This window comes from Meiothermus sp. Pnk-1 (genome assembly GCF_003226535.1).
In the GTDB taxonomy this organism is placed as follows: Bacteria; Deinococcota; Deinococci; order Deinococcales; family Thermaceae; genus Allomeiothermus.
This window is the reverse complement of sequence record NZ_QKOB01000004.1, coordinates 165952-248745: the sequence shown is the minus strand read 5'-3', so window position 1 is coordinate 248745 and position 82794 is coordinate 165952. Positions and strand designations below refer to the sequence as shown.

Sequence of the window (82794 nt, the reverse complement as noted above, 5' to 3'; positions counted from 1 at the left end):
AGCAGGCCCACCTCGACCACACCGACTATCCCCGCTTCAAGCGGGAAGGTATTGAGGTCATCGGCTCAGGTCAGATCGAAGGCGCCAACAAGCACGTCATCGGCCAAAGACTCAAGATCACCGGGGCCCACTGGAGCGAATCCGGAGCGAGCGCTAAGGCCCTGGTCCGCTCGCGGTTCTTCTCCCACAGCCCCGTCACACCTTTCCACGCCGTCCGACACGGCGCTTTCCCTACTGCAGCCTAGTTGCCTAAATCCAGGACACACCCTCTTCGGTCGGGTTGATGGGTCATAAGCTTCCTCTCCGACAAAGGCTAATGCCTTGGTGTTAAGCCTTTGTAAACCCGGTAGTTTCAGCCGACGCTCAAGGCAACTTCAGGCGGGGGGGCTAAAGTTGAACCTCCTTCGACCCGCCGGCTCGAGCTTTAACTCTGCCTCTCGTCGTCCGGAATTGCCAGCAGTATCAGGGCCGAAAGGCCGAATTTCAGGAGGTCCAGCCATGCAGCACAGCAGCCAGCACCACACCCACGGCACCACCGGCATGAGCCCCGCCATGCAGGCTTGCACCGAGGCCTGCGGGGAGTGCCACGACGTATGCCTCACCACCGTTCAACACTGCCTGCAGCACGGCGGCCAGCACGTCGAGCCCGTCCACATGACCATTATGATGGACTGTGTACAGATTTGCGAGACGGCCAAGGACTTCATGCTGCGGGGCTCGCGGCTCCACGCCCAGGTCTGCCGGGCCTGTGCCGAGGTCTGCGAGGCGTGCGCCCAGAGTTGCGAGGCCATCGATGACCCCGACGGCACGATGAGGGCCTGTGCCGACGCCTGCCGCCGCTGCGCCCAGGAGTGCCGCCGCATGGCCCAGGCCGCCTGATGCCCGCCCCCTCGAGCCCCCGGCCACGGCCGGGGGTTGCCCTTTGCACAGGCTTAACACTCCACGCGCAGGCTAAAGCAGGAGGCGTTATGAACCGACGCGAACTGTTGAAGTACGGAGCCCTGGGCCTGGCGAGCAGCTACGGGCTCTCGAGGCTCCCCGCCTTTGCTCAAAGCCCCTTTCCCCAGCCCCGCACGCTCGAGGTGCTCCGGGCCGATGGCGTGGTGGAGGCCCAGATCACCGCCCGGCAGAGCAACCTGACCCTGAGCGGCAAGCCCGCCCGGCTGATGACCTACGGCGGCTTCCCCGGCCCTACCCTGCGGGTGCGCGAGGGCGAGACGGTGCGGCTGAACTTCACCAACAACCTTCCCGAGGCCACCAACCTGCACCTGCACGGCTTGCACGTGCCCGCCAGCGTGGACGACCCACTGGCCCTGGTCCAGCCCGGCGAGAGCCGCCTTTATGAGTTCACGATCCCCAAGGGCTCGGCGGGGACTTACTGGTACCACCCCCACGTCCACGGCCGGGTGGCCCCACAGCTCTACGCGGGGCTGGCGGGCCTGCTGGTGGTGGAGGGGCCGCTCGACGCCCTGCCCGAGTTGAAGGGGGCCGAGGAACACTTCTTGGTGCTCAAGGACTGGGCTTTCTCCGGCGACCGGATCCCGGCCTGGACACAAATGGACTGGATGAACGGCCGGGAGGGCAACCTGCTCACCGTCAACGCCGCCGTGCGCCCGACCCTGCGTGCTCAGAAAGCCACCCTGCGCCTGCGGCTCCTGAACGCCAGCAACGCCCGCTACTACCGGCTGGCGTTGGAAAACCATCCCCTCTACCTCATCGCCACCGACGGCGGCTTCCTCGAGAAGCCCGTCGAGCTCACCGAGCTCCTGCTGGCCCCCGGCGAGCGGGCCGAGGTGCTCGTGCGCCTGAGTCGGCCCGGCAACTACCGGCTGCAGGCCCTCCCCTACGACCGCGGCGCGATGATGATGCACGGCGGCATGAACGGCATGATGGGCGACCAGGGCATGGGCCAGGGGATGGGCCAAGGGATGGGGATGATGGACCACGGCGGCATGGGGGGCATGGGCGACACGGGGATGATGGGCTCCATGATGGGCATGGGAGCCACCCGCCTCGAGACCCTGCTCACCGTCGTGGCCCCGGCCAGCCCCAAACCCCTGCCCCTGCCCGCCTCGCTGGCCCCCGTCGAACGGCTCGACCCCAGCAAGGCCGTGGCCACCCGCCGCTTCGAGCTGGGCGAGCGCATGATGCAGGCCGAGTTCTTCATCAACAACCAGATGTTCGACCCGAACCGGGTCGATGTGCAGGCCCAGCTGGGTACCCTCGAGGTCTGGGAGCTGGTCAACAAGACCGACATGGACCACCCCTTCCACCTGCACACCTACCCCTTCCAGGTGATTTCGCGGGGCGGCAAGCCGGTGCCCTACCGGGCCTGGAAGGATACTGTGAACCTCAAGAAAAACGATGTGGTACGCATTGGCATTCCCTTTCGCAACTTTACCGGCACCACCGTTTATCACTGCCACATCGCCGAGCACGAGGATCGCGGCATGATGGGGATCTTGCAGGTGCAGGGGTGAGGAGGTAAATATGCCGAACTATGCGATGAAAACCGTTTTGTTTTGTCAGGTGACTTGATCGAGGTCAGGGCTCGAGCTGTGGAGGCGCTGAAAGCCCAAGGTTTTGGCATTCTGAGCGAGATTAAAGACCCTGAAGGAGAAGCTAGGCCTGGAGTACGAACCCTACCTGATCCTGGGGCCTGCAACCCCAACCTGGCCCGGCAGGCCCTAGATACAGACCGTGACATCGGGCTGTTGCTGCCCTGCAACGTGGTGCTACACCAGCTCGAGAGTGAGGTGGGCGAGGGCAGCACCTTCTGGTTCACCCTCCCCGCTTCGCCTTGGTAAGGCGGCTTCTACTCGAGGCAGCCTTCCGAGTTTAATTTTGGTCCATGAGCATCACCCGGCTCCTTCCGGTGGTGGCGGCTGTGGGCCTCAGCACAGCCCTGGCCCAGGCCAATCCCCTCGAGCACCCCATGGCGATCGAGACCCTGCGGCGGGGCAGCTACCCCGGTTCGGCCATCGTCCTCGAGCAGCGCCTGGCTCCCGGCCCCAACTACCAGCGCTACATCGCCTCTTACCGCTCAGAGGGGCTCAAGATTTACGGGCTGCTCACCATCCCGAGCGGCAAGAAGCCCCAGGGGGGCTGGCCGGGCATCGTCTTCGTGCATGGCTACATCCCCCCCGAGCAGTACCGCACCACCGAGCGCTACGTGGCCTACGTCGACGGCTTCGCCCGGCAGGGCTATGTGGTGTTCAAGATCGACCTGCGCGGCCACGGCAACTCCGAGGGCGAGCCCAGCGGGGCCTACTGGTCGCCGGGTTACACCATCGACGTGCTCAACGCCTACGCCTCGCTGCGTCGCTTTGGGGAAGTCAACCCCGAGCGCATCGGCATGTGGGGGCATTCGATGGGGGGCTACCTGACCCTGCGGGCCATGGTGATCGACCGGCGCATCCGGGCCGGGGTGATCTGGGCGGGGGTAGTGGCTCCCTACAGCGACATTCTGGGCGGCTGGCGGCGGCCCAGTCGTCCGGGTACCATTCCCTCGCAAGCCCGTCGCCGACGCGAGGAGTTCATCCGCCAGTACGGCACCCCCGAGAACAACCCGGCTTTCTGGAACGCCATCTCGGCCAACAGCTACCTAAGCCAGGGGGTCTCGCCCATCCAGCTCCATCACGGGCTAGCCGACAACGTGGTTCCGGTGAGCTTTTCCCAGCGGCTCTCGGCTCAGCTCAAAGCAGCCGGGCAAACCCATGAGCTCTACCTCTACCCCGGCAACGACCACAACCTGAGCCAGAGCTTCGCCACAGCCATGCGCAAGTCGGTAGCCTTCTTCGATCGCTACCTCAAGTGAGGTTTTACGCCAGCTTAACAATACCGCCGTAGGGTATGGCTGGAGGTCGAGATGATGGGGTGGCCTTACGGTTACGGAATGATGGGCGGCTGGGGTTGGCTCGGGATGCTGCTCGAGCTGATCGTATTAGTGCTGCTGGTCTACTTGCTGGTGCGGGCGCTCTCCCGCCCGTCCCCGAGTGAGGGGCGGGACCGCGCGCTGGAGATTCTGCGGGAGCGCTACGCCAGAGGGGAACTCGACAAGGAAAGCTTTGAGCGGATGAAGCGCGACCTGAGCGAGTGAGGAGGCACGCCGTGAAACGCGGGCTGTTGTGGTTGGGAATCACAGGTCTGGCCGCGGTAGGGATAGCCCTCACCCAGGGCATGTGGGGCAATCCGGGCTATGGGTACGGCCCTGGAATGATGATGGGCGGGGGGATGGGAATGGGCATGATGGGCATTTACCCTGCCCAGGCCCAGCCCATCCCCCCAGCCGAAGCCAGGGCCCGGCTCGAGGCCTTCGCCAAACGCTTTAGCCCCGAGGCTAGGCTCAAAGACTTCATGAGCTTCAGCGAGAACTACTACGCCCAGGTAGTCGATGTCAGGGGCAACGGTCTGGTGGAGATCCTGGCCGACCGCTATACCGGCAACATCTACCTCGAGCCCGGCCCCAACATGATGTGGAACACCCGCTTGGGCATGGGTTACGGCATGATGGGCATGATGCAGAGCCAGCCTCCAACCACCGCACACTACGACAAGGCTGCCGCGCAGAAGCTGGCCGAGCAGTTCCTCAAGGGCTACTTGCCGGGAGCCAAGGTCATGGAGGGTCAGGCCTTCGGTGGCTACTACACCTTTGACTTTGGCCGCAAGGAGATCGAGGGCATGCTCTCGGTGAACGCCTACACCGGCGAGGTCTGGATCCACGCCTGGCACGGGATTTTCCTGGGAGAGTAGCGAAGGTGCGTACCGATCTGAAGCCGGCAGAGGGTAGGATTGTCTCTCGAGGAGCAACCATGGAAGCCACCGAACCTTCGCTGGGCCAGTACGTCGCCAGCCTCAAGGCCAGCAAAGACCTCGTGCGCGACCGCGAGGCCTTTCTCGAGCGCTGCCAGCGCAAATACCAGACCCCGAGCCTCGCGGGTTTTCCCATGGTGGGCCTGGGCGGAAGTTGCGGAAAGCCCGCCTTCTTGCTGCCTCTCGTCATCCGCTTTGACCAGGATACCGTGCTGGCTCTGGAGGCCGTGGCCGAGCGCTTCGGCATGTACGTGGAGTACGGAGCCTACCCCCACCTCAAGCTACCCGACGAAACCGAAATTGCCGCCGTACAGGACTGGACCAACGCCACGCTGGTGTTTCTGCGGCCTTCTTACGAGCACAAGGAAGAATTGCTCGTCGCGATTGCCGAGGCCCTGAAGCCCTAAGGCTCGTCCTTGCCTCCCTCACCAGCAAGGAAAGTCGGTGGGGGTTGATCTCCTGCATAATCCGGACTATCCTGGTTCTATACCCCACCCCAGGTGGGGTGGGTATGAGATGAGGTTATGAACACCCCCGCAAAACTCCCGGTGAGGTCTAGCCATGTCAAAAAGGATAAAACGCGGCGATCAGCACGAATCGGTGCTCGAGCTCACCCTCAAAAACTGCCACGATGCCTCCGAACAGGCTGGCCTGGAAGACTATCTGGCCCGGCTGCCCGGCGTCAGCAGCGTCCACCTCGACCGCACCCGCGCCCTAGCGCACGTAAGCTACGACCCCGGACGAACCAGCACCGAGACCTTGCGCGAACGGCTCGAGCAAGACGGCTATAGCTGCACCTGCCAGGACTGCGAGGCTTCGGCCTGCCAGCCCGGCCATCCCAGGGTCGGTACGGATGACAAGCCTCACCATTCCCATCACGACCACGCAGCCCACCAGGCCGTAACGCGGCCTCATGCCCACGGTACCGCTCCAGCCAAAGCCCACGACGCACACGCCGGGCACGGGGCCGCGATGGTGAACGACATGCTGCGGCGCTTCGTGGTGTCGCTGCTGCTGACCCTGCCCGTCGTGATCTTTTCGCCCATCGGCGGGGCGCTGGGTTTCCCCGACATGCCACCCTTCGGTCTTTCGATGGGGCTGTGGGGTTTCCTGCTGGCAACGCCGGTGGTGTGGTGGGGCGGCTGGCCCTTCATCAGTGCGGCCTGGCGAGCTTTGCTGCGCGGCGAGGCCAATATGATGACCCTCATCGCCACGGGCATCTTGGTCTCCTACACCTACTCGCTGGGGGCCACCTTCCTCTTCGAGGGCGACGTGTTCTACGAGGCGGCGGCGATGCTCACCACCCTCAGCCTGCTGGGCCACTGGCTCGAGATGCGCGCGCGCTTCGCCACTGGCCGGGCGGTGGAAGCCCTGCTGAAGCTGGCCCCCGCGACGGCCCGGGTCCGACGAGGGGATCAAGAGATAGAGATCCCACTCGAGCAGGTAGCGGTAGGCGACGAGGTTGTGGTCAGGCCCGGCGAGCGGGTGCCGGTGGACGGGGTGGTGGTCTCGGGCCAGAGCTACGTCGACGAGAGCATGATCACCGGCGAGCCCATCCCCGTGGTCAAGGCTCCAGGCTCCAAGGTGATCGGGGGAACCGTCAACCAAACCGGGGCCTTCACCTTTGAGGCCACAGCAGTAGGGGCCGACACCGCTCTAGCCCGCATCGTGCAGATGGTACAGAACGCCCAGACCTCCAAGGCCCCAGCCCAGCGTCTGGCCGACCTGGCCGGGAAGTACCTGGTCTTCGTCGCGCTGGGCTCGGGCGTGCTAACTTTCCTCTTCTGGTACTTCCTGGGAGGGCAGGGGCTTACCTTCGCCCTCACCGCCGCAGTATCGGCCATCGTGATCGCCTGTCCGGACGCGCTGGCCCTGGCGACCCCCACGGCCATCACCGTGGGGGTGGGGCTGGCGGCCCGGGAGGGCGTGCTGTTCAAGAACGCGAGCGCGCTCGAGGCCACCGCCGCCCTCGACACGGTGGTCTTCGACAAGACCGGCACCCTCACCGAGGGCAAGCCCGCGCTGACCGACCTCGAGCCCATCGCCCCCTTCACCCCCGAAGAGTTGCTGGCCCTCGCCGCCTCCGCCGACCAGCCCTCGCAGCACCCCCTGGCCCGCGCCATCGTGCGGGCGGCCGAGGAGCGTGGCGTGGGCGTGCAACCCCCCGACGCCTTCGATTCTGTCCCCGGGCACGGTGTGGTGGCCCAGGTTAAGGGGCGCAGGGTGCTCATCGGCAACCGGAGGCTCATGGACCGGGAAGGCGTGGAGGTGGGCGGGCTGGAGGAACGGGTGTCCCGGCTGGCCGCCGAGGGCAAGACCGCCATGTACGTAGCGGTGGACGGCCAGCCCGCAGGGGTGGTCGCGGTGGCCGACGTGGTGCGCGAGTCCGCCCGCAAAGCGGTGCAGGCATTGCACCGCATGGGCATCCAGACCGTGATGCTCACGGGCGACAACCGCCGCACCGCCGAGGCCGTGGCCCGCCAGCTGGGCATGGACACGGTAATCGCCGAGGTCTTACCCGAGGACAAGGCGGCTAAGGTGAGCGAACTCCAGGCCCAGGGGCGTAAGGTGGCGATGGTCGGGGACGGCGTGAACGACGCCCCCGCCCTGGCCGAAGCCGAGGTGGGCATCGCCATCGGGGCGGGGACCGACGTGGCCGTGGAGACCGCCGACGTGGTGCTGGTAAGGAACGACCCCGCCGATGTGGCCAAGGCCATTCAACTGGCCCGCAAGGTGCGCGGCAAAATCAAGCAGAACCTCTTCTGGGCGGCCATCTATAACGTGCTGGCCATCCCCATCGCGGCGGGGGCGCTCTACAACGGCTACGGTATCCTGCTGCGGCCGGAGTGGGCAGCCCTGCTGATGAGCGCCTCCACGGTGATCGTGACGGTGAATGCCCTGCTGCTGGGGGCGGGGTCGTGGCGGCGCTTTACACGGGCTTAACACAAGCCCTCCACCATCTGGCATGGAGGTGATAGAGATGATGCGAACGATCGTGGTACTCACACTCGCGCTCGGCCTGGCCCTGGCCCAAACCGACCACTCGCAGCACGGTGGCATGCCCATGAAAAGTATGGGAGCGCTCGAGAAGCTCTCAGGCAAGGACTTTGACATCGCCTACATGTCGATGATGATCGAGCACCACAAAGGCGCAGTGGAGATGGCCCAGGCCGTGCTCAAGGTGTCAAAGGACGCCCGCGTCCGCAAGGCGGCCCAGGAGATCATCGCCGTGCAGAGCAAGGAGATCGGCCAGCTCACCGCCTGGCTCAAGGCCTGGTACGGCGCGGCCCCCAGCGCCGGCTACATGCAGATGATGCGTGACGACATGAAGCCCATGATGGAGGCTTCCATGATGGGGATGCAGGCCATGCCGGGGCACGCGATGCCGGTGGATCGGGATTTTTTAGAGGGCATGATCCCCCACCACCAAGACGCCCTCGACATGTCCAAGCTGGCCCTGAAAAAGGCTGCCAAAGCGGAACTCAGGCGCTTTGCCCAGGGCGTGATCGACGTACAGGCCAGGGAGATCGCGCAGTATCGGGAGTGGCTGCGATCCCTTTGAGGGCGCGGCATCGGGGCACAGGCCCACATCCTAACCCCACCCCCCCTCGGGTGGGGTTGACTTCATTCGGCAGGAGGTCTAAGCTGGAGCCGTACCCCTCCCCTGGGGGGGTGGAGGTGAAAGATGAGCATCGAACTCAAGGTCGAAGGCATGAGCTGCGGGCACTGCAAGATGAGCGTCGAGAAAGCCCTCAAGGGGGTGCCGGGGGTGGAGCGGGTGGAGGTCTTCCTCCAGGAGGGAAAGGCCATCGTCGAGGGTAATGCCCCCGTGGAAGCGCTCATCGCCGCGGTGCAGGAAGAGGGCTACGGCGCCTCGGTCCGGCAGTGAGCCGAGGCCCAAGGGAGCGAACGTGAACCCTATCGCCGAACACCCCCTGCACCTCGAGCCCAAGGTGCGACAGGAGGCGCGCAACCGGCTCCTCTCGGCCAAGGGGCACCTGGAGGGCATCTTGAAGATGCTCGAGGGCGAGCCCTACTGCGTGGACGTGCTCAAGCAGATCAAGGCCGTGCAGGGGGCTTTGGACAAGGTAGGCGAGCTGGTCTTGAAGAGCCACCTCGAGCGCCACGTGGCCAGCGCGGCCCAGCGCGGCGATGCCGATAAGCTCGTGGCCGAGCTGATGGAGGTGCTGAAGTACCGCTGATGAGGGCGTACGCCGAGTACGTCATACGTCGTACGCAAGATGCAAATCGTACGGCGTACGACCAAAGGACAAAGCAAATGGCCAAGGAACTGCAGATCGGCGTCCAGGGTATGACCTGCGCGGCCTGCGTGAACCGGGTCGAGCGCGGGCTCAGGAAGCTCGAAGGGGTCGAGGGAGCCTCGGTCAACCTGGCAACCGAGAGCGCCCGTGTCGCCTACGACCCTGAAAAGACCACTCCGCAAGCCCTGGTGGAGAAGATCCAGGAGGTGGGCTACACCCCGGTGGTGGCCGAGGTCGAATTGGGCGTCACCGGCATGACCTGCGCGGCCTGCGTAGGGCGGGTGGAGCGGGCTTTGAAGAAGCTGGACGGGGTACTGGGGGCCAGCGTCAACCTGGCCACCGAGCGGGCCAGTGTCAGGTACCTTCCGGCCTCGACCAGCATCGCCCAGCTCAAGCGGGCCATCCGCGAGGCCGGGTATGGCGTGCTCGAGCTGGGGGTGGGCCAAGACCGCGCCGACATTGAGCGCGAAGCCCGTGCCCGGGAGCTGGCCAGCCTGCGCCGCTCGGTGCTCCTCTCGGCGGCATTCGCCCTCCCGCTGCTCCTTGTGGCCATGCTGCCCATGCTGTTTCCGGCGGTCGAAGCCTGGCTAATGCGCACCTTCGGGCATGGTGTCATGAGCACCCTGAACTGGGTGATGCTGGCCCTGGCCACCCCCATCCAGTTCGGCCCCGGCCGGCGTTTCTACCGCCACGGCTGGGCCGCCTTGCGCTCGGGATCCCCCGACATGAACAGCCTGGTGATGATCGGCACCAGCGCGGCCTACTTTTACAGCCTGGGCGTGGTGCTCTTCCCCGGCCTCTTCCCCCCAGAGGCCCGGCACGTCTACTTCGAGGCGGCGGGGGTGGTGATCACGTTGATCCTCCTGGGCAAGTACCTCGAGGCCATCGCCAAGGGCCGCACCTCCGAGGCCATGCGCAGGCTGCTCTCCTTGCAGGCCAAAAGCGCACGGGTGGTGGAGGGCGGGCTCGAGCGGGAAATCCCCGTGGACGAGGTGCTGCCGGGCGACCTCATCGCGGTCAGGCCCGGGGAGCGGGTGCCGGTGGACGGGGTGGTGGTCTCGGGGCAAAGCTACGTGGACGAGAGCATGATCACCGGCGAGCCCGTCCCCGTGCTCAAGTCCGAGGGGGCCAAGGTCGTTGGGGGAACCGTCAACCAAAACGGAGCCTTCACCTTCCGGGCCACCGCGGTGGGCGCGGATACTGTGCTCGCGCAGATCATCCGGCTGGTCGAGACGGCCCAGGCCTCCAAGCCGCCCATCCAGGGCCTGGCCGACCGGGTGGTGGCGGTGTTCACGCCCATCGTGCTAGGGATCGCCCTGCTCACCGCCCTCACCTGGCTGTTTCTCGGTGGGGAAAACGCCCTCACCTTTGCCCTGGTCAACACGGTGGCGGTGCTGATCATCGCCTGCCCCTGCGCCATGGGCCTGGCCACCCCGGTGAGCCTCATGGTGGGCACCGGCAAGGCTGCCGAGATGGGGGTGCTCTTCCGCAAGGGGGAGGCCCTGCAGGCCCTGGCGGAGGCCCAGGTGATCGCCCTCGACAAGACCGGCACCCTCACCAAAGGCAAACCCGAGCTGACGGACTTTATCCTGCCGAACGCCGAACGCCAAACGCCAAACACCTTAGAGGAAGAAACCCTACGGCTCATCGCCTCCCTCGAGCAAAAATCCGAGCACCCGGTGGCCCAGGCCATCGTCAAGGCCGCGCAGGGGCGGGGCTTAGAGCTGAGCGAGCCCGTAGACTTTGAGGCCCTCCCCGGCTTCGGGGTGAGCGGCCAGGTCGGAGTCTACCGGGTAGACGTAGGTGCGGATCGCTACATGGCGCGGCTGGGGCTGGACGTATCGGCCTTCGGCGCCGAGGCGGCCCGGCTGGCCGATGAGGGCAAGACGCCCCTCTACGCCGCGGTCAATGGGAAGCTGGCGGCCCTGCTGGCCGTGGCCGACCCCATCAAGGAGGGAACCCTCGAGGCCATCGCCCTCCTGCACCGCCAGGGCTTCAAGGTGGCGATGATCACCGGCGACCACCGGCGCACCGCAGAGGCCATCGCTAAGCAGCTAGGAATAGACGAGGTGCTGGCCGAAGTCCTGCCCGAGGGCAAGGCCGACGCGGTGAAGCGACTTCAGGACGAGGGCCACCAGGTGGCCTTCGTGGGCGACGGTATCAACGACGCGCCCGCGCTGGCCCAGGCCGACGTGGGGCTGGCCATCGGCACCGGCACCGACGTGGCCCTCGAGACCGCCGACGTGATCTTGATGTCGGGCGACCTGCGCGGGGTGCCCAACGCCATCGCGCTCTCGCGGGCCACCCTCAAGAACATCCGGCTCAACCTCTTCTGGGCCTTCGCCTACAACGCCGTGCTAATCCCGGTAGCCGCAGGCGTGCTCTATCCCCTCACGGGCTGGCTGCTCTCGCCGGTGCTGGCCGGGGCAGCGATGGGCCTCTCCTCGGTGTTTGTGCTCTCCAACGCGCTCAGGTTGCGTAGGTTTCGGCCCCCGCTTTCGAGCCGGTAGGGCCTCGCTCGAGGCCCAGGGTCAGGGTACCTGAACGACCACCTCGCCCTCGAAGGTCACTTTGTAGCTGCCGCAGCCGGTGAACTCGACCTTGAGCATCGAGACTTTTCCGTTGGGGTTGGTATAGGTGTAGACGGCCCCGCCAGAGGTGAAGGGAACCTTGACACCTTCGGGGGTCTTGGCCTTGCAGGAGGCGTCGTAGACCAGGGGCGGGTCGGTGTACCAGTTCCAGCGGTAGGTGGTGCTGTTGTGGGCCAGGGTCAGGGTGCCGGGCTTGGATTTATCGATGGTGAAGGTGCCGCCCGCCTTGGGGTTAGCCTGGCTGTTAGGGGCGTAGGTCTCGCTCACCGCATATTCGGCGCTTTGGGTGTCGGTGCTGCTGCCGTCGCTGAGCTTCTGGCTGGCCGAGTAGCCCTTGTCCACCCGGTAGAGCGCTTTGTTTTGCGCGCCGAGGGTGTAGGCGCCGTTGAGGGTGCGCTCGCGGGATTTGCTGCCGAGGGTGATGGTTTCCTTGAAGTTCTCGAAGCTCAGCTTGAACCCGCTGTCCTTGAGGGTATCATTGGTGTCCTGGAGCCGCAGCCCCCCCTGGAAGCTATAGCTGAACCCGTTGCCGGTATCGGTGTAGGAGCAATCCTTGACCGTGATGGAAAAGTCGGCAGGGATGAGGTCCAGGTCTTGGTCTGTCCACCCCCCCACATCAATCCTGCACCCCGCACTTATCGCTTGGGCCAAGTTCATGCCGCTGGCCTCGAGCGCCGCCCCCGCCACCGGCGGGATCCCTAGAGCCTGGGCCTGCTGGGCCATGAGGCCGGTCGGCCCTCCCACCAAGGCCCCGCTCAAGGCCAGGTCGCTGAGGGCCAGCTCAGAAGTGGCCTTGGCCTCATCCTTGTTCATGGGCTGGCTGTTCTGCGGGGTGTTCGTACAGGCGGCCAGCAGAGCGATCAGGGAAAGGATCAACCCAGCGCTTCGCTTCATACGTTTCCTCCGGTGGTGCTTCTTAGCACGCACTTTCGCCGCTCAGTTTAAGGCCACGGACCCGCAAGGCTACAGAAGAGAAAGCTAAACCTGGCCTTAATCCCTACCCGCATAGAATGGGCTTGTGAAGCTGGCCGGCCGTTATCGTCTGGAGGCGCCGCTTGGCCAAGGGGGCATGGCCGAGGTGTGGCGGGCCTACGACGAGCGGGTGGGGCGGGCGGTGGCGGTGAAAATCCTTCACGCCTACGTCCACCCCAACGAGCGGGCCCGCTTCTTCCAGGAGGCCAAGGCCCTCTCGCGGCTCTCCCACCGGGGGGTGGTGCAGGTCTACGACCTGGGCGAAGAGGAGGGCAAGACCTACTTCGTGATGGAACTCGTCGAGGGGGGCAGCTTCGACCGGCTGGGCCCCTTCGAGGACGGCCCGGAGGGCCTGCGGCTGCTGGAGGCAGCCCTGGAGGTGCTGGATGCCCTCGAGCACCTCCATCGCCGGGGGGTTCTCCACCGCGACCTCACCCCACGCAACATCCTGCTCACCGCCGAGGGCCACCCCAAGGTGATGGACTTCGGCCTGGCCTATCTGCTCCAGGAAAGCCGCCACCTCACCCGCACCGGCTACACCCTGGGCACCCCGCAGTACATGGCCCCCGAGCAGGCCAAGGGCCTGCCGCTAGGCCCCCAGGCCGATCTGTATAGCTTCGGCGCGGTGCTCTACCGCACCCTCACCGGCAAACCGCCCTTCGAGGGGGAGAACGATCAGTCGGTGCTCTACCAACACGTCTACGAAGCGCCCAAGCCGCCGGAAACCCTCAACCCGGCGATCCCCGCCGGGGCCTCGCGGATGGTGCTCCACCTGCTCGCCAAGAACGCCCAGGCCCGTCCCGCCCGGGCGGCCCAGGCTCGAGGGGGGCTAGCCGAGAGCCTGCGCGGCTACCGCGAGGGCCTCTCCGCCACCCCCCGGGCCGGCGCTGCCCGCAGCGGGGTCTACCCCAGCGGACCGGCCCAGCCGCAAAGCCTGGAAGTCGCCGGGCGCTTCGACCTGGGCGGGGAGGTGGCCTGGCCCTCGGAGATGGTGGCCTGGGAAGGGCGGTTGTGGGTGGGGGCGGGGCGGGGGGTGGCCCAGCTCAACCTGTTCGAAGAACGCCTCCACCGCCTGCCCCTGGGCGACGAGGTGACCGCCCCCCCTACCCTAGGCGGGGGTAAGCTGTACGCCGCCGCTTGGGATGGGAAGCTCGGGGTTTTCTCGCTCACCGGACGGCCCCTCTGGAGCTACCAAAGCCGGGCCGAGATCACCGCGGCCCCGCTGGTGCTGGGCCCTTGGGTCTACCTGGCCGGGCGGGATGGCTTCTTGTATGCCCTCGACGAGAACGGCAACCTGCGCTGGGCCATGCAGGCCGAGGGGCATCTCTCGGCCCCCCCCACCCTCTACCGCGGCCTCTTGTTCGCCGCCAGCGAGGACGGCTGGCTGTACGCCCTGGACCCGCGGAGCGGCCACCTGCGCTACAAGGTCGAGACCGGTCCGGTTCACGCCGCGATGCCCGCCCAGGGCGGGGTGCTGCTGATTCCGACCTGGGCCGGGGAAATCCACGCCTTCGACCCGCTGGGGCGGGAAGTGCTGTGGAGCTACGACACCGAAGGGGAGGTGTGGGGCTCGCCGGCCATGGATACCGAGCGGGCTTACGTGGCGGGTTGGGGGGGAGTACTGTACGCGCTGGACCTGAAAACCGGGGACGAGGTGTGGAGCCTCGAGGTCGGCAAGGCCACCGCCGGGCTTTCCCTGGCCCAAGGGCATGTTTACTGCGCGACCGAAGAGGGCCGGGTGATGGCCATCGAAGCCGCCACAGGCCAGGTCGCCTTTGAGGCCAGCGGCCTAGGGCCGATCCAGGCCCCGCCCCTGCCCTACCGGGGCCAGCTTTTCGTGGCGACGCTGGCCGGGCAGCTATACCGGTTCGCGGAAACGTGACCTCCGCGCACTTGGCTTGAATCCCTCCCCAGGTGGCGCTTAGACTAGCCTGCGGTATGGAACGCACCTACATCATGGTCAAGCCCGACGGCGTACGCCGGGGTCTTACCGGCGAGATCATCAGCCGGATCGAGCGCAAAGGCTTCAAGATCGTCGCCATGAAAAAGATGCTGATCCCTCGGGAGGTCGCCGAAATCCACTACGGCGAGCATAAAGGCAAACCCTTCTTCGAGGGCCTGGTTCGGTTTATCACCAGCGGGCCGGTGGTGGCGATGGTGGTGGAAGGCCCCCAGGCGGTGAGCGAGATGCGCCGCCTGATGGGCGCGACCCGCCCCTGGGAAGCCGCCCCCGGCACCATCCGCGCCGACTACGCCACCACCGTGGACGAGAACGTCATCCACGGCTCGGACAGCCCGGAGAGCGCCGCGCGCGAGATCGGGATCTTCTTCAAGCCCGAAGAGATCATCGAGCCATGAAAAAGGGCGGCTCTTCGGCGCCGCGGGGTCAAAGATAGCCCGCGCGCTTGAGTTCTTCCTCGACCACCGGGAGTAGCCTCCCGTAGGCATCGGACAGACCCATCCCCCGCAAGGTGGCCCCGGCCGCTGGAACGTGGCCACCCCCGCCCAGCTTGACCGCGATGTTCTGCGCCGAGACCCTGCCCCGGCTGCGGATGGAGAGCTTGGTATCGGGGCCGCGCTCGCGCAGGAAAACCGCCACCAGGCTGCCCTCGGCGTAGCGGATGGTGCCCACGAAGTCGTCGGAGTCTTCCTCGCCGCCGGTTTCGCCGTTCAGGCCAGGGGGCAGATGGGCGGTGACCAATAACCCGCCGAAGTGAAACTCCACCGTGGAGAGCACTTTGCCCATCAGCTGGAAGTACCCCGGTGGCCGCCATTTGAGCCGGTCGGTGAGCTCAGCGTAGGCCACCCCCTGGGCGATCAGGTCGGCGGCGGTGCGCAAAAGCTCGGGGGTGGTGTTGGCGAAGGCGAAGTTTCCGGTGTCGGTGATCATCCCGGTGAGCACCGGGGTGGCGATGGCGGGGGTCCAGGCCACGCCCATGGCGTCAATCAGATCTTTGACGATCTGGGCCGTCGCAGCTTTAGAAGGGTCCACCACCGAGATATCGCCGAAGCGGGGGTTGGTGCCGTGGTGGTCGATGTTGATCACGTAACCTTCGACGGGGGCCCCTTCCACCCGACTCGGCTCGGCAGCATCCAGTACCACCAACAAAGCCCCTTCAGGAACCCGGGAAATGGGCGGCGAATTGCGGTAATCCTCGGCTAAAAACTGTAGGTAGCGGGGGGGCTGGCAGATCCAAAAGACCTCCTTGCCCATCGCCTCGAGCGCCAAAGCCAACCCCAGGCTCGAGCCCACCGCGTCTCCATCGGGGTCTACGTGGGTCACCACGTAGATGGGTCCGCTGAACTTTTTCAGCGCCTCGGCGGCCATATCAAGTTTTTCCCTGTAGCGGGGTTCGGCGTGGTTGATGGCTGGGTTCATTCCCTTCCTACTATACGGGGAAAGCGTGTTAATACCCTCTTGTTCTCCTGAGCTAGCGGATACGGGTCGCTGGGCGATCCGGCTATAATCCCAAGGGATGGATCGGCACCTCTTACCCACCCGCTCCCTCCGCGGCACCCTCCGGGTTCCCGGCGACAAATCGGTGACCCACCGCGGCCTGATGCTTGGCGCGCTGGCCCAGGGCCAAAGCTGGCTCTACCACCCCCTCAAAGCCGGGGATACCCTCTCCACGGCCCGGGTGATGCAAGCCCTGGGAGCTGAGATCCGCGAGGAGGGTCCGCATTTTCACATCCAGGGGGTGGGCCTCGGGCTCAAAGAGCCCGGCGACGTCCTGGACTGCGGCAACGCCGGGACGCTGATCCGGCTTTTGAGCGGGTTGCTCGCGGGGCAGGAGATGTTCGCGGTGCTCACCGGAGACGCTTCTTTGCGCCGCCGCCCGATGGGCCGGGTGACGGCCCCACTGCGCCAGATGGGGGCCCGGATCGAGGGGCGGGACGGCGGAAGGCTGGCCCCGCTGGCCATCCGGGGCGGAGGGCTCAAGGGCATCCGCTACGAGCTACCCGTAGCCAGCGCCCAGGTCAAGAGCGCGGTCTTGCTGGCCGGGCTCTTCGCCGAAGGGGAGACCGAGGTGACCGAGCCCGCTCCCACCCGCGACCACACCGAGCGCATCTTCCGGCACTATGGGCTGCCCCTAGAAGTTCAGGGTAACTGCATCCGCACCCGCCGCGCCCAGCCCTTTGCGGCCCGCAATCTTACCGTGCCGGGGGATTTCTCCAGCGCGGCTTTCTTCCTCGTAGCGGCCCTCATCACCCCGGACTCCGAGGTGGCGCTCGAGGGGGTGGGGCTCAACCCCACCCGCACCGGCCTTCTCACCGTGCTGAAGGAGATGGGCGCGGACCTCAGCTGGGAGGTCACCGAAGGGCAGGATGGCGAGCCGGTGGGTTGGATTCGGGCCAAAAGTTCGCCGCTCAGAGGGGTGGCGGTGGATCCCTCCTTGATCCCCCTGATGGTAGACGAAATCCCGATCCTCTCCGCCGCCGCCGCCTGGGCCGAGGGCGAGACCTTCATCCCGGACCTGGAGGAGCTGCGGGTCAAGGAGTCGGACCGCCTCGAGGCCATCGCCAAGAATCTGAACAACCTCGGGGTGAAGACCGAGGTCGGCCCGGATTGGATTCGGATTTTCGGCGGCGGTGTGCAGCCGGGCCACGTCGAACCCTTTCACGACCACCGCATCGCCATGGCCTTCGCGGTGTGCGGGTTGCCGGTAGGGGTCACGGTGCACGAGGCCGAGTGGGCCAGCATCTCCTTCCCTAGCTTCTGGGAAGACCTGGATCGCTTGCGCGGGGAGGATTGATCCCCCCACCCTTTGGTACACTGGCCCGTTGGGGTCATCGCATGGTGAAACCATCCATGGAGGAAAAGGAGCCGACCGTACCGCCGGACGCCATTATCGCCATTGATGGCCCTTCCGCATCGGGAAAATCCAGCGTCGCCCAGCGAGTGGCCGCCGCCCTAGGCTTACCCTATGTCTCCTCCGGGTTGCTCTACCGAGGGGCCACCTACCAGGTCGAGCGCTACCGGGTGAACCCCGAGGACGAAGCCGCGATCCTGGCGACCCTCGAGGCCCACCCCATCCAGCTCCTCCCGCGCCCCGAAGGCAACCGGCTCTTGGCCGAAGGCGAAGACGTCACCGAGCAGCTGCACACCCGCGAGGTGGACGCCATGGTCTCGGCGGTGGCCAAACACCCACGCGTACGCCAGTACGTCTACCAACGCCTGCGCGAGCTTTCCCCGCCCTTCGTGGTCGAGGGGCGGGATATGGGTAGCACGGTCTTTCCCCAGGCCGCCTGGAAGTTTTACCTCACCGCCCGCCCCGAGGTGCGGGCCTTGCGCCGCCTCCCCGAGCGCAACGCCGAGTACGAGACGGTGCTACAGGAGATCCTGCGGCGCGACCAGGCCGACCGAGTCCAGCTCGCCCCGGCCCCCGACGCGGTGCTGGTGGACACCAGCGAGATGGGTATAGACGACGTGGTGCGGACCATCCTCGAGCGGATCCCCCACTGAGGCGCAGCAGGGTTTACTTTAGGGTCTGCACGGGCAGTTCGGGGCGGCGGGCACCCCGGTAGGTCTTTTGGTAGTAGGGGGCCTCCAGGCTCTCGATCACCACCCGGCTGCCGTAGGTGCTGGCGTGGGCAAATACCCCCCGGCCCAAGTAGATCCCCACGTGGTCGATCTGATGCCCCCCAAAGCTGAAGAACACCAGGTCGCCCGGCCTCACCTCGCCCTGCACCGCCGGCAAAGTATCCCACTGCTCGCGGCTGGTGCGGGGCAGCTCGAGCCCCACCTCCGCGTACACCCGCTGCACGAAGGCCGAGCAGTCCAGCGCGGTCTCGGAGTTGGCCGCGAACTTGTAGGGCGTACCCAGGTACTTGAGGGCGGCTTGGAGCACCGGATGCGCCGGGTCGTACTCCCTCGAGAAAGCCGGGCCGGGGGATTGGGGAGAGGGAGCCACCGGCGACGGGGCGGGAAGCTTCAGCACCTGGCCCACGCTCAACGCGGTATCGGTCAGGTTGTTCTCCCCCTGTAGCGCCTCCACCGTCACCCCGAAGCGCCGGGCGATGCTAAAAAGCGTATCCCCAGGCTGCACGGAATAGGTAGCGGCGGCGGGCTGGGGTTGGGCCGCGGGGGCGGGCAGCCGCAAGACCTGGCCGACCTCGAGGTTGGGGCGGCTGAGGCCGTTGAGGCGCATCAGGGTCTCCACCGTGGTGCCGTAGCGACGGGCGATGGAGAACAAGGTCTCTCCCCGCTGCACGGTATGAAACAGCTCCTGGGCTCCCGCCAAGCCCAGCAGCACCACGACGGCCAGGATGCGCACCTTGCCGCCAGTATACTGCGGGCTTTGGCCTCCCGGCTCAAGCCCGCCTGCGCTCGGAGGGCGATTCTCGCTCGGCCCAGGCGATCACCGGGCGCAAGAACAGCGGAGCCAGCAGGGTGGTACCCACCACCATAAAGAGCACCAGGGCGTATTCTTCCTCGTTCACCGCCCCCGCCGCCAGGCCCAGGGCGGCCACGATAAGGCCCACCTCGCCCCTGGGGGCCATCCCCACCCCCACCACCACCGCCCGCCGGAACCCCTGGCTGAGCGCTCCCAAAAACCCCCCCACCAGCTTGCCCGCCAAAGCGATCAGCAGCACCACGCTACCGTAGAGGAGCACCTGGCTTTGGGCCAACGCGGCTAGCTCCAGGCGAACCCCCACCATGGCGAAGAAGATGGGCGACAAAAAGGCCTGCACGGCGAAGGAGGGCCGCTCGAGCTCATATTTCTCCCGCACCTCGGCCAGCAGCATCCCCGCCAGGAAAGCCCCCACGATGGGGGCCAGGCCGATGGCCGCCGCCAGCGCCGCCAACCCCACCCCCGCCACTAGGGCAAAGCCAAAGGGGCTCCCCACCGGCAGGCGCTCGAGCGGAAGGCGGCGCACCAGGGGCACCAGGGCCATGGCCGCCCCCACAAACACGGCTGAGATCAGCGTGATGCGCAGCGCCGCGGCGATCTCCACAGTCCCGCTCTGGGCCACCCCGCTGACCACCGCCAGCACGATCAGGCCTAGCACGTCGTCGATGACCGCCGCCCCCAGGATGATACGGCTGTAGGGGCGCGAGAGCACCCCCAGCTCCTGCAGCACCCGGGCGGTGATGCCTACGCTGGTGGCCACCAGCGTGGTGCCCAGAAACAGCGCCGGGAGTTGCTGGAAGCCGATGACCCCGCCGTAGAAGTACCCCCCCACGAACGGGAAGGCCACCCCCAGCACCGCCACCAGAAAGGCCTCTTTGCCCACCGCCAAGATGTCCTTGAGGCGGGTCTCGAGCCCCACCATGAACAGCAAGAAGATCGCCCCCAGCTCGGCGAGAAACTCCAAGATCTCCCCCTGGTGCACCCAACCCAGCACCGCCGGGCCCACCACTACCCCCGCCAGCACCTCGCCGATCACCACGGGTTGTCTTAGGGTTTTGAAGACCCAGCCTAGGAGCTGGGCCGCCAGGAGCAGGTAAAAAACCTCTAGCAGGTGCATCAATCCTCCGTGGGGGTGATCGGGTGGGAAGCCGACGGGCCTTGCATCACAAACAGCCGCAGGAAATCGCTGCGGGTGAGGGTGCCGATCAACTGGCCCTGCGCGTCTACCACCAGCACGCGGCGGTACTGCCGGTTTTGCAGCATGCGCACCAGGGCGGTTTCCAGCGGGTCCTCGGGAGAGACCACCGCCAGCTCGGTGCGCATGGCTGACGCCACCGGCCTGGACTGGTACTGCCGGTAGATGCCCTCCACCGAGCCCGGATCCACCCATTCATCGAACAACCGCAAGGCCTCCACCTCGGAGAAAGGGACGTTTTCCGGTCGGGGCAGCAAATCGTCCACCTCGATAAGCCCCACCAGCTTCCCGCTTTCGTCCACCACCGGCAGCCCCCCCAGGCGGTGCTGGAGCATCCGCTGGGCGGCCACCAGCAAGGTCTCGTCCAGGCGCACGCTGTGGGGTCTAGCTTTCATGAGCTCCTTGACGCGCACGAGCCTAAGTCTATCACGCAAAAAACTGCGTGGGTTGTGCGAAGCGCCGCTCTATGCTATAACGGATAGGTCGCCCTTAAGAGGGCTCTCCGTCTTGCGAATGCGTGCTCCATTGCAACGATGCCGTGCAACCCAAAACGCACGGCGATTCGCATGGCGACGCTCCTGAAGTCAGGAGCAGATCCCAAAGGGGGATCTCCCCTGAAGGATCAGAGGCAGGAGGAAACAGGCGGATGGAAGACAAGGCAACCCAGACCCCCGTGCAGGTCGTAGAAACGACGGACGGGACCCCCCAGCAACCCCAAGTACCGGCCAGCGAAGCTCAGGCCCCCGCTCCTCAAACCGCGACGGAAGCCGCCCCGGCTCAAGCCAGCGCCGAGGCAACCCCGGCTAGCGGAAGCTTGATGGAACAAGCCCTACAAGACGCCGAAGCGCGCCTCGAGAAGACCGTTCAGCGCGGGCAGATCCTGCAAGGAACGGTGGTATTCGTAGGCCATGACGGCGTGGCGGTGGATATCGGCGCCCGCAGCGAGGGCATCATCCCCTTCAACCAGCTCACCGAGGAGAACCTTCCCGAAGAGGAGCTTAAAAAGCTTTTGAAGCCCGGCGACGTGGTCAACGTCTACGTGGTGCGGGCCGACCTCGAGAACGGCCAGATTATCCTCTCCAAGAAACGGGCCGAGACCGATAGGAGCTGGGTCAAGATCCAGGAGCTTTTCGACCGGGCCGAGCCGGTGATGGTCACCGTGAAGGAGAAGGTCAAAGGGGGACTGGTGGCCTTTGTCGAGGGCGTCCGCGCCTTCTTGCCGGCCTCTCAGGTTGACCTCAAGCGCACCCCCGAACTCGACGGGTACGTGGGGCAGAGCTTCCCGGTCAAGATCATCGAGCTCAACCGCAAAAAAGGTCGGGTAATCCTCTCTCGCCGGGCGGTGGTGGAAGAAGAGCAGAAGAACCTGCGGGCCAACCTGCTCTCGCAGCTCAAACCCGACGACGTAGTCGAAGGCCAGGTGGTCGAGGTTACCGAGTTCGGGGTGTTCGTGGCGCTGGGCGGCGTGGACGGCCTGGTGCACCGCTCGGAAATCACCTGGGGCCGCTTCACCCACCCCAAGGAAGTGATCCAGAAGGGGCAGACCGTGCGGGCCAAGGTGCTCTCGGTAGATCCCGAGCGCGAGCGGGTCAACCTCTCGATCAAGGCCCTGGTCCCCGACCCCTGGCTCACCGTGAGCGAGAAGTACCCCATCGGCAGCCGGGTGCGGGGCAAGGTGGTGGGCCTCACTCCCTTTGGGGCCTTTGTGGAGGTGGAGCCGGGCCTCGAGGGGCTGATCCACATCAGCGAACTCTCCTGGACCAAACGCCCCAAACACCCCTCCGAGGTGGTGAAAGAGGGCGAAGAGGTAGAGGCGGTGGTGCTGCGCATCGACCCAACCGAGCGCCGCCTCTCCCTGGGCTTGCGCCAGACCCAGCCCGATCCCTGGAAGAGCCTCCCCGACCGCTACCCGCCGGGCACGCCGGTCAAGGGTAAGGTCACCGGCCTCACCGATTTCGGGGTGTTCGTGGAGATCGAGCCGGGCATCGAGGGCTTGATCCACATCAGCGAGCTCGACTACACCCGCGTCGAGAAGCCCTCCGACCTCTTCAAGAAGGGCGATGAGGTCGAGGCGGTGATCCTCAACATCGACCCCGTCGAGCAGCGCATCTCCCTCTCGCGCAAGCGCCTTCTGACCCCGCCCGCCCCCACCCCCCAGCCCGAGGAGGCCGAAGAGGGCGAGCGTTCCCGGCGGGGCGGGCCGCAGATGCGCGACAACCGCGAGCGGCCTAAAAAGAAGAACAAGGGGGCGCGGGCTGAGGGTCGCCTCGAGCGCCGCCCCCGCGAGAGCGAGTACGGGGTCACCGCCGCCTACACCAACTACGACCCCAACGTGGTCACCGCGGCCAACGCCTCGGTCAAGCTGGGCGACCTTTACGGCGACCTCTTGAACCAGCTCGGGCTCGAGGAAGAAAAAGAGACCAAGTAACGCAGCCGGGCCGCCCGCCCCTGGGCGAGGGCCCCGACCTATCACGGGCCGCGAGGGCGGCCCGGTTTTTTGCGTACACTGGGGCTAGATGCGCGCGATGCTGCTAGAAGTGCCGGGAGGGCCGCTACAGCGGGCCGAGCGCCCCCTGCCGGTGCCGGAAGCGGGCCAGGTGCTCCTGCGGGTACGGGCCTGCGGGGTCTGCCGCACAGACCTGCACATCCTGGACGGCGAACTCCCGGCCCCCCGGCTTCCCCTCATCCTGGGCCACCAGATCGTGGCGGAGGTGGCCGGATTGGGGCCGGGGGTGGGGCGGTTTACCCTCGGAGAGCGGGTAGGGGTGGCCTGGCTGGGCTGGGCCTGCGGGGCCTGCAAGTACTGCCAACGGGGCCAGGAGAACCTCTGCCCACAGGCCCGCTTCACCGGCTATCACCTCGACGGCGGCTACGCAGAGTACACTGTGGCCTACGCCGATTTCTGCTATCCCTTGCCGGCGGGATACGGCGACCTCGAGGTCGCTCCCCTCCTGTGCGCGGGGCTCATCGGTTACCGCAGCCTCAAGCTGGCCGGCCAGGCCGAGCGCCTGGGCCTCTATGGCTTCGGCGCCGCCGCCCACATCCTGACCCAAGTAGCCCGGCACCAAGGCCGACAGGTCTACGCCTTCACCCGGCCCGGCGACACCCTAGGGCAGCGCTTTGCCCTCGAGCTGGGGGCGGTCTGGGCCGGGGGTTCGGACCAAAGCCCGCCGCAGAAGCTGGACGCGGCGATCCTCTTCGCCCCGGACGGAGCCCTGGTACCCAAGGCCCTGCGGGACGTGGACAAAGGTGGCACCGTGGTCTGCGGCGGCATCCACATGAGCCAAATCCCCGCCTTCCCCTACGCGCTGTTGTGGGAGGAGCGGGGGCTGCGCTCGGTAGCCAACCTGACCCGCCAAGATGGCGAGGAGTTTCTGGCCTTGGCCCCGCAGGTGCCCATCAAAACCGAGGTACAAGTCTACCCGCTCGAGGCGGCCAGCCAGGCCCTCTCCGACCTGCGCGCCGGGAGGGTGCGGGGGGCGGCGGTGCTGGCCGTCTGAAACCGGCCTGAGGACAAGATCTGGCCTACTTTTCCTTGCGCAATGCGGTAGCCAAGGGGTGCTGGCCGGTCAGATCCCCACGAACTGCCCGTTCTCCTGCAACACCTCCCCATCGGCCCAGATGCGCCCGCCAGACCTCAGGTCGAGCACCAGGTCCCAGTGCACCGCCGAGCGGTTGGTCCCCCCGGTCTCGGGGTAGCTGTTGCCCAACGCCAGGTGCACGCTCCCGCCGATCTTCTCGTCGAAGAGCACGATCCCGCTGGGGCGGTCGATGCCAAAGTTGGTGCCGATGCCGAGTTCGCCCAGGAACTTCGCCCCAGGGTCGCTCTCGAGCACCGAGTGCAGGTATTCTTCCCCCCGCTCAGCCCGGGCCTCCACCACCTGGCCTTGCCGAAACCTCAGGTACACCCCCTCCACCCGCTGCCCGGCCACCACCGCCGGCAGGTTGAAGCTCACCTCTCCCTCGGCGGAGGCCTCCCAGGGGCCGGTGAACACCTCACCCGAGGGCATGTTGCGCTTACCGTCGGAGTTGACCCAGGTGCGCCCTTCCACGCTAAGCCGTAAATCGGTGCCCTCGGCCTCGAGCCGGACCTCCCGCACTTTCCGGAGCCGCTCGATCAAAGCCGCCTGGAAAGCCGCCAGCTCGCGCCAAGCGGCTACCGGATCGGGCTTGTCGAGGAACAGCGCCCGTTGCACGAACGCTCGGAAATGGGCGGTGCTCATCCCGGCCTGCTGGGCATACCCCGGGGTGGGGTAGAGGGTGAGCGTCCAGCGCTTGCCCAGGCGGATCTCCGAGAGCTCGCGCCAGGCCTTGCGGTGCCTGGTGAGGCGGGCCGGGTCAATTCCGGAGAGCGAGAGGGGGTTCTCCTCGCTCTGTATGCGCAAAGAGGCGTTGGCCGCCTCGGCCATCTGGCAGCGGATGGGCGGGATTTGCTCGAGCCAAGCCCCGGCTTTCTCGAGGAAATCCCGCCCCTGCTCGGGATACTCCAAGAGCACCAGCGGGTAAGCTCCGCGCTCCAGGAGGGCCGGAACCAGGGCCTCGATGAGGGGCAGGGCCGGGGTCTGGGCCTCGATCAGCACGGTCTGGGAGGGCTGGGCTTGGAGGCAGTAGTCGCTCAGGAGTTGGGCGAAGGTTATTTCCACCGTTCTAGGCTATCACCTTGCGCTATGATAGCCCTCAAGATGAGCGAACCCAAAATCACGCCGTTAGCCCGGCGGTTGGCCGAAGAAAACGGGATCGACTGGCGCACCCTCAAAGGCAGCGGGCCAGAAGGCACCATCGTCGAGCGCGATATCCTCTCCTTCCTGGCTAAGGTCATGGCCGGGGAGATCGACCTGCCCCCTACCCCCGAGGAGCAGCCGGCTCCGCCGGAGACCATCCCCGACATCAGCCAGGCCCAGGCCATGCTGGCCAAAGAGGGGGTGAGCCTGAGCGATGTGATCCCAACCAGCCAGCCAACCCCCCCGAAAGCAACCGCCTCCACCTTTTCGCCCCCGCCTCCTGGAGAGCCCCCGCGGAGCGGTTTCTCAGTACCCCCCCTCGGGGAGAAACCGGCGGATAAGCACCCCACCCTGGGGGATTTCGATATCGTTTTCGATGACTTGGGCTTGGAGGCCCCCGGCCTCGAGGCCGAAGCGCCCGCCAGCGGCCCCAACTCCGAGCCCATGCCGGCGATAACCGCCGAGCCTGCCCCGCCGAGCCTCGACGTGACGCAATTCCCCGGCCTCAGCCGGGAAGAACAGTTCACCTGGCCCGGGGTGAGTGCTCCCTCCTCGGATCCGACCGGTGCGCTTCCTCACAGCAAGCCCGCCCCCCTCGACCTAGGAGACTGGGGCGAGCCCGAGGTAAGCGCATCCACCCCGGCGGAACCCCCCCTGCCGAGCTGGCCCGAAGCTATCCCCTCGAGCTGGGGCGAGCCGGCGGCCCAGCCCTGGCAAGAGCCCTCCCCTGAGCCTTCGGTTCCCCCCTGGCAGGGCGAGACCGTCCCCCCCGCTTGGCAGGCCGAGCCGGCCCCCGCCGAGGCCACGTCCTTCGGGGAAGAATCACCGATCAGCGAGCTTCCCGCCGAACCGGCGCCGAGCTTTGCCGAGACGCCGGAAGAACCTGCAGCCCCTGAGGCCGCCGAGATGGCTCCGGCCGCCTGGAGCGGATTTGCTGCCTCCGGCGCCGATACCACTCCCACCCCTAGCCCCCAGACGTATTTTCCCGGCGACAGCCAGGTAGCCCCCACCCCTGCTGCCCCGCTCCGGGTACAGGCCTGGCAACAGCTCGTGCAAGTCGGGGCGGCTGCCCAAGCCGCGGAGACGCTGGCCCAGGCCTGGCACCGCGAGGTAGGGATGCTACCCCTCCTCTACCGGGCAGCGGAGAAAGCCCTGGCCGACCTCGAGCTGCCGCTGCGGGCCAACAAGGGGGTGCTCGAGGGCGAAACCCTGCGGGCTTACCAGGCCGTTCCCGCCCACACCCTGCGGGGAACCCTGGAAGCCCTAGAGGCCGCCACCGAAGCCGAGGGTGGTCTGGTGGTGCTGGTTTTGGACAGCTTCGACCAGCTCATCTTCCCTGGGGCCAAGGTACTCTCCTTGGGCCGCCGCCTGGGCGAGCAGGCCCTTTTGTCGGTGAGCGGGGATCTGGAGGCAAAGACGGCAAGCCGGCTCTTGGAGCGGGTGGCCTACTACCTCGAGCGGCCTATTTTGCTGGCCTAATAAGCAACTCCATGGGGGTCGGGGAAGCCCGACCCCTATCTTTTTTAGCCTCTACAGGGCGCAGCCTGTACGAACGAATTGGGAGCCTACCCGAAGGGTTCCCTGCCCCGAACGGTTCAAAGACCAAGTGTACGTCCCATTGGAGTAAACTCGCTCCGGCGAAATACTCCGCAAAGATAAAGCCTGAAATGCATCATTGTAAAACACTCGAACGCTATCGCTGCTCAGGTAGTTGACTACCAGGCGCCCTTCATTACAGGCATAGGTATAATTCCCCGCACTGGGAGCTGGAACCATCTGCGAATTAGGCACCGGGATGGGCCGGCTATCCGGCGTGGTATCTTCGACCAGATAGACACAGGAAGACAGCAGTGAAGAAAGCAAAAGGACTACAAAGCGTTTCATCTGGCTCTCCTAGCCTATGGGCAGTTGTCGATGACCTTCAGCGGGCCTACCGTACCTGTCAAGTCGGCTGCCCCATTCGCACCCTTTACCAAGATATCAACATAGGTTCTGCCGACGATGGAGGGGTTGGGAACGACGATAATGGATTGGGCTGATACGCCGCTGGATTGAACAGACGCACCTGTCCCATTATTGAGCGGTACGGCCCCTGGGTAAACCTGATAATCTACGGTCACGGTACGGGTAGCGACATTGTTACGCGGATCGTTCGCCGAAAAGTTGACCTGCCCCTTAACTTCGCCTGATGCGTATCCTCTAAGTTGCGAGCTCCAACCCCCAAAGTAGAAGGGGTCATTGTAGGTAAAGCTGTAGGTGATGATAGTCGTCTTGTTATCGCAGATGTAGTAGGTAGGGTTGCTGCTGTTGCCGTCGTAGTAATTGGTGGACAGGCGAGCATTGGTAATGACCAGTTTGTTTCCCTGGCCAAAGTCAATGGGCAACCGAACTATTACTTCGACGATCCCACTGCACGCGCTAATGAGGCCGACCAACAGTCCAGCTAGACCAAGAAAAGCGAGTTTTTTCATGGCCATACAGTATTCCTCCTTGAGCTGATGGCATGTTAGTGAGCTAAAGTTTAGGGGCGGGCTTTCCTAGGAAAGCCCGCCCAACCCCATACTACTGCGGGCGGCAGCCGCTACGGACCTGTCCGCCCCGGACGAAGAATGAGCCGATGCCTCCCCGAAGTTGCCAGGTGTAGGTGCCGTTCGAGTAAACCAGGGTTCCTCCGCTTTGGGTCAAGGGCAAATCTTGGAAGTCATCGTTATAAAAGACCTGCACTAAGTTGGGGGTGGCGTAATTAACCACCAGGCGCCCACCCTGGCAGGTATAGGTGATCCGCCCGGTAGGGACGTTGGGGGCCGGCACCACAATGGGCGGGTTGGGTTGGGGCGGCGGGGTGACGGCCCGCAGGGTAGCGTAGACCCGCTCGGTCTCGCCGGGCCGCAGGTTGACGGTGGTGCGGAAGGTGGTGTAGCCCCCGGCCCGCACCTCCACCACGCGGTTGCCCGGCGTGGCGGTGACGTTCACCGGGACGTTTCCTACGAAGCGCCCGTCGATGTATACCTGGGCCCCCCGGATGTTGGCGTCCACCACAATCCGGCTGACCAACAGCGCCTGCAAGTCGGCATAGACCCGGACCTGCTCCCCCACCCGCGGGCTGATGCTGGTGCGGTAGGTAGGGTAACCGGCCCTCGAGACCTCCACGGTAGTTGGCTCGGCGTCGATGGTGAGGGTCAAGGGAGTGTTGCCCACCACCTGCCCGTTCAGCCGCACGGTGGCCCCGCGCGGGTTGGAGTCCACACTGAGCGTCGCGGTCGGCGGCGGGGGGAGCTGGCCGGCGATGAAGTAGGCCTCATCGCTCACCCAGTCCTGCCGAGGCACCGGGGTGACCACGATGGAAAGGGCTCTGGCCAGGTTCTGCACCCCCTGGATGCGGGCCTGGCCGGTCTGGATGTCCACGATCTCGGAGACGTCCAGCGGACGGCGGCTGGCCACCGCCAGCACCCGGTCCTGCCCCGCCGGAGGGGCTACGGTGAAGCTGTACTGCGCCCCCGCCGGGGGGTAGGTGCGCACCTCACCGGCCCGCAGGAAGTTGTCCTGGTCGTAGGCGTTGGGCAGGATGCCCACGATCTCGCCGGTGGCCCGCACGCTGAAGAGGTAGACATAGGCGTCTTGGGTCACCTGCACCGAGACGTAGATGGGCTCCCCGAAGTCGTACACCGGGTTTCCTTGACCGCTCGGGTCGCGGTCCACCCACACCCGCACCTGCAGGTCCGCCGGGGGCGTGGGGTTGACGATGATGCTCTGCGGGCGAACCTGAGCGGCGGCCAAAGTAGCCAGGCCGGTCAACAGAAAGGCTAAGGCTTTTCTCATAATGATACCCATTCACCTCGTTTCCGATGCGGCTCTTGAAGCCGATACCACGACAGCGCTTACCCTGAGGGCGTGTTGGGTACCTGCACCCCCTCGCGCTTCCATCTTAGTCCCTGGGGAATATCCGGCTTATGTGGTATTGGCTAAAGGGCGTTCATCTTCATCGGTTTTCGCCCCTGCGCTTATCTCCGCCTTCTCCCCCGCCGCGGCTTGCCGGCGTTGGTGGGCTCGGGCAGGCCCAATAGCCGGGCCTCGAGGCTGCGCATCTGGTCGCGGATAAGGGCCGCCCGCTCGAAGTCCAGCGCTTCGGAGGCCCGCCACATCTCCTCCTCCAAGTTCAAGAGGGCCTCGCGCAGATCCTCGGGGCGCTCGAGGGGGGCTTGGGCGGCTTCTTCTTCGTAGTCGTCGGGCCGGATCACCTTCCGCACCGACTTCTGCACGGTCTGTGGGGTGATGCCGTGCGCCTGGTTATACGCCTCCTGGATGGCCCGGCGGCGGTTGGTCTCCTCTACCGCAACCCGCATGGCCTCGCTCACCGTCTCGGCGTAGAGGTAGACCTCGCCCTCGGCGTTACGGGCCGCCCGCCCGATGGTCTGGATGAGCGAACGCTCGCTGCGCAAAAAGCCGGTCTTGTCGGCGTCGAGGATGGCCACCAGGCTCACCTCCGGCAGGTCCAGGCCCTCGCGCAGCAGGTTGATGCCCACCAGGCAGTCGAAGTGGCCCAGCCGCAGGTCGCGCAGGAGGGCCTGGCGCTCGAAGGCGTCGAGCTCGTGGTGCAGGTAGCGGGCCCGGATCCCGTGTTCGACCAAGTAGTTGGTCAGCTCCTCGGCCATCCGCACGGTAAGCACCGTGACCAGCACCCGCTCCTTCTTGGCCGCACGGGCGCGGATGGCCCCCATCAGGTCTTCGATCTGGCCCCGGGCCGGTTTGATGGTGACCTTGGGGTCTAAGAGCCCGGTGGGCCGGATGATCTGCTCGACGGTTCGCCCCGAGACCTCTCGCTCGTAAGGGCCGGGGGTAGCCGAGACGAATAGCACCTGCCCCACCCGCTCGAGGAACTCATTGAAGCGCAAGGGGCGGTTATCGAGGGCCGAGGGCAGGCGAAAGCCGTAGTCCACCAGGGTCTTTTTACGCATGTAGTCGCCGTTGTACATCCCCCGCAGCTGCGGCACCGTCACGTGCGACTCGTCGAGGAAGGTCAGGTAATCCTCGGGGAAGTAATCCAGCAGCGTGTAGGGCGGCTCACCGGGGGCCTTGCCGGAGAGGTAACGGCTGTAGTTCTCGATGCCCGGGCAGGTGCCCATCACCTCGAGCATCTCCAGGTCGTAGAGGGTGCGCTCCTTGAGCCGCTGGGCCTCGAGGAGCTTACCCTGCTCCTCCAGCTCGCGCAGCCGCACCTCGAGGTCGGCCTTGATCTGGGGGATGGCCTCCTTGAGCCGGGCTTCCGGCGTGGCGTAGTGGGTGGCGGAGAGGAGGACGAAACCGGGGAGGTCTTTGAGCCGTTCCCCGGTGACCGGATGGGTCACGCTGATGCGCTCCAGGGTATCCCCCCACATCTCGATGCGGATGGGCTCGGTCTCGTAGGCGGGCCAGACCTCGAGCACCTCGCCTTTGGCGCGGAACTTGCCGGGCTCGAGCTGGAGGTCCCCTCGCTCATACTGAAGGTCCACTAGCCGCTCGAGGAGAACCTCGCGGGGCAGGTTTTGCCCCACCTCCACCACCAGGCTCATGTTCCGGTAGTCCTCCGGGCTCCCTAGGCCGTAAATGGCCGAGACCGAGGCCACCACGATCACATCCCGCCGGGTGAGGAGGCTGCGGGTGGTGGAGTGGCGCAGCCGCTCGATCTCGGGGTTGATGCTGGCGTCCTTCTCGATGTAGAGGTCGCGCCCCGGCACGTAAGCCTCGGGCTGGTAGTAGTCGTAGTAGCTGATGAAGTATTCCACCGCGTTCTCCGGGAAGAGCTCGCGGAACTCCGAGGCAAGCTGGGCCGCCAGCACCTTGTTGGGGGCGAGTACCAGCGCCGGGCGGCCTAGGGCGGCGATGGTCTGGGCCATGGTCACGGTCTTGCCGGTTCCGGTGGCCCCGAGCAGCGTCACAAAGCGTTCGCCGTCCTGGATGGCCTCGGTGAGCTGGGCAATGGCCTTGGGCTGATCGCCTTTGGGTTCGGGGCCTCGGTAGCGGAACATAGATTCTCTACTCTACCGGAGATGGCTATATTCTGTCTATATCAGAATACAATCCTGCCACACCGGCAAATTTTTGGGGCGTTGGGTTGTATTGACGCCGTACGTCGTACGCAATACGCAAAACGCCAGACGCTAAACGCGGGGGTTTTTTCACCCGGAGGTAGATTCCCTACCCCGCCTACCGGCGGCGAAGGAAGCGTCTCGGGACAGCCTATGGCTGTACACCCAGAGGTAGATTCCCTTTGGGACGGGCTACGCCCGTACACCTAGGGGACGATCCCCGCCACTAGATATCAAGCTGGGCAAAGCGGGCATTTTCTTCGATGAACTCACGGCGCGGGGCCACGTCCTGACCCATCAGGGCTTCGAAGATTTCGTTGGCGTAGAGGGCGTCTTCCATGGTGACCTGCTTCAGCACCCGCTTGGCCGGGTCCATGGTGGTCTCCCAGAGCTGCTCGGGGTTCATCTCGCCCAAGCCCTTGAAGCGCTGCACCTCGTAGCTTGCTCGTTCCGGGAGCTTGGCGATGGCCTCCTTGAGGGCCTCGTCGTTGAAGAGGTACTGCACTTTGGCGTTTTTTCCCCCCCCCACTTGCAGCCGGTACAAGGGCGGCTGGGCGATGTAGAGGTAGCCGCCCTCGAGGATCGGGCGCATGTAACGGTAAAAGAAGGTGAGCAAGAGGGTGCGGATGTGCGAGCCGTCCACGTCGGCGTCGGTCATGATGATGATCTTGTGGTAGCGCAGGTCCTCGAGGTTGAAATGGGCCTCTTCCACGTTGGAGTCAATGCCCGCCCCGATGGCTGCCACCATGGCCCGCACCTCGGCGTTTTTGAGGGCCTTGCCCAGGCCGGCTTTCTCCACGTTCAGAATCTTGCCGCGCAGCGGCAGGATGGCCTGGAAGCGGCGATCGCGGCCCTGCTTAGCGCTGCCCCCCGCCGAGTCTCCCTCCACGATGAAGAGCTCGGCCTCGGCGGGGTCTTCGGACTGGCAGTCGGCCAGCTTGCCGGGGAGTTCGTCGGACTCCAGCGCGTCCTTGCGGCGCACCAGCTCGCGGGCCTTGCGGGCGGCCTCGCGGGCCTGGGCGGCTCGCTGGGCTTTTTCATAGATCAGCTTGGCCGCGCGGGGGTTTTCCTCCAGCCAGTCCGTAAGCTTTTCGTAGACCACCTTGCTCACTGCGGTTCCGGCCTCGGGGTTCAAGAGCTTACCCTTGGTCTGGCCCTCGAACTGCGGCTGCGGAATCTTCACCGAGACCACGCAGAACACCCCCTCCAGCAGGTCGTCGCCGGTGGGCTCGAGGTCGCCCTTGACCAGCCCGGCCTTCTTGGCGTAGGCGTTGATGGCCCGGGTATAGGCGGTTTTGAAGCCGGAGACGTGGGTACCGCCGTCTTTGGTGGGGATCATGTTGGCGTAGCTCACCAGCTGGTTGCTGTAGCCCTTGGTGTGGATCAACCCCACCTCCACGCTCACCACGTCCACCTCGCCCTGGAGCAGCACCGGCTTCTCGTAGAGGGCCTCTTCGCCTTCGGCCAAAAACTTGGCGAACGAGGCCACCCCCCCTTTGTCGAAGAACACCTCTTCTTTCTGGTGGACTTCGTCCTTGAACACCAGCCGCAGGCCCGCTACCAAGAAGCTCACCTCGCGCAGACGGTTGCGGATGCGGCTGGCCTCGAACTTGAGGCCGGGGTCGAAGATGGTGGCGTCGGGCAAGAAGGTCACCCGGGTACCGCGCTTGCCCTTGGCGTTCCCGATCTGGGTCAGGGGTTTAGTTACCTCGCCGCGGCTGAACTCGATGAGGTAGTGTTTCTCGTCACGGAAGACCTCCACCCGGGTATACTCAGCCAGGGCGTTGACCACGCTGGCCCCCACCCCGTGCAGGCCGCCGGAGACCTTGTAGGCCCCCTCCTCGAACTTGCCCCCGGCGTGAAGCACGGTGTAGATCACCTCCACCGCGGGTTTTCCCTCTTCCGGCATGATGTCTACGGGGATACCGCGCCCGTTGTCCTCGACGGTGATGGAGCCGTCAGGGTGTAAGGAGGTGATGATTTCGGTGGCATACCCGGCCAGGGCCTCGTCCACCGAGTTGTCCAGGATTTCCTTGAAGAGGTGGTGGTAACCGTCGGCCTGGGTCCCGCCGATGTACATGGCCGGGCGGTGGCGGACCCCCTCGAGCCCCTTCAGAACTTTGATCGCGGATGCGTCGTACTGGGCGGTTAGGTCTGTGCTCACTTCACCAGTATAGCATGTTATGCCGTTAACATAACCATGGTTTGCGCGATAATGGTGGAGATATGGACCCAGAAGGCAGCGGCTTCGTGAAGCTCCTCACAGGTTTTGGCCCGCGGGGATTGGTAGGGGTACGCCCAAGTCGTCTTGGGGGGCACCCTGGCTTGAACGAGGAAGTCCGTCTCCGCGCGAGGAGGGGGATATGGAAGCGCTGCTGACCGGGTTGATCCTGCTGCGGGGCCTCGCCGCTTTGGTGTTGTTGGTGGGGTTGGCGCTCTTCGCGCTGCTGGGGCTTCGCCTTTTGCTGCGCGAGCCCACCGCGCGGGAGTTTAGGGTTTTTCGCTTTTTGGCCTGGACCGCCATTGCCCAGGTGGGGCTCGAGGTCGTGCTGGGGGTCTTCGGTTTGCGCAACACCTGGCTTCACCTCACCTACGGGACGCTTACCGCAGCGCTGCTGCACTTTGTGGGCGGGCTCGAGGCCCCCCAGGGCTGGTTCCGCCGCAGCCTGCATAGGCCGCCTGAAAAAGTGGGGCCATACCTGTTTTGGGCCAGCTTCATCGCCTTGCTGCTCAGCTTGCGGTTTTTGGCGACCCGCTAAACCCGACCAGCTTCTCCAGCAACTCGAGCGCGGTTTTGTCCTCCAGGATCTCCTTGGCCAGCGCCACCCCTTCGCGAAGGGTGGTGGTCTTGCCCACCAGATAAAAAGCGGCCCCCGCGTTCATGAGCACCGCGTCGCGTTTGGGGCCTTTTTCCTCCCCGGCGAGGATGGCCCGGGCGATGGCGGCGTTTTCCTGCGGCGTGCCGCCTTTAATGGCCTCGTAGGGGGCGGGCTCGAGCCCTACTTCCTCGGGGTGGAGGGTGTAGGTGCGCATCCGCCCCCCGCGGATCTCGGCCACCTGATTGCGCCCCAGTACGAGTTCGTCCACCCCTACCGTTCCGGTCGAGAGCTGGGCCTCGCCGTGCACCACCATCGCCGCCTCCGAACCTAGGTTGTGCAGTGCCTGCGCAAAAGGCTCGAGCAGGGCAGGGCTCGAGACCCCCACCAGGTTGTGGGTGGCGAAGGCCGGGTTGGTCAGAGGCCCCAGCAGATTGAACACCGTGCGCACCCCCAGCTCCGCCCGCACCGGGGCCACAAAGCGCATCGCCGGGTGGTGGTTGCGGGCGAAGAGAAAGCCAATCCCTAGGGTCTCGATGGCCTCGGCCACCCGCTCGGGAGGAAGGTCGATCCTGATCCCCAGGGCTTCGATCAGGTCGAAGGAACCCGAGCGCGAGGAGGCCGCCCGGTTGCCGTGCTTGGCCACCGCCACCCCCCCCGCCGCGGCCACGAAGCAGGTGGTGGTCGAGATGTTGAAGGCATCCGGCGCCACCCCGCCGGTACCCACGATGTCCAAGAGGGGCTTGCGCGCGACCCGCACCGGCACCGCCGCCTCGCGCATCCCCCGGGCGAAGCCGGTGATCTCCTCCAAGGTCTCCCCCCGCACCCGCAGGGCGATCAGCACCCCCGCGGTCTGGGCCGGGGTCAGGTCACCCGCCATGATCCGGAGCATCAGCCGGTAGGCCTCGTCTTGAGTGAGCGGCTCGGCGTGTAAAGCTTTTTTGAGTTCATCCATGGTCTTCCTCCAACGGCAGCCGCCAACCCCGGCGTACGCCCCGCCACAGGGCGGCCAGGCTGGCCCACCGCCGCCTCAAGCCGTACTCCAGGGTCCAAAACAGGGTGTACCCGGCCACCGCCAGCAGGGGGATTGGGCTGTGTTTGCGCCAGAGCCGGGTGTTGTAGGCGGCGAAGTGTTCATCGGCGGTGGTATGGTCCTTGCCCCAGGAGCTGCCGCCCCGGTGCCAGACTCGGGCGGCGGGGGCCACCCCCAAGCGCCATCCGGCCCGACGCATGCGCAGCCCCAAATCCACGTCCTCGCCGTAGATAAAAAACCCTTCGTCCAGAAAGCCGACCGACCTCAGCGCCGCCCCGCGCAGCAACAGGCTAGCCCCGCTGATATAGCTTAGCCGCGACAGCCGATCAGGAGCGGTCAACAGGCGGATCTGACCCCAAAGGAGGCTGACTTCTCCTCCTCCCCAGGCCTGGACCCGTTCAGGCCGCTCCATCTCGTACAGCACCGCCCCTACTGCCCCCAGACCGGGGTCTGCTTCGGCCAGCGCTACCATCTGGCCCAACGCCGCTGGATCTGGCCGGGTGTCTGGGTTCAACAGCCACACATACTCCGCCCCGCGCTCGAGCGCCAAGCGCAGACCGGGGTTGTTTCCCCCCGCGAACCCTCGGTTGCTGGGCAGCGTCAGCAACTCGAGCTGGGGTCGGGCCTGCCGCAAGCGCACCACCGAGTCGTTGGGCGAGGCATTGTCCACCACCAGCACGCGAAAGTGGGGATAGTCCAGCCGATCCAGGGCGGCCAGGCAGTCGAGGGTATCCTGCCATTGGCGGTAGTTGAGCAACAGGATCCAGACCAACGGGGGGTTCATCGGAGGCGTCCTTCCAGGAGCCCTTGGGTATAAGCAGCCTCGAGCAGGAACCTGTACTTGCCCGCAGCCCCTTCGCGCTCCTCCCAGAAGCGCTCGGCCAGGAGCGCTTCGGCCTTGCTCCAGGGGTAAAGCCAGCGTTTCAGCGCCAGGGAGAGGGGGTGGGTTCCCGTCCAGAGGGCCACCTCGAGGCTTTTGTGGGTCGCGTAAAACCTCCAGGCCATGCGGCCCATGCTCCGCCATTTTTCCAGCATGGCCTCGAGGGTTACCGGGTCGTAGTGCCAGGCCTGGGCCTTGGGCCAGAACCGGGGCCGAACCCCCCGGCGCCACAGCCGCAACCCCAGCTCGTGCTCTTCCCAGCCGTATGCGGGAAACTCGCCGAAGGGCCGCTCGGGCAGATCTTGCCGCAAAAACGAGATGCTGGCCGCCCAAAAGCCGCCTTTTCCCAGGATCTGCCCGGGTTTGAGCGGATCGGTTCCGGCGTGTAGGCGGGCTTGCCAGTAGCGCTGGAAGGGGGTGCGGGCCACCGCGTCGGGCACCCGGACCCGACTCACGATGGCCGAACCGGGATAGAGGCGATGGGCCTCGAGGTGGGCGAGCAGAAACCCCGGCTCGGGGATGATGTCGTCGTCGTTGAAGAGCACATGGGTTCCGCGGGCCTCTTGCAGGCCGCGGTTGCGGGCGGCGGCCAGCTTCTGGTTGGGCTGGCGGACGAGGCGGAGCCGGGGGTCTGGTATGGCGCCAAGGCGCTCGGCGGTGTCGTCGCTCGAGCCGTCGTCCACCACGATCACCTCGAACTCCACCCCCTTCTCGGCCAGAAACGCCCGCGTCACCCGGCTCACCAGGGAGGCCCGGTTATGGGTAGGGATGATGACGCTGAGCTCCATGACCTTTACTTCGCCGCGCGGTACTCCTCCCAAGCGCCCCAGGCATAGGCCAGCTCGTAATCGCCCCGAGGACCCCAAAGCCGCTTGGTCCAGGGCAGAAGGGTCATCTTAAGCACCAGCAGTACCGGGTGAACCCCCAGCGCCCAGGCGATGGCCGCATCGTCGTATTTGCGGTAAAGCCGCATGTGGGCTGCTCCAGCGCTACGCGCCCGCCGCAGGGCGCTGTTTTGGTAGTCCCAGGCCTCGTGGATGGCCTCGGCTTCCCTGAGGAACACAAATCGCGCCCCGGCCTTCCTAAGCCGGTAGGCAAGGTCGGGATCCTCCCCTCCGTAACCCGCGAAGTGCGCGCTGTCATAGCCCCCCACTTCCTCGAACAGGGCTTTGGGCAGGCTGGTGTTGTTGCCGGTAGCGTTCCACCAGAAGAGGGGAGGCCCGGGTAGCTCGGCGGCTCCGCTGCCTTTGAGCCCCGGCGGGAGCAGCAAGCGGCCCACCGCTACGGTGTTGGGCCTGGAGTGCGCCCTTTGGTGCGCCACGATCCACCCCGGGCGAGGGATCACGTCATCATCGGAAAACAGCAGGATATCCCCTCGGGCTATCTCCGCCCCCCGGTTGCGGGCGTGGGCCGCACCCTTTCCCTCGGTCTCGAGCCGCCGAAGCGGAAACCCCGCCGGATAGCGCTCCAGCCATTCCACCGTGCCGTCGGTGCAGCCATCCGCGACCACGATCACCTCGAACTCGCCCTCTTGCCCCTCCAGCGCTTGCAGCTTGCGCTCGAGCAGAGCTTGGCGGTTGTGGGTGGGCACGATTACCGAAACCATTGCCGATAGCTTATCGCCACCGCCTAAGAACGGGCCATAGGCGGGTGACACCGCTCAAGAAAGTTGCCCAGGATCCGCCGCCCCAGCTCGGTGAGGATGCTCTCGGGGTGGAACTGTACCCCGTAGGTGGGGTAGCGGGTGTGCTCGAGGCCCATCACCGTACGCCCTCCGGCCTCGTCTACCCAAGCATTCACCCGAAGCTCCGGCGGCAAGTCCTCCCAGCTATCGCCGCGAAACGACGCCTCGACTACCAGCGAGTGGTAGCGGGTAGCGGTGAAGGGGGTGGGCAGCCCGGCGAAGATTCCGCTGCCGTCGTGCTGGATGGGGCTGGTCTTGCCGTGCACGATGAGCCTGTGCCGCACCACCCGCCCTCCGAAGGCCTCGGCGATGCTCTGGTGGCCCAGGCACACCCCCAGGATGGGGTACTCGGGGGCGTAGCGCCGGATCAGCGGCACCGAGAGCCCCGCTTCTTTGGGGGTGCAGGGACCGGGAGAGACCACGATCCCGTCGGGGTCGAAAGCGGCGACGTCCTCGAGCCGGAACTGGTCGTTGCGCCAGATCGCGAGCTCCGCGCCCAGCTCGCCCAGGTACTGCACCAGGTTGTAGGTGAAGGAGTCGTAGTTGTCAATGATCAATATTCGCTTCATGCCACCCCTCCCAGGTAGTCCAGGTGTAGGCGCTCCTTGACCCGCGCCAGGACTTCCCGCGCGATGGCCCGCGCCCTGCGGGTACCTTCCATCAGGATCTCCAGCACCTCGCTAGGGCGGGCCTCGAGTTCGGCCCGACGCCGGCGGTGAGGCTCTAGGAAAGCGTTTACCCTCTCGGCCAGTTCGCGCTTGCAGGCCACGCAGCCCCGCACCCCCGAGCGGCATTCCGCCGCGATGGAGCCGAGCCCTTCCCGGTTGAACAGCCCATGGTACTCGAACACCGTGCAGACCTCGGGATGTCCGGGGTCGTGCAGGTGGAGTTTTTGGGGGTCGGTGAGGGCGCTGCGGATTTTTCGGTCCACTGTGGCGGCCTCGTCCGAGAGAAAGAGGGCGTTCCCCAGACTCTTGCCCATCTTGCTCCCGCCGTCGAGACCCCGGATGCGGGCGGTGTGGAGCACGCGGGCCTGAGGTTCCTTGAGCGTGGGACCGTAGAGCTGGTTGAACTTGCGCACGATCTCGCGGGTTAGCTCGATTTGCGGCAGTTGGTCCTCGCCCACCGGCACCAGGTCGGCGTCGAAGGCGGTGATGTCGGCGGCTTGCGAGACGGGGTAACCCAGGAAGCCATAGGTGACCGAATTCCCAAACAGCGCGCGCTTCTGGGCGATCTCGGCCTTGACGGTAGGGTTCTGCTGTAGCCTCGAGATCGTCACCAGGTTGCCGTAGTAGAGGGTGAGCTCGGCGATTTCGGGAATGAGGGATTGGATGAAGAGGGTGGATCGGGCCGGATCCACCCCGCCCGCAATAAGGTCATAGGCCACCTCGAGCACCATCGCCCGCACCTTCTGCGGCCGGTGAAAGTTGTCGGTGAGGGCTTGTACGTCGGCGATCATCACCAAACTCTCGAAGTCGTCCTGTAGCTCGGCTATCTGGCGGAGCATGCCGAAGTAGTGGCCCACGTGGAGCCGCCCGGTGGGCCGGATGCCGGTGAGAATTCGCTTCTTCATGATCTCCTTGCCGCTCGCCGGTTTCCGGATTGCCTGGCCGGTCACAACCCCTCCTCGGCCAACCGCACCGCCTTGAGCATGGCCTGGGCTTTGTTCAAGCACTCCTGGTATTCGTTGGCGGGTATGGAATCGTAGACTACGCCCGCCCCGGCCTGGATGTGGATTTGCCCGGCGGCCACCACGATGGTCCTGAGGGTGAGGGCCTGGTCCATGTGGCCGTCGTAGGCCAGATAGCCGAAACTCCCGCCATAGGGCCCACGGCGGGAGGGCTCGAGCTCCTCGATGATCTCCATGGCCCGGATCTTGGGCGCCCCTGAGACCGTGCCCATTGGCAGCACCGCGGCCAGGGCGTCGAGGGGGCTCTGGTCCTCGCGCAGCTCGCCCTCCACGGTCGAGACGATGTGCATGACGTGCGAGTAGTTCTCCACGCGCATGAGTTCTTTGGGGCGCACCGTGCCGTAGCGGCAGACCCGGCCCAGGTCGTTGCGGGAGAGGTCCACGAGCATGACGTGCTCGGCCCGTTCCTTCTCGTCGGAGAGGAGCTCTTCGGCCAGGGCCTGGTCCTCGGCGGCGTCCTGCCCCCGGCGGCGGGTGCCGGCGATGGGGCGGGTGACCACCTTGCGCCCGTCGGAGCGCAGCAGGCTCTCGGGGCTGCACGAGACCAGCGTGACCTCGCCCAGCTCGAGGAAACCCATGTAGGGGCTGGGGTTGACCGAGCGCAAGGCCCGGTAGACGGCGAAGGGGTGCACGTGGAGGGGCGCCGACAGGCGCAGGCTGGGCACCACCTGGAAGATGTCGCCCGCGCGGATGTACTCCAGCGCCCGCTCCACCATGGCCTCGTACTCGGCCTGCGTGAGGTTGGGAGTGAACTCCAGCCGCCGCCCGGCCCGTTCGCCGGGCACGCCGGGCAGCGGACCTTCCAGCTTCTTCTCGGCCCAGGCGATGCGCTCGAGGGCTTCTGCCTTGCCCCCTTCTTCCGCAGGGGCTACGATGTGCAGCTGCTGCTTGAACTGGTCAAAGACCACCAGCACTTCGGGCTCGACGAAGAGCAGATCTGGAACGCCCAGCAGGTCGGGCTTGAGCGCGGGCAGCTTCTCGTAGTGGCGGATCAGGTCGTAGGCCGCGTAGCCCACCGCCCCGCCCCAAAAGAGGGGTAGGTCGGGGTCCGGGGCAATCGGGCGGTGGATAGCCTGGTAGAGGGTGCGCAAGGGATCCCGAGCCTCGACCCGCTCGCCGTTGACCGTAAACACCCCGTCCTTGAAGCGGAAAGTCCGCCGCGCCCCAACGCCCACAAAACTCCACCTGGCCCAGGCCTTGCCCCCCTCCACCGACTCCAACAGAAAGCTAGGGGTGGCCTTCTCCGAGAGCTTGAGGTAGGCCGAGACAGGGGTCTCGAGGTCGGCCAGCAAAGTCTTTTTGACCGGGATCATGAGGTTTTGTGTCATCCGGGCTCCTTCCTCGCTTCGCTCGACGGGCGAAAATACATCCCGCTTAGCAAAAGAAAAACCCCTGGGGATCGTAAGCCCCAGGGGTATACAGCCTCACCGCCCTAGGGCTTCCTAGGCCACCACCAACCCCAAGCGGTAAGGAGGCACGTCATTTGAACTCAGTGTAGGGGCTCTCGAGGAGGATTGCAAGGCCGGAGCCGGCGCGTACCGGAAGATATCTGACCTCCAGGATCGCTCGGCGGTCTAGTGACGAGATTTAGCCTACGACGTCAGAGCCGCACGAGGCCCCAACAATCAAGAGCAACGGCTGGAAAACTCCACCTCGCTAGCTTCCCCCCCGCTCAGTCGCTCTTGCCGGAAGCGGGGGTTTCGTATAAGGTTTTCTCCCAACTGGCCAAAGCCTCTAAAACGCCTCTGAGCCCCTCGCCCTGTCGGGTGAGGGCGTAGTCTACCCGCGGGGGGACTTGAGAGTAAGCGGCGCGGCTCACCAGCCCGAGGTCCTCGAGCTCTTTGAGCCGCAGCGAAAGGGTGCGGGGAGGAAGGCCGGTTTCCTGCTGTAGCGCACTGAAGCGCTGCGGCCCACGCGCCAAAGTCCAGAGGATGGGGAAGGAACCGCGGCGGCCCAAAATTTCCAAAAATACTTCTATCGGGCGCTCAGTCTCGAGCATAACCTAGTTTAATTTATATAGGGATTAGCAAGTTTGCCCCTACCTACAAAGCAACCGGTAGGTCAGTTTTAGTGGGCCGCCGAGGTCGGCTCGGGGAGGTATTTGCGTCCCCAGTGGTCAATGGCCTCGATCACCTCCTGAAGGGCCTGGCCTGCCTCGGTGAGGGCATAGCTGGTGCGGGGCGGCATGGTGGAGTGGATGGTCTTGGAAACGATGCCAAGCCCCTCGAGCCGCTCAAGGCGCTGAGTCAGGGTGGCGGGGTTGCATCCTCCCACCGCTCGGGAGAGTTCGTTGAAGCCCCGCGGGCCATCGAGCAATATGCGGATAATGTGCAACGTCCACTTCTCTTGCAAAACGTTGATGGCCTCGTAAACCGGGCAAAATGAATGATCCTCGCCAGTACGGGTCATATCAGGTTTATGGTAGCACCGACCCCTAAGCTTTGTCCAGCAAAACGATTGACAATATATAGCGCTATGGTTTAGAATTTGCATCGCAAAGTTGAGCAGGCTTTAGCCAAAAGGAGTGCAGCATGCGGTGGAATCTCGATCCTAGCCATACCAGCCTCGATTTCAAAGTACGCCATATGGGCATCGCGAGCGTGCGGGGAAGCCTCAAGGTCCTCTCGGGAAGTGTGGAGACCGACGAAGCCGGGCGCCCAGTACACATCGAAGCCGTGATAGACGCCAAAAGCATCGCCACCGGCGACCCGCAGCGTGATAACCACCTCCGCTCCGCGGACTTCCTCCATGCCGAGCAGTACCCCGAAATCCGCTTCGCCAGCACCCAGATTGAGCCCCTAGGAGGTAATCGTTACCGCATCCAGGGCAACCTCACCATCCGCGACGTCACCAAACCGGTGACCCTAGAAGCCGAGACCAGCGCTCCCATCAAAGACCCTTGGGGTATGCAGCGCATCGCGGCCAGCGCCAGCGGGGGGCTCAACCGCAAAGACTGGAACCTCACCTGGAACCAGGTGCTGGAACTGGGGGCTTTGCTGGTGGGCGAAGAGGTGAAGTTCAACCTCGAGGTCGAGGCCGTAGCCCCAGCGCCCGTCACAGCTCAGTAGGCGCGCAGGATAAAGCCCCTGAATCAGGGGCTTTTTTTGCGTGCGACGTATACCAACCCCACCCTCCCCTGCTAGTAGTACGTCCTACGTCACACGCCGTATGTCGAACGAAGGGGATCGGTCCCTCGGGTGTACGGGCGTAGCCCGTCCCGAAACGCTTCCTTCGCCGCCGGTAGGCGGGGTAGGGGATCGTCCCCCGGCTGTACGGGCTTAGCCCGTCCCGAAGGGAATCTACCCCCGGGTGTACCGGCCCTGCCGGTCCCGATAGGGGATCGTCCCTCGGGTGTACGGGCGTAGCCCGTCCCAATAGGGGATCGTCCCCCGCGTTTAGCGTCTGGCGTTTTGCGTATTGCGTACCACGTACGACGCCGGTAAAGCCCGATGCCCCAACAATCAAGCAAGCACACTCACAGTGCGCCTTGTGTTCCAAAACGGGCATCCTCGAGCCGCTAGGCTAGATCTTATGGACAAAAGCCTTACCTCTCTTCAACTGCTTGCAGGTTTTCCTCGAGCCCGATCTTTTCGCTATAGCCAAACCCCGCTCCAGGAGTGAGCATGGCGGCCCGAGTCCAGATCTACGGAACCGGCTGGTGCAGCTTCAGCCGCGGCTTCCAAAACTATCTGCGGAGCCTACACATCCCCTTTGAGTTCTTTGACGTCGAAAAGGATCCCGCCGCAGAAGAGGCCGCCCGCCTCATGAACGGCGGAGCGCTCAAGTTCCCGATGGTGGTGGTGGGGGAACTCGAGGGCCACTGGAAACCCGGCGACGACGCCCGCACGCTGAAAAACCCGCGCCTGGCGGAGTTGCAGGAAGCCCTGCGGCGCTACGGCTTCACGGTAAGCTGACCGAATACTTGATTTTTTATAGCACTATGCTTAACATCATTAGTGAGGTTGCACTCGAGGAGGACGTGCAATGGAAAACGTCACCGGGATTCACCACATCACCGCGATGGCCACCAAGGCCCAGCGCAACCTGGATTTCTACGCCGGGGTGCTGGGGATGCGGCTGGTGAAGCGGAGCGTCAACCAGGACGACCCCGGCACCTACCACCTCTTCTACGCCGACGCCGAGGGCCGCCCCGGCACCGACCTCACCTTCTTCCCCTGGGAGAACCTGGCCGCCCCGCGCAAGGGCACCGGCCTGGCCGTCGAGGTGCAGCTCGCCGTGCCGCAGGGCAGCCTGGAGTTCTGGGGCGAGCGCCTGCAGCGCTACGGGGTCAAGCTGGGCGGGGCCGAGGTGCGCTTCGGGGAGCGGGCCCTACCCTTCCAGGACCCGGATGGGCTCGAGGTCGCCCTGGTGGAGAGCGCCCCCCGCCCCTTCACCCCCTGGGAGCACAGCACCGTCCCCGAGGACAAACAGATCATGGGCCTGCACGGCGCGCGGCTGTGGGAGCGTGCTCTTTACCCCACCGCCGAGTTCCTCCGCCGAGCTTTGGGTTTTGAGCTTGCCGGGCAGGAGAACGGATGGAGCCGATTCACCGTGGCCGGCGGCGGCTCGGGCAAGTTCGTGGACATCAAGGAGTACCCCAACCTCCCCCCGGGGCGCTGGGGCCGGGGTAGCATCCACCACCTCGCCTGGCGGGTAGACGACAGCGACCATCAGCTACAGCTTCGCAGGCAGATCACCGCCGCCGGGATGCGGGCCACGCCGCAGATCGACCGCTTCTGGTTCCGGTCGGTCTACTTCAACGAGCCGGGCGGGGCGCTGTTCGAGCTGGCCACCGACGGCCCCGGCTTCGCGGTGGACGAAGACTTAGCCCACCTCGGCGAGCGGTTGGTGCTGCCGCCGTGGCTCGAGCCCCAGCGCTCGCGCATCGAGGCCGCGCTGCCAAAGCTGCGCCTGCCCGAGGCCGAGGTGCGCCCATGACCGCCGAGCTGGGCTTCATCCACCGCTTCGAGGCGGGAACTTCCGACACCACGCTGCTACTGCTGCACGGCACCGGGGGCAACGAGCACAGCCTGATCGGGCTGGCGCGGGACCTCTCCCCTACCGCCAAGCTGCTCTCCCCCCGCGGGAAAGTCCTGGAGAACGGCGCTCCCCGCTTCTTCCGGCGGCTGGCGCTGGGCGTGTTCGACGAGGCCGACCTCAAGGCCCAGGCCGCCGACCTCGCCCGCTTCGTGCAGGACGCCGCCGAGCGCTACGGCTTGGCCGCAGGCCAGGTGTATGCCCTGGGCTACTCCAACGGGGCCAACATGGCCGCCGCACTGCTGTTGCTACACCCAGAGGTGCTGGCCGGGGGTGTGCTGCTCCGCCCGGTGCTCCCCCTCGAGCCCCCCGCCCTGCCCGACCTCTCGGGCAAGGCCGCCTTCCTCGCGGCGGGCCGCCGCGACCCCTGGTCGCCCGCGGACCGGGTCGAGGCGCTCGCACAGCGGCTGCGCCAAGGCGGGGCCGAGGTCGAGCTGCGCTGGCAAGATGCCGGCCACGAGCTGCACCCGGAGGAACTCGAGGCGGCCCGGGCCTGGCTAGCCCGGCGGGTGTAAGCCAACCGGGGCGTTTTGCGTCCGGCTGGACTTTCCCAGGCCCCTGATCGCCCAAGCCACCGCGCTCGGCTTCCTCAACTCGACGGGCGCAGGCGCCCGATCCTGGCGCGAGGCTGAAATAGACCCGGTAGACTGAGCCCATGCCGGAGGAGACCCAATCCGTCGAGACTCCCAAACCGCAAGACCAGCTCTCCGTCACCCAGCACCGCACGACCATCGGCGGGCAGGAGATCCGCTATACCGCCACCTGCGGTACCCTGGTCCTGAAGGAAGAAGCCGAAAAGGACGGAGCCGCCGAGGGGGAGAAGCCCAAGGCCAAGGTGTTCTTCGTGGCCTACACCAAAGACGACGTAGCCGACCGAAGCACCCGCCCCCTCACCTTTTCCTTCAACGGCGGGCCGGGCTCGAGCTCAGTCTGGCTGCACCTGGGCTTGCTGGGCCCCAAGCGAGTTCTGCTGGACGAGATCGGCCACCCCCCACCCCCGCCTTACCGGCTGGTGGAAAACGAATACTCGCTGCTCGACGTGACCGATCTGGTGTTCATCGACCCGGTAGGTACCGGCTATAGCCGCATGGTACCGGGGGAGAAGGTCAGGGAATACCACGGCTTCCGGCGGGATATCGAGTCGGTGGGGGAGTTCATCCGGCTCTATACCAGCCGCAACATGCGCTGGACGAGCCCCAAGTTCTTGATCGGGGAGAGCTACGGCACCACCCGCGCGGCGGGGCTCTCGGGTTACTTGCAAGAGCGCCACGGGATGTTCCTGAACGGCGTCATGCTGATCTCGAGCATCCTGGACTTCTCTACCGCCCGCTTTGACCCGGGCAATGACCTTCCCTATATCCTCTTTCTGCCCACCTACACCGCCACCGCCTGGTATCACCGCCAGCTCCCCGACGACCTCCAGCAAAAACCCCTGCGCGAAGTACTGGACGAGGTGGAGGCCTTCGCCCTGGGCGAGTACGCCAGCGCCCTAATGCGGGGGGCCAAGCTCTCCGATAACGAGGCCGAGGGGATCGTGCGCAAGCTCGCCAGGTACACCGGGCTCTCGCGCGAGTACATCGTGCGCACCCAACTGCGCATCCACATCTACCGCTTCGTGAAGGAGCTGTTGCGCGAGGAGGGCCGCACCGTGGGCCGCCTGGATAGCCGCTTCAAGGGCATTGACCGCGACGATGCGGGCGAGGGGTTCGAGTTCGACCCTAGCTACGCCGCCATCCAAGGCCCGTATACCGCCACCCTCAACCAGTACGTGCGGGAAGAGCTAAAGTTCGAGAGCGACCTCCCGTACGAGATCCTCGCCGGCCTCTACCAGAGCTGGAGCTACAAGGAGTTCGAGAACAGCTACGTGAACGTGGCCGAGACCTTACGCAAAGCCATCAGCATGAACCCTTACCTAAAGGTATTCGTAGGAAGCGGGTACTACGACCTGGCCACACCCTATTTCGCCACCGAGTACACCTTCAACCACCTGGGCTTAGACCCTACCCTGTACGACAACATCTCGACGGCCTACTACGAGGCCGGGCACATGATGTACGTGCACCTGGAGAGCCTGCGGCAGATGAAAAAAGACCTGGCCCGCTTTATCCAAGCCGCCCTGCCGCCTAGGGTATGACGGCCTGGCCAAGCGGAGGTTTTCCCTGGCCGTACCGGCTGCGCAAGCCCACGCTCTACCAGCCCTCGAGCCCCCCTCTGGTATCCGGCCACCATTCGGCCTGACGCTTCGGTGGCAGAATGCGGAGGTCATCTACCCCGGACTAAAGTCCGAGGCTTGCAGGTAGCACGATAGCCATGAATAGCATCTCATACTCCCACGTTCGGCTGGATGACGGCAGCCCGGCGGCCAATGTTGACCGCCGCGAAGTAGTCCGCAGGCCCAGAGCACCCGCAGGCTACGCACTTGAAGATGGCCTGTGTGGGGCGGTTGGCTCGCTCGGTGTGCCCGCAGGCCGGGCATTGCCGCGAGGTGTTCTTTGGGTCAACCCAGACCAGCGGCACCCCGGCCCGCTCCGCTTTGTACCGGAGTTTCTGGCCCAGGTCATGGAACGCCCAGCTATGCAGCGTGGCCCTCTGGGGCTTCCGAAGCCGTACCCGTTCGCGGATGCCCTGGAGGTCTTCCAGGGCGATGCCGCGCCCGGTGCGTTGAGCCTTAGCCACGATGCTTTTGCTGATGCGGTGGTTGAGGCCATTGGCCAAGCGCCGCTCCTTGCCCGAAAGCTTCTTCAAGCGGCGCTTGGCCGATTTGGTGCCCCTCTTCTGCAACTTCCTCCTGAGCCTCCGGTGGCGGTGCCGAACGGAGTCGAGGTGCTTCCCCGAGTAGGCTTCCCCATCCGAATCGGTGGCGATATTCACGATGCCCAGGTCAACCCCAAGAAAGCCGTTCGGGGTAATGGCGGGTGGGTCGTCGTACTCGCACCACAGGTGGACATACCAGCTATCCCGCCCTCGTACCAGTTGACCACCCTGGATGCTTTTGGCCGTGCGGAGCAGGTGGCGCTGATAGCCAGCGATGTGCAGGGGCACCCTCACCCGCCCGTCCACGGTGCTCAGGCTGACCACTTCGGTGTCCAGGTTGACCGAGAGGATGCGCCGGTCGTAGTCCACACTGGTGGCCTTGAATCCTCCAACCTTATGCCCTTTACGCTTGCCAACCCTAGCGATGGCCCGCACCGCGAGGTTAGCGCTGAGGCCGAACCGCTCCCGAAGCTCCCGGTAGACCGCACGTTGGAGGGCGAACTTGTTCCAAACGTTGTCCCTGCGAGCTACCTGCAAGGCGTAGTTGCAGGCGTTGGCAAACTGGTTCACCGTGCGAGAGAGCTTCTCGGCTGTACTCGCATCGGGTACCAGCTTGCATTTCACGGACAGGAGAGACATATCTGGGCTGATTATATCACAAGGCCCTTGGCTATGCACCGGGCTTCGCCCGGCTCTAGGACGTGTTTGCCCTACGGGCAAAGCAACCGCTTCCACGGCTTGCGCCGAAAAACCGGGGCATTCCCGCTAGCCCTTGCGGGCTGAGCCGCGAAAGGAGTTCTGTGATGCAAGTGACGAGGCGCAAAACCCCGACCGTCTGGGTAGGTCCGGTGCCCGTGGGGGGCGAGCATCCGGTGGTTGTCCAGAGCATGACCAACACCGACACCGCCGATGTGGAAGCCACCGTAGGGCAGGTCTGGGCGCTGGCGAGGGCTGGCTCGGAAATAGTGCGGATGACCGTCAACAACGACGAAGCCGCCCGGGCCGTGCCCGAGATCAAACGCCGTTTGGCCGATCTGGGCGTCACGGTGCCGCTGGTGGGCGATTTTCACTTCAACGGCCATATCCTGCTGCGCAGATACCCCCAGATGGCCTTGGCCCTGGACAAGTACCGCATCAACCCCGGCACGGTGGGCAGGGGCAAACAGCAAGACCCTAACTTCAGGACCATGTGCGAGGTGGCCCTCGAGTTTGGTAAGCCGGTGCGGATCGGGGTGAACTGGGGATCGCTCGACCAAGGTCTCTTAGACGAGATGATGGAGGCCAACGCACGGCGGCCCGAGCCCCTGGATGCCCACCAGGTGACGCTCGAGACCATCGTCGAGTCCGCCGTGCGCAGCTACGACTGGGCGCTCAAATATGGCCTCGGCGAGGACAAGATCATCCTCTCGGCCAAGATTTCCAACGCCCCCGATTTATGGTGGGTGTACCGCGAGCTCGCCAAGCGCACCCCCGCCCCGCTACACCTGGGTCTCACCGAGGCCGGGATGGGCGTGAGCGGGATCGTAACCAGCACCGCGGGTCTGGTCCCTCTCCTCACCGAGGGGATCGGGGACACCATCCGAGTTTCGATCACTCCGGCCCCCGGCGAGCCGCGCACCAAGGAGGTCGAAGTAGCCCTGGAAATCCTCCAGAGCATCGGGGTGCGCCAGTTCATGCCCTCGGTGGCCAGCTGTCCCGGCTGCGGGCGCACCACCAGCAGCTTCTTCCAGGAGCTCGCCCAGCGGGTCTCGCAACGCCTGGCCGAACAGATGCCCCTTTGGCGCACCCAATACCCGGGGGTAGAGAACCTCAAGGTCGCAGTGATGGGCTGCGTGGTCAACGGCCCCGGCGAGTCCAAGCACGCCGATATCGGCATCTCCCTGCCGGGAACCGGCGAGCACCCTAGGGCCCCGGTCTACGTGGATGGAGAGCTCAAGACCACCCTCCAGGGCGACACCATCGCCGAAGACTTCATGGCCCTGGTGGAGGAGTACATCCGGCACAGGTACGGGAAATCGCCGGCCTAACCCACGACTCAGCGTGCCCCCAGCCGGAAGCGCAACAGCCGCAACTGGAAATACAAAAAGCACCCCAGGCAAAAGCCCGTGGTCAGGTTGATAGCCGCCAGCAGGGCCACGATGATCGCCAACCCCCACCCCACCACCGGCACCCCGAGCAGAAACAGCAGCCCAGAGAGCCCCAAAAACACCGCCCCTACGCTGCGGGCGAAGCGGTGTGGGCGGGGATCTTCGTCCACGAGATGCCGGGGGATCCTAAAGAGCCGCTTGAGCAGGGCCATCAGGTCGTAGGGCAGGTGCTGCGAGAGCATCAGCACGAACAAGGCCCCCACCACCCAAGGTTGCTGCAAGAGAAGGGCTCCAGGAATCAGCACGGTGAGCAGGGTTTGGTTGAAGCGGAGTTGGTTGCGGTCGGTCATTCGATAAGGCTACTGGCTCGAGGTCCAGACGACTGCACAAAAGATTACAAAGTTTGTTGGTTACTCTAACACCTCTTCTGTTTCAGGAGCGTTGGAGCTAGTCTAGATCAATTGATCTTTGTCGAAGGATTAGAAGTACTTGCCAAGGTCTATCGTCTCGCTATAGGTAGTTTTGCCTTGGCTATCCTTGAAGCTGAGCTTTCCCACTCCACTAATCTTTCCGTTGGCAGCGAGTTCGCTCAGGTCAAAGCTATAGCTGATGAGCCCTAAAAAGCGCGACTGCGGGCGTGAACCTTGGATCGAAAAGATGTCTGTGTAAGGACCGTCTACGTCGGGCTTGGCGATGTAGGTCTTGCCGCCTAATTCGAGGGTGGCTTCTTGATACTCATCGAGGTAGCTTCGCTGGCGGGTTTCCCCTTCCTCATCAGTGATTTTGTTGCTGCCATAAGCCTTGGTCCATTGCTCGACTTCCTGGTCCACCGTATAGGGACTATGGGTAAAAATTACAAAGGTTAGCTTGTTCTTGTAACGCTCTATCACAGCATTCAACGCAGCATCGGTAATCGGCTTACGTTGTAAAGACTCAAGGTAACCAAAGTAGCGTACCCGTTCATAGGGAGTCGCCACGATGATAGCATCCACCTCTCCAGCCCCGGGCTTAAGGGAGACCCCGTCATTATACTCCTTAAGCAAGTAGTCGCTTATGATATAACCATTGCGCGGAGTATTCATTGCGCTCCCTTCTTTAAGGGCTCGTTGTACCTCTTCCGCCGTCAAGACAGGCTGGAAAGCTAGTGCAGAGCCTAAAGAAAGGCCAAGCACGATCATGATCAGCTCAATAGGTTTGAGCATGAGAAGTTCCCTCCTTCGTTGGTTGGACCGCAACTTGGTAAGCTCGGCTACACCCGGATTGACTTCTCCTCGAGCATAGCCGAGCGAGCCTTTGATCCTAAGGCAGGGTGAAGATAGCGATCCTCGAAGAAACCGCATTCACTCCAGTGGCCCCGCGGGAAGTGTTCCCAGCGGGAACCGCAATGTACTGCTTTCCACCCACCACATAGGTGGCGATTCCGGCCCCGATAGGGGCTTTATCAATGTTTTCTTGGTAAAGCACGCTGCCGGTGTTAGCATCGAGCACATAGAAAGTACCGTCGGTATCGCCCACCAGCACCAAGCCACCGGCCGTCGAGGTCACTGGGCTGGCTTTGCGGATTCCGCCGTCGGTAGTGTGGCGCCAGAGTATCCGTCCGGTAAGAGCATCAAAGGCAGTTGTGTAGCCCTTAGAGCTTTCAATGGGGTCAAGTTGCATTGAGCCGCCAAAAAAGAGCTGGCCGCGCACATAGCGCACTTCGCCCAGCTTGACCACCCCGCACCAGTCAATAGAGTTGACGTACAACAGCCGGGTCACCGGTGAGAACGATGGCCCCGACCACTGGCTGCCCCCGGTGTAGTTGGGGCAAATCGGGGTACCCTCAGCCGTAGGGGGTTGATCGGCATTCTTGATGGTCACGGTGGGCACTTTGTAAACCTGTTGCCGAGTGCTCTCGTCGTAAGTAAAAAGGAATCCGGCCTTAGTAGGTACGCTGACGTAAAGCTTGCCGTTTAAACGGTATAGTAGCGGTGCTACTGAGGTGTCGTAGTCTTTATCGTCGTTGGGGATTTGCTGGTAGTAGTGGTTGAGTTTGCCAGTTTTGGCATCTAGCACAATTACTGAGTTTGTGAAGAGATTGGCTCCGGGACGATAGTTGGCGGCAAAGTCAGGAGCGGGATTGCCTATGGAGATGTACAACAGCCCACTTTCCCGATCGAGGCTGTAAGTAGTCCACATTGAGCCGCCACCGGTAGTAGTGGAATCGGCGTTTTCCCAAGTATCCGCTCCTTCTTGGTTGCCCGTAGGAATTACGTCAAAGCTCCAAACTTCTGATCCATCCTTCACATTAAAAGCATGCATTTTCGCCTTGATGCCCCAGTCCGCTCCAGCCTCGCCCATGAAGACTAAATCGTTCCACACAATAGGAGCCGAGCTGGTAAAGTAACCGTCCGTAGAGTCGGCGATTTTCTTATCCCACAAAAGTTGGCCCGTGTTGGCATCGAGAGCAATGATGTGAGCATCGCCAGTCCCACGGAAGAGCATCCCGTTATAGATGGCTACTCCACGGTTAGTAGCTAACGCTACCGGGCCACTGGGGGTATAGGTGTGTTCCCAGAATTTCTTGCAGTTAGTAGCATCTAATGCGATGGTGCGATTTTCCTTGGTGATGAACATCACGCCTTTGTAAACCACTGGGGTGGCCTGGAAGCCACCTAAATCACCTAGATCCAAGGTACATACTCGCTTCAGGTTCTTGGCGTTGCTACGGTTGATGAGCATAGCGGTGGCGAAGCGCTGGCTCATGTATCCTTTATTGTTCATCAACCAGGAATCCAGAGAAAACTCGGAGTTGTTGAGTTCAGCCTGGGTGGGTCCGGTAATCTTGAGTGGCAGCGGGGCGTATACTACCGTGGCTGGTCCTTGCGCCGCCTGAGCTACAGTAGAGAATTTCAGGTTTTTAAGGTCATCTCGAGCCAATGGCTTGTCGCCGGGCTTGAAGCCGTTAGCGCTCAGCACATGCGCCAGGAGGGCCAAATATTGGTCTTGGCTGAGGCTACCTGGAGCGGTTAGGGGCATGGTAGTGGACATAATGTAGTAAAAGTCTTCGAGGGAGTTCTTCTGCCACTTGTTGAGGAACTGATCTCCTTTGAGAGGCGGCCCGGATTGTCCCTGGAGCTGCGTCCCGTGGCACATAGCACACTGCGCCTGGTAAATCTGTTGCCCCTGGCTGGCTTGGGTGGGGGTAAAGCTTACCTGGGCCAGCGCCCACGAAGCAAAGGCTGAGACGAAAACCAGCCAGATTTTCCTTTGGTTAGTGACCCACTTCCTCATGCAATCCTCCCTTCAACTATCTCGTGTTTATAACCATGGGGCCAAGACCAGCAGTCCTCTCAGGCAATCTCACCTCCTTCTAGGGCAAATTCGGCGTGGGGGTTAGGGTAAAGACCTGCGTACCCCAATTGCCGCGAAATCTGCAGGGCGTAGTCCATCACCGTTTTGGCGTAAGCGGGGATAGTCTCGAGGGCAAGTCGATAAGCAGGCCCGGCCAGACTCAAAACCCCAATCACCCGACCCTGGTGGTCGAAGATTGGAGCGCTTACTGAGCGGGTTTCGAGGTCATAGTCTTGGTCTCCAACCGAGTAGCCCTGCCGGTAGGTAAGCTGCATGTCTTCTAGCAGTTGTTCAGGCCTAGAGAGGGTACGGGGAGTATAAACCGGCAATAGGGGAAGCCGGGCTAAGAGGTGATTCCACTGAGTTTTAGGTAGATAGGGCAGGGTTGCTCGGCCTCCCCCCACGTGCAGGGGAAAAGAGTGGCCGATGAGGGAAGCCCAGCGCACTGCCCGCTTGCTCTCGCACAAATCCAAGAGGATAATGCTCTCTCCTGAGAGAGCCCCCAACACCGCGGTCTCGCCAGTCAAACGAGCCAGTTCGGCCAAGTAGGGGCTGGCCAATTCAGCTAAGGAGCGGTCGATCCGGCATGCAGCCATTGCCAGCGTGCTGATCACGCTTGAGAGCACGTAGTGCTGATCTTCCTCCATCCGCACCAGCCCAGCCCGTTCGAGCGTACGCAATGAGCGGAAGATCTGGCCACGGTCCATCTGGGTCATCTCCGCGATGCGAGTTGCGGTGAAGCGGTGGGGTGGCTCGCCAAACACCAACAGAATCTGCAGGGTCTTGTAAGCCGCTTGAATAACATATCGGTCCATAGTAGGAGCACTTAAATGGAAGCTGTTTGTTTTATCAAGTAAAACGAGTTTATTGAACAATAAGTTATCACTTAAATTTGTCAATTTCTAGTGGCCTAACCCACCGCGTTTTGTGTACGACGTTGGCGTGAGCTCGGCCCCACGCTCCGAAATCCAGTTACCCGCCTTCAGATTGGGGTTAGACTCGAGCTGTGATCGCCTCTCCCCTCCTCGAGGCCCCCCACGGTTTCACCACCCGCGAAGGCGGGGTCTCGAGCGGTCCTTTGCCAGCCTCAACCTCTCCTGGGCCACCGGCGACGACCCAGAGAAGGTAGCCGAAAACCAGCGCCGGGTGCTTGAGGTGTTCGGCCATCCCCCCGTGGCTGCCCTCAACCAGATCCATAGCAGCGTCGTTCACGCCGTCAGCGGCCCAGGAACCTGGGAAGGCGACGGCCTTCTGACGACTACGCCGGGTTTGCTTTTACGGGTGGGGGTGGCGGACTGCTACCCGGTGCTGCTGGAAGACCCTGCTACCGGCGCGGTGGGGGCGCTGCACGCAGGCTGGCGGGGGGTGGTGGCGGGAATCCTGCCTACCGCCCTCGAGCGGATGCGCGAACACTACGGCAGCCGGATGAAGGACGTTCGGGTCGCCATCGGCCCCGGCATCTGCGGCCAGCACTTCCAGGTAGGGCCCGAGGTGGCCGAGCGCTTCGCGCAGGCTGGTCTCGAGACCTTCTGGCCCGATCCCAACGTGCCGGGACGTTACCGACTAGACCTGCTCAAGGCCCTGAAGCTCCAGGCCACCCAAGCAGGCATTCTCCCCTCCCATCTCTGGGCCCTGGGGGCCTGCACCTTTGCCGAAGCCCGCTTCTTCTCCCACCGCCGCGACGGGGGTAAAACCGGGCGGATGTGGGGGGTGATCCAGGCCAAGCGCTGAGGGCCGGGCCGCTGTTTACATCTTTGAACCTTGTTTATATCCTCTGGCTAAGCTGAAGGCGGGTTGGACGTGACAGGTTCACTAAGCGCGTCCCAACCGGAGGGTAGACTGAACTCATGCTCCATCCTTCGCTGCGCGCAGCAACCCAGCGGCTTAGACCCAAAGAGCGGCTCGAGTCGCTCTTTCAGCTCACCCCTGAGTGGTTGCAAGCGCGCAGGCTAAAGGGCGTGATGCTAGACCTGGACAACACCCTGGTGCCCTACGGATTTCGCGGGGAGCCCACCGCTGAGTTGCTGGCCTGGGTGGAGAGGCTCAAGCGGGCCGGGGTCAAGCTGTTTTTGGTCTCGAACGCCCGGCGCAAGCGGCTTGCCTACTGGAGCGAGAAGCTAGGGGTGGACGGAACCGGTCTGGCCTTCAAGCCCTGGTTCGGCTTCAAAAAGGGGCTGCGGCGGATGGGGCTCTCCCCCCAAGAGGTGGTGGCGGTGGGCGATCAACTCTTTACCGACGTGCTGGGGGGCAACCTGGCCGGTCTGCACACCGTGCTGGTACCCCCCCTATCGCGCCGCGAGTTGGGCTATACCCGGCTGGTGCGTCGGTTGGAACGCTGGGTTTTGGATCAGCTTGGATAGCGGAGGCACAATGCATGTACTGACAATCGGCGATAAGCGACTGGGCGCAGCCCTTTTGGACATGGGCCTCCTGGAGGACGAGGACCTCCAGCGGGCCATCGAACGCCACCGCGAGATCGGCGGCAGCCTGGTGGAGATCGTGGTGGAGATGGGGCTCTTGTCGGAGCGCCGGGTAGCCCAGGCCATCGAGGAGATCTTTGGGATCCCGCTGGTGGAGCTTTCCGAAGTGGAGATCCCCGCCGAGGCCAAATCGCTGATCCCCGCCGAAAAAGCCCGCGACCTCGAGGCCATCCCCTTCGCCTTTGACGGGGGGCTTTTGCGGGTGGCGCTGCTCAACCCGCTCGACAACCTGGTGCTGGAAGAGCTCGAGGACCTCACCGGCCAGATCATCGAGCCCTACCAGACCACCCGCGCCTCCTTCCGCTATGCCCTGGCCAAGCACTATCCCGAGCTGGGCCTGGAGGTTCCGGCTCCGCCCAGAGCCGCCACCCCCGCCGAGGTCAAGCTGGGCGATTTATTGGTCAAGAAGGGCTGGCTCAGCCCGGAAGCCCTCCAGAGCGCTCTGGCCGAGCAGGAGAAAAGCGGGGAGCTGCTGGGCCGGGTACTGATGCAAAAGGGCTTGGTCAGCGAGCTGCAACTGTACCAGGCCTTGGCCGAGCAGGCGGGGATAGAGTTCCTCAATGAACTCCTGAAGGAAGGGGATCTCCCCGAACCCCAGCCCGAAGTCACCGCCCTCCTCCTGCGCACCGACGCGCTGCGTTACCAGGCGGTGCCGGTGGACATGGAGGGCAAGACGGTGCGGGTGATCCTGGCCGACCCGCGCCACCGCGAGGAGGTGGCCCGGCTCCTGGGTAAGCCCGCCAAGTTCATGCTGGCCACGCCCAAGGTTTGGGAGGGCATCTTCAACAAGGCCTACCCGGAAAAAGCCCGGCTGGGCGAGACCCTGGTGCAAAGGGGCAAGATTGGCCGCGAAGCCTTGCAGGAGGCCTTGAGCGTGCAGCGCCGCCTGGGCAAGACCCGCCCCTTGGGCGAGGTGCTGGTGGAGCTCGGCTACGTCAAGCCGGAGGACATCGAGGAGTCCTTGCAGAAGCAGCGACAGGGTGGAGGAAGGCTCGAGGACACCCTGATCCAGTCCGGAAAGATCAAGCCGGAGATGCTGGCCAAGAGCCTGGCGGCCCAGCTCGGCTACCCCTACATAGACCCGCTCGAGCAGCCCCCCGACCCCTCGGTGCTGATGATGGTCCCCGAGGCTACGGTGCGGCGCTACAACGTCTTCCCCCATCACCTGGAAAACGGCACCCTGGTGGTGCTGATGAAAGACCCCCGCAACATCTTCGCCATCGACGACCTGAAGATGATCACCAAGCGGGAGATCCTCCCCGCCGTCTCCACCGAGGCGGCCATCAGCAAGCTCATCGAGCGCAGTTACGGGGGCGGCGGGGATATAGACGAACTCGCCAAGGAGTTCGAGAAGAAGAAAAAGCAAGAGGAAGAGGTCAACACCTCCGCCCTCGACGACAACGCGGTGGTGCGGCTGGTCAATAACATCATCCGCGAAGCCTACCTTCAAGAGGCCTCGGATATTCACATCGAGCCGCGCCAGCAGGAGATCCTGGTGCGCATCCGCGTAGACGGCAACCTGCGCGAGTACATGAAACTCCCCAAAGGGGCGGGCCCGGCCATCGCCAGCCGCGTCAAGATCATGGCCAACTTGGATATCGCCGAACGCCGCCTCCCCCAGGACGGGCGGGTGCGCTTCCGCGAGCGCAGCATCGACTTGGACCTGCGGCTTTCGACTTTGCCCACCGTCTATGGCGAAAAAGTCGTGATGCGCCTGTTGCGCAAGGCCACCGAGATCCCCGAGATCGAGGGGCTGGGCTTCGCGCCGGGCGTATTCCAGCGCTTCGAGGACGTGATCTCCAAGCCCTACGGGATCTTTCTGATCACTGGCCCCACGGGATCGGGCAAGTCCTTCACCACCTTCTCCATCTTGAAGCGCATCGCCACCCCCGAGAAAAACACCACCACCGTCGAGGATCCGGTAGAGTACGAGATCCCCGGCATCAACCAAACCCAGGTCAACCCGGTGGCCGGCCTCACCTTTGCGCGGGCCTTGCGCAGCTTTTTGCGCCAGGACCCGGACATTATCATGGTCGGTGAGATCCGCGACTCGGAAACCGCCAAGATCGCCACCGAAGCCGCCCTCACCGGCCACTTGGTCATCGCCACCTTGCACACCAACGACGCCGCCGGAGCGGTCACCCGCCTCGAGGAGATGGGGGTTGAACTCTTCAACATCTCCGCCGCGCTGGTAGGGGTGCTGGCCCAGCGCTTGGTGCGCCGGGTGTGCGAGCACTGCAAAACCGAGGTCGAGCCCGATCCCCAGGTGCTGCGCCGCCTCGAGATGAGCGACGCCGACATCCGCGGCAAAAAGCTCTACCGGGGTGTGGGCTGCGAGCGCTGCAACGGCACCGGCTACAAAGGCCGGGCCGCCATCCACGAGCTGATGGTGGTCAACGAGGAAATTCGCGCCGCCATCGTGGCCGGGAAGTCGGCTTCCGAGGTCAAGGATATAGCCCGCAAAACCGGGATGGCCACCCTGCGCGAAGACGGCATTCAAAAAGCCTTCATGGGCATCACCACGCTCGAGGAAGTGCTGGCCCGCACCATCGAATGATCCAGCCCCTAGCGAGGAAAGGTTATGGCTAAAGCGCCCGATATCGTAGACCTGCTCACCCTAGCAGTAGACCGCAACGCTTCAGACTTGGTGATCACGGTGGGGCTTCCCCCCATGGTCAAGATCGACGGGGAGTTCCACCCCACCGAGCACGAGGCCCTTACCCCCCAAGACACCCGCCGCCTGATGTATGCGCTGATGGACGAAAAGCAGCAGCGGCACTTTGAAGAGGAAAAGGAGCTGGACTTTTCCTTCAGCCTCCCTGCTAAGGGTCGCTACCGGGTCAACGTGTTCTTGCAACGGGGTAGCGTAGGCGGGGTGTTGCGGGTGGTTCCCAGCGTGGTCAAGAGTTTCGAGGAGCTGGGGCTACCCAAAAATATCGGCGAGCTGGCCCTCACCCCGCGGGGGCTGCTCCTGGTCACCGGCCCGACCGGGTCGGGCAAGTCCACCACCCTGGCCTCGATGATCGACTACATCAACGAGCGCCGCCGCGCCCACATCGTGACCATCGAAGACCCCATCGAGTTCTTCCACCGCCATAAAACCAGCATCATCAATCAGCGCGAGATCGGCTCGGATACCCACGGTTTCCACAAAGCGCTACGAAGCGTGCTACGCCAAGCCCCGGACGTCATTCTGGTGGGAGAGATGCGCGATTACGAAACCATCTCCGCCGCCATCACCGCCGCCGAAACCGGCCACTTGGTGATGGGCACCTTGCACACCAACTCCGCCCCCGAGACCATAGACCGCATCATCGACGTCTTTCCCGAAGCCCAGCAGGAGCAGGTGCGGGTTCAGCTCGCCAACAACCTGGTCGCGGTGATGACCCAGCAGCTACTGCCCAAGGCGTTCGGCGGAGGCCGGGTGCTGGCCTACGAGTTGATGATCGCCACCCCAGCGGTGCGGGCGTTGATCCGCGAGGGCAAGAGCCACCAGCTGGTCTCGGTGATCCAGACCGGCGGCCAGTACAACATGATCACCATGGACGCCTGCCTGGCCGATCTGTACAAGCGCAAGCTGATCACCTACGAGATGGGCCAGAGCCGTGCCGTGGATCCCAAGGAGTTTGCCCGCCTAGCGGGCGCAGGGACCCCGGCGGCTTCGATCAACACCGGCGCCCAGCGCCGTGCCTAGCCATGGCGCCCCGTCGGTGGCTCACCGCCCTACTGGCCCTAGCCCTGCTGGGTTGCAGCCCATCGGCGACCTTGGCGAGCGATGCCTTTGAGGCCAACCGCCTCCTGGGTCGGGGAGTCAATTTCGGCAACGCCCTCGAGGCCCCCAACGAGGGGGACTGGGGCATGGTGCTCGAGCCCGGATTTTTTGACCTGGTCAAGCAGGCCGGCTTCAACCACATCCGCCTGCCCGTGAGCTGGACCTACCACGCCAGCAAGACCCCACCCTACCCCATCGATCCGAAATTCTTCGCGCGGGTGGATTGGGCGCTCGAGCAAGCCACGCAACGGGGCTTACGGATCGTCTTGAACGTGCACCACTACGACGAGCTCAACGCGGATCCGGTGGGGGAGGAGGCCCGTTCGCTGGCCATTTGGCGGCAGGTCGCCGAGCATTACAAGAACCAGCCCGACCTGGTCTATTTCGAGGTGCTCAACGAGCCCCACGGTAAGTTCAACGAGGACCCCGGGCTCTGGAACGCCTACCTGGCCAAGGCCCTGGCGGTTATTCGGCAGTCCAACCCTGCCCGCCCGGTGGTGGTAGGGCCGGTAGGCTGGAACAGCATCGGAAAGCTGCCCGACCTGAAGCTGCCGGATGACCCCCACCTGATCGTCACGGTACACTTTTATGAACCCTTCGCCTTTACCCACCAGGGCGCGGAGTGGGTCCAACCCACCCCCCCGGTGGGCACGGCTTGGACGGGCAGCCAGCCGAGCTGGGCGGACTGGTCGTGGGACAGCGGAGTCCGCTTTGGCTCAACCGGCAGCCTCGCTGCCGAGGTTACCTACAACAAGGGCTGGGCCGGCCTCTACCTCCACTCCGACCCAGGCGTCGAGGGCTATACCGCCCTGGCCTTCCAGACGAACCGGGCGGTCCACCTCAACCTCCGTTGCAACCAAGCAGGGGGCAAAGCCCTCACCACCCAGGCCGATCGCGAGACCGTCTTTAGCCTCTCCGGCTGCCCACCTCGCCTCCACGACCTCATCCTGCAGAACAACACGCCCCAAGCGCAGCCGACGTACACCTTGAGCGGCCTCGAGCTGCGCGGCCCCGGAAAGGTTTTGCCTTTGCTCACGAACGAAGCGGGGGCCATCCAGGGTGCATTTGCGTTTGCCGCAGCGTGGGCCAAGATCCACCACCGCCCCCTCTACCTGGGTGAGTTCGGCGCGTATGGGAAGGCCGAGCTGGGCTCGAGGGCGCGCTGGACCGCCGCGGTGCGCACAGAGGCCGAAAGGCAGGGCTTTAGCTGGGCTTACTGGGAGTTCGGAGCGGGGTTCGGGATCTATGACCGCGCTGCCAGAAGCTGGCACCTGCCGCTGTTGAAGGCGTTGATTCCCTGAGCGCTTTTCTCCCGCGAGGGGCCGCCGATGCGGTTCACGCGCCGTAGGCGCTGGCTGGGGGTGCAGCCACAGGGGCAGGCGTGTGCAGGGCAATCGGGGTCTTCAAAGTAAGGTGAGCTACTATATTCCCCGCAAAAAGCCGGGGACGGGAGGGAAAATGGAGATACGGGCTCTATTGGTGGAGGAGCACCGCCAGACTGGGGCTTCCATTCGCAGCCTGGCCCGGAAGTATAGGGTGAGCGATGGGACGGCCTGGGGGTGGGTGCATGGGAAGTCCACTCGTTATCAGGGCTAGGGCCGAGTGATGTCTACAGTCATTTGGGGCTTCAGTATCCACATTTGTTGACCAATAATGGTCATATCTTCTATCATTGAGTAGTAAGAGAGGGGTTCGCAATGCCCAAGGCTGCTGATTGGAACAAGAAGCTGGTCAACATCGCCGAGGCCAAGGCCCAGCTCTCCCGGTTGGTGGAGCGGGTCGAGCGGGGGGAGGTGGTCCTTATCGGGCGGTACGGCCGGGTGGTGGCCAAGCTGGTACCTCCCGAGGCCCCTCCCAAGCCCAGGCGGGTGCCGGGGGTCTGGAAGGGGAAGATCTGGATCGCCCCAGACTTTGATGAACCTAACGCCGAGATTGCCCGGATGGTGGAGGAAGGTCCGATTGAACCTGTTACTCGATAGCCACATCGTGCTGTGGTGGCTTTCCGATGATCAAAGGCTCTCTCGCAAGGCCCGCCAGTTGATTGAGCGGGCCGACGAGGTCTTTGTGAGTGCCGCGACCACCTGGGAGCTGGCGGTGAAGGCTTCGCTGGGCAAGTTGCGAATGCCGAAGGGTTTCTTGGAGGTGGTGGAGGATCAGGGGTTCACCCATCTGCCCATTACGCCGCTGCACGCTCTGGCTGTACAAAGCCTGCCGTGGCATCACCGCGACCCCTTCGACCGCATCCTGCTGGCCCAGGCCACCGTCGAGGGGCTGGGGCTGATGAGTGTGGATGAGGCGCTAGCTCCGTATGGAAGATTCGTGATCAGGGTCTGAAGAGCCTGTTGCGACTTTGCTAAGAGCCAACCGGGCGGTGGCCGAGTATAGCCAGCTGGTAGAAGGACTCACGGGGGAGGCTGGGGGGAGCCCCCAGGGAACCGTGCTGGCTGGCATGTTAGCTGCGCGGGAATCAGGACAGGTCAGCCAAACAGAATTCGTCGCGAACCTGCTGGCCTTGCTCGACGCTGGTACCCAGACCACCGCTGACTTCATTACGAACAGCGTGCTGGTACTCTTGAGCCACCCGGACCAGCTCAAGCTGCTCAGGGAGGATCCGCAGCTGCTCGGCTACGCCGTCCAGGAACTCCTGCGCTTCGAAAGCCCCGTACAAATCGTTGGCCGCTGGGCAACCGAGAGCTTCGCTCTTCAGGGTAAATGGATCGAGCAGGGCCAAGTCGTGTACCTAGTCCTGGGCTCGGCTAACCGTGATCCCAGCTGGATGAGCGATCCGAACCGGCTTGACTAAGGAAGTTGGAGCGTACAGCGGCCTTTGGCGGAGAGATCCACTATTGCCTGGGTGCCCCCCTAGCCCGCCTGATAGGGGGAAAAGCTCTAGAGGTTCTCCTACAGTGGAAAGGCAGCTTGTCTTTGCGCGGCCCACGTTCGGGTTTCGTGGGCTTACTGAGCTGATAGTATCGTGGTAATGGCAGGCGTGTGCAGGGCAATCGGGGTATTCCCGCTCAGGTGGGGTACGTTCTTCCCCGCAAGAAGCCGGGGCCGTCGGAGAAAGGAGAGGTTCGGGTTGCCCTGATTGAGGAGCACCGCCGGACAGGGGCCAGCCCCCGCAGCCTGGCCCGGAAGTATGGGGTGAGCAGTGGGACAGCCTGGAGGTGGGTATACGGGAAGCGTGTTCGTCCGAAGCGGGAGCCCGACCCCCACTACCCCTATCCCCTCCCCGATGCGCTATGGCAGCGGTTAGCGCCCCTGGTTCAGGGCAAAGGCAAGGGAGCCCCTCCCCGCTACGCCAAGCGCTCCCTCGTGGAGGCCATCTTCCTGGTGTTGCGGGAGGGGCGGCCCTGGGGGGATACCCCTCCGGGTTACCCACCGGGGAAGATGGTCTACTGGCACTATAGGAACTGGGTCAGCCGGGGGGTGTGGGTGGAGGTGGAGCGGATGCTAGTGGGTTATGCACCCCCCTCGCCCCGTCCCGCTGATACTTCTTCCAGCACCTCCTGAAGGGGGTGGCAGAGCGCCACCAGCCGCGGCTGGATCTCCAGAAGGATTTCTTCGAGAACTTTGTGCCCCAGGCGAGGTATGGAGGCGTACAGCAGGCCGAGGGCTCGGTCTTCCTGCTCCAGGGCCTCGAGCGCCACCAGAGCTTTCTGGATATTCTCTTCCAGACTTTTGGTCTCCTCGAGCGCTTTGCGCAGAACAGCCTCGAGCCCGCGTCCTTGCGGCCCGAGCAGCGGCTCAGCGCTCACACGCCACCCCGTCGCCGTCCCGATCCAGCCCCTTCCAATATCCCGGCTGCCCTCGGTAGATGGGAGCGGCCCCAGCCGCGCGGGCCTCGGTGCAATTGCGGTAGTAGGCGCCCGCGGGCACGGGGGTGGAGGGACTCGAGGGCCGCGGCGTCCCGGCAGTGGGGGGGTTGGCCGGGTTTCTGCGGTACTCCCACGGGGCCTGGAAGCTCCCCTGCCACACCCCGCGCCGTGCGGCCTGGGCCTGTCGCTGGGCCTCGAGGTACACGCTGCCGCCATACTCTACGTAGGCCAGCGCCCAACCCTCTGCCACCAGCCAGCGGTTGACTTCGGTGCCGCCCACGCTGCACACCGCCACCGTGCGCCCGTAGCGGTCGGTGTCTTTCTGCTCACAGTGCACGGTGCGTTGCCCCAGGAAGTCCGCCAGGGCAAAAGCCGCCCGCCTGCCACAGGGCCAGGGCTTCCCCGCCGCGTCCAGGCAGGTTTGCGAAGACTCCACCGCGTCCACGCCCCACAAGCGGATGCGAACCCCCTGGATCTCCAGGGTGTCCCCGTCAATCACACTCGAGCGGCCCACCAGAATACTCTGAGCTAGAGACAACCCCACCAGGGCCAACAAAAAAACAAACCAAGGTTTCATATCTCCAGTTGCTCAGCAACTGCGCCAGTACCCGCTGACATAGGTGCCGTTTTTGCGGTAATAGCCGTTCACCCAGCACTTTCCTGAGCTGGGCACGGCAGGAGCGGGGCTGGCGGCAGGGCTTGTTGCCGGGGTGGGTTCGGCGGTGAGGCTGCGAGGCCGGTAGACCCAATCTGGGACCCGGACCACCGTGGTCTTGCCCGCCTCGAGCAGCAGGCTCTGGGTGAGCCGCACAGCACCGTCGTAGAAGGTGACGTAGTACAGGCCCTCTTCCAGCCGGGACAGGTCGCGCACTGGCTGGTTACGAGCATCCCACAACAGCACCAGGTAGGTGACGCCTGCCAGGTTGAGCTCGAGCCCGGCCCTAGCCGTGTAGTTAGCATCCTGGGCCAGGGCTGGTGCCTGCAGCAGGGTCTTTTTACCCCGCTCGACACGGAAGCTCACCCGTGTAGTACGATAGCCCGGCTTGCTGTATGTGGCGAAGTACTCCCCCGGCGACAGGTCCAGGGTTTCCAGCACCCGCCCCTGAGGGTCCTCAAGTACGGTATAAGCTCCCTGCGGCCCGGCGTCGAGCTCCACACCGGTCTCCCCATCAATGGAGGATAAGGGAACAGGGGCTTCGGCGGCGCCCCCACTGACCCGGGCTAGCGGGAGGGGGGGGTTCACCTGGTTGTCCACCGTGGTCAGGATCGAATCCGTCGAGCCACTCAGCGTTAGGGTGAGGTTCCAACCTGGGCCTGCCAGTGCCACGATCCAGCGCTCCAGTGGTGGTACACCTCCCACACTCCGGGCGGTCTCTCTGAGCAGTGCACCCAAATCAGCAGCCGTCTGGAGGCGCTCCAGATCGGTGCGGTCGGTCTGGGCTAGAACCACCACCCCGGTGCCGGGTATCGCCTGAGCCAGCAGGCGGGCCTCCGCCCCCAAGTAACCCTGCAGGTTCTGGGCCAGCAGTTCCGGGGTGCCTTGGCCCCAGGCCAGGCTAAGGAGAGTGAGCAAAACTACAACCAGCAAGGACAAAGAGCGCATCGGGCCTCCTTCAAGGGAAAATTCGCTTTATGCCATAATAGTATCCAACTTCCCCGACCTCTTCGAGAACTAGGTAATTGGTGTTTTAGCCCAAGGAGTCGTCACTTCCCGGGGTTGTCTCCAGCCGAGGAGCTCGAGCGCGGGGAGTTGTGGCTATGAAGCCAGGTTCGCAACTGCTCAAGGGGCATGGGCCGGGCGAAGTGATAGCCCTGAGCCAGGGCACAACCCTCAGCCCGCAGCCACTCCACCTGCTCGGCGGTCTCCACCCCCTCGGCCACACACTCTAAGCCCAGGTTCCTGGCCAGGAAGAAGACGCCCTGCAGGATAGCCTGGTCCTGAGGATGGCTTCCGATCCCCTGTACGAAGCTGCGGTCGACCTTGAGGTGGTCGAGCGCAAAGCTCCGCAGGTACGTCAGCGAGGAGTAGCCGGTGCCAAAGTCGTCCACCGCTACCCGTACCCCCAGCGCCCTGAGCCGCTTCAGCACCGGCTGAGCGGCAGCGGGATCGGCCAGGGTGCGCTCGGTGATCTCCAGCACCAGCTTGTCTGGGGCGGTCGTGGTCTGCTCCAGGCTCTCCTGCAGGAAGCGCACAAACCCCGGCTCGCGGAAGCTCTGGGGGGCGAGGTTGACTGCCACCCAGCCCGGCAGGCCGGCGGCCTCCCCCAGCGCCCGGCGCAGCACGTAGCGGTCGAGTTCGCGGATAAGGCCGCGTTCCTCGGCCAGGGGGATGAAGACCTCGGGGGAAATGAACCCCCGGGTAGGATGCTGCCAGCGCACCAGCGCTTCCACCCCCGCGACCTGCCCGCTGCCCAGGTCCAGCACCGGCTGGTAGTGCAGGATGAGTTCCCCTTCGGCTAGCGCCCGGCGCAGCGCTTCCTCCAGAACCATATATTCGCGGGTCCGGCGGGCTTCCTCGGGGTCAAACAGGGCCATCCGACAGTCCTCGCTTCGGGCCCGCTGCATGGCAGCGTAGGCCGCCGAGAGCAGCCCCTCCAGGTCGAGGGCGTTCTTGGGATAGCAGGCGATGCCCACGCTGGGGGTGAGGTGGACGGGCCGGTCCCCCAGAAAAAAGGGGGCCTCCAGGGCTCGTTGCAGCCGCCGGGCCAGGCGCAACACCCCGCTGGGGATGGCGTTTTGCGCTACCAGGGCGAACTCCCCTCCCCCGCAGGAGACCAGGTAGTCCTGCTCGCGGGTAACCCGCCGCAAGCGCTCTCCTGCGCGCTGCAGCAGCAGGTCGGCCTGGCGCTGGCTCAGCACCTCCCGCAAGGAGGCAAAGCCCTCCAGCCCCAGCCACAAGACCGCTACCCCCCAGCCCTGGCGGCGGGCCAGGGCCAGTATCCTGGCCCCTTCCTGGAGCAGCGCCGCGCGGTTGGGCAACCCGGTCACCGGATCGTGGTAGGTCAGGCGCTCGAGGCTATGCTGTAACTGCTGCTGGGCGCTCAGGTCGCGCAGGGTTAGCTGGATGGCCGCCCGGTCCGCGTACCACACCCTCGCCCCGCTGACCTCGGCCGTGACGGGAGTACCGTCGAGGCGGCGCCACCTCACCTCCACCCGTTCGGCCCCTGGCCGTCCCGCCCCCGGGAACTCGCTACTTTCTCGCGGCGATACGAGGGTCTCCACGGGCGTAGGCACCAGGGGCAGGCTTTCAGGCCCCACCAGGCTCCGCACCGAGCGCCCCAGCAATTCCTTAGGGTGCCGGGCCCCCAACATGCGTCCGGCCTCCGGATTGACATAGAGGATGCGCTCCCCGTCGTGCACCAGCACCCCTACAGGAGCCATCTCCACCAGGCTGCGGTAGCGCCCTTCGCTGGCTTCCAGCCTGTCCACCAGTCCCCGCACCCAGCCGCTGGCCGCCCCCAGCAGCAGTCCCACGTAGAAGCCGGGCCCTTTGAGGGTCATCAGTAGCGGCTCCCCTACCTGGCTGAACAGCCATACGTGCAAAGGAAAGTTCACTGCCGCCAGCACCAGCCCTCCCCTCATCCCCAGCAGCCAACCAGCCAACCCCACCCAGACCGCGCTGAGGGCCGCGACCCCCAAGCCCATGTGAGGGAAAAGCACCAGAAACAAGACAACATAGGTAGCGATAGCGAGCGCAACCCACCCAAGCCGCCGGTAGGGGAAGCCAGGATACGGGAACAATCGGGCTTTGTGCACAGTATCGTAGTGTAAAATTGCTTGCAGATAATAGCTGTGCTGGATAACCCACCCGGTGACCAATTACCGAATAGGAGTTACGCAGTTGACCGGGTATTCTTCAATGCGCTAGGAGGATAGAGCTTAGCTAACCTTCTCCAAAGGAGGTGATGCCTATGAACCGACCAAAGTGCGATGACCTGGACTACATCCACTTCCTTATCGCCGCTCAACGGGTCTTCACCTGTACTGAGGCGGCGAGGTGTCAGCCGGAAGGGGATCAGGCCCCGGCCCACGATGCCTTTACCCGCCTGCTGCAAAGACAGCCGCCCGACACGGCGGCGTTGTGGCAGGAAGCCAAGGCATTCGTCAACCTCAGGAAGGGACTGCTGATCCTGGATGACACTACCCTGGACAAACCGTACGCCCGGAGGATGGATCTGGTGACTTACCACTGGAGCGGTAAGCATCAGGGGGTCGTCAAAGGGATCGCCCTGTTGACCCTGCTGTGGACAGAGATGCCTGTTTCGCCGCGTAGCGGGGTGGGGCAGGCCCTGATCCCTTGCGACTTTCGGGTCTACGACAAGCCCCAGGATGGGCAGACTAGAGCCTGCTAGGAAGCAATACGTAAACCATCCAGAACTTTCGGTAAAAGCAGAATGGAGAAAGCCAGCCAGTGAAAACCCTTGAGGGTCTCAGTAAGACGCTCATAGTCACGAGCCAGACGGCGAAAACGAGCCATCCAGGCAAAGCTGCGTTCGACCACCCAGCGCCGGGGAAGCAGGACGAAACCCTTCTTGCTCTCTTCTAGCTTGACCACACATAGGGCGATCCCCTCTTGGGCAGCCGCTTGCTCAGCTTCGGAGCCCGTATAGCCCTGATCCACAAAGGCGATTTCGACTTGCCGGTTGGCAACGGCTTGCACCGCTTTAGAGAGTTCCGCTACCTGGGCACGCTCCTGCTCATTGGCCGGGGTGACCACCATCGCCAGCAGGTGCCCCAGCGTATCTACGGCCATGTGCACCTTGCTCCCTTTGCGCTTCTTAGCCCCGTCATAACCTGCTCGCTCACCGCTCTCAGGACTTGATTGCAAGGTTCGACCATCATAGATGGCTGCGCTGGGCTGAGCCGCTCGGCCCTGCAATAGCCGCAGCGTTTCCCGCAGGTCATGCACCAAATCCTCAAATACGCCCCTGTTCATCCAGCGCCTGGCTTGTTCGCTGACAATCTGGGGGGGTGGGAAGTCGTGGGGCAAGTACTCCCACTGAGCGCCGGTTCTTACCAGCCAACGCAGGGCGTTGAATACTTCCCGCAGGTCGTATTTGCGCTGCCGTGCATCCAGGGGCAACAGGGTCAGGTAGGGCATCACAAAGGCCCACTCCACCCGGCTAACGCCGCGAAACAACGCCTCATCGCTTACGTCGGATGGGTATGGCTTGCGTATGGTTGGCTTCATGTCCTAAACATAATCTGCCTACCGCGTTTGGGATAGGTTCTTAGTAGCCTCTAAAAACGACCACTTTCAGCAGATGCTCCAGCAGGCCAAGAAGAGAGGGTTTGCGCCGGAATGTGTCCTGATGGATAGCTGGTATGCCGGCTTGGAGAACCTCAAGCGAATCCGGGACCTGGGCTGGCTATTTCTGACGCGGCTGAAGGGCAACCGCCTAGTCAACCCGGATGGGAAGGGAAATGTACCCATCGGTGGGGTGGAAATCCCTGGGGAGGGGCGGGTGGTTCATCTTCGGGGTTTCGGGTTCGTCCGGGTGTTCCGGACGGTTTCTAAAGACGGGGACGCGGAACACTGGGCCACGAACGATCTGGGGATGAGCGAAGAGGAGCAGGCGGCGTTGGAGCGGCGGGGATGGGGCATAGAGGTTTATCATCGGGGGCTCAAGCAGTGTTGTGGGGTGGAGAAGGCCCAGGTTCGCAAAGCGGTGGCCCTTCTCAACCACCTTTTGCTTTCGATACGAGCCTTTCTAAGGTTGGAGGCCTATCGGTTGAAGGTGGGGGTGAGTTGGTATGAGGCCAAGACAGCGATAGTTCGCGACGCCATCCGAACCTACCTGGCGCATCGTGTCTATGAGTTTGCCTCAACTGCGTAAGTCCTAACCGAATTCTCAGCATAAAGGTCTATACAATCCAGATATGCGCCTCAGCCACGCTGGCCCAGCAGACGTGATCGGGCGCTGGGGCCGATGGCGCGGAAGAATGGGGGTTAGAGCCGAAGGCGGTTGGGTCGCCCAAAGCCCATAGTGACCTGAAAAGGCGGTGCCGGATGGAGCCGAAAAACAAGCGAGCGAACCCTGCCTCCACGCCTTTACCCGGCAGGCCCTTCCCGATGCCGGACATCCTCCTCTCCGCTTCCAGGACCAGCGATGCCTCCGTCGACGTGATCGTGCTGGACGCCCTACGCGCCATCCGCGAGCACCTGGGCATGGAGGTGGCGTTCGTGTCGCAATTCCACGACGGTAGACACTACTTCCGCTTCGTCGATTCCTCCTCGGCAGACCCCCCCATCGCCGCGGGTGACTCCGATCCCCTCGAGGAGTCTTACTGCCAGCGCGTCGTCGATGGACGGCTTCCCGAGCTGATCCGCGACGCCTCGCAGCTACCAGCGGCGCTGGAGTTGCCGGCCACCACCGCCTTGCCGGTGGGAGCCCACCTGAGCACCGCCCTGCGCCTGAGCAACGGCCAGATCTACGGCACCATCTGCTGCTTCAGCTCCAAGCCCGACCCCACCCTGGGCGAGCGCGACCTGGCCCTGCTGCACCTGTTCGCCAGCTTCGTTTCCCAGCAGATCGAACGGCGGCTGGAGGCCGAGCACGCCCGGCAGGCGATGGTCGAGCGGGTCTCGTCGGTGCTCGAGGCCGAAGCTTTCAGCACCGTCTACCAGCCGATTTTTCACCTCGCGGAGGGGAGGATCCTGGGCTTCGAGGCCCTGACGCGGTTCTCGGCCACACCCGCCCGCAGTCCCGACGTCTGGTTCAACGAGGCGGCTGAAGTCGGCCTAGGCGAGCGACTCGAGATGGCGGTGGTCACAAAGGCCCTGGCCGGGCTCGAGCACCTGCCCCCTGAACTCTTCCTCTCGCTCAACGTCTCCCCGGCCCACCTCCTCAGCGGCGCGGTCGCCCGCGTACTCGAGGGCATGCCGCTGGGCCGCATCGTGCTCGAGGTGACCGAACACGTCCCCATCCCTGACTATTCAAGATTCGCCGCGGTCCTTAAGCCCCTGCGCAGCCAGGACTTACGCCTGGCGGTCGATGACGCCGGCGCTGGCTACGCCAGCTTCAGCCACATTCTCCAGCTCGACCCCGACCTGATCAAGCTCGACACCACGCTCACCCGCAACATCGATACCGATCGCACGCGCCGCTCGCTGGCGGCAGCGCTCATCCGCTTCGCGCAGGAGACCGGGAGCAGGATCGTCGCCGAGGGGGTGGAGACCGTGGCCGAGCGCGATACCTTGCACAGGCTGCAGGTTGACATGGCCCAGGGCTATCTACTGGGGCATCCGCTGCCGATCGCCGAGGCCGTCGCCCTGCTGCCATAAAGCCACGCGCGAGCCTCAAACGGGGCTACCGGCTCTTTGCTGAAGCCGCCGTAGCGTCAACGGCCCGAATATCACTTCCGCCATCCTGCATTCCAATTAGACTGCAGATGATCATGAGCAAATCCGCCCCTCGCGAGCACGGTCAAAAACAACTACATCTAAGCCTGCGGGCGCAGCCTTTCGAGATTCCTCCCCTGTGGGATGCCCTCCTGATCGGCTGTCGGGCTCCCATCGGTCCAGAGGCGGCTCGGCGGATGGCCGAAAGCCTATCCCCCGGCCAGTACGAACTGATCCCTCTGGAGGGGCCGGTCATCGAGGCCTGCCTGGTGCGCAAGAAGCTGCTGCAGCTGGTGGAAGGGGAAAGCCTGGTGCAGCTCCTGCTGGAGGAGTGCGCACAGATGCTCGATGAGGAAACGGTGATCCGGGTGCACCTGGACCCGGAGTTGCAGGCCCGGCGCACTCTACGGTTAAGGTAAAATCCGTCCAGCGTATGCAGCGCCGTGTTGTCGATGCCATGACCCGGGATCCCCGGGTGGTAGAAGGTGAGCTAAGCGTGGCCGAGGCGGCCCGCCTGATGAACCAGCACCGGGTGGGTGGCCTGCCGGTGCTGGTGGGGGGGCGGCTGGTGGGCTTGTTGACCTCCCGGGACGTGCGGGCGGCCCACCCCAACCGCCTGGTACTGGACGCCATGCGCAAAGATCCCCTCACCATCTCCCCCGAGGCTAGCCTCTTCGAGGCCTTCGAGCGGATGCAGCAGGAGGGGGTGGAGCGGCTGCTGGTGGTGGAGGAGGAGAAATTGGTGGGGGTGCTGACCAAGGGTACGCTTCTGTACGCCCTGGGCGCCAGCCAAGATCCCCTGACCGGGCTGGCCCGCGCCGACTGGCTGCGGCACACCCTCGAAGGGTATCTGCAGGGAGGGTTGGATCCTACGTTGATCTTTGCCGACCTGGACGGATTCGGCGCCCTCAACAAAGCCCATGGCCACGTGGCAGCAGACCGGGCCCTGCGGGCGCTAGGCCAGTTGCTGGGGAATTTTGCCCGCACCCACGGCGGGGAAGCCTTCCGCTACGCCGGTGACGAGTTCGTGCTGCTATTCCCCCGCCCCCGCAGCGAGGTGCTACCCCTATTGGAAGCGCTGCGGCAAGAATTAGGAACGCTGAAGGTGGAGGGCCTGCCGCCGCTGTCCTTCTCCCTGGGCATATCTGGGGGACAGCGCCACTCGGGCCGGGTGCCAGAGAACCCGGCGGCCACTGCTGACGACCTGATCAACCTGGCCAGCCAGGCCTCCACTAAAGCCAAGGGAAGCGCCAAAGGCTGGGTCCAGGTGGCTGGGAAGCCAGATCTCTGGGATCGTAGACCGTAGTTTGAAATCCTCTCCGCCCTGAAGGGCAGAGCTGCTTTGCTGCATCTGCCGCACAACGGGTTAATTTCCTTTAACGGCAATCACGTAGCTCGAGCCCTGCTTCACCAACAGCCCCATGCGTTCTAGACGCCGGAGCCTGTCCCCTGCGGAACTCTTAGCGATTCCGAGCGCCCGGCTGACGCTCGAGGGGCCCACAGGCCCTGCCGCAGCCAGGCGGAGCACCTTCCGATCAACCTCGGAGAGGGGGAAATCTGGCCCCCTTGAGGGAGCCTCGTGTCCTTCCTGGGTGGGTAAGGTTACCGGCCTGACCTCAAGGTGTTCGCCTAACGGCGAAGCAGCGGGATGAGCTGCGTGAGCAGTCTGTTTCGGCAAGGGCTCATCTACCGTCCGGTGAACAGTGGCATTAGCCATCCGTCCCGACAGGGGATCGTCCGTCTTCCTGACCGCCCGGACTTCCTGCCTTACCTGGCGGATCCTGGTCTCCACAGCCTCCGCCGAAACAAACGCCTGAAGTGTTTGCTCGGGGAATGCGCCGTGCAGTTGGGCTGCTTCAAGGTGTTCCCCTACCGGGGAAGCAGCGACTACCGACGTGCGAGCGGGCTGTGTGGTGGTTTCTCCACACAGGTCGGTGTCCCCAGCCCGTTCAATCCGAGCCTCGTACATGCTGGAGAAGTTGCCCCAGAACACCACGAAGGCCCCGATAAGGCTGCCCCAGAAGGCCCACGGGGAGTGAATGACTACATACGCAAAGCTCATATAGAAGGTCGCAACCTCGACCGCGAGGGCCAGCGCCCACGAGGCCCGCACCCCCTGGGCCTCGTAGCCCCGGTAGTAGTGGCGCAGGTGCGAGTAGGAGGAGGCCAGCGCCAGGGCGTACACCAACACGCCAAAGCCAGCGCCTACAGCACCGATCAGGTCTCCACGGCTGCTTCGCGGAGCGAACACCTCGAGGAAGAAATCTCCCACCACCCGGCCCGTGACCAGTCCAACCACCGGCAGGGCCAGAGCCGCGATGAGGGAGAGCAAAGCCGCTTGCCAGCGCATAGCAATATGTTACCGTACAAAGGAATATAGTACGCCCTCCTCTTCCGAAGAAATGTAAAAGGGGTACCTCACCAAAACTCCCAACAAGAGGGCAAAAATAACGTTCTGGAGGCTATTTACCGTGTTGGGAGTTTTTGTTTTTAGCTAAACCCAACTCTCAACATTCCCAACAGACCCGTATCTTCGCGCTCAGCCCTCGGGGATGGGTTCAAGCATCTCCAGCACAGCCTCAGGCTGGATCTGCCCCTTGAACCACAGCACCCGCCCCGGCAGGTCGGCCAGTGCCTCCTGGCTCAGGGCCAGGCGCCGGGAGACCGCCAGAATGAGGTGGTCCATTCGCGCCGCCCGTACCTTCTCCAGCTTGCGCCGCAAATACTCCGGATGCCAGAAGCCCACGATCTCCAGATATACCCGCCGCCCGTCCGGGTGGCGCAGGGCGAAGTCGGGCAGAAAAACCGTGCCCTTGAGGTCCACCACCTCCACCTCCCGCTCGAGCCGCCAGGGAGTCTGAAGCTTCTCCCAGCGCCGGGCGAAGGTGGCCTCGAGCACCGAGTCGAACTCCGGGGGGCGGGGATAGTGCGAGCGCAATCGCTGGCTCACGGCGCGCCAGTCGAGGGCATACTCCACGGCCTGGCCCTGCAGCCAAAGCCGCGCCGTCAACTCCCAGCGGGTTACGTGCAGCAAGGCCGGAAGCAGGGCCGCCATGCGCACCCCGTAGCGCCGGGTAGCCTGAAACAGCGAGGCGGGCCCGTCCACGTGGATCCGGTAGCCGCTATCCAGGTCGCCTTCCACGGTGAACATGAGGCGGTAGAACTTCAGGTAGCGGAAGAGCTTCTTATACTCCCCCACCTCGTTGCGGTGCACCTGCAGGACCAGGTGGGTGGCCGAATAGAGCAGGCCCTGGGCCTGGGCCAGGTTATAGCGGTCCAAAAGCTGGGCGGGGGTGAGGTCGGGCAGGCGCACCAGCAGGTGGTTCTCCGGCAGGTCGGCGTATAGCAGGGCCGGTATCTGGCTCGCCTCCAGCGCGTGGCGCTCCGCCAGATCCCTTAGCACCCCCTGCGTGGTGGGGGTGCCGTATCCCCGCTGCGCCGCGAGGGCGAACGCTTCCTCGCGCAGCCGGGCCGGCTCGAGGGAAGTCCCCAGGGCGAACTCCGCCTCGCTGAGGGCCAGGTGGGCCAGGCCGCGCACCAGGTTGTAGTCCGGAGAGTCCCCCTCCAGGGCGTGCAGGGCCTCCATCAGCTCGCCCCGGCGCAGCCGGTGGTGTTCCGCGATGACCCCCAGCACCGCCTCGGCCCAGGGCAGCCCGCGATCCGGCCGGACGAAGCGGGGATAGGCCCGACCTGAGCGCACGGTGTAGGCGAGGTGTTCGCTCTTGAGCACGGCCACTCCCCGAACCCTATCCCTCCCCCAGATCCTCCCAGGAAAGCGGCCGCGACGGGAGGGGGCTGACGGGGTGGGCCGGACGCTCCAGGCCGCGCCGCTGCAAGGAGGCCCGCTGTTCGCGCGTGGCCTCGGTGAAGATCTCGTACAGCACCGCCCGCTTGTCTCCCGAGCGGCGCAACACCCGGCCCAGCCGCTGGATGAACTCTCGCTCCACCGCCGATCCCGAGAGGTTCACCGCCACCGCGGCGTCGGGAAGGTTGATCCCCTCGTTCATCACGTTGCTGCTCACGATGGCCAGGTAGCGGCCCGAGGCGAAGCCCTCCAGGAGGGCCTGCCGCTCTTTGATGGGGGTCTGGTGGGTGATGCAGGGGAGCAGGAAGGCCTGACTGACCTGGTAGGCCAGGTCGTTTTCCTTGGTGAAGATCAGGGTCTTCTGCCCGCTGTGGCGGGTCAGGATGACCTCCAGCGCCCGCAGCTTGGCCGGAGCGGCGGTGGCGATACGGGCCGCTTCGCGGTGAGCCCGCATGGCCCGGCGGCCCGATTCGCTGCGGGAGGAGCGCCGGACGAACTCCGCCCAGCCCGCCAGGGTGCCCAGGTCGATGCCCTGGGCCTGCACGAAGGCGTTGCGCACCTCGAGCGCCTGGCGGTAAGCGGCCCGCTCGGAAGGGGACAGGGCCACCCGGACTTCCTCGATGCGGTAGTCGGCCAGCACACTGCCCTTGAGTTCCGCGGCTTCTTTGCGGTACACCAGCGGCCCCACGTACTCGTACAGGAGCTCCTGGCGCCCATCGCTGCGCTCGAGCGAAGCGGTGAGCCCCAGCCGGTACGGGGCCAGGGAGTAGGTGGCGATGGGGCTATAGAAGTCGGTGGGCAGGTGATGCACCTCGTCGAGGATCAGGCAGCCGTAGCGATTGCCCAGCCCCTCGGCATGGATGGCCGCGCTGTCGTAGGTGGCCACCGCCAGGTCGAAGACCTCGTGCTCGCCATCGCCGATGAGGCCCACCGGCAGATCCGGGAAAGCGGAGCGCAGCTCCGCGTACCACTGATGCATCAGCACCCGGGTGGGCACGACCACCAGCGCCGAGCGGCCTGCCCAGGAGAGGGCTAGCAGACCCAGCGCGGTTTTACCCGCGCCGGTGGGGAGCTCTACCAGGCCCCGCCCACGGTTTTGCTTCCAGGCCGCGAGCGCTTCCCGCTGGTGGGGGTGCAGGGCATAGGGCGGGGTGTAGTCCAGCGCTAGCCGCCGGTACTGAGGAGCGCGGTTGGCCTGGAGCTGTCCGCGCAGCTCGCTCGCCACCTCGAAGTAGCGGTAAGCCGGGGCCCGCCAGGCCTCTACCCGGGCGTCCCAGCGAAACACGGAAGGCAACGCGGGAGGAGCGGGAGTCCCCACCAGGAGCAATGTACCCCGGTCATAGCGCAAAACCCCGGACACCGGATACCAGGATACGCCGGGAAAGGGGGTGCAGCATGAAAGTAGTGAGGAACCCCAATCACCATGCCCGCGCGACACTGGATCAAGCCGCTTGACATGGTTTGAAAGCAGGGATTATTGTTAGATTGTTACAACAATATGACAAAGCCAACTCCTACACCATACGTGTTCACTCATTTCGACAGGAAGACTCCTGTTTATTACCAACTGTACGAAGCCCTTAAGCAGTTGCTTTTAAGCGGTCAGTACTCTTCTGGCGACAGGTTCCTTACAGAGAAGGAAATCGAGACCACCTTTCATGTAAGCCGGGTAACCGCCCGCCTAGCCTTAGAGCGCTTAGTCCGGGAGGGGTATGTCATGCGGCATCGTGGCCAGGGAACCTTTGTGGCTCGCTCGTATGAGGCCTTCGATGCTAAACGCCTCTCCAGTTTCACACAGGACATGGCCTCGCGAGGCCTGAAGGCAAGTGCTCAGATCCTGGAGTTCGACTACGTGCCGCCCTCTGGCAATATGGAGCGCCACTTCGGCAAGAACACCCAGCGCCTTTTGAAGATTGTTCGCCTGAGGCTGGCTGATGAGGAGGCAATAGCCATACAAACCTGCTACCTCTCTGAACGCCTGGCATTTCCCAGGGAACGATTGGCTAATGGATCACTCTATACCCTGCTTGCTCAGGATTTCGGCGTCACTATCGCCAGTGCAGACGAAATCATTATGGCCAGGGCAGCTGACAAGGAGCAGGCAGGCTTGCTCGGCGTACCCATCGGTACACCTTTGCTTTACGTTGAACGTTATACCTTCGCACAAACTGGCGACGCAGTTGAATATGCTGAAATTTTTTATAGAGCCGACCGCTACCGGTTCTATGTGCAGCAAACAGGAGGTATTTGACTATGGGTGACGCGGCTGATGTAAGGGTCCTTCTGGCTGGGGAAAGCTGGGTGAGCCACACTATCCACGTCAAAGGGTTTGACAGCTTCACCACTAGCGAATATGCCGAAGGAGCTTCCTGGCTTATAACTGCCCTAGAGAGTGGCGGCGCTGCCGTGGACTTTCTGCCAAACCATGAAGCTGCACGCAAATTTCCTGCCTCCATCGAGGCACTCCGCAAGTATAGGGTAGTCATCCTCAGCGACATCGGCAGCAACACCCTCCTCCTGCACCCGGACACTTTCTCTAAATCAATGCGCGTGGCAGACCGCTGCGAGCTTATCGCCGAGTATGTGCGGCAAGGGGGTGGGCTGATCATGATCGGAGGCTACATGTCCTTTTCCGGCATCGATGGCAAAGCTCGCTACGGCCGAACTGCCCTGCGTGAGGTACTGCCGGTGACGATGGTGGAAGGAGACGACCGGGTGGAGTGCCCTGAGGGGGTTACTCCGGAGATCGTAGAGCCCGAACACAGCATATTCGCAGGTATTGGCCCTGACTGGCCCAGGTTCCTGGGTTACAACCAACTGCTCCCCCGCGAGGGCGGCCGGGTTCTGGCCAGGATTGGCGAAGACGTCTTTCTCGCCGTGGGCACTTACGGCCAGGGGAAGTGCGCAGCTTTCGCCTCTGACTGTGGGCCCCATTGGGGACCCCCGGAGTTCGTGGGATGGGAGCACTACGCCCGTTTCTGGCAAAACCTCGTCAAATGGCTGGCTGCTTAGGGGGTGATCGCTTGTCTAACCATGCACACGATTCTTACCCACGGGTATAGGTTTAGGCACACAGAGGCGGCAACGAATGCCGAAGGGAGTGAGCTATGCTGGTAAGATTGTTGCTCTTAGTAATTATGGTTCTAGGCACGCTGGGATTAGCCCAAAGCAAACCCAAGGTTGGGCTGGTGACCATCAACCTCCAGGCCCTCTTTTTCAATCAGGTTAATGACGGGGCTAAGAAAGCTGCGGCTGAGAAGGGTGTCGACCTGGTTATCGTAGATGGACAGAACGACCCCGCCAAGCAAGTTCGTGCCATCGAAACATTTGTGGCTCAGAAAGTTGGGGCCATCATCGTCCTGGCTATCGATGTCAATGGCATAAGACCTGCCGTGGAAGCTGCGCAGAAAGCCAAGATACCTGTCATAGCCATCGACGCCAAAGTAGCGGTACCGCCCGCGAGTACCTTCATCGGTGTCGACAACTATAAAGCGGGTGTGGAAATTGGAGAGTGGCTGGTCAAATACGTTCGAGATAAGATGGGCGGCAAAGCCAACGTAGGCATTGTGGGTGCCCTTAACTCTTTCATTCAGAATCAACGACGAGACGGCTTCCTCAAAGCCCTTCAAGAAGCTCCTGGTATCCGTGTGGTAGCCACCGTCGACGGCCAGAATGTTCAGGAAATCGCCCTCAGTGCTGCTGAAAACCTCATTACTGCGAATCGCAATCTAGACTTCGTTTACGCCACCGGTGAACCCGCTTTGATTGGGGTAATTGCAGCGGTACAGTCTCAGAAGGTGACAGATCGGGTCAAGGTGGTGGGATGGGATCTCACCAAGCAGGCCATCGAGGGATTGGATAAGGGGTATGTGCTAGCTGTGGTTCAGCAAGATCCCTACCAGGAGGGCTATCAGGCAGTGCTCAATGCACTCAAGCTTATTGCCGGTGAAAAAATTCCCGCTGAAATCTTAATACCCACTACCATCGTCACAAAGGAGAATGTAGACAAGTACCGGGCTCTCTTCAAGTAAGTTCTGACAGGGGGTGGGTGGATAACTCCCACCCCCCATTCGGTTTGCTAAGAGATACCATGAACCAGATTCCTTTGCTGGAAGCCAGAAATATTGAGAAGCGATTTGGTGCTATACAGGCCCTTAGGGGTGTGAGCCTGCATCTAAATCGCGGCGAGGTGTTGGGGATTATCGGTGATAACGGCGCAGGTAAATCTACTTTTCTGAAAATTCTCAGCGGAGCTGTAGTTCCGGATAAGGGACAGTTATACCTGGAGGGAAACCCCGTCACTTTTCGATCTCCGCAGGATGCCCGGCAACAGGGCATCGAGATGGTCTACCAAGACCTTTCGCTGTGTGACACGCTCGATGTTGCTACCAACCTCTTCCTGGGCCGTGAGCCTACCCGCCAGTTCCTGAGGATATCGATTCTGGATCGCAATACTCTTCATCAAAAAGCTGAAAAAATCCTCTACGAACTACACATTCGCATTCCATCTACACGGCTCATGGTGGAAAATCTCTCGGGCGGTCAGCGCCAGGCCATCGCCATCGGCCGGGCCATTTCCTTCCAGCCAAAGGTGCTGATCCTGGACGAGCCCACCTCGGCGTTGGCAGCCAGGGAAGTGGAGGAGGTACTCAGCCTCACGCGCAGGCTGGCCTCCGCAGGGGTGGGGGTAGTCTTTGTTAGCCACCGCCTCCACGATGTACTTCAAGTCTGTGACCGCCTTGTGGTGCTGTACGAAGGCCGCAACATAGCTGAACGAAAGGCTAAAGAGACCAGTATCCCAGAAATTATCAAGCTGATCGAGGGCGTGGCTGCGCCCGAGGGGACCCGTTGACTCTTAGGAGAGGAGATGAATCGCATGAATTCCGGGCCTGGTAAGCAGGACACCACAGCCGTGGGAACGCTGAAGGGCGGGCCTCTAGCTTACCAGACTACCTTGTTTCTGGTGTTCCTGGCTGTGTTCATCTTGGCAGCGTTCCTGGTGCCCAACTTCATCACGCCAGAGAATCTCCTGAACGTGTTGCGGCAAGCGGCTCCTACCATGATCGTGGCCGCAGCCATGACTCTGGTGATTACCCTGGCAGGCATCGATCTTTCGGTGGGCTCCGGACTAGCAGTGGTAGCGGTGCTTTCAGCCATGGCACTCGCAGCAGGATGGCCGGTCTGGCTGGTTCTACCCGCTATGGCGATTCTGGGGGTTCTAATCGGCGCAATCAATGGTTACTTCATTAGCTACCAGGGGATTCCTGCCTTCATCGTGACCCTGGCGGCTTTATCAATTCTCCGCGGTCTAGCCTTGCTGCTGACCCAGGGTTACTCGATTCCCATCGATCCTGAAAGCCCCTTCCTGGCGTTGGGGCGAGGATGGGTACTGGGCATACCAGTGCCGGTGGTCATCGCAGCTATAGCAGTGTTGGCTGCCCACGGTATCCTGGAATGGACCCGATTTGGGGTGTATATCAAGGGAATTGGTAGCAACATGGAAGCCGTGCGCCGTTCTGGCGTAAACGTACGCCAAGTCATTCTGCTGGTTTATGTGCTCAGTGGGCTGGCGGTGGCGGTAAGTGGAATGGTCACTGCAGCACGGCTGGCTTCCGGCAGCTCATATACAGGAGTGGGGTTTGAACTCCAGGCTATCGCCGCCGTGATTATTGGGGGTACCAGTTTATTCGGTGGTAAGGGTAGCGTGGTGGGTACGATTTTAGGTGCTCTCTTCCTCGCCACCATTGGCAATGTACTGATCCTCAAGGGGATTTCTCCCTTTTACGAACAGATCATTGGCGGCACTGTGATTCTGCTGGCTATCTGGCTCAATCGTCGACTGAGTGGAGCGGGCAGTGGCCGGGGGAGGGATTGAGATGGCTTCAGTACAAACGGTAACTGGCCCAGTAGACGCTAATACCCTAGGTGTCACATTGCTCCATGAGCACCTATTGATCGACGCCCGTCGGTACTGGCGCAACCCACAAGAAGCCAGCCGCATTCACCTGGCACACCAGCCAGTCTCTGCAGAGATATTGCACGAACTGCGCCAGGACCCCTTCGTCAATCTGGACAATTGCGGTTTATTCGATGAGGAAGTGGCCTCTGAGGAGGTAATGCAGTTCAAGCTACTTGGAGGTAGGACTGTGGTGGATGCGACCTCGGCAAACATCGGTCGTGATCCATTAGCCCTGCGGCGCATCGCAGAGCGCACCGGCCTCCAGATTGTCATGGGGGCCGGATATTACCTGGAGCGTACCCATCCGGATTGGATTCGGTCAGCCACAGTCGAAGATCTGGCAGCACGAATAATAGCTGATGTGCTGGAGGGTGCGGAGGGTACGGAGATCAAGGCCGGTCACATTGGTGAAATCGGCATCAGCAAGGACTTCACCTCTCAGGAGGAGAAGGTGCTGCGTGCAGCGGCCCGCGCCCAGCGGCAGACTCAAGTAGCACTGAGCGTGCACCTGCCAGGTTGGGAGCGGCTGGCTCACCGAGTACTGGACGTAGTCGCAGAGGAGGGTGGTGACCTCAACCGGGTTGTCCTCAATCACATGAACCCCAGCGGCACCGATTTGGAATACCAGATGGCGCTGGCGGATCGCGGAGCCTACCTGTCCTACGACATGATCGGCATGGACTACTACTATGCCGACCAAGACGCACAGAGTCCTTCGGACGAGGAGAATGCCAGAGCCATTGTTGGTCTAGTCCGGGCAGGCTACGGTCACAAGGTCGTGCTCAGTCAGGATGTATTCATCAAGATGATGCTGACGCGCTATGGAGGCAACGGCTACGCCTACATCCTGCGCCACTTTGTCCCACGCTTAAAGCGGCATGGGTTGAGCAGAAAGGAGATCGATCAACTACTAATAGAAAACCCTCGTCGGGTGCTAGCTGGGACATAGGTACTGCATTGTTCTACTGCCGCTAATCGCAGCGGTAAAAACAGGGGTACAGGTATGGCCGGAGTGTATAAACCCAAGGAGGATGCCCTGCTGACAATCTTCGGCAGAAAGAAAGTTGTCATTGGGGTGATTCACATGCGGCCGCTGCCGGGCTCTCCGGAGTATACCGGGGAACCGGTGGAAACCATTTACCAAGCTGCACTTCAGGATGCTCTCAGTTACCGCAGCGGTGGGGTTGACGGGCTGATCCTGGAGAACCACGGGGATATCCCCTTTGTCAAGCCTGATGAGATTGGTCACGAGACCTCGGCGGTGATGGCTGTAGCTGCCCGCAAGATTCGAGAGACTGTGGACCTGCCCATGGGTATCAATGTCCTAGCCAACGCGGCCATCCCAGCACTGGCGGTCGCTCATGCCGCAGGCTGCGCTTTCATCCGAGTTAACCAGTGGGCCAATGCTTATGTGGCCAACGAAGGGTTGGTCGAGGGAGCAGCGGCCCGGGCCATGCGATATCGAGCCCGCATTGGGGCAAAGGCAGTGCGCATTTTTGCCGATGCTCATGTAAAGCATGGCTCCCATGCTATTGTGGCCGATCGCAGTGTGCCAGAGTTAGCCAGGGATGTAGAGTTCTTCGCAGCTGACGCAGTTATCGCTACCGGCCAACGCACCGGTGACGCTCCGGTGATTGAAGAGATCCAGGCTATCCGCAGCGGTTCCCAGTTGCCGCTGCTGGTGGGTAGCGGGGTGGACGAGGTTAATGTGGCCGAGATCCTGCCGCTGGTCGATGGAATCATCATCGCCAGCGCTCTCAAAGAAGAGGGGGTCTGGTGGAATCCGGTTTCGGAGGCTAGAGTTCGCCGCTTCATGGAGATTGTCCGGGTATCAAGAGGAGATTAGCCCATGGTGGGTCGAACCCTCTTTGTGGGTTACGCCAACGTAGACGTAATCGTACGACTACGGGGGCCTGTGGAGCGGGGCGGACGCCTTACGGTCGAGCGGATCCACAAGCTGCCTGGAGGCATGGCGGCCAACGCGGCCTGCGCAGCCGCTGCGGTGGGCAGCCAGGCGGTTTTCTGCGGCCTGGTAGGTGGAGACTCCTTCGGCGAGCTTCTTCTTACAGACTTTCGCCGCTTTGGGGTAGAACTCTGTCCGGCGGCTGTAACGGCTCCGTACACGACGACCTGCGTGATTCTGGTCTACCCCGACGGAGAGCGCTTCATCGTCAGTGAGCCCTCTAACTTCGATAGTGGGCCGTTGCGGCAATACCTCACCCAAGCCGGAGACCGGCTCAGGGGTGGAGTCCTCTACGTCGACGGCTACCACCTGGGGATGATCGCAGAGGAGCTGCGCCTGGCCAGAGCGCTGGGTCTCCGAATATTCTGCGATCTGGACGGGGGGCCGGACACCTACACGCCGGATGAACTGCTGGCTCACCTGGTTCAGGTTGACGTGGCCCTTGTCAACCGGGCGGTGCTGGCCAACCTGTTTGAGGATCTAGCTCCCGAGAAGGGTTGCCAGCAGCTATTGAGTCAGGTTGGTGTGGTAATCCTTACCCAGGGAGCGGAGAGGGTTCGCCTTTTCACCCCTTCAGAAAGCCGGGATTTTCCGGTACCTCCTGTCGGGTGCGTCTTGGATACCATAGGCGCAGGGGATGTGTTCTCTGGAGTTTTTGTAGCCTACTGGGCTGCTGAAAAGTCTATCGAAGCTTCTATTGAAGCGGCAACAAAGGCCGCGGCAGTCTCGGTGCAGTACCAGGGAGCCCGCGGCGGACTGGAGGCGATCCGGCAGGCTTTTGAGGGCTCAGCTTGAGGTCCAGGATTGGAATCGGTGGGGGAAGTAGATGCACGAACTGACATTAGCCGAGGGCGAGGGCTTTGGCGAGCTCAGGGCGCGGGGCTATAGGTTGCGGTTCACCCAGTGGATGCGTATGAACGCGGAGCGGGCATGGGCGCAGTGTGTCCGTCACCGCTTTATGCGTGAAATGACTGAGGGCACGCTGTCGGAATGGGCTTTCAAACGCTACTTGGTACAGGAATACGCTTTCGTTCAGGCCTGCTCCGGTGTGCTGGGCTATGCCATTGCCAAGGCTCCAGGGGTTCCGCAACGCCACCGCTTCGCCGGAATGGCCCTTGATCTGACCGGGGTGCAGACCCGTTACTTCCAGAGGGTGTTGAAGCGCTACGGCCTTTCACCCGACGCGGTGACCTCAGAGAGCGTCTCTGGTACGCCCCGCGCATTCGCCGAATGGATGCTGCAGAATGGGGCACACAGCAGCTATGTGGAGATCTTGGCTGCTCTTATCGGGGCAGAGTGGATGTACTACACCTGGTGCCAGGTTGGAGCTAAACGCCTGCCTGCCAAACCCGCCTATGCATACTGGATCA

79 protein-coding genes and 4 pseudogenes (1 of these 83 only partly in view) are annotated in these 82794 nt (G+C 63.8%); 51 read left to right on the top strand and 32 right to left on the bottom strand.

Annotation, left to right across the window (positions count from 1 at the left end; genetic code table 11):
* From DNA98_RS08380 to DNA98_RS08320, 13 genes and pseudogenes are all read left to right on the top strand, one after another.
* Positions 1–245 (top strand): annotated as a pseudogene (locus DNA98_RS08380) (hypothetical protein); the annotation flags it as partial.
* A 253-nt stretch (positions 246–498) separates the two neighbouring features.
* Complete coding sequence (locus tag DNA98_RS08375; RefSeq protein WP_217349701.1) at positions 499–879, top strand: four-helix bundle copper-binding protein; 381 nt, start codon at positions 499–501, stop codon at positions 877–879.
* 89 nt (positions 880–968) lie between these two features.
* Entirely contained in the window at positions 969–2480 is a 1512-nt protein-coding gene (locus tag DNA98_RS08370; protein ID WP_110528950.1) for a multicopper oxidase family protein, read from the top strand.
* Between the two features lie 42 nt (positions 2481–2522).
* Positions 2523–2807 carry a DUF302 domain-containing protein gene (locus tag DNA98_RS08365; RefSeq protein ID WP_110528947.1) on the top strand — a complete coding sequence of 95 codons (285 nt, stop codon included), beginning with the start codon at positions 2523–2525 and terminating at the stop codon, positions 2805–2807.
* Positions 2808–2851: 44 nt separating this feature from the next.
* Positions 2852–3817: a S9 family peptidase gene (locus tag DNA98_RS08360; RefSeq protein WP_110528945.1), complete on the top strand. Its 966-nt coding sequence runs from the start codon at positions 2852–2854 to the stop codon at positions 3815–3817.
* Between the two features lie 51 nt (positions 3818–3868).
* Entirely contained in the window at positions 3869–4099 is a 231-nt protein-coding gene (locus DNA98_RS08355) for an SHOCT domain-containing protein (RefSeq protein ID WP_174720048.1), read from the top strand.
* Between the two features lie 11 nt (positions 4100–4110).
* Positions 4111–4752, top strand: a complete 642-nt coding sequence (locus DNA98_RS08350; protein WP_110529005.1) for a peptidase M4 — start codon at positions 4111–4113, stop codon at positions 4750–4752.
* A 59-nt stretch (positions 4753–4811) separates the two neighbouring features.
* Entirely contained in the window at positions 4812–5219 is a 408-nt protein-coding gene (locus DNA98_RS08345) for a hypothetical protein (RefSeq protein ID WP_110528942.1), read from the top strand.
* Positions 5220–5373: 154 nt separating this feature from the next.
* Entirely contained in the window at positions 5374–7755 is a 2382-nt protein-coding gene (locus tag DNA98_RS08340; RefSeq protein ID WP_110528939.1) for a heavy metal translocating P-type ATPase, read from the top strand.
* Between the two features lie 37 nt (positions 7756–7792).
* Positions 7793–8374, top strand: a complete 582-nt coding sequence (locus DNA98_RS08335; protein WP_233493157.1) for a DUF305 domain-containing protein — start codon at positions 7793–7795, stop codon at positions 8372–8374.
* Positions 8375–8497: 123 nt separating this feature from the next.
* A complete protein-coding gene (locus DNA98_RS08330; RefSeq protein ID WP_110528936.1) occupies positions 8498–8701 on the top strand; it encodes a heavy-metal-associated domain-containing protein in 204 nt (67 codons plus the stop codon).
* Positions 8702–8723: 22 nt separating this feature from the next.
* Positions 8724–9014 carry a metal-sensitive transcriptional regulator gene (locus DNA98_RS08325; protein WP_110528933.1) on the top strand — a complete coding sequence of 97 codons (291 nt, stop codon included), beginning with the start codon at positions 8724–8726 and terminating at the stop codon, positions 9012–9014.
* 77 nt (positions 9015–9091) lie between these two features.
* Positions 9092–11584 carry a heavy metal translocating P-type ATPase gene (locus DNA98_RS08320; RefSeq protein WP_110528930.1) on the top strand — a complete coding sequence of 831 codons (2493 nt, stop codon included), beginning with the start codon at positions 9092–9094 and terminating at the stop codon, positions 11582–11584.
* Positions 11585–11605: 21 nt separating this feature from the next.
* On the opposite strand, the gene DNA98_RS08315 is transcribed toward DNA98_RS08320, so the two are convergent.
* A complete protein-coding gene (locus tag DNA98_RS08315; protein WP_110528927.1) occupies positions 11606–12559 on the bottom strand; it encodes a hypothetical protein in 954 nt (317 codons plus the stop codon).
* A 124-nt stretch (positions 12560–12683) separates the two neighbouring features.
* Between DNA98_RS08315 and DNA98_RS08310 the strand changes: the two genes are divergently transcribed.
* Positions 12684–14519, top strand: a complete 1836-nt coding sequence (locus DNA98_RS08310) for a serine/threonine-protein kinase (protein ID WP_110528924.1) — start codon at positions 12684–12686, stop codon at positions 14517–14519.
* 56 nt (positions 14520–14575) lie between these two features.
* A complete protein-coding gene (gene ndk, locus DNA98_RS08305) occupies positions 14576–14995 on the top strand; it encodes a nucleoside-diphosphate kinase (RefSeq protein ID WP_110528921.1) in 420 nt (139 codons plus the stop codon).
* Between the two features lie 28 nt (positions 14996–15023).
* On the opposite strand, the gene DNA98_RS08300 is transcribed toward ndk, so the two are convergent.
* Positions 15024–16016, bottom strand: coding sequence for a bifunctional oligoribonuclease/PAP phosphatase NrnA (locus tag DNA98_RS08300; RefSeq protein WP_110528918.1), 993 nt, complete (start codon positions 16014–16016; stop codon positions 15024–15026).
* Between the two features lie 97 nt (positions 16017–16113).
* Between DNA98_RS08300 and aroA the strand changes: the two genes are divergently transcribed.
* Together aroA and cmk are read left to right on the top strand one after the other, a co-directional pair.
* The gene (gene aroA, locus DNA98_RS08295; RefSeq protein WP_110528916.1) at positions 16114–17391 is read left to right on the top strand and encodes a 3-phosphoshikimate 1-carboxyvinyltransferase; all 1278 of its coding nucleotides are present in this window, start codon (positions 16114–16116) and stop codon (positions 17389–17391) included.
* Between the two features lie 41 nt (positions 17392–17432).
* Positions 17433–18101 (top strand): (d)CMP kinase, encoded by a 669-nt coding sequence (gene cmk, locus DNA98_RS08290; RefSeq protein WP_110528913.1) that lies wholly within the window; start codon positions 17433–17435, stop codon positions 18099–18101.
* 13 nt (positions 18102–18114) lie between these two features.
* Here cmk and DNA98_RS08285 read toward each other — a convergent pair whose 3' ends face one another.
* From DNA98_RS08285 to DNA98_RS08275, 3 genes are read right to left on the bottom strand one after another with little or no spacing between them, the layout of a single operon-like run.
* On the bottom strand, positions 18115–18912 hold the full coding sequence (locus DNA98_RS08285) for a C40 family peptidase (RefSeq protein WP_110528910.1): 798 nt from the start codon (positions 18910–18912) through the stop codon (positions 18115–18117).
* Positions 18913–18949: 37 nt separating this feature from the next.
* On the bottom strand, positions 18950–20107 hold the full coding sequence (locus tag DNA98_RS08280; RefSeq protein WP_110528908.1) for a cation:proton antiporter: 1158 nt from the start codon (positions 20105–20107) through the stop codon (positions 18950–18952).
* A complete protein-coding gene (locus DNA98_RS08275; RefSeq protein ID WP_233493156.1) occupies positions 20107–20580 on the bottom strand; it encodes an HPP family protein in 474 nt (157 codons plus the stop codon). Before DNA98_RS08275 ends, DNA98_RS08280 begins: the two co-directional genes overlap by 1 nt.
* A 251-nt stretch (positions 20581–20831) precedes the next feature.
* On the opposite strand from DNA98_RS08275, the gene DNA98_RS08270 reads away from it, so the two are divergent.
* Both DNA98_RS08270 and DNA98_RS08265 read left to right on the top strand, forming a co-directional pair.
* The gene (locus DNA98_RS08270) at positions 20832–22613 is read left to right on the top strand and encodes a 30S ribosomal protein S1 (RefSeq protein ID WP_110528902.1); all 1782 of its coding nucleotides are present in this window, start codon (positions 20832–20834) and stop codon (positions 22611–22613) included.
* 88 nt (positions 22614–22701) lie between these two features.
* Complete coding sequence (locus DNA98_RS08265) at positions 22702–23685, top strand: zinc-dependent alcohol dehydrogenase family protein (RefSeq protein WP_110528899.1); 984 nt, start codon at positions 22702–22704, stop codon at positions 23683–23685.
* A 69-nt stretch (positions 23686–23754) separates the two neighbouring features.
* Here DNA98_RS08265 and DNA98_RS08260 read toward each other — a convergent pair whose 3' ends face one another.
* Entirely contained in the window at positions 23755–24828 is a 1074-nt protein-coding gene (locus DNA98_RS08260; RefSeq protein WP_110528896.1) for an aminopeptidase, read from the bottom strand.
* Positions 24829–24867: 39 nt separating this feature from the next.
* Between DNA98_RS08260 and DNA98_RS08255 the strand changes: the two genes are divergently transcribed.
* Positions 24868–26385, top strand: a complete 1518-nt coding sequence (locus tag DNA98_RS08255) for an E3 binding domain-containing protein (protein WP_110528999.1) — start codon at positions 24868–24870, stop codon at positions 26383–26385.
* 419 nt (positions 26386–26804) lie between these two features.
* Here DNA98_RS08255 and DNA98_RS08250 read toward each other — a convergent pair whose 3' ends face one another.
* The 4 genes from DNA98_RS08250 to gyrB all read right to left on the bottom strand — a co-directional run bounded on the left by DNA98_RS08250 (position 26805) and on the right by gyrB (position 33135).
* A complete protein-coding gene (locus DNA98_RS08250) occupies positions 26805–27377 on the bottom strand; it encodes a hypothetical protein (RefSeq protein WP_129865653.1) in 573 nt (190 codons plus the stop codon).
* A 91-nt stretch (positions 27378–27468) separates the two neighbouring features.
* Positions 27469–28725: a PEGA domain-containing protein gene (locus DNA98_RS08245; protein WP_110528890.1), complete on the bottom strand. Its 1257-nt coding sequence runs from the start codon at positions 28723–28725 to the stop codon at positions 27469–27471.
* 182 nt (positions 28726–28907) lie between these two features.
* Positions 28908–30911, bottom strand: a complete 2004-nt coding sequence (gene uvrB, locus DNA98_RS08240; RefSeq protein ID WP_110528887.1) for an excinuclease ABC subunit UvrB — start codon at positions 30909–30911, stop codon at positions 28908–28910.
* Between the two features lie 286 nt (positions 30912–31197).
* Positions 31198–33135 (bottom strand): DNA topoisomerase (ATP-hydrolyzing) subunit B, encoded by a 1938-nt coding sequence (gene gyrB / locus DNA98_RS08235; protein WP_110528884.1) that lies wholly within the window; start codon positions 33133–33135, stop codon positions 31198–31200.
* A gap of 199 nt (positions 33136–33334) precedes the next feature.
* Here gyrB and DNA98_RS08230 point away from each other — a divergent pair, with 199 nt between their 5' ends.
* Complete coding sequence (locus DNA98_RS08230; RefSeq protein ID WP_110528882.1) at positions 33335–33730, top strand: hypothetical protein; 396 nt, start codon at positions 33335–33337, stop codon at positions 33728–33730.
* Here DNA98_RS08230 and trpD read toward each other — a convergent pair.
* The 9 genes from trpD to DNA98_RS08185 form a co-directional block, all read right to left on the bottom strand.
* Entirely contained in the window at positions 33702–34742 is a 1041-nt protein-coding gene (gene trpD / locus DNA98_RS08225) for an anthranilate phosphoribosyltransferase (protein ID WP_110528879.1), read from the bottom strand. The genes DNA98_RS08230 and trpD overlap by 29 nt on opposite strands.
* Positions 34735–35604, bottom strand: a complete 870-nt coding sequence (locus DNA98_RS08220; RefSeq protein ID WP_110528877.1) for a glycosyltransferase family 2 protein — start codon at positions 35602–35604, stop codon at positions 34735–34737. The genes trpD and DNA98_RS08220 overlap by 8 nt, the downstream gene beginning before the upstream one ends.
* On the bottom strand, positions 35601–36488 hold the full coding sequence (locus tag DNA98_RS08215; protein WP_110528873.1) for a glycosyltransferase family 2 protein: 888 nt from the start codon (positions 36486–36488) through the stop codon (positions 35601–35603). The genes DNA98_RS08220 and DNA98_RS08215 overlap by 4 nt, the downstream gene beginning before the upstream one ends.
* A 5-nt stretch (positions 36489–36493) precedes the next feature.
* Positions 36494–37306 carry a glycosyltransferase family 2 protein gene (locus DNA98_RS08210; RefSeq protein WP_110528870.1) on the bottom strand — a complete coding sequence of 271 codons (813 nt, stop codon included), beginning with the start codon at positions 37304–37306 and terminating at the stop codon, positions 36494–36496.
* A 23-nt stretch (positions 37307–37329) separates the two neighbouring features.
* Positions 37330–37953 (bottom strand): aminodeoxychorismate/anthranilate synthase component II, encoded by a 624-nt coding sequence (locus DNA98_RS08205; RefSeq protein WP_110528867.1) that lies wholly within the window; start codon positions 37951–37953, stop codon positions 37330–37332.
* A complete protein-coding gene (gene trpS, locus DNA98_RS08200) occupies positions 37950–39002 on the bottom strand; it encodes a tryptophan--tRNA ligase (protein ID WP_199489377.1) in 1053 nt (350 codons plus the stop codon). The genes DNA98_RS08205 and trpS overlap by 4 nt, the downstream gene beginning before the upstream one ends.
* Positions 38999–40402, bottom strand: coding sequence for an anthranilate synthase component I (trpE, locus tag DNA98_RS08195; protein ID WP_110528864.1), 1404 nt, complete (start codon positions 40400–40402; stop codon positions 38999–39001). The genes trpS and trpE overlap by 4 nt, the downstream gene beginning before the upstream one ends.
* A 344-nt stretch (positions 40403–40746) precedes the next feature.
* Positions 40747–41073: a helix-turn-helix domain-containing protein gene (locus DNA98_RS08190; protein WP_110528861.1), complete on the bottom strand. Its 327-nt coding sequence runs from the start codon at positions 41071–41073 to the stop codon at positions 40747–40749.
* Between the two features lie 68 nt (positions 41074–41141).
* The gene (locus tag DNA98_RS08185; protein ID WP_110528857.1) at positions 41142–41483 is read right to left on the bottom strand and encodes a helix-turn-helix domain-containing protein; all 342 of its coding nucleotides are present in this window, start codon (positions 41481–41483) and stop codon (positions 41142–41144) included.
* Positions 41484–41605: 122 nt separating this feature from the next.
* Here DNA98_RS08185 and DNA98_RS08180 point away from each other — a divergent pair, with 122 nt between their 5' ends.
* The 5 genes from DNA98_RS08180 to DNA98_RS08155 all read left to right on the top strand — a co-directional run bounded on the left by DNA98_RS08180 (position 41606) and on the right by DNA98_RS08155 (position 46245).
* On the top strand, positions 41606–42142 hold the full coding sequence (locus DNA98_RS08180) for a YceI family protein (protein WP_110528854.1): 537 nt from the start codon (positions 41606–41608) through the stop codon (positions 42140–42142).
* 555 nt (positions 42143–42697) lie between these two features.
* A complete protein-coding gene (locus DNA98_RS08170; RefSeq protein WP_110528848.1) occupies positions 42698–42988 on the top strand; it encodes a glutaredoxin domain-containing protein in 291 nt (96 codons plus the stop codon).
* 70 nt (positions 42989–43058) lie between these two features.
* A complete protein-coding gene (locus tag DNA98_RS08165; RefSeq protein WP_110528845.1) occupies positions 43059–44012 on the top strand; it encodes a ring-cleaving dioxygenase in 954 nt (317 codons plus the stop codon).
* Complete coding sequence (locus DNA98_RS08160) at positions 44009–44626, top strand: alpha/beta hydrolase (RefSeq protein WP_110528842.1); 618 nt, start codon at positions 44009–44011, stop codon at positions 44624–44626. The genes DNA98_RS08165 and DNA98_RS08160 overlap by 4 nt, the downstream gene beginning before the upstream one ends.
* Before the next feature lie 140 nt (positions 44627–44766).
* Positions 44767–46245: a S10 family peptidase gene (locus DNA98_RS08155; RefSeq protein WP_110528839.1), complete on the top strand. Its 1479-nt coding sequence runs from the start codon at positions 44767–44769 to the stop codon at positions 46243–46245.
* Between the two features lie 188 nt (positions 46246–46433).
* Here the strand turns inward: DNA98_RS08155 and DNA98_RS08150 are convergent, their stop codons facing one another.
* Positions 46434–47504: an RNA-guided endonuclease TnpB family protein gene (locus DNA98_RS08150; protein WP_110528836.1), complete on the bottom strand. Its 1071-nt coding sequence runs from the start codon at positions 47502–47504 to the stop codon at positions 46434–46436.
* 164 nt (positions 47505–47668) lie between these two features.
* On the opposite strand from DNA98_RS08150, the gene ispG reads away from it, so the two are divergent.
* Positions 47669–48892: a flavodoxin-dependent (E)-4-hydroxy-3-methylbut-2-enyl-diphosphate synthase gene (gene ispG / locus DNA98_RS08145; RefSeq protein ID WP_110528833.1), complete on the top strand. Its 1224-nt coding sequence runs from the start codon at positions 47669–47671 to the stop codon at positions 48890–48892.
* Between the two features lie 8 nt (positions 48893–48900).
* On the opposite strand, the gene DNA98_RS08140 is transcribed toward ispG, so the two are convergent.
* From DNA98_RS08140 to DNA98_RS08125, 4 genes are all read right to left on the bottom strand, one after another.
* Complete coding sequence (locus DNA98_RS08140; protein ID WP_110528830.1) at positions 48901–49302, bottom strand: DUF4395 domain-containing protein; 402 nt, start codon at positions 49300–49302, stop codon at positions 48901–48903.
* Positions 49303–49431: 129 nt separating this feature from the next.
* Complete coding sequence (locus tag DNA98_RS08135; protein ID WP_129865650.1) at positions 49432–50154, bottom strand: hypothetical protein; 723 nt, start codon at positions 50152–50154, stop codon at positions 49432–49434.
* A 97-nt stretch (positions 50155–50251) separates the two neighbouring features.
* The gene (locus DNA98_RS08130) at positions 50252–52225 is read right to left on the bottom strand and encodes a PQQ-binding-like beta-propeller repeat protein (RefSeq protein WP_110528825.1); all 1974 of its coding nucleotides are present in this window, start codon (positions 52223–52225) and stop codon (positions 50252–50254) included.
* Positions 52226–52284: 59 nt separating this feature from the next.
* Positions 52285–53100 carry an IclR family transcriptional regulator gene (locus DNA98_RS08125; protein ID WP_110528822.1) on the bottom strand — a complete coding sequence of 272 codons (816 nt, stop codon included), beginning with the start codon at positions 53098–53100 and terminating at the stop codon, positions 52285–52287.
* 191 nt (positions 53101–53291) lie between these two features.
* Between DNA98_RS08125 and pgeF the strand changes: the two are divergent.
* The 10 genes and pseudogenes from pgeF to DNA98_RS08080 all read left to right on the top strand — a co-directional run bounded on the left by pgeF (position 53292) and on the right by DNA98_RS08080 (position 62050).
* Positions 53292–54016, top strand: a pseudogene (gene pgeF, locus DNA98_RS08120) (peptidoglycan editing factor PgeF).
* Positions 54017–54132: 116 nt separating this feature from the next.
* Positions 54133–54645 carry a YqeG family HAD IIIA-type phosphatase gene (locus DNA98_RS08115; protein ID WP_110528819.1) on the top strand — a complete coding sequence of 171 codons (513 nt, stop codon included), beginning with the start codon at positions 54133–54135 and terminating at the stop codon, positions 54643–54645.
* Positions 54646–54655: 10 nt separating this feature from the next.
* Entirely contained in the window at positions 54656–57322 is a 2667-nt protein-coding gene (locus DNA98_RS08110; RefSeq protein ID WP_110528816.1) for an ATPase, T2SS/T4P/T4SS family, read from the top strand.
* A 24-nt stretch (positions 57323–57346) separates the two neighbouring features.
* Positions 57347–58459, top strand: a complete 1113-nt coding sequence (locus DNA98_RS08105; protein ID WP_110528813.1) for a type IV pilus twitching motility protein PilT — start codon at positions 57347–57349, stop codon at positions 58457–58459.
* 2 nt (positions 58460–58461) lie between these two features.
* Positions 58462–59838: a glycoside hydrolase family 5 protein gene (locus DNA98_RS08100; RefSeq protein ID WP_110528809.1), complete on the top strand. Its 1377-nt coding sequence runs from the start codon at positions 58462–58464 to the stop codon at positions 59836–59838.
* Positions 59839–59995: 157 nt separating this feature from the next.
* The gene (locus tag DNA98_RS17785; RefSeq protein WP_158531628.1) at positions 59996–60133 is read left to right on the top strand and encodes a hypothetical protein; all 138 of its coding nucleotides are present in this window, start codon (positions 59996–59998) and stop codon (positions 60131–60133) included.
* A 101-nt stretch (positions 60134–60234) separates the two neighbouring features.
* Entirely contained in the window at positions 60235–60516 is a 282-nt protein-coding gene (locus DNA98_RS08095; RefSeq protein ID WP_110528806.1) for a type II toxin-antitoxin system Phd/YefM family antitoxin, read from the top strand.
* Entirely contained in the window at positions 60497–60871 is a 375-nt protein-coding gene (locus DNA98_RS08090) for a type II toxin-antitoxin system VapC family toxin (protein ID WP_110528803.1), read from the top strand. Before DNA98_RS08095 ends, DNA98_RS08090 begins: the two co-directional genes overlap by 20 nt.
* A 16-nt stretch (positions 60872–60887) precedes the next feature.
* Complete coding sequence (locus tag DNA98_RS08085; protein WP_233493155.1) at positions 60888–61340, top strand: cytochrome P450; 453 nt, start codon at positions 60888–60890, stop codon at positions 61338–61340.
* Between the two features lie 218 nt (positions 61341–61558).
* Entirely contained in the window at positions 61559–62050 is a 492-nt protein-coding gene (locus DNA98_RS08080) for a transposase (protein WP_158531627.1), read from the top strand.
* On the opposite strand, the gene DNA98_RS08075 is transcribed toward DNA98_RS08080, so the two are convergent.
* The 4 genes from DNA98_RS08075 to DNA98_RS08060 all read right to left on the bottom strand — a co-directional run bounded on the left by DNA98_RS08075 (position 61999) and on the right by DNA98_RS08060 (position 66111).
* On the bottom strand, positions 61999–62295 hold the full coding sequence (locus tag DNA98_RS08075; protein ID WP_110528797.1) for a cytoskeletal protein beta 5: 297 nt from the start codon (positions 62293–62295) through the stop codon (positions 61999–62001). The genes DNA98_RS08080 and DNA98_RS08075 overlap by 52 nt on opposite strands.
* Complete coding sequence (locus DNA98_RS08070) at positions 62285–62932, bottom strand: excalibur calcium-binding domain-containing protein (protein WP_110528794.1); 648 nt, start codon at positions 62930–62932, stop codon at positions 62285–62287. Before DNA98_RS08070 ends, DNA98_RS08075 begins: the two co-directional genes overlap by 11 nt.
* A 12-nt stretch (positions 62933–62944) precedes the next feature.
* Complete coding sequence (locus tag DNA98_RS08065; RefSeq protein WP_110528792.1) at positions 62945–63958, bottom strand: hypothetical protein; 1014 nt, start codon at positions 63956–63958, stop codon at positions 62945–62947.
* A gap of 101 nt (positions 63959–64059) precedes the next feature.
* On the bottom strand, positions 64060–66111 hold the full coding sequence (locus DNA98_RS08060; protein WP_110528789.1) for a bifunctional diguanylate cyclase/phosphodiesterase: 2052 nt from the start codon (positions 66109–66111) through the stop codon (positions 64060–64062).
* Positions 66112–66260: 149 nt separating this feature from the next.
* Between DNA98_RS08060 and DNA98_RS08055 the strand changes: the two are divergent.
* Positions 66261–66698, top strand: a pseudogene (locus DNA98_RS08055) (IS701 family transposase); the annotation flags it as partial.
* 5 nt (positions 66699–66703) lie between these two features.
* Here the strand turns inward: DNA98_RS08055 and DNA98_RS08050 are convergent.
* A complete protein-coding gene (locus DNA98_RS08050) occupies positions 66704–67546 on the bottom strand; it encodes an IS5 family transposase (protein ID WP_110528787.1) in 843 nt (280 codons plus the stop codon).
* A gap of 49 nt (positions 67547–67595) precedes the next feature.
* Here DNA98_RS08050 and DNA98_RS08045 point away from each other — a divergent pair.
* The 4 genes and pseudogenes from DNA98_RS08045 to DNA98_RS08030 all read left to right on the top strand — a co-directional run.
* Positions 67596–68192: pseudogene (locus DNA98_RS08045) on the top strand (transposase); the annotation flags it as partial.
* Positions 68193–68428: 236 nt separating this feature from the next.
* Positions 68429–69640 (top strand): EAL domain-containing protein, encoded by a 1212-nt coding sequence (locus DNA98_RS08040; protein ID WP_110528784.1) that lies wholly within the window; start codon positions 68429–68431, stop codon positions 69638–69640.
* Positions 69641–69753: 113 nt separating this feature from the next.
* Complete coding sequence (locus DNA98_RS08035; RefSeq protein ID WP_110528993.1) at positions 69754–70116, top strand: hypothetical protein; 363 nt, start codon at positions 69754–69756, stop codon at positions 70114–70116.
* Positions 70117–70130: 14 nt separating this feature from the next.
* The gene (locus DNA98_RS08030; RefSeq protein WP_110528780.1) at positions 70131–71003 is read left to right on the top strand and encodes a GGDEF domain-containing protein; all 873 of its coding nucleotides are present in this window, start codon (positions 70131–70133) and stop codon (positions 71001–71003) included.
* 60 nt (positions 71004–71063) lie between these two features.
* Here DNA98_RS08030 and DNA98_RS08025 read toward each other — a convergent pair whose 3' ends face one another.
* From DNA98_RS08025 to DNA98_RS08015, 3 genes are all read right to left on the bottom strand, one after another.
* Positions 71064–72047 carry a winged helix-turn-helix domain-containing protein gene (locus DNA98_RS08025; protein ID WP_110528777.1) on the bottom strand — a complete coding sequence of 328 codons (984 nt, stop codon included), beginning with the start codon at positions 72045–72047 and terminating at the stop codon, positions 71064–71066.
* Between the two features lie 189 nt (positions 72048–72236).
* Complete coding sequence (locus tag DNA98_RS08020; RefSeq protein WP_158531626.1) at positions 72237–73433, bottom strand: DUF790 family protein; 1197 nt, start codon at positions 73431–73433, stop codon at positions 72237–72239.
* Between the two features lie 10 nt (positions 73434–73443).
* Positions 73444–74862, bottom strand: a complete 1419-nt coding sequence (locus DNA98_RS08015; RefSeq protein WP_110528771.1) for a DEAD/DEAH box helicase — start codon at positions 74860–74862, stop codon at positions 73444–73446.
* 138 nt (positions 74863–75000) lie between these two features.
* Here DNA98_RS08015 and DNA98_RS08010 point away from each other — a divergent pair, with 138 nt between their 5' ends.
* The 9 genes from DNA98_RS08010 to DNA98_RS07970 form a co-directional block, all read left to right on the top strand.
* Positions 75001–75753, top strand: a complete 753-nt coding sequence (locus DNA98_RS08010; protein WP_110528768.1) for a GntR family transcriptional regulator — start codon at positions 75001–75003, stop codon at positions 75751–75753.
* Positions 75754–75755: 2 nt separating this feature from the next.
* On the top strand, positions 75756–76514 hold the full coding sequence (locus tag DNA98_RS08005; protein ID WP_110528765.1) for a glutamine amidotransferase: 759 nt from the start codon (positions 75756–75758) through the stop codon (positions 76512–76514).
* Positions 76515–76609: 95 nt separating this feature from the next.
* Positions 76610–77533, top strand: coding sequence for a substrate-binding domain-containing protein (locus tag DNA98_RS08000; protein WP_110528762.1), 924 nt, complete (start codon positions 76610–76612; stop codon positions 77531–77533).
* Positions 77534–77592: 59 nt separating this feature from the next.
* On the top strand, positions 77593–78354 hold the full coding sequence (locus tag DNA98_RS07995; protein ID WP_110528759.1) for an ATP-binding cassette domain-containing protein: 762 nt from the start codon (positions 77593–77595) through the stop codon (positions 78352–78354).
* 15 nt (positions 78355–78369) lie between these two features.
* Entirely contained in the window at positions 78370–79377 is a 1008-nt protein-coding gene (locus DNA98_RS07990) for an ABC transporter permease (RefSeq protein ID WP_110528757.1), read from the top strand.
* 1 nt (position 79378) lies between these two features.
* Entirely contained in the window at positions 79379–80410 is a 1032-nt protein-coding gene (locus DNA98_RS07985) for a phosphotriesterase (protein WP_110528990.1), read from the top strand.
* A gap of 54 nt (positions 80411–80464) precedes the next feature.
* Positions 80465–81307, top strand: coding sequence for a BtpA/SgcQ family protein (locus DNA98_RS07980; protein WP_110528754.1), 843 nt, complete (start codon positions 80465–80467; stop codon positions 81305–81307).
* 3 nt (positions 81308–81310) lie between these two features.
* Positions 81311–82219 (top strand): carbohydrate kinase family protein, encoded by a 909-nt coding sequence (locus tag DNA98_RS07975; RefSeq protein WP_110528751.1) that lies wholly within the window; start codon positions 81311–81313, stop codon positions 82217–82219.
* A gap of 31 nt (positions 82220–82250) precedes the next feature.
* Positions 82251–82794, top strand: partial view of a TenA family protein gene (locus DNA98_RS07970; protein ID WP_110528748.1) — the 5' portion only. Its footprint extends 167 nt past the window's final position; the window shows 544 of its 711 coding nt (coding positions 1–544); the start codon lies at positions 82251–82253; its stop codon lies beyond the right edge, outside the window.

What these genes read in the sequence shown, in the direction of transcription:
- DNA98_RS17785 (WP_158531628.1), top strand. Translation starts at nt 59,996, where the DNA reads ATGGAGATACGGGCTCTATTGGTGGAGGAGCACCGCCAGACTGGGGCT.
- DNA98_RS07975 (WP_110528751.1), top strand. Translation starts at nt 81,311, where the DNA reads ATGGTGGGTCGAACCCTCTTTGTGGGTTACGCCAACGTAGACGTAATC.
- ndk (WP_110528921.1), top strand. Translation starts at nt 14,576, where the DNA reads ATGGAACGCACCTACATCATGGTCAAGCCCGACGGCGTACGCCGGGGT.
- DNA98_RS07990 (WP_110528757.1), top strand. Translation starts at nt 78,370, where the DNA reads ATGAATCGCATGAATTCCGGGCCTGGTAAGCAGGACACCACAGCCGTG.
- DNA98_RS08050 (WP_110528787.1), bottom strand. Translation starts at nt 67,546, where the DNA reads ATGAAGCCAACCATACGCAAGCCATACCCATCCGACGTAAGCGATGAG.
- DNA98_RS08215 (WP_110528873.1), bottom strand. Translation starts at nt 36,488, where the DNA reads ATGGAGCTCAGCGTCATCATCCCTACCCATAACCGGGCCTCCCTGGTG.
- DNA98_RS08275 (WP_233493156.1), bottom strand. Translation starts at nt 20,580, where the DNA reads ATGAAAGCTAGACCCCACAGCGTGCGCCTGGACGAGACCTTGCTGGTG.
- DNA98_RS08165 (WP_110528845.1), top strand. Translation starts at nt 43,059, where the DNA reads ATGGAAAACGTCACCGGGATTCACCACATCACCGCGATGGCCACCAAG.
- DNA98_RS08300 (WP_110528918.1), bottom strand. Translation starts at nt 16,016, where the DNA reads ATGAACCCAGCCATCAACCACGCCGAACCCCGCTACAGGGAAAAACTT.
- DNA98_RS07985 (WP_110528990.1), top strand. Translation starts at nt 79,379, where the DNA reads ATGGCTTCAGTACAAACGGTAACTGGCCCAGTAGACGCTAATACCCTA.
- trpE (WP_110528864.1), bottom strand. Translation starts at nt 40,402, where the DNA reads ATGACACAAAACCTCATGATCCCGGTCAAAAAGACTTTGCTGGCCGAC.
- DNA98_RS08040 (WP_110528784.1), top strand. Translation starts at nt 68,429, where the DNA reads ATGCCGGACATCCTCCTCTCCGCTTCCAGGACCAGCGATGCCTCCGTC.
- cmk (WP_110528913.1), top strand. Translation starts at nt 17,433, where the DNA reads ATGGTGAAACCATCCATGGAGGAAAAGGAGCCGACCGTACCGCCGGAC.
- DNA98_RS08250 (WP_129865653.1), bottom strand. Translation starts at nt 27,377, where the DNA reads ATGAAAAAACTCGCTTTTCTTGGTCTAGCTGGACTGTTGGTCGGCCTC.
- DNA98_RS08330 (WP_110528936.1), top strand. Translation starts at nt 8,498, where the DNA reads ATGAGCATCGAACTCAAGGTCGAAGGCATGAGCTGCGGGCACTGCAAG.
- DNA98_RS08340 (WP_110528939.1), top strand. Translation starts at nt 5,374, where the DNA reads ATGTCAAAAAGGATAAAACGCGGCGATCAGCACGAATCGGTGCTCGAG.
- DNA98_RS08105 (WP_110528813.1), top strand. Translation starts at nt 57,347, where the DNA reads ATGGCTAAAGCGCCCGATATCGTAGACCTGCTCACCCTAGCAGTAGAC.
- trpD (WP_110528879.1), bottom strand. Translation starts at nt 34,742, where the DNA reads ATGGATGAACTCAAAAAAGCTTTACACGCCGAGCCGCTCACTCAAGAC.
- DNA98_RS08135 (WP_129865650.1), bottom strand. Translation starts at nt 50,154, where the DNA reads ATGCTCAAACCTATTGAGCTGATCATGATCGTGCTTGGCCTTTCTTTA.
- DNA98_RS08070 (WP_110528794.1), bottom strand. Translation starts at nt 62,932, where the DNA reads ATGAAACCTTGGTTTGTTTTTTTGTTGGCCCTGGTGGGGTTGTCTCTA.
- DNA98_RS08140 (WP_110528830.1), bottom strand. Translation starts at nt 49,302, where the DNA reads ATGACCGACCGCAACCAACTCCGCTTCAACCAAACCCTGCTCACCGTG.
- DNA98_RS08320 (WP_110528930.1), top strand. Translation starts at nt 9,092, where the DNA reads ATGGCCAAGGAACTGCAGATCGGCGTCCAGGGTATGACCTGCGCGGCC.
- DNA98_RS08355 (WP_174720048.1), top strand. Translation starts at nt 3,869, where the DNA reads ATGATGGGGTGGCCTTACGGTTACGGAATGATGGGCGGCTGGGGTTGG.
- DNA98_RS08315 (WP_110528927.1), bottom strand. Translation starts at nt 12,559, where the DNA reads ATGAAGCGAAGCGCTGGGTTGATCCTTTCCCTGATCGCTCTGCTGGCC.
- DNA98_RS08265 (WP_110528899.1), top strand. Translation starts at nt 22,702, where the DNA reads ATGCGCGCGATGCTGCTAGAAGTGCCGGGAGGGCCGCTACAGCGGGCC.
- DNA98_RS08255 (WP_110528999.1), top strand. Translation starts at nt 24,868, where the DNA reads ATGAGCGAACCCAAAATCACGCCGTTAGCCCGGCGGTTGGCCGAAGAA.
- DNA98_RS08000 (WP_110528762.1), top strand. Translation starts at nt 76,610, where the DNA reads ATGCTGGTAAGATTGTTGCTCTTAGTAATTATGGTTCTAGGCACGCTG.
- DNA98_RS08270 (WP_110528902.1), top strand. Translation starts at nt 20,832, where the DNA reads ATGGAAGACAAGGCAACCCAGACCCCCGTGCAGGTCGTAGAAACGACG.
- DNA98_RS08155 (WP_110528839.1), top strand. Translation starts at nt 44,767, where the DNA reads ATGCCGGAGGAGACCCAATCCGTCGAGACTCCCAAACCGCAAGACCAG.
- uvrB (WP_110528887.1), bottom strand. Translation starts at nt 30,911, where the DNA reads ATGTTCCGCTACCGAGGCCCCGAACCCAAAGGCGATCAGCCCAAGGCC.
- DNA98_RS08220 (WP_110528877.1), bottom strand. Translation starts at nt 35,604, where the DNA reads ATGAACCCCCCGTTGGTCTGGATCCTGTTGCTCAACTACCGCCAATGG.
- DNA98_RS08170 (WP_110528848.1), top strand. Translation starts at nt 42,698, where the DNA reads ATGGCGGCCCGAGTCCAGATCTACGGAACCGGCTGGTGCAGCTTCAGC.
- DNA98_RS07995 (WP_110528759.1), top strand. Translation starts at nt 77,593, where the DNA reads ATGAACCAGATTCCTTTGCTGGAAGCCAGAAATATTGAGAAGCGATTT.
- DNA98_RS08190 (WP_110528861.1), bottom strand. Translation starts at nt 41,073, where the DNA reads ATGCTCGAGACTGAGCGCCCGATAGAAGTATTTTTGGAAATTTTGGGC.
- aroA (WP_110528916.1), top strand. Translation starts at nt 16,114, where the DNA reads ATGGATCGGCACCTCTTACCCACCCGCTCCCTCCGCGGCACCCTCCGG.
- DNA98_RS08360 (WP_110528945.1), top strand. Translation starts at nt 2,852, where the DNA reads ATGAGCATCACCCGGCTCCTTCCGGTGGTGGCGGCTGTGGGCCTCAGC.
- DNA98_RS08030 (WP_110528780.1), top strand. Translation starts at nt 70,131, where the DNA reads ATGCAGCGCCGTGTTGTCGATGCCATGACCCGGGATCCCCGGGTGGTA.
- DNA98_RS07980 (WP_110528754.1), top strand. Translation starts at nt 80,465, where the DNA reads ATGGCCGGAGTGTATAAACCCAAGGAGGATGCCCTGCTGACAATCTTC.
- DNA98_RS08205 (WP_110528867.1), bottom strand. Translation starts at nt 37,953, where the DNA reads ATGAAGCGAATATTGATCATTGACAACTACGACTCCTTCACCTACAAC.
- DNA98_RS08245 (WP_110528890.1), bottom strand. Translation starts at nt 28,725, where the DNA reads ATGAGAAAAGCCTTAGCCTTTCTGTTGACCGGCCTGGCTACTTTGGCC.
- DNA98_RS08035 (WP_110528993.1), top strand. Translation starts at nt 69,754, where the DNA reads ATGAGCAAATCCGCCCCTCGCGAGCACGGTCAAAAACAACTACATCTA.
- DNA98_RS08160 (WP_110528842.1), top strand. Translation starts at nt 44,009, where the DNA reads ATGACCGCCGAGCTGGGCTTCATCCACCGCTTCGAGGCGGGAACTTCC.
- DNA98_RS08375 (WP_217349701.1), top strand. Translation starts at nt 499, where the DNA reads ATGCAGCACAGCAGCCAGCACCACACCCACGGCACCACCGGCATGAGC.
- DNA98_RS08110 (WP_110528816.1), top strand. Translation starts at nt 54,656, where the DNA reads ATGCATGTACTGACAATCGGCGATAAGCGACTGGGCGCAGCCCTTTTG.
- DNA98_RS08210 (WP_110528870.1), bottom strand. Translation starts at nt 37,306, where the DNA reads ATGGTTTCGGTAATCGTGCCCACCCACAACCGCCAAGCTCTGCTCGAG.
- DNA98_RS08125 (WP_110528822.1), bottom strand. Translation starts at nt 53,100, where the DNA reads ATGGACCGATATGTTATTCAAGCGGCTTACAAGACCCTGCAGATTCTG.
- DNA98_RS08230 (WP_110528882.1), top strand. Translation starts at nt 33,335, where the DNA reads ATGGAAGCGCTGCTGACCGGGTTGATCCTGCTGCGGGGCCTCGCCGCT.
- DNA98_RS08150 (WP_110528836.1), bottom strand. Translation starts at nt 47,504, where the DNA reads ATGTCTCTCCTGTCCGTGAAATGCAAGCTGGTACCCGATGCGAGTACA.
- DNA98_RS08345 (WP_110528942.1), top strand. Translation starts at nt 4,812, where the DNA reads ATGGAAGCCACCGAACCTTCGCTGGGCCAGTACGTCGCCAGCCTCAAG.
- DNA98_RS08280 (WP_110528908.1), bottom strand. Translation starts at nt 20,107, where the DNA reads ATGCACCTGCTAGAGGTTTTTTACCTGCTCCTGGCGGCCCAGCTCCTA.
- DNA98_RS08335 (WP_233493157.1), top strand. Translation starts at nt 7,793, where the DNA reads ATGATGCGAACGATCGTGGTACTCACACTCGCGCTCGGCCTGGCCCTG.
- ispG (WP_110528833.1), top strand. Translation starts at nt 47,669, where the DNA reads ATGCAAGTGACGAGGCGCAAAACCCCGACCGTCTGGGTAGGTCCGGTG.
- DNA98_RS08065 (WP_110528792.1), bottom strand. Translation starts at nt 63,958, where the DNA reads ATGCGCTCTTTGTCCTTGCTGGTTGTAGTTTTGCTCACTCTCCTTAGC.
- DNA98_RS08180 (WP_110528854.1), top strand. Translation starts at nt 41,606, where the DNA reads ATGCGGTGGAATCTCGATCCTAGCCATACCAGCCTCGATTTCAAAGTA.
- DNA98_RS08005 (WP_110528765.1), top strand. Translation starts at nt 75,756, where the DNA reads ATGGGTGACGCGGCTGATGTAAGGGTCCTTCTGGCTGGGGAAAGCTGG.
- DNA98_RS08100 (WP_110528809.1), top strand. Translation starts at nt 58,462, where the DNA reads ATGGCGCCCCGTCGGTGGCTCACCGCCCTACTGGCCCTAGCCCTGCTG.
- DNA98_RS08010 (WP_110528768.1), top strand. Translation starts at nt 75,001, where the DNA reads ATGACAAAGCCAACTCCTACACCATACGTGTTCACTCATTTCGACAGG.
- DNA98_RS08115 (WP_110528819.1), top strand. Translation starts at nt 54,133, where the DNA reads ATGCTCCATCCTTCGCTGCGCGCAGCAACCCAGCGGCTTAGACCCAAA.
- DNA98_RS08185 (WP_110528857.1), bottom strand. Translation starts at nt 41,483, where the DNA reads ATGACCCGTACTGGCGAGGATCATTCATTTTGCCCGGTTTACGAGGCC.
- DNA98_RS08025 (WP_110528777.1), bottom strand. Translation starts at nt 72,047, where the DNA reads ATGCGCTGGCAAGCGGCTTTGCTCTCCCTCATCGCGGCTCTGGCCCTG.
- DNA98_RS08130 (WP_110528825.1), bottom strand. Translation starts at nt 52,225, where the DNA reads ATGAGGAAGTGGGTCACTAACCAAAGGAAAATCTGGCTGGTTTTCGTC.
- DNA98_RS08095 (WP_110528806.1), top strand. Translation starts at nt 60,235, where the DNA reads ATGCCCAAGGCTGCTGATTGGAACAAGAAGCTGGTCAACATCGCCGAG.
- DNA98_RS08370 (WP_110528950.1), top strand. Translation starts at nt 969, where the DNA reads ATGAACCGACGCGAACTGTTGAAGTACGGAGCCCTGGGCCTGGCGAGC.